Origin of the sequence: Paenibacillus sp. FSL R5-0519 (assembly GCF_037974275.1) — a bacterium.
GTDB lineage: Bacteria > Bacillota > Bacilli > Paenibacillales > Paenibacillaceae > Paenibacillus.
Genome location: NZ_CP150234.1, coordinates 1,384,113 through 1,499,455, shown reverse-complemented (window position 1 = coordinate 1,499,455; position 115,343 = coordinate 1,384,113). Strand labels below are relative to the sequence as shown.

103 protein-coding genes and 2 pseudogenes (1 of these 105 only partly in view) are annotated in these 115,343 nt (G+C 45.0%); 34 read left to right on the top strand and 71 right to left on the bottom strand.

Annotated elements, in window-relative coordinates; genetic code table 11:
• Positions 1 to 51: 51 nt before the first annotated feature.
• The gene (locus tag MKY73_RS06610) at positions 52 to 1,395 is read right to left on the bottom strand and encodes a uracil/xanthine transporter (RefSeq protein WP_339306363.1); all 1,344 of its coding nucleotides are present in this window, start codon (positions 1,393 to 1,395) and stop codon (positions 52 to 54) included.
• A 50-nt stretch (positions 1,396 to 1,445) separates the two neighbouring features.
• On the bottom strand, positions 1,446 to 2,030 hold the full coding sequence (locus MKY73_RS06605) for an ankyrin repeat domain-containing protein (RefSeq protein ID WP_339306361.1): 585 nt from the start codon (positions 2,028 to 2,030) through the stop codon (positions 1,446 to 1,448).
• Positions 2,031 to 2,211: 181 nt separating this feature from the next.
• On the opposite strand from MKY73_RS06605, the gene MKY73_RS06600 reads away from it, so the two are divergent.
• A complete protein-coding gene (locus tag MKY73_RS06600) occupies positions 2,212 to 3,117 on the top strand; it encodes a LysR family transcriptional regulator (protein ID WP_339306360.1) in 906 nt (301 codons plus the stop codon).
• Between the two features lie 72 nt (positions 3,118 to 3,189).
• Here MKY73_RS06600 and MKY73_RS06595 read toward each other — a convergent pair whose 3' ends face one another.
• From MKY73_RS06595 to MKY73_RS06575, 5 genes are all read right to left on the bottom strand, one after another.
• Positions 3,190 to 5,091: a beta-glucoside-specific PTS transporter subunit IIABC gene (locus MKY73_RS06595; protein WP_339306359.1), complete on the bottom strand. Its 1,902-nt coding sequence runs from the start codon at positions 5,089 to 5,091 to the stop codon at positions 3,190 to 3,192.
• A gap of 127 nt (positions 5,092 to 5,218) precedes the next feature.
• The gene (locus MKY73_RS06590) at positions 5,219 to 6,070 is read right to left on the bottom strand and encodes a PRD domain-containing protein (RefSeq protein ID WP_253439676.1); all 852 of its coding nucleotides are present in this window, start codon (positions 6,068 to 6,070) and stop codon (positions 5,219 to 5,221) included.
• Between the two features lie 232 nt (positions 6,071 to 6,302).
• A complete protein-coding gene (locus MKY73_RS06585) occupies positions 6,303 to 7,733 on the bottom strand; it encodes a glycoside hydrolase family 1 protein (protein WP_339308515.1) in 1,431 nt (476 codons plus the stop codon).
• Between the two features lie 186 nt (positions 7,734 to 7,919).
• Positions 7,920 to 9,377 (bottom strand): glycoside hydrolase family 1 protein, encoded by a 1,458-nt coding sequence (locus tag MKY73_RS06580; RefSeq protein ID WP_339256678.1) that lies wholly within the window; start codon positions 9,375 to 9,377, stop codon positions 7,920 to 7,922.
• A gap of 291 nt (positions 9,378 to 9,668) precedes the next feature.
• Positions 9,669 to 9,962: a hypothetical protein gene (locus MKY73_RS06575; protein WP_339306357.1), complete on the bottom strand. Its 294-nt coding sequence runs from the start codon at positions 9,960 to 9,962 to the stop codon at positions 9,669 to 9,671.
• 148 nt (positions 9,963 to 10,110) lie between these two features.
• Between MKY73_RS06575 and MKY73_RS06570 the strand changes: the two genes are divergently transcribed.
• The 3 genes from MKY73_RS06570 to MKY73_RS06560 all read left to right on the top strand — a co-directional run bounded on the left by MKY73_RS06570 (position 10,111) and on the right by MKY73_RS06560 (position 12,891).
• Positions 10,111 to 11,175, top strand: a complete 1,065-nt coding sequence (locus MKY73_RS06570) for a suppressor of fused domain protein (protein ID WP_339306356.1) — start codon at positions 10,111 to 10,113, stop codon at positions 11,173 to 11,175.
• A gap of 63 nt (positions 11,176 to 11,238) precedes the next feature.
• Positions 11,239 to 12,000 (top strand): LuxR C-terminal-related transcriptional regulator, encoded by a 762-nt coding sequence (locus MKY73_RS06565; protein ID WP_339306354.1) that lies wholly within the window; start codon positions 11,239 to 11,241, stop codon positions 11,998 to 12,000.
• Positions 12,001 to 12,111: 111 nt separating this feature from the next.
• Positions 12,112 to 12,891: a hypothetical protein gene (locus tag MKY73_RS06560; protein WP_339306352.1), complete on the top strand. Its 780-nt coding sequence runs from the start codon at positions 12,112 to 12,114 to the stop codon at positions 12,889 to 12,891.
• A gap of 116 nt (positions 12,892 to 13,007) precedes the next feature.
• Here the strand turns inward: MKY73_RS06560 and MKY73_RS06555 are convergent, their stop codons facing one another.
• Positions 13,008 to 14,750 (bottom strand): ABC transporter ATP-binding protein, encoded by a 1,743-nt coding sequence (locus tag MKY73_RS06555; RefSeq protein ID WP_339306351.1) that lies wholly within the window; start codon positions 14,748 to 14,750, stop codon positions 13,008 to 13,010.
• A 145-nt stretch (positions 14,751 to 14,895) separates the two neighbouring features.
• Between MKY73_RS06555 and MKY73_RS06550 the strand changes: the two genes are divergently transcribed.
• The 3 genes from MKY73_RS06550 to MKY73_RS06540 all read left to right on the top strand — a co-directional run bounded on the left by MKY73_RS06550 (position 14,896) and on the right by MKY73_RS06540 (position 19,758).
• Positions 14,896 to 16,338 carry an ABC transporter permease gene (locus tag MKY73_RS06550; RefSeq protein WP_339306350.1) on the top strand — a complete coding sequence of 481 codons (1,443 nt, stop codon included), beginning with the start codon at positions 14,896 to 14,898 and terminating at the stop codon, positions 16,336 to 16,338.
• 12 nt (positions 16,339 to 16,350) lie between these two features.
• Positions 16,351 to 17,862, top strand: a complete 1,512-nt coding sequence (locus MKY73_RS06545) for an ABC transporter permease (protein ID WP_339306349.1) — start codon at positions 16,351 to 16,353, stop codon at positions 17,860 to 17,862.
• A 75-nt stretch (positions 17,863 to 17,937) separates the two neighbouring features.
• Positions 17,938 to 19,758 carry an ABC transporter substrate-binding protein gene (locus tag MKY73_RS06540; RefSeq protein ID WP_339306348.1) on the top strand — a complete coding sequence of 607 codons (1,821 nt, stop codon included), beginning with the start codon at positions 17,938 to 17,940 and terminating at the stop codon, positions 19,756 to 19,758.
• 56 nt (positions 19,759 to 19,814) lie between these two features.
• On the opposite strand, the gene MKY73_RS06535 is transcribed toward MKY73_RS06540, so the two are convergent.
• From MKY73_RS06535 to MKY73_RS06525, 3 genes are all read right to left on the bottom strand, one after another.
• Complete coding sequence (locus MKY73_RS06535) at positions 19,815 to 20,459, bottom strand: sugar O-acetyltransferase (protein WP_339306347.1); 645 nt, start codon at positions 20,457 to 20,459, stop codon at positions 19,815 to 19,817.
• Complete coding sequence (locus tag MKY73_RS06530) at positions 20,449 to 21,450, bottom strand: ROK family protein (protein ID WP_339306346.1); 1,002 nt, start codon at positions 21,448 to 21,450, stop codon at positions 20,449 to 20,451. Before MKY73_RS06530 ends, MKY73_RS06535 begins: the two co-directional genes overlap by 11 nt.
• A gap of 494 nt (positions 21,451 to 21,944) precedes the next feature.
• Positions 21,945 to 22,400 (bottom strand): hypothetical protein, encoded by a 456-nt coding sequence (locus tag MKY73_RS06525; RefSeq protein ID WP_339306345.1) that lies wholly within the window; start codon positions 22,398 to 22,400, stop codon positions 21,945 to 21,947.
• Positions 22,401 to 22,616: 216 nt separating this feature from the next.
• On the opposite strand from MKY73_RS06525, the gene MKY73_RS06520 reads away from it, so the two are divergent.
• A complete protein-coding gene (locus MKY73_RS06520) occupies positions 22,617 to 22,817 on the top strand; it encodes a hypothetical protein (RefSeq protein ID WP_339306343.1) in 201 nt (66 codons plus the stop codon).
• Between the two features lie 275 nt (positions 22,818 to 23,092).
• Here MKY73_RS06520 and MKY73_RS06515 read toward each other — a convergent pair whose 3' ends face one another.
• The 7 genes from MKY73_RS06515 to MKY73_RS06485 all read right to left on the bottom strand — a co-directional run bounded on the left by MKY73_RS06515 (position 23,093) and on the right by MKY73_RS06485 (position 28,985).
• Positions 23,093 to 23,530, bottom strand: a complete 438-nt coding sequence (locus MKY73_RS06515) for a dual specificity protein phosphatase family protein (protein WP_339306341.1) — start codon at positions 23,528 to 23,530, stop codon at positions 23,093 to 23,095.
• 1 nt (position 23,531) lies between these two features.
• Entirely contained in the window at positions 23,532 to 23,957 is a 426-nt protein-coding gene (gene arsC / locus MKY73_RS06510) for an arsenate reductase (thioredoxin) (RefSeq protein ID WP_339306340.1), read from the bottom strand.
• 2 nt (positions 23,958 to 23,959) lie between these two features.
• Entirely contained in the window at positions 23,960 to 25,396 is a 1,437-nt protein-coding gene (locus MKY73_RS06505; RefSeq protein WP_339306338.1) for an arsenic transporter, read from the bottom strand.
• The gene (locus MKY73_RS06500) at positions 25,393 to 25,701 is read right to left on the bottom strand and encodes a metalloregulator ArsR/SmtB family transcription factor (protein WP_339308514.1); all 309 of its coding nucleotides are present in this window, start codon (positions 25,699 to 25,701) and stop codon (positions 25,393 to 25,395) included. Before MKY73_RS06500 ends, MKY73_RS06505 begins: the two co-directional genes overlap by 4 nt.
• Positions 25,702 to 25,965: 264 nt before the next feature.
• On the bottom strand, positions 25,966 to 27,003 hold the full coding sequence (locus tag MKY73_RS06495; protein WP_339308511.1) for an NAD(P)/FAD-dependent oxidoreductase: 1,038 nt from the start codon (positions 27,001 to 27,003) through the stop codon (positions 25,966 to 25,968).
• Positions 27,004 to 27,079: 76 nt separating this feature from the next.
• The gene (locus MKY73_RS06490) at positions 27,080 to 28,492 is read right to left on the bottom strand and encodes an NAD(P)-binding domain-containing protein (protein WP_339306336.1); all 1,413 of its coding nucleotides are present in this window, start codon (positions 28,490 to 28,492) and stop codon (positions 27,080 to 27,082) included.
• Positions 28,493 to 28,556: 64 nt separating this feature from the next.
• A complete protein-coding gene (locus tag MKY73_RS06485) occupies positions 28,557 to 28,985 on the bottom strand; it encodes a MarR family transcriptional regulator (protein ID WP_339308509.1) in 429 nt (142 codons plus the stop codon).
• A 155-nt stretch (positions 28,986 to 29,140) separates the two neighbouring features.
• On the opposite strand from MKY73_RS06485, the gene MKY73_RS06480 reads away from it, so the two are divergent.
• Entirely contained in the window at positions 29,141 to 29,635 is a 495-nt protein-coding gene (locus MKY73_RS06480; RefSeq protein WP_339308508.1) for an arsinothricin resistance N-acetyltransferase ArsN1 family A, read from the top strand.
• 63 nt (positions 29,636 to 29,698) lie between these two features.
• Here the strand turns inward: MKY73_RS06480 and MKY73_RS06475 are convergent, their stop codons facing one another.
• Positions 29,699 to 30,436 (bottom strand): cyclase family protein, encoded by a 738-nt coding sequence (locus tag MKY73_RS06475; protein ID WP_339236548.1) that lies wholly within the window; start codon positions 30,434 to 30,436, stop codon positions 29,699 to 29,701.
• A gap of 95 nt (positions 30,437 to 30,531) precedes the next feature.
• Here MKY73_RS06475 and MKY73_RS06470 point away from each other — a divergent pair, with 95 nt between their 5' ends.
• A complete protein-coding gene (locus MKY73_RS06470; protein ID WP_339306335.1) occupies positions 30,532 to 31,506 on the top strand; it encodes a YafY family protein in 975 nt (324 codons plus the stop codon).
• A gap of 88 nt (positions 31,507 to 31,594) precedes the next feature.
• Positions 31,595 to 32,230: a type 1 glutamine amidotransferase family protein gene (locus MKY73_RS06465; RefSeq protein WP_339308507.1), complete on the top strand. Its 636-nt coding sequence runs from the start codon at positions 31,595 to 31,597 to the stop codon at positions 32,228 to 32,230.
• Here MKY73_RS06465 and MKY73_RS06460 read toward each other — a convergent pair.
• Positions 32,214 to 33,140 (bottom strand): NADP-dependent oxidoreductase, encoded by a 927-nt coding sequence (locus MKY73_RS06460; RefSeq protein ID WP_339306333.1) that lies wholly within the window; start codon positions 33,138 to 33,140, stop codon positions 32,214 to 32,216. The genes MKY73_RS06465 and MKY73_RS06460 overlap by 17 nt on opposite strands.
• A gap of 206 nt (positions 33,141 to 33,346) precedes the next feature.
• Between MKY73_RS06460 and MKY73_RS06455 the strand changes: the two genes are divergently transcribed.
• Positions 33,347 to 34,225, top strand: coding sequence for a PhzF family phenazine biosynthesis protein (locus MKY73_RS06455; RefSeq protein ID WP_339306332.1), 879 nt, complete (start codon positions 33,347 to 33,349; stop codon positions 34,223 to 34,225).
• Positions 34,226 to 34,516: 291 nt separating this feature from the next.
• On the opposite strand, the pseudogene MKY73_RS06450 reads toward MKY73_RS06455, so the two are convergent.
• From MKY73_RS06450 to MKY73_RS06435, 4 genes and pseudogenes are all read right to left on the bottom strand, one after another.
• Positions 34,517 to 34,762, bottom strand: a pseudogene (locus MKY73_RS06450) (Expansin-YoaJ); the annotation flags it as partial.
• 334 nt (positions 34,763 to 35,096) lie between these two features.
• Entirely contained in the window at positions 35,097 to 36,302 is a 1,206-nt protein-coding gene (locus MKY73_RS06445; protein WP_339236562.1) for a cation:proton antiporter, read from the bottom strand.
• A gap of 3 nt (positions 36,303 to 36,305) precedes the next feature.
• On the bottom strand, positions 36,306 to 36,812 hold the full coding sequence (locus MKY73_RS06440) for a cation:proton antiporter regulatory subunit (RefSeq protein WP_339256707.1): 507 nt from the start codon (positions 36,810 to 36,812) through the stop codon (positions 36,306 to 36,308).
• Positions 36,802 to 37,275, bottom strand: a complete 474-nt coding sequence (locus MKY73_RS06435) for a GreA/GreB family elongation factor (protein ID WP_339306330.1) — start codon at positions 37,273 to 37,275, stop codon at positions 36,802 to 36,804. Before MKY73_RS06435 ends, MKY73_RS06440 begins: the two co-directional genes overlap by 11 nt.
• 388 nt (positions 37,276 to 37,663) lie before the next feature.
• Between MKY73_RS06435 and gdhA the strand changes: the two genes are divergently transcribed.
• Together gdhA and MKY73_RS06425 are read left to right on the top strand one after the other, a co-directional pair.
• Positions 37,664 to 39,049: an NADP-specific glutamate dehydrogenase gene (gene gdhA, locus MKY73_RS06430; protein WP_339236569.1), complete on the top strand. Its 1,386-nt coding sequence runs from the start codon at positions 37,664 to 37,666 to the stop codon at positions 39,047 to 39,049.
• 150 nt (positions 39,050 to 39,199) lie between these two features.
• Positions 39,200 to 40,054, top strand: a complete 855-nt coding sequence (locus MKY73_RS06425; RefSeq protein ID WP_339306328.1) for a pentapeptide repeat-containing protein — start codon at positions 39,200 to 39,202, stop codon at positions 40,052 to 40,054.
• Positions 40,055 to 40,132: 78 nt separating this feature from the next.
• On the opposite strand, the gene MKY73_RS06420 is transcribed toward MKY73_RS06425, so the two are convergent.
• From MKY73_RS06420 to MKY73_RS06395, 6 genes are all read right to left on the bottom strand, one after another.
• Entirely contained in the window at positions 40,133 to 41,116 is a 984-nt protein-coding gene (locus MKY73_RS06420; protein WP_133385759.1) for a diaminopimelate dehydrogenase, read from the bottom strand.
• A 202-nt stretch (positions 41,117 to 41,318) separates the two neighbouring features.
• On the bottom strand, positions 41,319 to 41,900 hold the full coding sequence (locus tag MKY73_RS06415) for a hypothetical protein (RefSeq protein ID WP_339306326.1): 582 nt from the start codon (positions 41,898 to 41,900) through the stop codon (positions 41,319 to 41,321).
• Between the two features lie 31 nt (positions 41,901 to 41,931).
• Complete coding sequence (locus tag MKY73_RS06410) at positions 41,932 to 42,078, bottom strand: hypothetical protein (RefSeq protein ID WP_339306324.1); 147 nt, start codon at positions 42,076 to 42,078, stop codon at positions 41,932 to 41,934.
• A 50-nt stretch (positions 42,079 to 42,128) separates the two neighbouring features.
• Positions 42,129 to 43,112 carry an alpha/beta hydrolase gene (locus MKY73_RS06405; protein ID WP_339306322.1) on the bottom strand — a complete coding sequence of 328 codons (984 nt, stop codon included), beginning with the start codon at positions 43,110 to 43,112 and terminating at the stop codon, positions 42,129 to 42,131.
• A 232-nt stretch (positions 43,113 to 43,344) separates the two neighbouring features.
• The gene (locus MKY73_RS06400) at positions 43,345 to 44,100 is read right to left on the bottom strand and encodes an exodeoxyribonuclease III (protein WP_339236583.1); all 756 of its coding nucleotides are present in this window, start codon (positions 44,098 to 44,100) and stop codon (positions 43,345 to 43,347) included.
• Between the two features lie 109 nt (positions 44,101 to 44,209).
• Positions 44,210 to 44,767, bottom strand: a complete 558-nt coding sequence (locus tag MKY73_RS06395; RefSeq protein ID WP_339306320.1) for a GNAT family protein — start codon at positions 44,765 to 44,767, stop codon at positions 44,210 to 44,212.
• A gap of 165 nt (positions 44,768 to 44,932) precedes the next feature.
• On the opposite strand from MKY73_RS06395, the gene solA reads away from it, so the two are divergent.
• The gene (gene solA, locus MKY73_RS06390; RefSeq protein WP_339306318.1) at positions 44,933 to 46,069 is read left to right on the top strand and encodes an N-methyl-L-tryptophan oxidase; all 1,137 of its coding nucleotides are present in this window, start codon (positions 44,933 to 44,935) and stop codon (positions 46,067 to 46,069) included.
• Between the two features lie 130 nt (positions 46,070 to 46,199).
• On the opposite strand, the gene MKY73_RS06385 is transcribed toward solA, so the two are convergent.
• The 9 genes from MKY73_RS06385 to MKY73_RS06345 form a co-directional block, all read right to left on the bottom strand.
• Positions 46,200 to 48,044, bottom strand: coding sequence for an RICIN domain-containing protein (locus MKY73_RS06385; protein WP_339306317.1), 1,845 nt, complete (start codon positions 48,042 to 48,044; stop codon positions 46,200 to 46,202).
• A gap of 232 nt (positions 48,045 to 48,276) precedes the next feature.
• Positions 48,277 to 49,611 (bottom strand): glycoside hydrolase family 43 protein, encoded by a 1,335-nt coding sequence (locus MKY73_RS06380; protein ID WP_339306315.1) that lies wholly within the window; start codon positions 49,609 to 49,611, stop codon positions 48,277 to 48,279.
• 388 nt (positions 49,612 to 49,999) lie between these two features.
• Positions 50,000 to 53,038, bottom strand: coding sequence for a beta-galactosidase (locus MKY73_RS06375; protein WP_339306314.1), 3,039 nt, complete (start codon positions 53,036 to 53,038; stop codon positions 50,000 to 50,002).
• Positions 53,039 to 53,404: 366 nt separating this feature from the next.
• Positions 53,405 to 54,901: a glycoside hydrolase gene (locus MKY73_RS06370; RefSeq protein ID WP_339306312.1), complete on the bottom strand. Its 1,497-nt coding sequence runs from the start codon at positions 54,899 to 54,901 to the stop codon at positions 53,405 to 53,407.
• 90 nt (positions 54,902 to 54,991) lie between these two features.
• Positions 54,992 to 55,837 carry a carbohydrate ABC transporter permease gene (locus MKY73_RS06365; protein WP_036617294.1) on the bottom strand — a complete coding sequence of 282 codons (846 nt, stop codon included), beginning with the start codon at positions 55,835 to 55,837 and terminating at the stop codon, positions 54,992 to 54,994.
• A complete protein-coding gene (locus MKY73_RS06360) occupies positions 55,830 to 56,717 on the bottom strand; it encodes a sugar ABC transporter permease (RefSeq protein ID WP_036668619.1) in 888 nt (295 codons plus the stop codon). Before MKY73_RS06360 ends, MKY73_RS06365 begins: the two co-directional genes overlap by 8 nt.
• Positions 56,718 to 56,807: 90 nt before the next feature.
• Complete coding sequence (locus tag MKY73_RS06355) at positions 56,808 to 58,073, bottom strand: sugar ABC transporter substrate-binding protein (protein WP_339306310.1); 1,266 nt, start codon at positions 58,071 to 58,073, stop codon at positions 56,808 to 56,810.
• Positions 58,074 to 58,253: 180 nt separating this feature from the next.
• Complete coding sequence (locus tag MKY73_RS06350) at positions 58,254 to 59,282, bottom strand: LacI family DNA-binding transcriptional regulator (RefSeq protein ID WP_339256731.1); 1,029 nt, start codon at positions 59,280 to 59,282, stop codon at positions 58,254 to 58,256.
• A 164-nt stretch (positions 59,283 to 59,446) separates the two neighbouring features.
• Positions 59,447 to 60,394: a metallophosphoesterase gene (locus MKY73_RS06345; protein ID WP_339306308.1), complete on the bottom strand. Its 948-nt coding sequence runs from the start codon at positions 60,392 to 60,394 to the stop codon at positions 59,447 to 59,449.
• Between the two features lie 106 nt (positions 60,395 to 60,500).
• Between MKY73_RS06345 and MKY73_RS06340 the strand changes: the two genes are divergently transcribed.
• Both MKY73_RS06340 and MKY73_RS06335 read left to right on the top strand, forming a co-directional pair.
• Entirely contained in the window at positions 60,501 to 60,863 is a 363-nt protein-coding gene (locus MKY73_RS06340) for an iron-sulfur cluster biosynthesis family protein (protein ID WP_339306306.1), read from the top strand.
• 374 nt (positions 60,864 to 61,237) lie between these two features.
• A complete protein-coding gene (locus tag MKY73_RS06335; protein WP_339306304.1) occupies positions 61,238 to 61,663 on the top strand; it encodes a hypothetical protein in 426 nt (141 codons plus the stop codon).
• A 93-nt stretch (positions 61,664 to 61,756) separates the two neighbouring features.
• Here MKY73_RS06335 and MKY73_RS06330 read toward each other — a convergent pair whose 3' ends face one another.
• Both MKY73_RS06330 and MKY73_RS06325 read right to left on the bottom strand, forming a co-directional pair.
• Positions 61,757 to 62,062, bottom strand: coding sequence for a WXG100 family type VII secretion target (locus MKY73_RS06330; protein WP_339306303.1), 306 nt, complete (start codon positions 62,060 to 62,062; stop codon positions 61,757 to 61,759).
• A gap of 15 nt (positions 62,063 to 62,077) precedes the next feature.
• Positions 62,078 to 63,433 carry a hypothetical protein gene (locus tag MKY73_RS06325; protein ID WP_339306302.1) on the bottom strand — a complete coding sequence of 452 codons (1,356 nt, stop codon included), beginning with the start codon at positions 63,431 to 63,433 and terminating at the stop codon, positions 62,078 to 62,080.
• Between the two features lie 154 nt (positions 63,434 to 63,587).
• On the opposite strand from MKY73_RS06325, the gene MKY73_RS06320 reads away from it, so the two are divergent.
• On the top strand, positions 63,588 to 63,836 hold the full coding sequence (locus MKY73_RS06320; protein ID WP_339306300.1) for a hypothetical protein: 249 nt from the start codon (positions 63,588 to 63,590) through the stop codon (positions 63,834 to 63,836).
• 387 nt (positions 63,837 to 64,223) lie between these two features.
• Here MKY73_RS06320 and MKY73_RS06315 read toward each other — a convergent pair whose 3' ends face one another.
• Together MKY73_RS06315 and MKY73_RS06310 are read right to left on the bottom strand one after the other, a co-directional pair.
• Positions 64,224 to 64,649 carry a hypothetical protein gene (locus tag MKY73_RS06315; RefSeq protein ID WP_339306298.1) on the bottom strand — a complete coding sequence of 142 codons (426 nt, stop codon included), beginning with the start codon at positions 64,647 to 64,649 and terminating at the stop codon, positions 64,224 to 64,226.
• A gap of 112 nt (positions 64,650 to 64,761) precedes the next feature.
• Entirely contained in the window at positions 64,762 to 65,232 is a 471-nt protein-coding gene (locus tag MKY73_RS06310) for an NUDIX domain-containing protein (RefSeq protein ID WP_339306296.1), read from the bottom strand.
• Positions 65,233 to 65,800: 568 nt separating this feature from the next.
• Between MKY73_RS06310 and MKY73_RS06305 the strand changes: the two genes are divergently transcribed.
• Positions 65,801 to 66,286: a DUF5643 domain-containing protein gene (locus tag MKY73_RS06305; protein WP_339306294.1), complete on the top strand. Its 486-nt coding sequence runs from the start codon at positions 65,801 to 65,803 to the stop codon at positions 66,284 to 66,286.
• A gap of 102 nt (positions 66,287 to 66,388) precedes the next feature.
• Here the strand turns inward: MKY73_RS06305 and arr are convergent, their stop codons facing one another.
• The 5 genes from arr to MKY73_RS06280 form a co-directional block, all read right to left on the bottom strand.
• Positions 66,389 to 66,790, bottom strand: a complete 402-nt coding sequence (gene arr / locus MKY73_RS06300; protein WP_339236610.1) for an NAD(+)--rifampin ADP-ribosyltransferase — start codon at positions 66,788 to 66,790, stop codon at positions 66,389 to 66,391.
• 55 nt (positions 66,791 to 66,845) lie between these two features.
• Positions 66,846 to 67,286, bottom strand: a complete 441-nt coding sequence (locus MKY73_RS06295; RefSeq protein ID WP_339306292.1) for a hypothetical protein — start codon at positions 67,284 to 67,286, stop codon at positions 66,846 to 66,848.
• On the bottom strand, positions 67,287 to 67,493 hold the full coding sequence (locus tag MKY73_RS06290; RefSeq protein ID WP_339236614.1) for a helix-turn-helix transcriptional regulator: 207 nt from the start codon (positions 67,491 to 67,493) through the stop codon (positions 67,287 to 67,289). It lies immediately after the preceding gene.
• Between the two features lie 185 nt (positions 67,494 to 67,678).
• Complete coding sequence (locus tag MKY73_RS06285; RefSeq protein ID WP_339306290.1) at positions 67,679 to 68,395, bottom strand: class I SAM-dependent methyltransferase; 717 nt, start codon at positions 68,393 to 68,395, stop codon at positions 67,679 to 67,681.
• A gap of 197 nt (positions 68,396 to 68,592) precedes the next feature.
• Positions 68,593 to 69,237: a hypothetical protein gene (locus MKY73_RS06280; protein ID WP_339306289.1), complete on the bottom strand. Its 645-nt coding sequence runs from the start codon at positions 69,235 to 69,237 to the stop codon at positions 68,593 to 68,595.
• A gap of 319 nt (positions 69,238 to 69,556) precedes the next feature.
• On the opposite strand from MKY73_RS06280, the gene MKY73_RS06275 reads away from it, so the two are divergent.
• The 6 genes from MKY73_RS06275 to MKY73_RS06250 all read left to right on the top strand — a co-directional run bounded on the left by MKY73_RS06275 (position 69,557) and on the right by MKY73_RS06250 (position 76,174).
• Positions 69,557 to 71,236, top strand: coding sequence for a PucR family transcriptional regulator ligand-binding domain-containing protein (locus tag MKY73_RS06275; protein WP_339306288.1), 1,680 nt, complete (start codon positions 69,557 to 69,559; stop codon positions 71,234 to 71,236).
• 231 nt (positions 71,237 to 71,467) lie between these two features.
• Positions 71,468 to 72,244, top strand: a complete 777-nt coding sequence (locus tag MKY73_RS06270) for an ABC transporter ATP-binding protein (RefSeq protein WP_145323717.1) — start codon at positions 71,468 to 71,470, stop codon at positions 72,242 to 72,244.
• Positions 72,244 to 73,116 carry an ABC transporter permease gene (locus tag MKY73_RS06265; RefSeq protein ID WP_339306286.1) on the top strand — a complete coding sequence of 291 codons (873 nt, stop codon included), beginning with the start codon at positions 72,244 to 72,246 and terminating at the stop codon, positions 73,114 to 73,116. The genes MKY73_RS06270 and MKY73_RS06265 overlap by 1 nt, the downstream gene beginning before the upstream one ends.
• 53 nt (positions 73,117 to 73,169) lie before the next feature.
• Positions 73,170 to 74,198 (top strand): ABC transporter substrate-binding protein, encoded by a 1,029-nt coding sequence (locus MKY73_RS06260; RefSeq protein WP_339306284.1) that lies wholly within the window; start codon positions 73,170 to 73,172, stop codon positions 74,196 to 74,198.
• 193 nt (positions 74,199 to 74,391) lie between these two features.
• Positions 74,392 to 75,768, top strand: a complete 1,377-nt coding sequence (locus MKY73_RS06255) for an amidase (RefSeq protein ID WP_339306282.1) — start codon at positions 74,392 to 74,394, stop codon at positions 75,766 to 75,768.
• Between the two features lie 19 nt (positions 75,769 to 75,787).
• Complete coding sequence (locus MKY73_RS06250; RefSeq protein ID WP_339306280.1) at positions 75,788 to 76,174, top strand: Rid family hydrolase; 387 nt, start codon at positions 75,788 to 75,790, stop codon at positions 76,172 to 76,174.
• Positions 76,175 to 76,356: 182 nt separating this feature from the next.
• On the opposite strand, the gene MKY73_RS06245 is transcribed toward MKY73_RS06250, so the two are convergent.
• On the bottom strand, positions 76,357 to 78,414 hold the full coding sequence (locus MKY73_RS06245; RefSeq protein ID WP_339306278.1) for a methyl-accepting chemotaxis protein: 2,058 nt from the start codon (positions 78,412 to 78,414) through the stop codon (positions 76,357 to 76,359).
• 325 nt (positions 78,415 to 78,739) lie between these two features.
• Between MKY73_RS06245 and MKY73_RS06240 the strand changes: the two genes are divergently transcribed.
• Positions 78,740 to 79,162: a hypothetical protein gene (locus MKY73_RS06240; RefSeq protein WP_339306277.1), complete on the top strand. Its 423-nt coding sequence runs from the start codon at positions 78,740 to 78,742 to the stop codon at positions 79,160 to 79,162.
• A 131-nt stretch (positions 79,163 to 79,293) separates the two neighbouring features.
• Here MKY73_RS06240 and MKY73_RS06235 read toward each other — a convergent pair whose 3' ends face one another.
• The 5 genes from MKY73_RS06235 to MKY73_RS06215 form a co-directional block, all read right to left on the bottom strand.
• Positions 79,294 to 80,457, bottom strand: coding sequence for an iron-containing alcohol dehydrogenase (locus MKY73_RS06235; RefSeq protein WP_339306275.1), 1,164 nt, complete (start codon positions 80,455 to 80,457; stop codon positions 79,294 to 79,296).
• A 267-nt stretch (positions 80,458 to 80,724) separates the two neighbouring features.
• Complete coding sequence (locus tag MKY73_RS06230) at positions 80,725 to 81,603, bottom strand: TatD family hydrolase (protein ID WP_339306274.1); 879 nt, start codon at positions 81,601 to 81,603, stop codon at positions 80,725 to 80,727.
• Entirely contained in the window at positions 81,590 to 84,757 is a 3,168-nt protein-coding gene (locus tag MKY73_RS06225; RefSeq protein WP_339306272.1) for a GNAT family N-acetyltransferase, read from the bottom strand. Before MKY73_RS06225 ends, MKY73_RS06230 begins: the two co-directional genes overlap by 14 nt.
• A gap of 251 nt (positions 84,758 to 85,008) precedes the next feature.
• A complete protein-coding gene (locus MKY73_RS06220) occupies positions 85,009 to 85,344 on the bottom strand; it encodes a type II toxin-antitoxin system PemK/MazF family toxin (protein ID WP_339306270.1) in 336 nt (111 codons plus the stop codon).
• Positions 85,341 to 85,643 carry an AbrB/MazE/SpoVT family DNA-binding domain-containing protein gene (locus tag MKY73_RS06215; protein ID WP_017687001.1) on the bottom strand — a complete coding sequence of 101 codons (303 nt, stop codon included), beginning with the start codon at positions 85,641 to 85,643 and terminating at the stop codon, positions 85,341 to 85,343. Before MKY73_RS06215 ends, MKY73_RS06220 begins: the two co-directional genes overlap by 4 nt.
• A gap of 430 nt (positions 85,644 to 86,073) precedes the next feature.
• On the opposite strand from MKY73_RS06215, the gene MKY73_RS06210 reads away from it, so the two are divergent.
• Complete coding sequence (locus MKY73_RS06210; protein WP_339306269.1) at positions 86,074 to 86,679, top strand: DedA family protein; 606 nt, start codon at positions 86,074 to 86,076, stop codon at positions 86,677 to 86,679.
• A gap of 132 nt (positions 86,680 to 86,811) precedes the next feature.
• Here MKY73_RS06210 and MKY73_RS06205 read toward each other — a convergent pair whose 3' ends face one another.
• Positions 86,812 to 87,093: a hypothetical protein gene (locus MKY73_RS06205; RefSeq protein WP_339306268.1), complete on the bottom strand. Its 282-nt coding sequence runs from the start codon at positions 87,091 to 87,093 to the stop codon at positions 86,812 to 86,814.
• Between the two features lie 12 nt (positions 87,094 to 87,105).
• Positions 87,106 to 87,594: a hypothetical protein gene (locus MKY73_RS06200; protein WP_339306267.1), complete on the bottom strand. Its 489-nt coding sequence runs from the start codon at positions 87,592 to 87,594 to the stop codon at positions 87,106 to 87,108.
• A gap of 445 nt (positions 87,595 to 88,039) precedes the next feature.
• On the opposite strand from MKY73_RS06200, the gene MKY73_RS06195 reads away from it, so the two are divergent.
• Positions 88,040 to 88,162 (top strand): hypothetical protein, encoded by a 123-nt coding sequence (locus MKY73_RS06195; protein ID WP_278298672.1) that lies wholly within the window; start codon positions 88,040 to 88,042, stop codon positions 88,160 to 88,162.
• A gap of 128 nt (positions 88,163 to 88,290) precedes the next feature.
• Here the strand turns inward: MKY73_RS06195 and MKY73_RS06190 are convergent, their stop codons facing one another.
• From MKY73_RS06190 to MKY73_RS06165, 6 genes are all read right to left on the bottom strand, one after another.
• Complete coding sequence (locus MKY73_RS06190; protein WP_339308506.1) at positions 88,291 to 89,490, bottom strand: MFS transporter; 1,200 nt, start codon at positions 89,488 to 89,490, stop codon at positions 88,291 to 88,293.
• 264 nt (positions 89,491 to 89,754) lie between these two features.
• Positions 89,755 to 90,792: an ROK family protein gene (locus MKY73_RS06185; protein WP_339306266.1), complete on the bottom strand. Its 1,038-nt coding sequence runs from the start codon at positions 90,790 to 90,792 to the stop codon at positions 89,755 to 89,757.
• A gap of 199 nt (positions 90,793 to 90,991) precedes the next feature.
• Complete coding sequence (locus MKY73_RS06180; RefSeq protein ID WP_339306265.1) at positions 90,992 to 91,261, bottom strand: hypothetical protein; 270 nt, start codon at positions 91,259 to 91,261, stop codon at positions 90,992 to 90,994.
• A gap of 203 nt (positions 91,262 to 91,464) precedes the next feature.
• Positions 91,465 to 91,965, bottom strand: coding sequence for a hypothetical protein (locus MKY73_RS06175; protein WP_339306264.1), 501 nt, complete (start codon positions 91,963 to 91,965; stop codon positions 91,465 to 91,467).
• 64 nt (positions 91,966 to 92,029) lie between these two features.
• Entirely contained in the window at positions 92,030 to 92,860 is an 831-nt protein-coding gene (locus tag MKY73_RS06170) for a hypothetical protein (protein WP_339306262.1), read from the bottom strand.
• Positions 92,861 to 92,875: 15 nt separating this feature from the next.
• The gene (locus tag MKY73_RS06165; RefSeq protein ID WP_339306260.1) at positions 92,876 to 93,439 is read right to left on the bottom strand and encodes a papain-like cysteine protease family protein; all 564 of its coding nucleotides are present in this window, start codon (positions 93,437 to 93,439) and stop codon (positions 92,876 to 92,878) included.
• A gap of 249 nt (positions 93,440 to 93,688) precedes the next feature.
• Between MKY73_RS06165 and MKY73_RS06160 the strand changes: the two genes are divergently transcribed.
• The 4 genes from MKY73_RS06160 to MKY73_RS06145 all read left to right on the top strand — a co-directional run bounded on the left by MKY73_RS06160 (position 93,689) and on the right by MKY73_RS06145 (position 97,751).
• Complete coding sequence (locus MKY73_RS06160) at positions 93,689 to 94,300, top strand: TetR/AcrR family transcriptional regulator (protein WP_339306259.1); 612 nt, start codon at positions 93,689 to 93,691, stop codon at positions 94,298 to 94,300.
• A 385-nt stretch (positions 94,301 to 94,685) separates the two neighbouring features.
• Positions 94,686 to 96,008, top strand: coding sequence for an amidohydrolase family protein (locus MKY73_RS06155; RefSeq protein WP_339306257.1), 1,323 nt, complete (start codon positions 94,686 to 94,688; stop codon positions 96,006 to 96,008).
• Between the two features lie 262 nt (positions 96,009 to 96,270).
• Positions 96,271 to 96,906: a hypothetical protein gene (locus tag MKY73_RS06150; RefSeq protein WP_339306255.1), complete on the top strand. Its 636-nt coding sequence runs from the start codon at positions 96,271 to 96,273 to the stop codon at positions 96,904 to 96,906.
• A gap of 47 nt (positions 96,907 to 96,953) precedes the next feature.
• Positions 96,954 to 97,751: a membrane lipoprotein lipid attachment site-containing protein gene (locus MKY73_RS06145; protein WP_339306253.1), complete on the top strand. Its 798-nt coding sequence runs from the start codon at positions 96,954 to 96,956 to the stop codon at positions 97,749 to 97,751.
• 396 nt (positions 97,752 to 98,147) lie between these two features.
• Here MKY73_RS06145 and MKY73_RS06140 read toward each other — a convergent pair whose 3' ends face one another.
• The 5 genes from MKY73_RS06140 to MKY73_RS06120 all read right to left on the bottom strand — a co-directional run bounded on the left by MKY73_RS06140 (position 98,148) and on the right by MKY73_RS06120 (position 102,772).
• Entirely contained in the window at positions 98,148 to 98,741 is a 594-nt protein-coding gene (locus MKY73_RS06140) for a YdeI family protein (RefSeq protein WP_339306252.1), read from the bottom strand.
• Positions 98,742 to 99,198: 457 nt separating this feature from the next.
• Positions 99,199 to 99,939, bottom strand: a complete 741-nt coding sequence (locus MKY73_RS06135) for a hypothetical protein (protein ID WP_339306250.1) — start codon at positions 99,937 to 99,939, stop codon at positions 99,199 to 99,201.
• A gap of 772 nt (positions 99,940 to 100,711) precedes the next feature.
• A complete protein-coding gene (locus MKY73_RS06130) occupies positions 100,712 to 101,188 on the bottom strand; it encodes an EVE domain-containing protein (protein ID WP_339306248.1) in 477 nt (158 codons plus the stop codon).
• 26 nt (positions 101,189 to 101,214) lie between these two features.
• The gene (locus MKY73_RS06125) at positions 101,215 to 101,751 is read right to left on the bottom strand and encodes a DinB family protein (protein ID WP_339306246.1); all 537 of its coding nucleotides are present in this window, start codon (positions 101,749 to 101,751) and stop codon (positions 101,215 to 101,217) included.
• Between the two features lie 73 nt (positions 101,752 to 101,824).
• Complete coding sequence (locus tag MKY73_RS06120; protein ID WP_339306244.1) at positions 101,825 to 102,772, bottom strand: YafY family protein; 948 nt, start codon at positions 102,770 to 102,772, stop codon at positions 101,825 to 101,827.
• Between the two features lie 218 nt (positions 102,773 to 102,990).
• Here MKY73_RS06120 and MKY73_RS06115 point away from each other — a divergent pair, with 218 nt between their 5' ends.
• A complete protein-coding gene (locus MKY73_RS06115; protein ID WP_339306242.1) occupies positions 102,991 to 108,327 on the top strand; it encodes a hypothetical protein in 5,337 nt (1,778 codons plus the stop codon).
• A 297-nt stretch (positions 108,328 to 108,624) separates the two neighbouring features.
• Here the strand turns inward: MKY73_RS06115 and MKY73_RS06110 are convergent, their stop codons facing one another.
• Both MKY73_RS06110 and pstB read right to left on the bottom strand, forming a co-directional pair.
• Positions 108,625 to 110,763 carry a hypothetical protein gene (locus MKY73_RS06110; RefSeq protein WP_339306240.1) on the bottom strand — a complete coding sequence of 713 codons (2,139 nt, stop codon included), beginning with the start codon at positions 110,761 to 110,763 and terminating at the stop codon, positions 108,625 to 108,627.
• Positions 110,764 to 110,937: 174 nt separating this feature from the next.
• Positions 110,938 to 111,017 (bottom strand): annotated as a pseudogene (pstB, locus tag MKY73_RS06105) (phosphate ABC transporter ATP-binding protein); the annotation flags it as partial.
• Here pstB and MKY73_RS06100 point away from each other — a divergent pair.
• Positions 110,997 to 111,137 (top strand): hypothetical protein, encoded by a 141-nt coding sequence (locus MKY73_RS06100; RefSeq protein WP_339308807.1) that lies wholly within the window; start codon positions 110,997 to 110,999, stop codon positions 111,135 to 111,137. The pseudogene pstB and the gene MKY73_RS06100 sit on opposite strands and share 21 nt — an antisense overlap.
• Positions 111,138 to 111,391: 254 nt before the next feature.
• On the opposite strand, the gene MKY73_RS06095 is transcribed toward MKY73_RS06100, so the two are convergent.
• Both MKY73_RS06095 and MKY73_RS06090 read right to left on the bottom strand, forming a co-directional pair.
• Positions 111,392 to 112,546, bottom strand: a complete 1,155-nt coding sequence (locus tag MKY73_RS06095) for a response regulator (protein WP_339306238.1) — start codon at positions 112,544 to 112,546, stop codon at positions 111,392 to 111,394.
• 18 nt (positions 112,547 to 112,564) lie between these two features.
• Positions 112,565 to 115,343: the 3' portion of a histidine kinase gene (locus tag MKY73_RS06090; RefSeq protein WP_339306236.1), read on the bottom strand. Its footprint extends 254 nt past the window's final position; the window shows 2,779 of its 3,033 coding nt (coding positions 255–3,033); the start codon falls outside the window, past its right edge; its stop codon occupies positions 112,565 to 112,567.

Below are 115,343 nucleotides of genomic sequence, written 5' to 3'. Positions count from 1 at the left end.
AAACAAACAAAAACAGCCCAATCAAATTGGACTGTTACGAGATGAAACACATTATGCCGCTTTACTGACTGTCACTGGTTGTTCCATTTTGGACCAGTTCACGGTTTTTTCGAGAAGTAATGATACCAATACACCAATAACGAGACCATTGCTTATAATCGGAACAAGATACATGGGCAAGTTTTGAAAGGCTTCAGCAGGAATATTCATTACAGCAACTCCAGTGAGTACCGGCAACGCTACACGATAGATCGTTTTAGAATTAAACGTCGTGCCCTCAAGTGTTCTTAATGCTGTACCGAACATCTGCAGATAGGCTACAAACAGAACAGCACTGCCTACGCTTGGTGGTATTTGTGCAAAAAAGGCAGTGACCGAAGGTGTAAGCCCCATCATACATAACAACCCCGCTCCAATAATAAAGGCAGCACGACGCAGAATGCGAGTGCTCTCCAGAAAGCCGATCGATGATGCAAATAAACCAAATGGCAGCACACCTACACAGGCCGACAACATCGAGAACAGACCCGTTAACACGTATGAGCGTCGGTACTGCTGACGGGTCGTCTCTGCCTGATAAAGTTTCTCGACCGTGCTTAATGTGGTAATCGAATTCGTCATATTCACCAGTCCCACAAAAAATGCAGTAATGACGATTCCCGGTTCCCATCTTGGTGCTCCCCATGGAAACAGCGTTAGGCCTCCTACTATGTGGTTGGGCTGTCCACTATGTTGTCCCGGAAACAATAGACTATAGGCAATCCAGCCTGCCACAATTCCAATTAAGATCGCGTAGTTCCCCAGTTTCCCCTTACCCTTTAATTGAATCCATGCCACCAGAAATGCAATGACAACGGATAACGCGGCAACTGGCAGATCGAAGCGACCAAACTCCGTATATCCAATCATGCCTTTAAAAAAGTTCATGGTTAATTGAATGGTCATCAGAAACAGCATGGCACTCTTCACCATCGGTGTAAACAGCTTCTGCAGCACTTGCGCCGCGCCTAGCCAGCCCAATATCATCATCGTCAGACCCGCTAACAGAAAACCTGCAGCCAGACCACCACCAATGCGCTCCAGGCTCATACCTGCTGACGAAGCCGATACAGTCAAGCTCAGTGTCAATCCCCACCATAGTCCTGAAGGGCCATCCATGACTGCATAGCGGTGACCAAATACTGCTTGAAGAATACACACCGCTCCGGTAAGGATAAATGCGTGCTGCATGGAGGCAGCAATGGCATCCGAGGACAGATGAAAATTATGTCCGATAGATAGCGGAACCACAACAGTATTGGTAAACAGGAAGAAAAACCACTGTATGCCCGCTAAAATCATTGAAGATACGTCTTTCATATTCTTTTGTAAAAAATGCTCTTGATGTCTATTCATTTGTTAGCAATATCCTTTCACTCTTCTGTATCATAAACACATAAGTGCTTTTAGACTTCGGTTAATAACCGTTCCATCTCCGCATATTGATGCTGACGCGCATGTACAAGCGGTGTAATTCCGTCCCGATCCGCGATCTTTGGATCTGCACCATATTGCAAAAGCAAGGCAACAATCTGCTGATGCCGTGGACCGCCATCTCCCAAAATGACTGCTTCCAGCAAGGCTGTCCATCCCAGATTGTTGATATGGTTCACATCTACATCACTGCGTGTCAGCAGAAGCTCCACAATGTGCACATGGCCCCGATCAGCTGCTGGAATAAGGGCGGTACCGCCAAAACGATTTGTTAACCTTGTATCTGCACCTGCTTCAATGGCCAGTTCAACCATGTCATACATGCCTTCGGCACTCGCGTATAACAGCGGATTATCCAATCGTCTATCCTGGAGATTAATGTCTGCTCCGGCGTCCACTAGCATTCTTGCCGTGTCTATCTTATTACCGTGCAACGCAGCCATCAGAGGTGTTCGCCCCAATGCATCCCGTTCATTCAACTGGCTACCCTGGGTGATAAACCGAATGACCTCATCGGTATGTCCTGCTTGAGCGGCATCATGTATTGTTCTAACCACGTTATTTCATCCTCCAATTCAACGTCTTCTCATGCAGTAACTTTCATAGAAAAACCAAGCACTCTAGTCAGGTGTGCAAATCTAATGTATGTTAACATAAGAACGTAGTATATTAAAAATACATGTTTTGTTGGCTTTCCATACGAATTACATATAGTTTGAAGGCAAAGGAGACAACCACTTGGATATCAAACAATGTCGCTATTTCATTGCCATTGCTGAGGAGAAACAGATTACAGCAGCAGCCCGAAGACTTCACATGGCTCAGCCCCCCTTAAGCCAGCAGCTTAAGTTAATGGAAGAAGAGCTTGGCGTGATGTTGTTTGAACGCAAAGGGCGCATGATGGAACTAACGCAGGCTGGTCGCAGCTTCTACGATTATGCGGTCACCTTGACCAAATATATGGAGGAAGCTGTAATGGAGATGCAAAGTTTCCAGCACGGCATACGTGGCAAACTCGCCATCGGCATCAATACCATATCAGATCGCCTGATCCCTCAAGCACTACAGCAGTTCCGTACTACCCATCCACAGGTGACCTATAAAATTCAGCAAAATGAATCGGCACAATTATGCCGATTGCTGGAAGATGGCAAAGTTGAGCTTGCCTGTGTACGCATGCCTGTCCAGACCGCACGCTATGAGGTGTTGCACCTGCCACAGGAGCCCCTTTTCTATATTTCTGCAACACCGCTAGTTAACTCGACAGACATGCTACCAGAAGCGGAGATGGGGACTTGTTTTGAGCAGCTCACAGGAATTCCTCTATTGCTTCCAAGTACAGAGGGGCTCGGTATGTTCGAGTTAATTTTGGACAAATTCCGTGAGCATCAAGTCACCCCCTCCATCATGGGCGAGTGCTCAGACATTAATATGTTGCTGGAGCTGGTCCGACTCGGCTTCGCCAGTTCCATCGTGCCTCACACGGTACTACAGTTATACCAAGAGCACCCTTTCCACGTATACCGCATTCAAGATCAGCATTCCACGGTTGGCTCGGCGCTGGTCTGGCTGCAGAACCGTTATCTGTCCAAGCCTGCACAACACTTTGTGCAATTGGTACAGGGTATGCTTCCTGTGGTATAGAACAAACAGAACAAAAAAAGCAGCAACTTCCCCGGCTTTGAATCCGGCAAAGTTGCTGCTTTATTCTTTTGATTAAGCTTTGGCTGTGAACAACAAATCTTTTTCTTTGATCGTCGTGCGACCAGCAGACTCAATAGACTCATACTGGTGCATGTTTGTAATAATAACGGGTGTAATCGTTGTATAACCGGCTTTTTCGATCTGTTCCCGGTCGAACTCCATCAGTACATCACCTACGGTAACCTTCGCACCTGCTTGTACTTTAGGCGAGAAGAATTGACCTTTCAGCTTCACGGTATCAATGCCGATATGAATCAACATCTCAGCGCCAGTATCACTTACCAGACCAATGGCATGTCCACTCTTCGATAATGAGAATACTGTACCGTTGATTGGAGATACCACACGTCCTTCAGTTGGTTGAATCGCGAATCCTTTACCCATAATCTCTTCAGAGAATGCAGGGTCCGGCACTTCGCTCAGCGGTTTAACTTCACCCGTGATTGGGCTGAAGATTTGCTCATCTTGTGCTTTTGCTTCTTCAGTTTCGGAAGCGGAAGTTGTTGCTGCTGTTGCAGGCTCAGCTACTGGTGCAGCTGGCTCCGATGCATTTTCTTCTTCGAATCCAAGAATATATGTCAGAACTGCCGCAGCTACGATAGCAATCAGACCACCAGCCAGTGCATAGAGAAGTGTGCTAATTGCCGGACTGATAAATGCTGCGATACTTGGCAGACCCACTAGACCTGTAAGTACATATGCTTTAACATTGACGATCCCCATGAATCCGCCTGCGATAGCTCCACCAATCAGAGCTGCAATAAATGGTTTTTTGAATTTCATGTTGATACCATACATCGCTGGTTCTGTAATCCCCATAATAGCCGTAAGACCTGTGGAATAGGCAAGGGATTTGGTTTTGCTATTTCTCGATCTGAGACCTACACCAAATGCTGCACCACCTTGTGCCAGGTTAGCTGCAAACATCAGTGGAATAATAAAGTCGTAACCCAGTGTTGTCATTGAACCGACAATGATTGGCAACAGTGCATAGTGCATACCTGTGATGATCAGCAGTGACATCGTACCACCAATCAGGATACTTGCGAAGATGGACATATTGTCGAACAACCATGAAATACCACCGGACAAACCATTACCAAGAACCGTACCCAATGGTCCAACAGTCATCAACGTCAGTGGAACCATAATCAACAGGGTAACCGTCGGAACAATCAGAAGCTTCAATGAAGCATGTGTAACACGATCAACAGCTTTCTCGACATAAGAAGCAATCCAGATGGCGAGAATGATCGGAATTACCGTAGAAGAATATGTCGCTGCTATAACCTTAATTCCCACAAATGTGGTGTCACCATTGGCAAGCAATGCTGTAATCGTTGGATGCATAATACCCGCTGCGAGCGCTGCAGCAATATACATATTACTACCCAGCTTACGTGCAGCACTAATTGCTAGAATGATTGGCAGGAAGTAGAAGGCACCATCCCCGATTGCAGACAAGATGATATAGGTTGAGCTGGTATCAGACAACCAGCCCAGGGCTACAAGGATCGCCACGATCCCTTTGATCATACCTGCACCCGTAATGGCTGGTAGGATTGGAGTAAATACTCCTGAGATGAAGTCGAACAGCGCACTTATTGGATTTCTCTTTTTCTTTTCTCCAGTTGAAGCAGCTGATGATGCATTATCTGCGGTTGGTGATTTGGACATGTTGCCAACAAGTGCGTTATACACGACAGGTACATCGTTACCGATGATAACCTGGAACTGTCCGCCGTTCTCCATCACGCCCATCACGCCTGGTGTATTTTTTAGCGTCGCTTTGTCCGCTTTTTGGTTGTCATTCAGGTTAAATCTGAGTCTTGTCATACAGTGAGTGACTTGATCGATATTCTCTTCGCCACCAACAAGCTTCAAGATATCCTTGGACAATTGTTGTTTATCCATTGTGTTTTGCTCCTTTTATGTGTAATGAAGGTTAAAAAAAAACCTAAACACTGAATAATGACAAAGCAGAAAAGCTTATCATTATTCAACGTTTAGGTTTTGCCTTTTTAGCAGTAACAATCCTAGTTTATTCAATTGTTTGTTCATTTCTGACAATTCGTTCAATATGAATGGTCAGATACAGTATTTCTTCCTTGGACAACACCCGATTATAGATCTTACGCGTATAGTCACTGATCCTTACTGCACATGCATGTGCTTCAGGATACTGCTTGCTCACCAAGTCATGAAGCGGATTATCTTCTTCTTTATCTTCAATTGCCGTCCCTTGCAACACACGTTGGGCAAAGAACTTCAGATGAGTTAAAAATCGATAATAACTCAATGAATCTTCATCAAGCTCGATCACAAAGCTGCGTCTTACGATATTAAGAATGTCCTTAACGATGTTTGTAATGCTGATCGTTTCCCTCATCTCACCGTTCATCTGGGCATTAACCAGATGCATCGCAATGAATGCGCATTCGTCTTCGGGAAGCAGGACACCTAATGTTTCCTCAATGATCTGTAGCGCCTTGAGTCCAATGGCATATTCCTTCCGGTACATGCGCTTGATCTCCCAGAACAATGCGTTACGGATCTGCAATCCTTGACGATGTCGATCAATGGCAAAATGAATATGATCCGTCAGTGAAATGTAGATGCTCTCATGCAGCTTCTCACCTAACACCGTCTCGGCATAACGGATAATCTCATCCGAGCACTCGACATATTCAACCGGGATATCTGACAGAAGCGTTTTAAGTTTCTGTGATACTTCCTTACTTTCAAGCGAGAATATTTTTTCGACGAGACTCTCGTCTATCGATTCACCAGTATGCTTTTTGAAGGCAATTCCACGTCCCATAACGACCAGTTCGTTTCCTCCCGGATCAATTACGGTAACTACGTTGTTGTTCAGCACCTTCTCAATTTTCATTTCTTCACATCACCTTGCACCGTCAAAGTAGTAAAAGGCAAAACCAAAGCAGGTCACGAAATATGCCCCGCCTCTGGTTTTGCCTGATTGAACAGTAACAATCCAGTATTCATTAGCCTTAGGCCCATCTTACCATATAATTATCCATCTGACAATGTTTTTGTGAAAGCGGTTAATGTGCATTAATATGACATAAGAAGGTGCATAACAACCATGCCTTAAGAACTACTATTCACTTATTGTTACGTTTAAGACTTGCGCCATTTGTACCAATAACTTCTTTGTACCAGTGGAAAGATTTTTTCTTGTAACGATCTAGTGTTCCTGAACCATCATTGTTGCGATCGACATAGATGAAACCATATCGTTTCTTCATCTCTGCTGTTGAAGCACTCACCAGGTCAATACAGCCCCATGACGTATAACCCATCACTTCCACGCCATCCTCAAGAGCTTCACCCACTTGTACCAAGTGGTCATTCAAGTATTGAATACGGTAATCATCGTTCACCGTTTTAATGCCATTTTCGTCGGTGATCAGCTCATCTACTGCGCCCAGACCATTTTCGACAATAAACAATGGTTTTTGATATCGGTCCCAGTATTTGTTCAAGGTTACGCGCAGTCCTTGCGGATCGATCTGCCAGCCCCACTCGCTCGCTTGGAGATAAGGGTTTTGTACCCCTGCAAACAAGTTGCCTTTTCCTTCAATACGTTTCTGGGGATCACCTGTCTCACAGATACTTACATAATAGCTGAACGAGATAAAGTCTACGGTATGCTTCAGAATTTCAGCGTCGCCGTCTTCAAACTTGATATTGATATTATTTGCTTTGAAATAACGATTAATGTATTTCGGATAGTAACCACGCGCATGGATATCAGCAAAGATATCATTGCGCTGTTCAGCATGCATCGCTGCAACCACATCATCCGGATTCGGAGTCAGCGGATACGTAGGCATGCTCAGTACCATACAGCCAATTTTGGCTTCAGGCATAATTTCATGTCCCAGTTTCACTGCTAACGCACTGGCTACCAATTCATGATGGATTGCTTGATACAGATCCTGTTTGGACAGTTCTGCTTTTGGCGTATAGATCCCGCCGCTCATGAATGGCTCCTCCAGAATGGAGTTAATTTCGTTGAACGTCAGCCAGTATTTCACTTTGCCTTTGAAACGGTTGAAGAGCACCGTTACATAACGCTCGTAGAACTCAATCATTTTACGGTTAACCCAGCCATCATATGTTTTGGACAAATGTAGCGGTGTCTCATAGTGAGAGATGGTTACGAGGGGTTCAATGCCGTACTTATGGCACTCATCGAACAGATCATCATAGAATTGCAGACCCTTCTCGTTTGGCTCCAATTCATCACCTTTAGGAAAGATACGGGACCAGGCGATAGATGTACGGAACACTTTGAAGCCCATTTCAGCAAACAGCTTAACATCTTCTTTGTAACGGTTATAAAAGTCAATCCCGATCAGTTTCAGGTTATCCTCAGTAGGTCCTTCCGTTCTGGGCGTTGTAATCCCGTGCGGCATTACGTCTTGAACAGAAAGGCCCTTGCCATCTGTATTATAAGCTCCTTCAAGTTGGTTGGCTGCTACAGCTCCGCCCCATAGGAAATCCTTCGGAAATGGTGTTGTCATGTCAATCCTTCCTCTCTAAGTAACGGTATTTTCATTCTTTGTTTAATTGCTTACCTCTATCCTTTTCCGACAGGAAAAAGCGGACAATCTCCAACCAAAAGGGCTGACAGGGACATTGGATTCCCTGCTTGCCAACTTTCGTGTTAGGTTTTGCCCGCTTCCTGTGCGGTAACAATCCTGTGAACGATCGAGTTACAGTTGCTCACCATTGCTGGAGATTACGTTTTTGTACCAGTCGAATGAATCCTTCTTGGAACGTTTCAGTGTTCCGTTACCTTCGTCGTCCAGATCCACGTAGATGAAACCATAACGTTTGGACATTTCGGAAGTGGACATGCTCACCAGGTCAATCGGCCCCCATGCTGTAAATCCAATCAGATCCACACCATCTTTGATGGCTTCTTTCATTTGTTCGATGTGTTTTTTCAGGTAATCCACACGATAGGAGTCATGGATCGAACCATCTTCTTCAACTTTATCATAGGCACCCAAACCATTTTCCACGATGAACAATGGTTTCTGGTAACGATCCCAGAAGTTGTTCAGAGTTACGCGCAGACCGATCGGATCGATCTCCCAGCCCCAGTCGGACGCTTCCAGATAAGGGTTTTTCACGCCACCAGTCAAGTTGCCGGATGTCTCTGCTTCGTTGGCAGAAGCCGATTTGGTCACGGACATGTAGTAACTGAAGGAGATGAAATCAACTGTATTGTTGAGCAGAATTTCATCATCGCCCGCTTCTTTTTGAATGACAATGTTGTTCTCTTCAAAATAACGAGCCATATAGTTCGGGTACTTACCACGAGCATGCATGTCCGTGAAGAAGAGGTTAATCTGATTCTCATGCTGAGCCAAACGAACATCTACCGGATTACATGTGGCTGCATAAGTTTCCATACGAGCAAGCATACAGCCGACTTGGGAACCAGGGATAATTTCGTGTGCAAGCTTCGTTACCATGGCACTTGCTACAAATTGATGATGAAGCGCTTGATACGTCGTTTGCAGCTTGTTGTCCACTTTATCGATCAGAATGCCGCCGCCAGTGTATGGGCTGAACAGCATGACGTTAATCTCATTGAACGTCAGCCAGTATTTCACTTTATTTTTATAACGGTTAAATACCGTTTCAGCATATCTAACATAGTGCTGAATTACTTCACGACCAGCCCAGCCATTATATTTTTGCGTCAAGCCAAGCGGAGTCTCGTAGTGAGACAATGTAACGAGCGGCTCAATGCCATATTTCAACAATTCGTCGAATACTTCATCGTAGAATTTCAAACCTGCTTCATTCGGCTCTTGATCATAACCGTTCGGGAAAATGCGTGCCCAGTGAATGGATAAGCGGAATACTTTGAAGCCCATTTCAGCGAACAATGCAATATCTTCTCTAAAGTGATGGTAAAAATCGATACCAAAACGTTTCGGGAAACGTTCTTCAATTTTGCCGGAGAGAATCTCTTCAATACGGGAAGAGGAAATTTCCATGGCATGTCCGCCTGTACGCTTCTCTTTCGGAACATGAGCGATCATGTCCGCTGTGGAGAGGCCTTTGCCGTCCTTATCGAATGCACCCTCCAATTGATTGGCAGCTGTAGCGCCGCCCCATAGGAAGTTTTCGGGGAATCCTTTTTTTGCCGTGGTCATGAACAACAACCTCTTTTCGAAATTTATTTTGGTTTTTCCAAGTGAAAAATGGTGTGATTTAGAGCAGAAAACAAGAAAAACCTAAACTCAAGGTAAAATAGCACCAAAAAAAGGGGCCTTCATTTCACCATCAGTTTAGGTTTTGCCTGTCTTCACAGTTACAATCCATCAAAAGATGTTATTGCGTATTCTGTTATGTTTGCTCTTGTAATGTAAGCGTAACATATCTATTTTGCAAAATCAACTTCACTGGATCATAGGATCGTTCGCCCATTCTTTCCATAACAAAAATTAACGAGGCATATGCATAATGGCTGCCCTTAATGCCTGCGCTCCCTCCTCGGTTTCCAGGTATGTAGCAGGACTTTGGTCCCCTAAAGCCGGGATATCTTTCAATATCCATTCAAAAGTGTACTCCCCCATTTCATACAAAAGTACCCGACTTATGTCCGCCGGCATCCCATGTATTCGCGCACGTTTTACCCACGCAGGGTCCAGTTTATTTTCGAATTCTTCAAACAGTTCGGAAAATGAGTCCCAGTTTTCCTGATTAAACTCTCTGAAATACATATCTTTCATACTCATGTAAATTCACTCCCTGGATTGCAATTAATAACACCGAAGTCCTATCTGACACAATTCATCCTTAAGCCGCTTGAATCCGTTTCTGTAACAGGTAGACTTAATTTTAAATGTTTTTCGGGGGAAAGACTAGTACAGGAGGATTCAACAAATGACTTATGAAGAAAACACATCTGGTTGGGATGCAATTGATAAAGCCATCGGTGAGCTTTACGGTGAACAGGAGCCGCACCATTATGGAACATCCATTCCTTACATGCTCGGAGGTCCGGACCCTCTCGATGGCATCAGTGTTTATGCAGTGAATACACCCATGCCCCACTGGCATTTTGTCACATATGGTTTCTCTGAATTATATGAAAAAGAGATGCAGGATGCATCCAAAAGCGGGTATGGTTTTGAACTCACATTTCGCCTTACACGCAGTGAAGGAGAGACTGATCCGCCAGCCTGGGCACTGAATCTGCTTCAAAATGTAGGACGTTACGTGTTCACTAGCGGAAATATCTTTCAGCCAGGAGATTACATGGACGCCAATGGACCCATCTGTCTGGAGTCCGATACTTTGTTGACTGCTCTCTCATTTATTGAAGACCCGGATCTACCGGCGATCTCTACGCCTAACGGTTCAGTGCAGTTTATTCAGATGGTTGGTATTACAGGTCGGGAGCTGGAAATGATTCAAACGTGGAATGCGCGCGGCTTCCTCTCGGCCTGCTCCAATTTCATGCCCAAATACGTGACCGATCTGATGAGAAATTCGTACGCAGATATTCCTTCTGTCGTACAAGCCGTTGAGCATGGAATGGAACAGGACGGATCGAGCACAGCATTTTTATTCATACAACAACTGGGCTGGGAGTCCCCGCGTAAAAAAATGCTGATAAAGACCGTTCCGGGCAAACTCCAGCTTGGAGCCAAACAGGCTGTATTAGTCGGAACCATCCTTCGTAGCCGAATTCCGAAAGGCGAATCTCTGTCCTTGATCGGACCTGAGACCAATATTCTATTCGAAGCTGGAGAAGCTCCAGCAGTCATGGAATCCGACAAACAAGTTACCCTGACCGTGAACACACAGATTGTTGAAGAGCTGGTGCAGAATCTTCGTCCGGTTGAAGGAACATTCGAGATCGCTTCATTGGATCATATGCTTGTTCAGATTGTTAAAACAGAAATTAAAAACCAGGAAGGGCACGTTATCAAAACGATTGGATGATGCACCCCAGATTCAATCAGATCCTACGCTTAATAGCGACTGTGCAGGAAGGAGGAATCAAACATGCCTGCCATTACACTTGCCTCACGGCACAAGGAGTCCGCCATGTGCAAGCATCTAACAGAAACGGCTCCGTTCGATTATTTACCTAAATCTCAACTGGACAGGCTTCGCAAAATCAATCATTTCCTGATTCATGCATTCCAGAACAGCCTCTCGCATATTAAAGTGAATTTAACGGGCACTTATCTTTTTCTACTCACAGATAAGGACGGTGTGCTTCTCTCCATGGATTATAGTCCAGATCTGGAAACTGTAGTAGAAGGTTCACCCATTCGTCCGGGCATGATCTTCACTGCACAGAGCTGTGGAGTCAACGCCATTTCTGTAACGATGGACAGCAATGAACCTGTGCTTCTGTTGCCCGAGCAGCATGAAAGCCCCTATTTTCAAAGCTGGCATTGCTACGCTGCCCCTCTGTCCATGGAATCGCAGCATTTCGGTTATCTGGATGTGTCCACCATTAACGCGGATATGCAGGGCGAGCTTATTGCTATTGCCAAGCTGATTCCTGCATATATGCAGAACAGTTACCAAAATCAGCAGGCTGCTGAAGCTTGTGACAAACCAGCGGTGGAGTTCACAGCGCGTCAGTTAACCATTCTGGAAATGATCGCGAAAGGGTTCACTGTGAAAGCTATTGCTTTGAAATTGAAAATCAAGGAATGCACTGTGAATCATCATAAAAAAGTGATTTTCAACAAATTAGGTGTGCAATCCAGCACGGAAGCTGTTTCAATTGCCAGCCGATTGTCTTATTTATAAAGGACCCCTATAGATTCCTATAGGTAGTAAATGGGAACGTTTGTGCTACAATTTAGGAAACAAGCAAGATGTAGAGAGAGAAAACACACACACACATTTCAGGAGGGTAATATGACAAATCCAAAGAAAGCTTCTTTATTCGCAATGCTCATTATGATTATGCTGGTTGCAGCCGCTTGCGGTGACAAGGCAGATAACACAGCCGCAACAAAAGAGCCTGCCGCAACTGAAACAACGACTGGCACTGATTCTGAGACAGCCAATACAGAAGAAACAGAGAACACTGAACCTGCAAGCGAAGAGTCCAAGGAAACGGATAATTCCCAAGACGTTGAGCTGGGGACTACACAAAAAGGCTCTTACACCAATGATTATTTCGGCGTATCTCTGAAATTCCCGGAAGCTTGGGAGTTCCAGGATGCTGCGGGTATGAATGAACTGACAAGCGCATCATCCGAAGCGATTGCTGGTGATGATGAAACGAAGAAAAAACAAATTGAACTGTCTCAAACCAAAACATTGAATCTGCTTATGGCTTCACAGTATCCATTGGACGGAGGTCAAGTTGGTCCTTCCGCTATGGCCATTGCTGAGAAAGTAAGCTTGTTGCAAGGCATTCGTACAGGTAAAGACTACCTGGAAGCAACCAAAAAATTCATGGTGGATAGCCAGTTCCCTTATGATTATAAAGAGATGACAACGGAAACCATCGGTGGTAAAGAGATGGATCTGATGCAAATTACGATGGATGCAGGTGACGGTTCAACGATTACTCAGGACTACTACAGCACGATTATTGAAGGATATGCTTTCAACTTCATCTTCACTTACATGGATGATGCAACCAAAGCAGAGATTGATACCATCAAGAAATCCGTTCAATTCAAATAATCACTTTTGAGTATTGCCATCATATTAATAAAATCAAGTACATCCAACACAACCCCGACAACGATCTATAGTGATCATTGTCGGGGTTCTTTTTAGCTAAATTGAGTCACATCACTTTAGCTTGATATGGCTACCCAGTGACCTGCCTTAACTTCTACCCACTTGGAATGTTCCAGATTATAACGGTCCTCTGCTTCAACAGGTGTTTCTTTTACAACATGCCTCTTTTTCTTCGCTTCGATCGCCGGATCAGGCACAGGAATAGCTGATAGCAATGCCTTGGTATAGGCATGTTGCGGGTTGGAATACAGTTCTTCACTCTCTGCCAGCTCCACAATTTTCCCGTTATACATCACAGCCACCCGATCACTGATATGTTTAACCATGGACAAGTCATGCGCGATGAACAAATACGTCAATCCGAGTCGCTGCTGCAACTCTTCAAGCAATTGTACGATCTGAGCCTGGATCGATACATCCAGTGCAGACAATGGTTCGTCACATACGATGAATTCCGGCTCCACAGCCAGAGCTCGCGCTATACCGATTCGCTGTCGCTGTCCTCCCGAGAATTCATGTGGATAACGCTGCGCATGGGCAGGATCAAGACCCACCATCTCCAGCAATTCCTCCACCCGTTTCTCCCGCTGAGCGGCATTGCCTGCAAGTTGATGGATATCAAGCGCTTCTCCAATGATATCCATTATCCTCATTTTGGGATTCAGAGATGCATAGGGGTCCTGGAAAATAATCTGCATATGTCTGCGCATCGTTTTCATCTCCGAAGCGGACAGACGATTGAGCGGAACTCCCTTAAACAGCACATCCCCACCTGTTGGCTCATGCAATCGAAGAATGGCACGCCCCGTGGTCGATTTTCCACTGCCGGATTCCCCTACAACGCCGAGTGTCTCACCTTGTCGAATATGGAAACTGATATCATTCACAGCCTTTAAGGTATTCCCTTTGCCCAGATTAAAATGTTGTTTGAGCGATTTTACCTCAAGCAACGGCTGATTATCTTCCAAGTCTCTCGGGACCAATGATACCGGTTTGGGCTTTTTCTTCTGATCCAGACGTGGTAAGGCATTCAGAAGCCTGATCGTATACGGGTGTTTGGGATTAGCAAAAATCTCCGCCGTCGTCCCAGTTTCCACAATCTGTCCTTCTTTCATCACAACAACCCGATCACACATGCCCGCTACTACGCCCAAGTCATGCGTGATCAGGATAATCGATGTGCCCAGTTGCTCTTGCATATCTTTCATCAAATTCAAAATCTGTGCCTGAATCGTAACGTCCAGAGCAGTTGTCGGTTCATCGGCAATGAGTAATTCAGGACGACAAGCGAGTGCAATACCGATCATGACCCGCTGACGCATGCCTCCGGAGAATTCGTGCGGATACTGGTTGTAGCGTATTTCGCTGCGAGTTATCCCCACCCGCTCCATCATGGCAATCGCCTGCTTCTTGGCTTCCCTTTTGGACACCTTCTGGTGTTTGATTAGACTCTCAGAGATCTGTTTCCCCACTTTAATTGTCGGATTAAGGGAACTCATCGGATCTTGAAAGATCATACCAATATCACGTCCACGGATGCTCTCCATCTCTTTCTGCGTTTTATTGGCAAGGTCGACACCCTTAAATAGAATTTCTCCCTTTTTCATCTGTGAAGGCGGCGATGCAAGCAGTCTCATAATGGAACGTGCGGTTACACTCTTTCCACTTCCTGATTCTCCTACAATGCCTAGCGTCTCCCCTTTTCGCACTTCAAAACTTACTTCTCGCACTGCCTGAAACTCACTCTCTCCGGAGTGAAAAGAGACAGATAACTCATTAACTTTCAGTAAAGGTTCCATGCAATCACCAGCTCTCATCCGTTTTTCTCATTCACTCATATGTATACCATTTAATTCCTTGACAATTGTTTAGACCCTAAATAATATATACTATATCAATCGGAATAATGCAATTTAAACCTGAATGAAAGGAGGTACACTTGGTTTGAATCTTGCAGATGGCAGTAGAATCTCACGGTTGGTACACAATTTAAGCCTTATTTATGGCAAAATGCTGCTTCATCCTTCCTATCGATACGTTCTGTTCATTCTTGGATTACCGATCAATCTGGTCGTGTTTCTAATATGGCGTTCACATCGAAAAAATGACGGCTGGGTAGCTGCCAGACAGGCCGCTGAGCAAGAACTGCTCGCTTCTTCCTACCGGAACAGACTGAAGTTGGAAGTGGAAGAACAACTGCGTCGCAAACATCGTTTTTTCCAGCAGCAGGTCAATGAGGGAGAATTCAAACGTCAGACCGAGGTATGGTTGGAGGAAAGTGTTCAGACAGAATTGAAGGAGCGGACATCCCGCATACTTCAGGAACAAGGAAATCAACGTCTTACAATGGCCGATACGTTCCACTCACTGATCAACAAACCATGGTTTTTGGCGATATCCATTATTCCAGGCTGTCTCATGTATAGCATCCTGTTCTTGTATGGTAATCCTTATCTAAAGTACATATTTGAAAGAATACTGATGACGGTATTTGTCATTCTGGGCGTAGCTACACTCGTATTTACAATTTTGTATCTGTCTCCGTTCAACCCGGCAGCTAACATTCTGGGAGAGACAGCAACGCAGGAACAGATTGCCGCATTCAATCAGGTGTATGGCTTGGATCAGCCTTATCTTACGCAGCTTTGGAACAATATCAAGGGCGTCGCCTTCTTCGATCTTGGCAAATCTTTTGCAGGAAATGAAGACGTAACAGCCACGATTGCAAGGAAGTTTCCCATTACCTTGACGCTTGCGGTCATTTCCCTGCTGTTAGCACTTGTCATTGCATTACCCATTGGCATTTTCTCAGCAATTAAGCCTAATTCGTGGTTCGACTACACCTTCATGTTTATTGCTCTGATTGGATTATCCATCCCGAATTTCTGGCAAGGACTTATTTTCATTCTGAACTTTTCGATCAAAATGCAGTGGCTTCCCGCCACCTTCAACCCGCAGAACTGGCTGTCGATCATTATGCCGACCATTGTGCTGGGTACGGGTCTCACGGCCGCGGTGGCTCGGATGACCCGCTCTTCTACACTGGAAGTCATTCATGAGGATTATGTCATGACCGCCCGTGCCAAAGGATTAAGCGAACGCCAAGTCATGCTGAAACATGCTGTGCGCAACGCATTGATCCCCATCGTAACGGTAGTTGGACTTCAATTCGGAGCCATGTTAGGCGGAGCAGCGGTAACGGAGAAAGTGTTTAATATCAGCGGTCTCGGCAGCTACATTGTGGATAAACAATTCATCCCCGATATTCCGAGTATCATGGGCGGAGTAATCTACACAGCCATTACAATCTCCATTATTAATGTAGCGGTTGATCTGCTGTATGCTTTTATTGATCCAAGAGTGCGCTCCAAGATGAAACAATATTAAAGCAGGTGTACTATGACAAACTCGTCCTTAACACAAGAAATGCGTTTCCGGCTTAAGTCTTCTCGCGAATACAGTCAGGCAAGCTTCGCTTGGGTCACGTCCCTTCTCTTGACTGCATTGCTGCTGTTCAACAGTTATGACTGGAGCGAGCAGACGTTCAAACCATTTCTGCTAACGATCCTTGGGATCTACTTATTCTTCACACTGGTGCAAACTGTCATCACGTTTCGGATTCGAAAAGACTTGATCCGTACCGGTACCGTCTCTGCTCTGACTCGCAGGTTAGCCTGGGTTCAGCTGCTTGCTATCATTTCAGGCAATATATTTATCGTAACGGCAGCCTTTCATCTGATTCGAAAATCCAGAAATGTGGAGTATACCTTTGCGGTATACATGCTGTTAACCCAGCTGTTCGTGATCGGTGTATCCGCGTTAAATGTCTTCAAACCTTATGTGGCTGACAACTTTCTGCCAGCCATGGCGGTGCTGATATTTATTCTGGTCATCGACCTGGTCGTTCTAATTATCGTATCCCGTTATAACGCGACTTCGATCCTCCCTCGCTGGATGATCGGTGTAAGTGTGGTACTGATTCTGACCTCGATCACAGGTAATGTATTCGCACTATTGCTCGGCATTTCAATTATTGGACGCATTCGCAGACAGGGGAAACAAAAATCAAACTTCTGGAACGATCTGTGGGAGCGCCTTGCTCCGAATATGACTGCGATGTCCGGTTTGTTTTTTATCATTTTTCTGTTCTCGATATCGATCTGCAGCTTCTTTACCTTTGACTACAGCATGGCTGTGGAAAATAACTATTCCGCTCTGCTACAATCGCCTTCCCTCGCGTATCCCTTGGGAACGGATGACTTCGGACGATGTTTGTTTTCCCGGATTGTATTCGGTGCCCGGATCTCCTTGATCGTAGGTTGCATGTCAACGATCATCCCCGTGTTGATCGGCGGAGTCCTCGGAGCGCTCTCCGGCTTCTACGGCAGACATACGGATAACATCATCATGCGGCTGCTTGATATTCTCTATGCGATTCCGGGAATTCTGCTCGCCATTGCGATTATAGCTGCGTTCGGAGCCAATACCGTCAATCTTATTCTGGCGCTAAGTCTGGGTTCCATCCCAACGTACGCCCGTACGATGAGAGCCAGTGTACTCTATGTATCTACATTTGAATTTGTGGAAGCTGCACGTGCACTGGGGTACAACAATCGTACGATTATTTTCAAACACATTATTCCCAACTCCCTTGCGCCCATGATTATCAAGTCTACTCTCACGATTGGCGGAGCTGTTATTGCTACCAGCAGCTTGAGTTATCTGGGACTCGGCGTGGAGCCGCATATTCCGGAATGGGGTAACATTCTGAAGCTGGGCAGTACATACCTGGAAACCCACTCTTATCTGGCGATTTATCCAGGCTTGGCTATTATTCTGCTGGTTCTTTCGTTTAACTTTCTCGGTGACGGTCTGCGTGATGCGCTTGATCCCAAGCTGGAAAAGGCCTAAATGATTCGTTGAAATGAATGATATAGATAGAAAAAAAATCACACATCACACATTCAAGATATGGAGGGTAATCCCATGAAAAAACGTACACTGATCTCATTGCTATTAATTCTCGTCATTGTGATTTCCGGCTGCAGTGTAAAAACAAAAACCGAATCCCAGGCGGAGACCGCACCAGCGGACACAACAGAAACTGCACCAAAACCGGCAGACATTGAACTGCTCGCCATGAGTTCTTCCGAAAATGATGTAAACATTGTACGCGACCAGCTGACCAAAAACGGCTTCAATGTGAAGCTGAACCTGCAACCGGATTACGGTAGCTTCAAATCCCAGCAGGATGCAGGGAATTATGACGTTGCTTTGTCCAGCTGGACAACGGTAACGGGTAATCCCGATTATGCGGTGCGTTCCCTTTTCAAAACAGGTGGAGATTACAGTATCCTCGCAGATGGGGAGATTGATAAGCTCATCGATCAGGCAGCTACCCAAACACCAGATGAATACAAAGACACGTACAAACAATTGGAAGATCGCTTGGTAACGGATCAGGCTTATATCGCTCCTTTGTACATTTCCCTGAAAAGTCAGGCTGTGAACAAAGACATTCTGAATGTCGACACGGTTCGTCTCTCCAAATCCCGCGCGATGGCTTGGGAACCGATTGAGTTCAAGGACAGTTCCAAAAATGCCAAAGATCCGTTGATTCTGACGCAAAGCGCATCCGTACTAACTTCCCTTGATCCAATCAAAGGAAACGACGGTTCCATCAACCAGTTGAACACCAATATGTATGTACGTCTCGTTAACCTGACAGATGACGATCAGCTGACAGCAGAAGGATCTCTGTCCCATAATTTCAGTATTGCTGAAGGTAATTCAGACTACTACTTCATTCTCAGAGACGATATCAACTTTGCGAAGATTGATAACAAAAAAGCTGTAGATACAGGAGAACGTGTCGGTGCAGATGATGTGATCTTCTCCCTGGATCGCGCTAAAAACAAAGATTCCGTTCCGGATCATCGGACATACAGCCTGCATGAACACATCAAAGAAGCTGAGGTTGTAACGGATCTGAGTGCATTGCAAAACGTTAAACAATCCAGTGGCAACGGCACAATCCTCGAAGCATTGGAACAAGGACTGGGCAGCAAAATTACCGAACTTGTGACTGACAAAACCAAAGCAGATAATAGTGCAGGTAAATATCAGGTCGTTAAACTGACAACAACTGAACCTTTCCCGCAAGTACTAAACTATCTGGCTCACCAATCTGCGGGCATCGTGTCCAAAAAACAGGTGGAGAGCATCAACACATATGATGTAGCTTCCTTTGACGTCAACAAAGATATTCCTTATGGTGACCAGAACACGGTGACTGAAGGCGCAGCATACAATAACACCCTTTATACAAGCGGACCTTATATTTTGTCTTATAAAAATGACTATGAAGCTGTATTCCTGCAAAATCCGGGATACCGCAAAGGCACGGAATATGCACCAAAAATTGCTCAGGTCAATGTCCGGTTCATCGCGGATGCAGACAGCGCCCTCTCTGCTCTTCGCAGCAGTGAAATTCACTTATACTACGGTGTGCCTGAAACCAAGTATGACATCATCGAAAATGACAGTAAGCTGAAACTGCAAAGCATTCCAAGTAACGCCGTTTCTTATCTCTTGTTTAACACAGCCAATCGTGATGTTGCCAAGAGCAGCGACTTGAGAAAAGCAGTGCTTTACTCCATTAATCAAGATGAAATTTTGAGTTTCTACAAGAACAACAAACTCAAAGCATACTCTACAGTAAGCCCGCTCGTTCAGACCGGGAATGAATTAAAAGCTGATCCTGCAAAAGTAAAAGAATTCTTGAGTAACTACAACGCCTCCAAGTAAACGAATACCAAAAAGGCTGTCACTGGATCATCTACCGATCCTGGTGACAGCCTTTTTTATTCTTCCAGCACACGGCAATCTGCCAGAACATCGGGGTAATTCCGCATGCTGTCCGCTTCCGTAATTTTGCGAATAACTTTGCACGGTACGCCTGCTGCAAAAGAATGCGGTGGAATATCACGAGTCACCACGCTACCTGCTCCGATCACACAGCCGTCTCCAATCGTTACGCCCCCGCACACTGTGACGTTTGCCGAGATCCATACATCGTTTCCAATCGTGACCGGTTTGGCATAACATAGCGACTTCACATCCCCCTTCTGGTCCACCATCTGTCTCCGCTCGCTGGCAATCATGGGGTGAATGGGGGTAACAATCGTAACGTTGGGGCCAAAACTGGTATAGTCCCCGATTGTCACTTGCGCATCGTCTTGTATCGTCAGATTGTAATTCCCGAAGAAGTGATCGCCTATCTGGGTATGCACACCATAATGAAAGAAGATGGGACCTTGCAGGAATCCACCTTCACCGATCTGCCCCAGTAGCTGTTGCAATATTTGTTCCCTTTCCTGCGTCTGTTCCCCAAAGGTCTGGCTGTAACGCTGACTGAGATTATGGGCCCGCCTTTTGATAGTCTTTAATTCCGGATCACTTGGACTAAACAATATGCCCTTCATGATTCTCTCTTCTTCACGCATCATGAATCCTCCTCTTCAACGCCTTAAGAACCATTCCCCGTAACCCAGCATCAAAATCATGTTGGAACGAGTCCTGATGTACGATCTCGGGCAATGACGGCATGGGATGCTGCTCCCCATACTGTTTCCACGCCAAATCAAGCTCTTCTCTATCCACACGTTCCTGATAAATGACAATCTGATGCGGGGCAACGACAGCATTGATCGTTTGCAGAATATGACATACCTGCACGACAAAGTCGTCTTTGCTCATGTCACGTTTCCAATCTGGTGAATAAGGAAGATACTTAATCTCACCAAACATCCCGTTTTTCCCGCGGATCATCTGTCCATTCAACATCATGCCCATACCCGGCGGATATCGGTTAGGAAAATAAATTCCTGCTACACTCTGTTCTTTCATATCTGCATGCTGTGTACAGTACCCGCTAATCGCTGCATTCACATCATTCTCCACGAGAACGTTCAGTTGGAACTCACTCTCGATCTCCCGGATCAGATGTGAATGGATAAGCTCTTCATGACTGCTCACCGTGATGTCCCCATCCACGGCTTGTCCCGGAATACCGATGCCGATCATATCAATGGAGGGATACTCCGCAACGAAACGCGCGATAAGTTGCAGCACATGTTGTTTATCGAAAGCAGGCAAGATGCTCTCTTCTTTCAACACAACCTTATTTTCCAGATTCATGACCGTTGCCGAAATCAACTCCTGGCCTTTCATCTCTTTGATGTAAAGAACCAAAGCAAGCTTGAAGTTATAATTATATCGATATGCCTGAGCAGGACGGCCGCCGTTAGAGGGAACCACTTTATCCTGGAACAATTCTCCGCCATCACATAACTCCTGAATCAGCGCATTAATGGTAACAACACTAAGATTGGTTAATGAAGCTAATTGTGGTTTGGTCGCCGTCTCAATCTGCTGCATGACTTCACGCACATTATTCAAATTGATGTATTTCATCATAGTAGCATTGGCTTTTTTCATAACCCTCTCGTTTCTACTCTGGTTCAATGGAACCAAAGCAATGGTATGGATGTCATTTCACTCCATATCATAGCACAACGTAATACCTTACTCGAACCCATGAGTTCGTTCGTGCTCGCCAAGAATCGAAATCGCCAGAGCTGCTCTGTTCACTCAAACAAATCATCCATCGACTTCACAGGTTTTACTTCAATCGGCTGTTTTGACAAGACCATATTTGCATAGGCACCAGCCCAAATTATAATTGCCATAATAACGTATACCATCCATGCACACCTCCCTGTTTCCTGCAAATTATGATTTTGCGATATTCATACATATGCTTATCCCTCATTAATAAATATACTTTATAAAGTTTATTACGTAAGTATGCGAGGATACTACTTCTTTGTCAACTACAACAACACGTTTCCGCTCGAGGCCCATAACAAATAGCCGCCGAAAGAATCATTCAACGATTCTTTCGACAGCCGTTTGTTCCATATACAAGCAGTTTATTTCGAATATGTTCGCTGTACAGAAGGTAATAAAGTCACAACTTGAATACCCACTCCCCATGCAAAATAGACCAAGTGAATGATAGAGACATCCTGAATCCAATACACCTGCGCCATAATCCAGATGATGAGAGCAAAGCCCGTATATAAGGAAAAAGTCCAAGCCCAGTAGCGGTCAGGATAGAGATTAAGTCTCTCACCCAGCTTCCATTGAGTGCGCCGGATGAGCGCAATGGCAATCATGGCAGGCATTACACCAAGAACAAGCAATAGAAGGATTCCCGGCAACAAAAAACTGGAAAATGGTGAATTCAGCAACAAAGATTCGGGCAAATTTACCATACTTCCAGTTGGGTCGATGATTAATATGCTTCCTCCAACGATCGCGCCAATCCCCAGAATTCCATGCATCAAAATGAGTAACCACGATCTGCCTTCACTTTGCTTCATCATGAATTGCTCCTTCCGTCCTCTCGTTTCTCAACCTCATACAATCATTCATAGAAGGATGATGATCGCCCCCTCTAGCACCATTCTCACACATGCCGTGCATTGTTCCTGTGCTTCTTTTCACTATATTGATCTCGAAAATCATTCATAATGGTAAAACTTGATAAAAGAACGTACGTTCGGTATAATGAAATTATCCTGAATAAGCGAGAGGCAGATATGGACGACAAATTTATTAAAGAATTACGCGAGATTAGTCGGGATGACAGACGAAGATCGGAATTTATGATTCAAGGTTTGAAGGAAACGCTGCAAGAACGAAAAGAAGAAGGGTTAATCAAACGCTGGATACGGCGTAAGAAAACTGAGAAAAAAATCTCTCAAAGATTTAATCAAGATCCACACTCGGATCAAAAGTAACAAATAAAAAGGAGGCGGAATACGCCTCCCTTGCTATTTACATATTTGAATCATTTAGATTAGTTAGTTGTGACTTAGCCCATAAGTTTGCCAGAACACACATTTATTTTTCCAATGGGTCAAATCCTAGTTGGACTTGGTTCCGGATAAGCTTACTTACCTGCTGCCAGTTAGCTATATGATAAAAGGAGTAGCCGATCACATTCGTCAGCTGCTTGTTCGTTTTATCGAGCTATCGGATCGTTCCCAGTTAGCGCAACGATTAAAAGCCTTGTTTAGAATATTTTATTTAATAATTCCTTTTGCAGTGGCTTAATATTAATGATACTTCTGATGGTTTTTGCCTTTAGTTCAGCATCCTCAATTGAACTGGCTAACCCTAGTTCTAACAAAGTACCAGCTGCAACGGTGCCCGTTCTGCCCTTGCCTCCTCCACAGTGAAAGGCAACTTTCTTGCCGGCGTTATACGCTCCAACAACCTCATTAATCGCTTGTTTGAAAAGCTCGGCTTCATGTTCTTTCGTATCGTCATCGAGCGGAACCTTTACCCACTTCACATGATCTGCTGGATACGCGCACTCTGTTGCTTCTTCTCGAAGATCCACCACGACTTCAATGCCTTCGTTAAGAACCATTGCCTCTACGTCGGCAGCTCCGCCCATAAAAACTTTATCAGCAATAAGTGCATGGTATTTCTTTTCGGCATGCTCCATGTTACTTACCTTCTTTCAAGAATTGCTCGATTCGAGCTTTAATTGAATCGCGGACCTCAGCGAATGTAGCTGTGATTTCTTCCTCTGTTCCTGTCGCCTTGGCTGGATCATCGAAGCCCCAATGCCATCTTTCAGCTTTGTCATTACGTACAACTGGACAATTATCGTTGGCATGACCACAAAGCGTGATGATGTAGTCTGCTTGTTTTAAAATCTCAGGATCAATCACATCTGATGTATGATTTGAAATATCGATACCAGCTTCTTTCATTGTTTGAACAGCACGAGGATTTAAGCCATGCGCCTCTAATCCTGCACTTTTCACCTCATATTTGTCACTACCAAGTGCCTTCAAAAACCCATCGGCGATTTGGCTTCTGCAAGAGTTTCCTGTACACAAAAAGTAAACAAGCGGTTTGTTGTTCATGATTATTGATCTCCTTTATCTTTGGTTTGGCTTACTTGTATTTTCGCTTCGCCCATTTTTGAGTTAATCACTGTTTTTATAATCATAGCGATAACAACCAATGCTACTGTGATTACGCCAATCATTAACCAAACGTTTATACTTGTTGAATGAATTAAGTGGAGCCACAAATACAGTCCTGTTAGCGTAATAAAGAGCGTTGGGATGGTGAGCACAATCCCAATTTTGAAATAACTTCCCCACGTGATTTTTACATCCTTACGGGACAGTACGTGCAACCACAAAAGTGTTGCGAGAGATCCGATCGGTGTGATTTTTGGACCCAAGTCACTGCCGATAATATTGGCATAAATCAGCGATTCCCGGATGACACCTTGCGTATTGGTTCCATCGATAGCAAGCGCATCAATCATCACTGTAGGCATATTGTTCATAACCGAAGACAATATCGCAGCTAGAAAGCCCATACCAAGTGTGGAGATGTAGAGACCCTTGTCGGCGATAACTTGGATGACCTTCCCAAGTTCATCTGTCAATCCCACATTTCGTAGTCCGTAAACGACGACGTACATACCGATTGAGAAAATCACTACTGCCCATGGGGCCCCTTTGATGAGCTTCCATGTTTGAATAGCGTGACTACGTCGTGCAGCTAAAATAAACAAGATTGCAATAACCCCAGCGATAACAGACACCGGAACTTGAATGAACTCGCTCATCAAGTACGCAACCAGTAGCACGGCTAAGATCACCCAGGATATTTGGAACATTTTCTTGTCCTTGATCGCTTCAGCTGGCTTTTTGAGATGACTGACTTCATAGTTGCTTGGAATACTCTTTCTAAAGAACAAGAATAAGACCAGAAGACTCGCTAATATTGAAAAGAAATTGGGAACAATCATACGACTTGCATACTCCACAAAGCCAATACCAAAGTAATCGGCAGAAACAATATTGACGAGGTTGCTAACCACGAGCGGAAGTGAAGTTGTATCTGCAATAAAACCACTTGCGATAATAAAAGGTAAAATCATCTTTTGATCAAATTTGAGCGCTCTGACCATCGCAAGCACGATAGGCGTTAGAATCAGTGCGGCGCCGTCATTTGCAAAGAAAGCTGCAACCCCTGCCCCAAGCAGCACAACATAAACGAACATCAGCTTGCCATTACCTCTTGCGAGCCTTGCCATGTGTAGAGCAGCCCATTCAAAAAATCCGATTTCATCTAAAATCAGCGAAATTAATATAATGGCTACGAAAGCAAGCGTGGCGTTCCATACGATTCCTGTGACCGTACCTACATCGGATAGACTGACGACTCCAAAAAGAAGAGCAAGGACAGCTCCAGCTGACGCTGACCATCCAATATTAAGCCCCTTAGGTTGCCAAATCACAAAAGTCAGTGTAAGTAAAAAGATTAAAATCGCGATGATGGTCATGCTTCCTCCTGAGGACCGCAGCAGTTTTTCAATCCTGTTATTTTATCTTTCATGGATGGCAGAAACGGATACACACACTGAACATATGCTTCTGCATCTGGATTAAGAGAGTAGTACACCCACTGCCCTCTTTTCTTTTCATTAAGTAGACCGGCTGCCTTTAGTTTTCGAAGATGCTGACTGGCGTTTGGTTGAGACATGCCAATAATGTCTGTGATATCACATACACAAAGTTCCTGTTCTTTAAGTAATGCAACGATGGTCAACCGTGTTTTATCAGCCAATAACTTATACGCCTCAGCCATCTCCTGAATTTTTTGTTCCAAATGTACACCCCCTGTGATTATTATAATCGGCTTCATTTAATGATATAATCATATAATAAAACACTTATATAAGCAATTACGAATATAAGTGTTTTTAATACACCAAATAAGTCGGCAAAAAAGATTGCCGACTTTACTCTCGAGCTAAAATTCACATTTTGACTTAATAAATAATGACCGTCTGTCATCTTAACTATATCTTTCATTTGATACTCAACAATTCCACCTTGATTTAATAATTCATCATACTGATATACCTCTTTTTGCAAGCGATTGTACAACTTTTTTGGCGTCATTCCCAGAACCTCGAATCGTCGCAGACGCAAATGAGGTCTGCCACGGTATACCTACGAAATGGATACTTTCATCAATTTGTTTTAAAGGTACACCTGATGAATCAAGAACGTTCAATCCACTAAGATATTCGAAGTTCGGAATATAACCTGTGGCAAAAAGAACGACATCCACATCTTCACGAGTCTCATCTGCCCACACTATCCCATGTTCCGTAAAAACTTTAAACATCGGTTTGGTATCTGGCTTACCTTGATCGATAGCATTTTGATATATACCTGTATCAAGGACAGCGTCACTGCTTTTCTGCAATATTCGTTTGCCCCAATTGGATTGATCAAGCCTAAGTATGGTTAGCCAAAAGTGAATATCTTTCCCCGCAATGACCTGCGGCTTGAATTTGATCGGGCTTCTGGATGCGATCGTTACATGAGCCGTTCTCGCAAGTTCAACCGCTATTTGGATCGCCGAATTTCCGCCTCCAACAACAATGATCCGTTTGTTTTTAAACTCTTTCTCATTTCGGTAGTCCTTGGCATGAAGCATTTCCCCCTTAAATTCATGCATGCCAGGAATGTCTGGAATATGAGGATTTACGAATGCCCCGCTTGCACAAATGATGGACCGTGTATGAAACTGTTCTCCGCTTGAGGTAAGGACTGTGTAGATATTACTATTCTTATCCACTTTGATTACTTCTTGCCCTGAGTGTATTGGAAAATTGTATGTAGCCGCATAAGACTTTAAGTATTGAACAACCTCATCTCTACGTGGATAAACATTTGCACCGCCTGGAAATGGGAGTCCTGGTAATGAGGAATACGATGCAGGTGAGAACAACGTTAAGCTATCATAGTAATTTGCCCATGATCCTAATTGCTCTTCACTCTTTTCCAGTAAGATAAAGTTCCGTTTAGCTTCTTGTAAGTAATAGGCCGCTGCCAAACCGGATTGACCACCACCAATAACGATGCTATCATAAATCATATTTTTCAATTTTCTCCCTCCTTTTATAAAAAGCTACTGCATCACGATTCGGATGCAATAGCTCTGAATTCTTGATTTATCCGCAGCAAGAATCTGATCCTGCCTTTTCCGTTTTTGAAGTAGAGCAGCAATTTGTAGTGGCTTTCTCTACCTGAACTGGTTCACAGCAGCTGTCCGTGCTACTGGCACCTAGACTGCAAACACCGGTCTCCGGCAGTTCCAGTTCTACTTTTTGAGCTGACTCCATATCTCCCATTAAAGCCGATACAATGGACCTGACTTGCTCATATCCCGTTGCCATTAGGAAGGTTGGCGCTCTTCCATAACTTTTGGCACCCACGATATAAAAATCCTTTTCAGGTTGACGCAGTTCTTTTTCGCCATGTGGTCGAACTGTACCGCAGCTGTGGACATTGGGATCAATCAATGGTGCCAGCTCATAAACACAGTCTAAGCTTGGGTCCGTTAATACCCGTACTTCTCGCACTGTCGATAAGTCAGGGCGAGAACCTGTGTTACCTACAATTTCATCGATGTGATCAATAACCACTTTTTCATCTTTAATGGTTCCGGAAACCTGAATCTGTTCACCTTGTTTTTTAAGTTCTTCAATATGGAATCCTGTCAGGACCCTTACGGTACCGGATTCAACTACTTTTTGAATCCGAGTACCCAGTTCACCTCTTGCTTGAAGCCCATCTAGTTCTCGTCCGCCATAAACATCCTCAATATTTGCCTTGCGAATAGCCCAAACGATTTCAGTTCCCGATTCCTCTTTTTGAAGCTGGGCAAGTTCAAGCAACGTGTTGATCGCAGAGTGTCCGCTTCCTACAACAAGCACTTTCTTGCCGCTATAACGATTTCTCTCTTTTCCTAATACTGCAGGAATACCATATGAAATTTGATTATTAAGCGCTTTTTCCTCTTCTGAAAATATACCGTCTGAACGAAGCGGGTTCGGGTTGGACCATGTCCCAGAAGCATCGATAACAGCCCGCGCTTCATAAATAAACGAAGATCCGTTTTGTTCAACATGGATGACAAACGGTAGTTTCTCACGCCCACTTGTTTTCACTTTGCTTAACCCTTTGCGACTGATCGCAGTAACTTTCGCATTCAAATGTACATTTGGACTTAATTCAGGTAGCGCAGCCAAAGGTTTTAGATAATGCTCAACAATTTCCTTACCCGTTGGGATCTTTTCGTTTTGTGGAGCAACCCAATTCGCCGATAGCAGTAACTCTTTAGCAGCTTTATCGATGTTATATTGCCATGGCGAGAACAGTCGTACATGTTCCCATTTTCTAATGTTTGCCCCCACTTCATCTCCAGCTTCAAACAACATAAACGGCTCACCTTTTGAAATGAGTTGTGCCGCTGCCGCAAGACCAACAGGTCCAGCTCCAATGATTGCAACAGGTATGTTGCCCTTCTCTTGTACTGGTGCTTCGCAGCAGCTCACTTGGTTCACAGGGATATGTTTAACCATATTAATTTCCTCCTCATAATTACTTGCAATTTGCAAATATTAAATTAAATAAATGGGATACATTTTATCCCAATGGTGTACAGCATACGCTGGATTTCGCCATACTTTCGTTGAGCAGTTTGACGGCGTTGATGACCATATCCCGTTCAAACTCAGACATATGCGAAAAGACTTCTTTTAAATAATCATTCATCTGTTCATCAATAACTGTAGCAACAAACTTACCTTGTGTAGTCAAGGATAATATGTAAATCCGTCGATCTTCAGGTAAGGGCGTTTTTTGAACCAAACCCAACTTTACGAGACTTTGAACCTGGCGGCTAAACGTCGTGATGTCTATGGAGAGTGCATCTGCCACTTGCTGAATGGATGGATTATGCTTACGATCAATTTCATAAATGATATGACTCTGAACAAGTGAAATATCTATTCCTCCTGCGGTGCAACAGTTTTTATCCAACAATCCAAAACGCCGTGTCATGATCTGAAACATCTCTCTTACGTTGTTTTCCAATTACCTCACCTCTTGTTATAGTTATACTCTAATTATTTGCAAAATACAAATGTTTTTCGAATTTCTCTTTCCCCCTTCCCATTTCAAACTACATTGTGATATATAAACATATACAAAAATAAAACGAAGGAGTGATCAACATGGTAATTCTGCGGCAAGCTGCCGAAGTGGATCTAGGAAGCATTCTGACTATTTATAACCAAGGTATTGAAGACCGCATTGCCACGCTAGAAATTGAGTTAAAAGACGAATTATATATGAACGAATGGTTTAATACACACAAAGGACGCTACATCGTACTCGTCGCTGAAGTGAACAAGAGCGTTATTGGATGGGCGTCCATTAATGTATATAATCCTAGAAGCGCGTATGATGGTGTCGGTGACCTCTCAATCTATATTCATCGGAATCATCGCGGCAAGGGGATCGGCCGACAGTTGCTTCAGAAATTAGAGGAAATCGGTAAACAGAATAACTTTTATAAGTTTGTTCTTTTTACCTTTCCATTTAATACGCTAGGTCAGAGCTTATATCAAAGAAGCGGATACCGAGAGGTAGGTGTATTCCAGAGCCAAGGCGTTCTGGAAGGGAAATTTGTAGATGTGATGGCAATGGAAAAAATATTATAAGCATTGATCGGTGTCTTTATTGTTTAATGACCAGTCACAATAGGTATTTTAATCTACCCCGTTTCACGGCAGAATAGCAAAGGATCGAACCGGGAAGCCGGAGGCTTTCTCCGCCTTGGGTACAATATTGAAGATGACCGCGCCTTTAGCTGGCACCTGATCCAGATTCGTTAACAGCTCAACCTGGTATGTATCCTGAGCAAGCACATAATATTCTGCCAGGAGCGCCCCATTCTTCTGATAATCTACGGCTGAATCCGTGTCAAAGGTTTCGTGCCCAATGGCCTTTATTTTTCGTTCCTCAAATAAGAACATAAGTGCACTCACCGACCATCCAGGTGCATGACTGTTGCCCTCATCATCCTTGTTATCAAATGCTTCATGACTCGGCCAACGTTTGCTCCAATCCGTACGTAAAGCTACGAAGCTTCCTGCTTCAATCATGCCATGTTCTCTTTCAAATTCATGAATATGCTCTACATCCAGTGTAAAATCCGGGTTATTCGCCACTTCGGCTGACTGGTCAATGACGATAAGCGGGAGCACAAGCTCCTTCAAACCTAGTTCATCCAGATAACGGGTATCCCGAACAAAGTGAATCGGCGCATCAAGATGTGTACCGTATTGACCGGGGAACTTGAAGCTCTGAGCAAAGAAACCTTGATCGTGATTAAACAGCGTATCAAATTGGGCTTCTTCAAAAGCTGAGAAATGTGGGGATTTCGGTCCAAATGTATGGGTCAGATCCACCCACTTCTTTTCTTTTAACAATTGAATGGCTTGAATGAGTTCGTTGGACATCCGTATCACCTCATGCACAGAATGGAATAAATTTCTCCTATTATATCCTATTGCACCAGAAAATAAATGATAGATTAATCTCTGAGGTGAAATTAATGTCTAAGCTGGATAATATGTTGGCCATCCTATGGCTGCTTAACTCAGGCCGAAAAATTACAGCCCATCAAATATCTGAAAAATTAGAAATGAATATACGAACCGTTTACCGTTATATGGATGTACTTTGCGCCAGTGGTGTACCGATAATATCTGACACGGGTCATCATGGCGGGTATACTCTCTTGAATCAATTCATTAAAAGTCCTCTTCTTTTGGATGTAGGAGAGAAAACGACATTACTTCATGCTGCCATTTTCGCCAAAGAAGCTGGGTATTTTTTAGGAGAGGCATTAGATAGCGCAACTTCAAAGCTTATGATGCACTCCAATCAAGAACAGGAGAATATGATTAAGCAACAATTTGAAGGGGTTGAAGTGATCGGTTCCCTTGGGAAGCCAAGAATAGAGCCCAGTACTGAGATCATATTAAAGACATTAGAGCAAAGTGTACTCCAAAAGTCGTCTGTAGAAATCGATTACCTAACCAGTCATGAAGAGCAATCCAAGTGTAGAATTGTGGACCCCTATGGAATAATCTATTGGAATCATCATTGGTATGTTATAGCCTTTTGTCATTTTCGGACTGACATTCGCAGTTTTAGAGTGGATCGAATCATTTGTGCCAACCAGACAGAAATGATGTTCAACCGACCACCTCATTTTTCGGCAAGTGAATTTTTCAGAGGCAGCCTCCTTCCGGAAGCACAAAATCCGACATCATTTATTCCTCTGGTGCTTACAGGTAAATCAAGCACACTGGATGGCCTATGCCTGCATTGGTTTTTGGGACACCATCTCCAAGAACGGACTGCTGAAAAAGCAACATTCTCACTCGACAAAGAAGACATGCTTCAATATGTTCCTATCTTGCTTTTACCCTATGGCAGATCTGTTCAGGTCATTGAACCTATAAGTTTGAAGCAAAGAATGGTTGAAGTTCTGCATGATCTCATTGATCATTATCAAGTTTGAAAACTTTACTGACGGTAAATGTCAGTGAAGTTTTTTTATAATACAAGAGTAATCCAATCAATCATGAATAACAAAAGGGGTGTGTATGATGCATAAGAAGAACATATATCTTTATGTATTTAATACGATGTCAGACTGGGAGGTAGGTTATTTAACTGCTGAACTGAACTCGGGAAGATATTTTAAGAAAGATATTGAGCCTTTACAGGTTGTAACCGTAGGTGTAGACCAACATCCGGTAACTACCATGGGCGGATTGAACATCCTTCCCCATATTTCGATAGATGAATGTACGTTGAAAGGTAACGACGTTATCATTCTTCCGGGAGGAAATACCTGGATGGACACCATCCATGATCCCCTATTAAAAAAAGTTACTGACGCTATAGAAAAAGGTACGGTTGTTGCGGCCATTTGTGGTGCCACAGTTAGACTCGCAAAGATGGGGTTACTGGACTCCATACAGCATACAAGCAATGATCTGCAATACCTGAAGATGATATGTCCAGATTATACCGGAGAAACGTATTATCAAACGGAGCCAGCAGTAACCGATGGAAACGTAGTTACTGCATCTGGAATAGCTCCGTTAGAATTTACGATGCATGTACTGAAGAAGCTGGATGTCTTCACACCAGAAACTTTACAGGCCTGGTACAATCTGAATCGGACTCAAGAGTCCACATACTTCTATGAGTTAATGAACTCTATTGCACCTGAATAACGAGTTTCCCACGCGTATGATGGGTTTCGCTTTTCTCATGCGCTTCCCTTACTCCCTGCTCAGTTAACGGGTAGGTTCCGTCAATAACCGATTTGAGTTTGCCATCCGCAGCCAGTTCAGCCAACTGATCCAGTTGATCCCCTTTGGGCTCCATCATGAAGACATTGGCCGTCACTCCAGCTTCCTTGGCAAGCTTCTCATCCGGTTGTTCCACCAAGGATACCAGATGTCCGCCGGATTTCAACACCTTGAAGCTGTCACGCTGAATATCACCACCCATGGTGTCCAGTACAACATCATAACCGGAGAGAATTTCCGAGAAATCTTCTTTTTTATAGTTGATAAAATGATCCACACCCAGCGATCGAAGTAACGCTTCGTTTGAATCACTGGCCGTAGAAGCCACTTCAGCGCCGAGGGACTTGGCAATCTGAATGGCATATGTTCCCACACCACCTGACCCAGCATGGATGAGTACCTTCTGCCCTTTGCCTAGACGTCCATGATCCACAAGAGCTTGCCAAGCCGTCATCGCAGCCAGCGGGATCGCTGCCGCTTCTTCGAAGCTTAAATTCTCCGGTATACGGGCAATAATGTCTGCTTCAACTGCAACATATTCTGCATAGGTTCCGAATTCGCGCGGACGTGCAAATACCCGGTCACCTTCTCTGAACCGCGTGACATTCGAGCCTACTTCAGCCACAGTACCCGCAACATCTCCGCCCAGAATCAACGGAAAATTATCCGCTGCTTCTTTCATATAGCCTTGCCTAATCTTAAAATCCACCGGATTGACCGACGTGGCATGCGTTCGGATCAGCACCTGATTCACTCCACATGCTGGCTTGGCTACTTCTTGTTCCTTCAATTGTTCTGCTCCACCAAATTCCTCAATCACAATTGCTTTCATTAGAGATCCCAGCCTTTCCATTGGATTATCTTTATGCTCTCTCTCCCTTCATTACCCTTTCCCCGCGCTCACTTGACCTATTCATTCAAAAAATCACAGCAATCAAGGGATTCACTATCCAGTTCAACAATCATGATATAATGTCGATTGTCGATTATCGATTATGTTAGTCCTTAATCCAATACTTGAACAAGTGAGGTAACAATATGGAAGTTGAAGTAAGTACATTACATGCATTTTCGGACAAGGCTCTTGGCGGAAACCCCGCAGGTGTTGTTTTACAAGCAGCGCATTTGTCTGAATCCCAGATGCAGGAGATTGCCAGACAAGTCGGTTTTTCAGAAACTGCATTTGTTATGCCATCGGAACAGGCTGATTTCAAAGTACGTTTCTTCACTCCAAGTGATGAAGTTGATCTCTGCGGGCATGCCACAATTGCTTTATTTTATCTAATGAGAACACAACATCTCGTTGATGTTGGTACATATACACTGGAGACACTCGCCGGAATTCTTAAAGTTGTTATTGAAGTCAATGGAGAAGTCTATCTGGCACAGACATTGCCGGAGTTTGGGGAGATCGTGGATCGTCAGCAGATTGCCGATTCATTACGTATTTCTACGGAGGATTTACATTCCGAACTTCCTGTACAGATTGTGTCTACCGGGCTACCCGATATCATGATAGCTGTTAAAGATGTTGATGTTCTGACCAAAATTGATCCTGACTTCCAGCGTATCACGCAAATAAGCAAGGCTCATCATGCCATAGGTTATCACGTGTTTACACTCGAATCAGATGTTATGGACGTTCTGACCGAATGTCGTAATTTTGCACCACTATATGATATACCGGAAGAAAGTGCAACGGGTACCTCCAATGGTGCCATGCTCTGTTATTTACACCATTACAACCACCTTACATACCCTCATCATCACACGTATACGATCAGACAAGGGTATACCATGAACCGCCCCTCTGAAATCCGAGCCAGATTAACTTTGGACAGCTCCAATGAAATTATACAGATTCAGGTTGGCGGTCGTGCAATTCATATCAAAAACATTCAAATTCACCTCCCTTAATGGGAGGTGTTTTCTATATTAAAGATATAAGAACTATGTATTTTTGAAGCCATATCATGACCTTATATCATTGAATTATTGAATCTCTTGTAAAAATCGTAACACCGCTACCTCCAGCTGCTTCAGTCCTGGCTGTTCGATAGGAAAATGACCTGCACCCTCCATAATGATGCATTCCTTATCTACCACCAAACGATCAAAAAAAGGTTGGCTGAACCTGATCGGTGTCACGGGGTCCAATTCGGGGTGAACCAACAGGACCGGACACTGGCTGAACTGTTCCGGGCTTACTCCCGCTAGAGCAGCTTTGACACCGTTATAATTGAGCTGGATCGGATTAAGTGCAGTAATTTTCATGTCCGAAGGGATGGGATCAAGCAACAGCGCACCTCCCGAGTAACCTGAGCCCGTATACGTCGCATAACCCTGATATGTATCATTCCACGCGGCAGATGCAGGTAGAGCAAATAATACGAGACTGAGCAAAATCCCTGTACTGGCCCATTTTAACCGCTGAAATCTACTTTTCTTGTTCATGAGCTATTCCCCCTCTACATTCTCGTGTAAATGGTACGTTCAACTGCTAGAATCAAATATAACATTATTTTACATAATAACTTTTTACTTTCAATCCATTTCTGCCAAATCACATCCAAAGTTCTGCCTCTGAATTTGAACATTCACGACCACGCACAAGATATGGATACATACGATAAATTGGTTAGTTAAGCATGATTTCAAGCCGATATTCGGTCCATTTCTGTTAATAAAAAAACGCCACACCACGGAGTGATTTCTCACTCCAACCGTGTGACGCTTATTAGGCCTTGCGGTCAGAATTCTCTGACTGTCCAAGGACAGCTACATCGCCTCATCCTGTCTCCCTTCGTTTCACCCGCTTCCTTAGTCGCTCATACTGTGCGTAGATCCGCGGAGATTCTTTCGTTAGGATAGGCCCCAGCACAGCCAGAATTAACACATACAATACGGCAAACGATTGAATGGATACCATCAGCCCTCCGGCCTTGCCGATGTTCGCCATGATAATGGAGAATTCGCCCCGGGAGACCAGGGTAAAGCCCACATTCAAGGAGGCCTTAGGACTCATTCCAGCCAATCTGCCAGCGATCATGCCTGCACCATAGTTACTGGCGATCGTCAGAATAACGGCAATGATCGTCATGCCAATTGCTCCGCCAAGTGAAGACGGCTCGATGGTCAGACCAAAACTGAAGAAGAAAATGGCACCAAAAAAATCTTTGAAAGGCATGATCTGGTGCTCAATCCGACTGACATGTCTTGATTCGCCCAGCACAAGACCCATCATCAATGCTCCAATGGCTTCTGCTACATGCAATGTTTCCGAGAAACCAGCTACCAGGAAGAGCAGTGTCATGACGGTAAGCAGGAACAACTCTGATGACTTGATATTCAGTGCCTTATCAATATATTTGATGCTTTTCCTGCCAATAATCAGGAACAGCACAATAAACAGCAGGGCAGACAGGGATACCAGCAGAACACTTAAGAATGAAGTTGCCCCGCTGAGCACAAGCCCGGTCAGGATGGAGATATGAATCGCGATGAACAAGTCATCGAACATGATCATGCCCATAATAATCTCTGTTTCGGGGTTTGCCGTGCGTTTCAGATCAACGAGCACTTTGGCTACAATGGCTGTAGAAGAGCTCGTCATGATCCCGCAGACAACGAGAGTCTCCTGAAGGGGCAGATCCATGAACCACCCCAGCAGTAATCCAGAGACAAAATTAAGCCCTACATAGAACATGCCTCCGGTCAGAATGGCTTTACCAGACTTTAATAGACGGGAGACAGAGAACTCCAGACCCAGGTAAAATAGCAAAAACAAAATGCCAAGCCTGCCCATAAATTCAATAAAGGTCGAACTTTCAATAAAACGCAAATCCACTATGCCGATCTGTGGTGCATGTGGTCCAACAGCCATACCAATCAGAATATAGAAAGGAATGACTGAAAATCGTAATCGTGAAGATATCAGCCCAGTAAGTGTAATCAGCGCAACGGCAATTCCCACTTCGAATATGAGCATATCCATAGGCTAAGTCCGTCCATCAGTCAACAATTGTTTGAGGTGTTTAATCTGATTCCGTTCACCGGCAACGACAACTGTAGCTCCCGCGGTAAAAGCATAATCCGGACCAGGATTAAAATGTTTCTCCTTCTCCTTGGTCACCACAGCAAGAATAACAGCGCCCGTAGCCTGACGGATATCCAGTTCACCAATCGTCATGCCTACGCTTGATGCGTGAGGTTCAATTCGTAGCCATTCGATTAACAACCCTTCAAGCATGACTTCACGCTCATCCTGAAACTTCGGTTTATAGGTCATACCCCCAACGATGGCGGCTACCGCCCGGGCTTCATCATCGTCAAGGGTGACAAGAGATACCATATCCCCCATCTCTTCAGGTGTATCCCCTGACTCCATATGGAACAGGTCACGCCTTTCGTCATTATGAATCACAATGACCAAGTGCTCACCACTACGGGTATGCAGCCAGTATTTACGTCCAATCCCTGGTAAGTCTGTCTCTTTAAAGTGCATGATCTGCACCTCCCAAGGCCGACTCGTTTAAGGTTTCGCCCCGCAGCTCAATGCCTGTGATGCGTATTCTCATGGAACCTGATGGTGTATGGACAGACCTAACTTCCCCTTTGCGGCCAAGCAGCAATTGACTCCCCACTGGAGAGAGGAAGGAAATGCGACCCTCATCCGGATCCGTATCTTCTGGCATGACAATCATGAATGAATCTGACGTATGAAAATCGATATATTCGAAATCAATATGACTGCCGATCAATACAGCCGAGTCCAGATCTTCATCAGGGCCCAATAGCAGTTTTTCCACATATTCCGTATAGGCCAGCAGTTGTTTTTCCATTTGTATTCGCTCTGGATCACGCACGTCGAAATAGGCGTCGAGAAATGTTCTTTTCTCTTCACCGAATGTAAATAGCTGGATCACCAGCTTCTCTCTGCAATTATGGCGGGAAGTCCTATGGTTCATAATAGATTTCACCCCCTATACAAGCCTTGTTCTCCATGTTGATTGGCATGTTTCTCTTCATCATCTTGTTGTCCTCCTTCTGATTGTTAAAAGGCCTCGGGATACGAGACCTTCTTACCATCTTACCAAAACTAATATTTTAATCCAGTATATTCGTCTAACTTGCTTTTATATTATCATTTGTGGTCATATCTTCCATTTAATAACTTCATTCTTCACATCATGTGGTAGATCCATAGAACATTTTAATTACTGCATAAAAAACATTTTATGAATTTATATCTCGTATTTTTATTTGCTTTACTGTATATTTAACTACAAACTTTTATTCAATTTATGCAAATAGGTATTTAAAGACTTTAACACGATAAAGGAGTGCATCGAAAAAGTGTCCACGATAACAAAAGAAACTACAGAGTCCGTTCAAGTTACTGCCGCAGAATATGTTCATTCCGTCTATGAGTCGGTTGTCGCCAGAAATCCGCATGAAGACGAGTTCCATCAAGCTGTCAAAGAAATTCTGGATTCCCTTATTCCAGTTATTGAAGCACACCCGAAATATCGGAACCATAGTCTGCTGGAACAGCTTGTCGAGCCCGAACGTGTAATCACATTCCGTGTCCCATGGGTAGATGATCAGGGCAAAGTTCAGGTTAACCGTGGATTCCGGGTGCAATTCAACAGTGCCATTGGTCCTTACAAAGGCGGACTTCGCTTCCACCCTTCTGTATACTCGGGCATTATTAAGTTCCTCGGCTTCGAACAGATCTTCAAAAATGCCTTGACCGGTCTGCCTATCGGCGGTGGTAAAGGTGGTTCTGACTTCGATCCGAAAGGAAAATCGGATCTGGAAGTTATGCGTTTCACGCAAAGCTTCATGACAGAGCTGTACAAATATATCGGCTCAGATACCGATGTACCGGCAGGTGACATTGGTGTAGGCGCAAGGGAAATCGGTTACATGTTCGGCCAATACAAACGTATCCACGGTGGGCATGAAGCAGGCGTATTGACAGGTAAAGGTCTGCTGTACGGAGGAAGCTTGGCACGTAAGGAAGCCACTGGCTTCGGATGTGTGTACTTCGTGAAGGAGATGCTGCAATCCAAAGACCTCAGCTTCCAAGACAGCACAGTCGTAGTCTCTGGGTCTGGTAATGTATCCATCTATGCTATTCAAAAAGCCCAGGAGCTTGGAGCCAAAGTCGTGGCATGCAGTGACTCAGGTGGCTACATATACGATCCACAAGGTATCAACCTGGATACCGTGAAACGTCTGAAAGAGGTTGATCGTCTTCGCATCAGCGAATACATCAAAGAACATCCGCATGCTACATATACCGAAGGCTGTGAAGGAATCTGGTCTATTCCTTGTGATATCGCTCTTCCGTGTGCGACGCAAAATGAGATCGATGAAGAAGCTGCTGCCCTTCTGGTTAAAGGTGGCGTGAAAGCCATTGGCGAAGGCGCAAATATGCCTTCCACCCTGGCTGCCATTGATGTCTTCCACGGCGCGGGCGTACTATTTGGTCCAGCCAAAGCGGCTAATGCTGGTGGTGTAGCCGTGTCTGCTCTTGAAATGTCACAGAACAGCATGCGGTTGTCCTGGTCATTTGAAGAAGTAGACGCCAAGCTTCATGACATTATGAAGAACATCTACAACAGCTGTGTGGAAGCTGCTGAAGAGTATGGCTGTGAAGGCAACCTCGTAGCCGGAGCGAATATCGCCGGTTTCCTCAAGGTCGCTGATTCCATGATCGCTCAAGGTGTAGTTTAATTTTTGATTCTCCACGATTAAAAGGCGTTCCCATCTTATTTGGGTAAACGCCTTTTTTTCATTGTCTCTAATTGCTCTAATCGCAGGGCAATGGTAAAGTGGTACAGACGTAATTCCATTTATTTGTACTCGTATAAGGAAGTGTTTACATTGTCTAACCAACCATTTGTCAGTACTGCGAGTCCTCATCTGAGTGCAGACTGCGAGCAATGTTTTGGCCTGTGCTGTGTTGCCTTGCCCTATGGCAAGTCATCTGATTTTGCTTTTGAAAAGGCCAGCGGCACACCCTGTCCCAATCTGCGCACGGACAATCGCTGCGGTATCCATACCCAGCTTCGGCAGAAAGGGTTCAAAGGCTGTACGGTATATGACTGTTTCGGAGCTGGACAGAAGCTGTCTCAAGTAACTTACGCGGGCAAGGATTGGCGTGATCATCCGGAGTCTGCAAAGGAGATGTTTGATTGTCTGCCTGCCTTGCGACAAATTCACGAGTTGCTCAGTTATATGAAGGAAATGATGATGAGACCGGAGACATCATCCCTTCACTCGGCATTCGGTGAGTTATATGAGGAGATCGAGCGCTTGAGCAATCTGGAGCCTGCGGCCCTCCTGCGTCTGGACATCGTTCATTATCGGTCCTCGGTGAATCAACTCTTGGTTCAGGCCAGTGAAATGATACGTGCGAATGTGCCAGCCGCCGCTCATGGACAAGGGAAGTCGAAGAAGAATAAAAAACGTACCGGAAGTGACTTTTTTGGTGCCAACTTAAAAGGGGCTGATCTGCGGGGCGCAAGCTTCCGAGGGGCTTTAATGATCGCAGCCAACCTCCAACATGCAGATATACGAAATGCCGATTGGATTGGTGCGGACTTGCGGGATACGGATCTATGCGGTGCAGACCTGAGAGGTGGCATCTTCCTCACGCAATCGCAGATTAATGCAGCCAAAGGTAATGTGAATACCAAGTTACCTGATCATCTCAACATTCCCTCACATTGGGTGTAGCACAAAACAAAAAAACAGCTCGTCCTATACATCCAGGGACGAGCTGTTTGTTATTGAAACTACAGAAATGAAGCAGAATTATAACAAGTCGCGGCGAAGATCTTCAGCCGATTTCGGGGACAAGTGACCGAGCGGAATATCAAATACCGTTTTCGCTCCCTTATGTCCTTCCACGCTCAAACGTTGTGCGGCTCTCGCATACGCTACAAGTACACTCGCTGTAAATTCAGGATTGCTGTCGAGTTTCAGACCGAATTCAATAATTTGCTTTTGACCGGCACCTGTAACACCACTGCGAATTACAAATCCACCATGCGGCATACCTTCATGCTCGGATTTTAATTCTTCTTCAGTAATGAACGTTACAGTAGTATCGTAATCCGCAAAGTAGTTAGGCATCGATACAATCGTCTCACGGATCTCATCCTGATTGGCGCCATCTTCAGCTACCACATAACATTGACGCAGATGTTTCTCACGTGTAGACAGCTCTGGTGTCTCCCCTGCACGAATACGGTTGATAACCTCTTCCACAGGTACAGTATACTGTACACCCGCCTTAACACCTGGAACACGACGAATAGCATCCGAGTGACCTTGGCTAACACCTTTGCCCCAGAACGTATACTCTTTTCCTTCTGGCAGGATGGACTGTGCAAGCAGACGGTTCATGGAGAACAAGCCTGGGTCCCAACCTGTGGAAATGACGCTTACATGACCGCCTTGCTCTGCCGCAGCATTCACTTCCTTGTAAAATTCAGGAATCTTGGCATGTGTATCGAAGCTGTCTACTGTATTGAACAACTTGGCGATGGCTGGTGTTTGCTCCGGAAGGTCCGTTGCCGAGCCACCACACAGGATCATAACATCGATCTTGCCTATGTATTGCTCCGCTGCAGAGATATGCTCAAAGCGAACTTCTGTGCTTTCAGCGACCATCTGCTCCGGATTACGACGTGTAAACACAGCAATCAGTTCAAGATCCTCATTCTGGGAAATGGCTTTCTCTACCCCTTTACCCAAGTTACCGTAACCAACAATACCCACTCTAATCATGTTCAATCCTCTCCTGTCTTCTTCTATAGTTGTCTATTAATCTATTATAATGATATAACATACCATGTAACCTGTCAGGTTTCCAGTTCGAAATAAAAATACCTTGCAGCGGTGCAGCAATAATGCGGCTCCGCATGCAAGGTATTTTGACTTTGATTCGTTATTATAGGAGGAAAGAAAGCAGAAGAGGACAATAGTCTTATACTCCTTATGATTCGGACCAAGTCAATGTCAGTTCAATGACGCCTTCCTGTGAGGCCAGTGCCCCTCCAATTAAGGACCAGACATCCTGCGTTTCCGGGTCGGTTCCCTGAATAATAATATTTTTGTCATCAATCGTCTGACCTGCATCCGTCAACTTTTTGGCATCGAAGTAGTCTTTGTACAACTTGGATACGGTCTTCATATCTTGTTCCGTGGTGAAAATCACCATGGCCGATTGCTTGCCTTCATCCTCACCGGAATTGGCTAAACGAATGGTTGCATCTTCCGGCAGGGGAAAGTCACTTGGCAAATTTCCTGGCAACTCATTCGTTCCAGCAACGGCCTCCTCACCGCTGTCTGAATCCGATTCGGCTGGCTCAGTTGTCCCCTCCGTCTCGGTCGTTCCACTTGTTGTTGCTTCGCTCACTCCTTCATTGGTCACTTGTTCACCCGTTCCGGAGGAAACTTCGCTGTCCACCTTCTCTGCGTCACCTGTCGGTTCATCTGCTGCGCTGCTGCAAGCACTCAAGGCCACCATCATCGCCAGAACTGCACAGGCCAATACATAATTCTTTTTCTTCACCATCCATACCACTCCTTCTTCTTCGTTGTTTATGTTAATCACGCTCAAACGACTGGATCACAGACACCGCATGAACGTTATTCTTGACCCATATCACAGATACAGATAATACACTTAAAGACAATAGACAACTGGCTACGAGAATGGAGAGGAACCGGGTAATCACTCTAAACTTTCTCATCCATCCCTCCTCCTCATCCTGTTCATCATGTGTTTGTGGGATCATCTTACTCATAAGTCACTGGACGTTGTCACTAATTTCATAATTTCGGCGGCAACAATATCCGGCTGACTTCTGTGGATACCGTGTTTCGCGTGTGGAACCGTCAGCTGTGTGCCGTGTGTTGACCATGAAGCAAAACCCGCTTGATCGGCCTGCCATGCCTGACTGTCCTCATCCGATTTCTCTGAACCCGCTGTCAGGATCGCCAGTGGAAAATCGAACTTTGTTTTGTTCTCAAGCACACACGCTGCATTGATTCTGGAATTCCGAATCTCTTCCATGACATTGTCATTGTACGCATGTCTGAGCGTGGATATCGTGACGGCCTTTTTCATCGGTTCCGTTACCAGTTTGGGGTCGATGACCAGAGACGCCATCATGTGATCCGACTGCAGCAATGTTCGTGCAATGCCTGTTTTCACCAGAAAACGGGACCAATCCATCATCCATTCTGGTGTATTCAGGTCTGTACGACTGTAATACTCCGGGCTTCCGCCATCAATCATGACCATGCCAGCCACCTCATCAGGATACCTTTGCGCAAACCGGAGTGTCTCCAAGGAACCCAGAGAGTGACCTACCATGATGTAAGGTGGACGTTGTCCGGATGTTCGCAGCAATTGGTGGATCTCTTCCGTGATGGTATCTACATCACGATGTTCATTCGTATAGTCGCTGTACCCGTACCCAAACCGATCGTATACCGCAATTTTCACCTTGGATTTCAACTTGTCATACAGCGGACTGAAATCCACGTACGGATTGGGTGTACCCCACCCTGAAGCAAAAACCACCGTAACTTCTCCTCTGCCAGCGGTGTAGAGATGCATGTTGCGACCGCTCACTTCATAATACTTGCCTGGCGGGGGATAAGACTTCATATCCTGCGTGGATTGATACGCTTCATATGCTGTACCTGCCAGCAGTATAAGTCCTGTGGCAAACATCATGCCTCCCAGTACCTTTAACCCTCTCCGTAACCCCTTCTTCATCTTCTCTACCCCTTATTCCCAAGGTTCATCTATATATGTATGTTTCAATCGTACCCAAGAAATAGCGGGATTGAAACAATCCCGAGTCCAGTCCTTTCCCCAACCAAAGTCCAGTTTCAATCCCCTACCCTTACGCCAAAAAAACTGCAAGTCTCCCATTCAGGAAACTTGCAGCTCATCTATACTTGTATTCTAAGTTTCTTAGCTCAATCCATCTCACGCCGATCCTTACCTATAGTTGCAATGTAAGACCCACCGGGCAATGATCACTGCCCATCACATGGCAGTCGATATGTGCATCCGCCACCTTGGGTGCCAATTGATTGGATACGAGAAAATAATCAATGCGCCAGCCCACGTTCCGTTCTCTGACTTTCGGCATATAAGACCACCAACTGTATACATCCGTACGATCCGGATACAGATGGCGGAAGCTGTCCACATACCCGGAAGCCAGCAAATCGGTCATCTTGCCACGCTCTTCCAGGGTAAAGCCGGAATTGCCCAGATTGGGCTTCGGATTCTTCAGATCGATCTCCTGATGAGCCACATTCAGGTCACCGCAGACGATAACCGGTTTGATCTGCTCCAGTTGCAGAATATAACCCCGGAATCGGTCCTCCCATTCCAGACGGTAGGGCAGCCGGGTGAGATCCCGCTTGGCATTTGGTGTATACACATTCACCAGATAAAACTCATCGTACTCCAGCGTAATCATCCGGCCTTCTGGCTCGCTGTCCTCTTCCATTCCGTAACGAACGGATATCGGCTTGATTCGGCTAAATACAGCCGTACCGGAATAACCTTTTTTGATTGCATAATTCCAATATTGATAAACGTCTTCCCCCAGGTCCATCTCAATCTGTCCGGCTTGTAATTTGGTCTCCTGAAGGCAGAAAATATCCGCCTGACTCTCCTGATAATAATCCATAAATCCTTTGGTCACACATGCCCTTAAACCATTCACATTCCAGGACACCAGCTTCATATCCTCATCTCCTCACATCTCTCCAATATAGCACGGGCTCATTCAGAGGGACAAGCCTCACGGCTCTGGAATGAGATGGAGTCATTGGAATCCTTGTGGGCTATCTTGCCTATATTTCGCTTCGTAACTTGGAGAACACCGCAAGGTCAATATATCTGCCTTTCTCGAACTCATGCTGCCGAAGCAAACCTTCCTTCTGAAAACCAAGCTTGTGTAGCAGGCGAATTGATGCCTCGTTCTCCGGTTCAACCTTAGCTTCGATCTTATTGAGTTGCATATGCGTGAATCCAAAATGTAACACGACATGGGCTACTTCCGTCATCACACCCCGGCCCCAGAAAGAGGAACACAAGTCGTATCCAATCTCTGCACGATTATGTACATCTTCATAGTTCAGGAACCCACAGGTTCCAATCACTTTACGAGTTTCACGGTCTTCAATCATCCAACGTAAGCCCGTGTGTTCCTTAAAAATCTTCATATACCATTTCATCTCACCCTGTGCATCCTCCAAGGATTCAAAAGGAGTAAATGGCATATATTGAACCACAGCTTCATCCGAATATAACGCGAGCAGATCATGGCTGTCCCCAGCCTCTGCCGACCGGAGGATGAATCGTTCTGTCTGAATTAATGGAAATAGATCAAAACTGAATTGCTCACTCATGCTTGGTCTCCTTTGCAACATCCATTGTAGAAGTCCATTTTACTATTAATATGTTCTATTCACATCTCTCTCTTCTCTATAAGCTGTTCTATTGACTATTAAAAGAGGGGAGACTACATTATGCTTTAGAAGATTAACATGGGAAATAGACTAGGAGGCGGAACCATGACCACATCATCATATGACATTATTATTGCAGGAGCCGGCTCCATGGGCATGAGTGCAGGTTATTATCTATCGCGCAGTGGATGCAAAGTTTTACTAATAGATGCCTTCGACCCTCCGCATACGGAAGGAAGCCATCACGGAGATACGAGACTGATGCGACATGTGTACAGTGGTGGGCCTGACTATATCGCTATGGCATTGCTTGCGCAGAAGTTATGGCATGAGCTGGAGGAAACGACTGGCGATCCACTGTTTGTTCCATCTGGTGTACTGAATGTGGTTGATCCGGAGATTCATTCCTTCCACAACCGGTTGAGCCATGCAGATGATGCAGGCATTCGTTATGAAACATTGCATGCAGCCGAGGTGATGAAACGCTGGCCAGGGATTACCGTACCTGAACATTACGAGGGCATGTATGAGCCTGATGCAGGTTATTTATATAGTGAACCCTGTATTCGTGCCTTTCGCAAGGCAGCCGAGTCTCATGGTGCAACCTTGTTAACTCATACTCGCGTAGAACATATTGAATGCGGACCACATTCCGTTGCAGTTCAAACTTCGAGTGGTGAGACATACCATGCAAATCACATCATCCTAAGCGCTGGTGCCTGGTTCCAGACGTTGAAGCCCTTCGTGGATCTCCCGATTCAGGCTGTACGTAAAACGGTTGGATGGTTTGATGCACCTGAAGCTTTGTATGGCGAAGCACACTTCCCCGGTTTTACACTGGCAGGAAAAGAAGGTACATATTATGGATTCCCAAGCATTGGCGGATCAGGACTGAAGATGGGGCGTCATGATATAGGTCAGGTGTGGACACCTGGAAGTACAATGGCTGCTTTTGGTACGGAAGAGTCGGATGAGGGTGATCTGCGCAGGCTGCTCGAACTTCATATGCCTCAGGCAGCTGGAGAATTGAAACGGGGTAGTGTGTGCAAGTATGAATTCACTTCGGATGAAGATTTTATTATCGACCGACACCCTGCTCATGACCATGTGTGGCTGGCCGGCGGTTTCTCCGGTCATGGCTTCAAGTTCGCAAGTGCCATTGGGCAAATATTATCCGATTTGGTGCAAACGGGGCACACGGATCAGGACATCAGCAGGTTCGCCCTATCCCGCTTTCGTTAAATACAAGTCAGGTGAATGAACATATATATATGTTTAAAATAGCTACTTTCCTGGAGGATACAGTGTTACTTAGGACACTGCACCTCCAAGAAAGAAGGATACATAAGAACGTTATTTCATGACCACAAGTCTAATTCACTTTGACGAGTCTCCATTGCTGATTGGCTCCGCCATTGTCGGCCCACTGAATGGTAGAGGCACCCGCGGTCAGAGACCCTTGATTGATATCCACCGTCAGGCCGCTGTTACGATTCGCAAGTACCACATATCCTCCCACATCAATGGGCAGCCATTGCTGATTGTTGCCCCCATTATCCTGCCACTGAATCAGAGCGGCTCCACCTTGTGTGGAACTCGAATTCACGTCTAACAAAAGTCCACTGCCTACATTACGGATGTTGTAATATCCGTTACCAGCCGACTCCAGCTTCCATTGCTGGTTGGCTGCTCCATTATCATTCCACTGAATGATCGTTGCCCCACCCGTAGTAGAAGCACCGTTTACATCAAGTGCAAGTCCGCTGTTGCGGTTGATTAGTTTGTAGATGGCGCCGGCTTCATATCCTGTACCCCCATTATAAGATGCACCAGAAATGACATAAGTTGTGACCGAGTTAGCCTTGGCCGTAGCGGTAAAGGTTTTGTTTTGCACCGAAATGTTCGTCAGCTGCTGCAACTTCTCCGTTGAAGAAGTCCGATAGACTTGGGCAGACGTGCCTGTGTTCGTAAAACGACTGAGATCATAGGTTACTGTTGTATCCGTTGATTCCGAATTGGTTGTAACCAATACAACTTTGCCGGAAGCTGCATCATAAGCCGCAAGGGTGTTGGCATCACTCATGCCAATAATCTTGTATCCAGGACGAATAAATTTGCTGTAATTGCCCATGACATAATATTTTTGGTTCACGGTGTAGCTGGTCGTTTGTGTATTGTTCAACACATTCTTGAAGAATCCCCATCCGTCGGCACTATCCACGGCTTGCCAATATACCCATGCACTTGCGCCCATATTGCGAATATCCTTGAGGATGGTACGTGACATCGCAAGTCCACTTGCATCCCCATCGCCATATTCCGAGGTCCACAGATGTTTGCCCGCAGAAGTCGCTGTGTTGCGCAAAGCCGTACGATTGCTTCCACCATACGTATGGGTATTGATTTGAGTAATCGCTGATTTAACCGCATTGCTGTAGCTGTTGAACGACACATTGGTATCATCGATACTGTATTCTTCCGGTGCGCTCAGCTTCGTGGACAGGCCCTTCGCATTCAAAGAAGCTTGTAGCTGACTCAGAATGGTATTCTGATCCGCCCGGTCAAAGTGCATGCCCTCCTGGTCGTTGCCCTGCTTCCACCACGTCGAGATCGGTTCATTCAGTGGAGTTACACTATCAAATGTGATCCCCCAGTTATCCCGAAAATGCTTCACAACCTCGGTTAAGTAATCGGCAAAATCATCATAGTAATCGGGCTTGAGGTTGTTCCCACCACTCGCCGAACCGGACACATTACCACTGATCGTCATCCAATAAGGTGCGGAATTGGCAAAAGCTTCGATGATATTTACGCCTTGCGCTTTGGCAGCTTGCAGCATATATCGTTGGTTTGCATCTGCATTCCAGTCATACACGCCGGGAGAAGGCTGATAACCAGGAACGGCTTTGCGATATTCAAGGACATTGGATGATGGATTATCCCCGCCTCCAATGTTATACCGCAGGATGTTCAGCCCCAGTCCGGTATTCACGTTGAACATTTTCTCTACATACTCATCCCGATTGGAATATTCTCCAACCACTTTGCCCCACCACGCGAGGGATGTTCCCCATCCTTCCATCGTCTGATATTGCTTCGATGGATCGGCAACAGCCGTGTAAGCTCCAGCAGCAGACACTTCTGTACCCAGTCCCAAACTGCCTGTTAGCAGACTTCCTGCCAGCAGCAGCGAGCTCATTCGTTTTAACCATTTCATCCGTTTCACTCCTTGTGATTTACACTTGCACTCCGATGTCAGAACAACTTTCCGATCGCTGTTATCCCCAGATTTTTAATTATTCTTTAAAGGGAAAATCCGGGGATAGCGTATGCTTCCGATGCAGCTTTCTTTCAGAAAGCTTTTAAGCGCACGCTTCGCTTCTTCAAGTTATTTCTGACCTCTCCGTTATCGTGTAAATGTATAGTTTAACTTAGAAAACGAAGACCTATTATTGTGCGACCTCTCGGAAGGTCGCGTCTGACTTATCGAGGGCAGTAACGACAGCTTCTAATTTCAGCACATTGTTGTAATGTCTCAGATACAGGTTCGGGTTACTAAACGAGGCATACGATGTCCAACTGGTGTTAGCAAGTCCATTGACACGTTTGAACGTGGCGTCATTTCGGAAGGTAGCGCTGCCGTCATTTTTCACGAGTGTAATGTTGCTATTAGTATTGCGCAGGAAATAACCCGGATAATTCATGGACTCAAACGAAATGCCTGTTGCATTCGCCAGCCCGGGAACAATACGGAATTGTGCATCTTCCGCCGGACTCACATTGGGGTCGATTCGCGCCTGATAGTTGTAATGACGAATGAAGCTTCCCGGTACATTGAATGACTCCAACTTGCGGATATCACCCGGCTGTCCGGACTCTTTCAATACGGTCATATGCCGGACGAGTCCGGTAAGACCCGCAATCTCTTGCTTGGTACTCCATGTCTGGAAATTGTCAGCAGAGTCGCTGTAGTAATATTTTTGTGTCGCATAGCCGTCAAAGTAGATTCGCCAGGAGCCATTATCCAGCTGAACAAGCGCGGGGCCTTCAACCCAAGATCCCCAACCTGCCCAATCTCCTGTACCTTTGAAAGTATAAGGACCCTTTAGCGAAGTGGAAGTCGCATATTCGATGTATTTAGTGGTCTCATTTTTGGTAAAAGCATGATAGGTAGAACCTGTCTTCACAATAAACGTGTCGATATAATTAGGAGCAATGCCTGCCAGTTCAGTAGGTGCAGACCATGAGGTAGATGCTAAATTGCTGCCTGAAGCGGTAATGACATAAGGTTTGAAATTCTCATAGTTGCCTGGTGAGAGGGACACGATAACGTTCAGACTGCCGTTGCTGTCTTTGAACCATTCCGGTGCCCAGGTGTGTGCGATTGTGGCAGGTGTGGATAAAGTAATGTTACGAACAAATGTCCAGTTCACTTTATCGGGGCTGGAGGCGATGCCTATGGTGTTACCCGACCAATTCGTGGTGTAGACGACGTAATACAGACCATCGGTGTGTTTCATGATGCTGGGATCGCGAATCAGATCGGACGGAGGTGTATAGGCTGGCCCTTTTAGCAAACCATAGTGGGTTGCATTATAGGATTCATAGATATACATATTGGACTCACTTGTGTTCGTGAAGGCGGATATCGTATAGACACTTGTCGCCGCTCTCGCTGTATTGGGGAATAACATCGTTAATAGAAGCAATGTTCCAAGCAGAAGGATCATTCCAGCCTTGAAAACGCTAGGTCCTCTTGCTCTGTCTTTCCTCTTCGTTAACATCAGGTCATCTCCTTATCCATGATCGAATGAAATAATGAATCAGACTTAACACACCTTACAGCTACCTGTTCCAATTCCAATTACATGAAGCATCACTCCCTTCACAGATCATGGATGAACAATATTAATTATGTAAACGGTTACAAATCATAAAATTACAAATGTTGTCTTGGCTCATTGTACATAGCTGATCACCACAGTTCCCCCATTTCCTTAGTACAATTCACTCCCATGACTGAATCCGAAGATTCATGAACCCGGGTTATCACGACTACGGAAATGAGGTGGTATGACTGTGGTAAAAAATTAACTTTTGCGTTATGTGATGCTATTGGTATTACTATTTTCTAGTGGTCCATCTCTATAAAAAGCAATTTCAATACATGAGCTAGTTCACCACAACCCACGGATAACGGGATAATGCATCCAGCAGGAAACGTACATGTGTTGGTGTTCTGCCTTCTTCATCGAACAAAAGTAATTCATTCTCTTCCTGTAACCAAGCTACCGGGATCTTGTAATCCTCTTGTGGACCAATCTGCCAGTAACGGCCCAGATGATGGCCATTCAGGTGAATGGTTCCTTTGCTCATTCCGGTCAGACGAAGCATCAAGTTCACCTTATGATGCTCGGATACTACAGGCTTGGTGAAATGCCAGCGGTACCATACAGGCTGACCATGCAAGCCTTGTGCTTGAGGAGCATTAGATGTGGGCTGAGACTTCTCGCCCACCGCAGCACTTGAGCCTCCACCGTCTGAGGTATAGGTCACCGGGTTGGCATTCCCATTGCCACTTTTGGCGACACCAGACTGTGCTGTACGCAGGATTGACCCCTGTACGCTAAGTTGAGCCAGTTCTTGCCCTGTTTCAGTGCTCTCCCATTGTTCCGGAAGTAAGGCATCCGTTCCTGCCATACGCCAATCCTTCAGTTCTCCCTGACTCGGATACGTGATCAGTTCCAGTCGGTTCAGTGAGGAACGGCTATACGGCATTTCCAGTGTATTCGTCTCTCCGGGCTTGATATACAAGGAAATGTCTAGTGTCTGGAAGGCAAACCAATCCTGATATCCCTCCATCGGAACTTCAATGCCATTGATACGAAGGCCTTTACTCAAGGCACCCACCAGTATCGCCCGATCCCTACCATCCAGCGTAAAGCTTCTGCTGAGAAGTGGCGCCCCATGTATAGCGTTCACCTCATCGAGATGCACAAGTCCACTCTCCGTATGCCAATCCCGACGAATATCCTGAACCTGGCCATCCAGATACACAGTACCAGCCAGACCTTTGCTCTCACCCAAATACGGAGAGAAGTTCAATCTGCCCATATGCTGCACCAGAATCTGAAGTGTGTTCTTCCCTTGGACTACTTGCAACTGAACTCCTGCGGCACCTACCTGACGAACCAGTACCTGTTGTACTCCATTGACAATAATCCTGGCGGTATCCTGAATATCTGGAAAAATGAGACTGGTCATCCCTTCGGTTGCACTCTCGAAATCGCATTCGTACAATAGATAACCAAAATCTTGTCCATACCGGGAAAAGTCCTCCGGTTGTCCACTCGCCGAGCGTTGCTTCGCAGTTAACGTAATACGAGACAGCTCAGGCGAAGCAGACAATGTTGGTGCGATTGGCGGTGTCCATGGGAGCTGCTGCTGTATTCCACTGATAGACTCCTCGCTGGCAAAGAACTCGTGACCCGTTAATGTCCGTTCTCCATCTGTCCAGTCACCAAGCAGCGTAATCGTGCGATCCGGATCCGTGATCATGCCCTTCACCTGACCCGATGGCAACACGTCCACGTCATCGAACCCGATTGCATAACGTAGTCCCTTCTGATTGGTTGCTTCCAATCGCCATGTTCGATTCATCATCTCTTGATCCAGAATGACGAAACGGATCGGTGTGCTGTTTGCTTCCAGTTGGATCATTCCCGGCTCCTGGAAATGGAACAGGTCGAAGCGGTGTACGTTCCTTGCTGAATCATGCTCGACCAGCACTTGCACCGAACTGTCCATGACGTTCAAGTCCAAGGCTTCCAATTCAACTATGGAACGCTGCCCTGCTGGGGCCACGATGAACAGGTTCAATTCTCCGTTGATCATTTCATTTCCTGTAATCATCGTACCCGCAGTCAGGTATACCTGATCCGCAATCTGTACTCGATCCAGCAAGGGAACAATCTGTCCCGGATTCAGCGATACGGGAAGAGTACGCCCTTCTTCAAGCGTAATGTGCATCGTCTCGCGTTCATCCTTGTGACTCTCCAGGAACCACATTTTCTGGTTGTCTGCCTGTCTGCCTCGTACAGATATGCCTTCAGGATGACGTACAACAATCTGTTCTTCTGGAATTTCCTCTGTTTCCATCAGAAAGGCCCCGAAAGCATGGACGAAGTAAGACAGATTTTTGGCTACCGCATATTTCGGTGTCACCCGACCATATTCGTTTAGCGGTGCATCATAGTCATAAGACGTAATCATGAAAATGTCACTGCTACCCATCGTTCTTCCGCCATATCCACCAAAGTTCGTGCCGCCGTAGAACATGTAATAGCTGATTCCGGTATACCCGGCACGCAAAATCTCCATGATGCGTCGCTCCAGCAAAGGCGCCGTCTTCTGAATAGCCGAAGGCCCTCCCCAATTCTCGAACCATCCGGTCCAGAATTCCGTGACCATCTTCGGGGTGTCCGGCTGTTTGGCTCGAAGTTTCTCATAATGCCCGTCAGCACCCGACCAGAAATTAGCCCCTTCAATCGTGCCTTCCGCCCCGCCAACGCATGTAATCAGCGTAGCGTCAATGCCACGTTGCAACAATCCATCTCTCAGCGTAATCATATGTTCACTTGCGGCGGCGTCATCCATCAGGTACTCATACTCATTCTCCACTTGAACGAGAATGACCGTGCCCCCGGCTGATAACTGGCGCTCCCGAATGATCGGCACAATCCGATCAAAATACAAATTCACATAGTGCAGATACGTCTCATTATTCTCCCGGAATTTCACGCCGTCCTTCGTACCAAGCCAGTATGGAAAACCACCAAAATCCCATTCCGCACAGATAAACGGACCCGGACGCGCGATGACCCACATGCCCAGTTCTGCGCATAGATCCAGAAAAGCCCCACAATCGTTGTCCCCTTCAAAGGACCACTGTCCTTCTTCCGGTTCATGCACGTTCCACGCAAAGTAGGTGTCGATACAGTTCATGCCTGCCAGCTTCGCCTTCAGCAGAACCTCACGCCATTCCTCCTTCGGCATGCGGAAATAATGGATCGTGGCACTGTTCAGAAATACACGCTCTCCGTTCAGGAAAAAACTGCGTGCATCGTACGTTAATTCGGATTGAACACCATTTTCAGCCCTGGCGATGTTCTTCTCCTGTTCCTCAAGCAAAAGGGATGTGTTCTCTGTCAAAGATATCCCCTCCTTCTCTGTATTTATATAAATTGAACTAAAGCTTATTTACACTGCGCACTTCAATGACAGAACAACCTTCCGATCGCTGTTATCCCCAGATTTTTCGATTCCCTTTTATCAAGGGGAAAATCCGGGGATAGCGTATGCTTCCGATGTAGCTTTCTTGCAGAAAGCTTGTAGGCGCACGCTCCGCTTCTTCAGGTTTTTTCTGTCCTCTTCGTTTGGTGTAAATGTTTAGTTCAATTTACATAGTTTCATATGTCCTGTAACTCTTTTAAAATATAAGGCGAACCAAATTTGTTGAACTAAAAGACAATCTATACTGGCACTCAGGATGCCAGAGCAACCTTCCGAGTGTTATTATCACTTCTCCTGCAACGTCACGCCTTCCAGTACAACTGTTGTGATGGAATTGTCGGCCGTAGGCACTTCAAGTCCGTTGGCATACACCGGAATGTCTTCAAGCTGCTCCATATTTCGCTCTGGTGAAGTCTGGTACACCTGAGCGGTGGATGATTTTCCATACGCATACCCTTCCAGTTCAAACGCCGTTGTTCCAGCTGACAATTCATTACGAATCACCAGCACCAGTCGTTGACGTTCTGCGTCATAGGCAGCCAGCGTACGTCCACCATCCGTTGGAATAATCGTCGCGCCGGGACGAATGAACTTCGTAAACTGGGCCATGCCGTAATACTGTTTGGTCATCTCATACTGCTCTTCTCCGTTAAAATTGGCGTGAATGAAGCCCCAGTTATTATTGGCGCCTTCATCTTCAACGGCCTGCCAGTATACCCAGGCGGATGGCTGCATGATTTTCAGATCGAACATGATGCGCTCTGCGAGTTCTTGCACTGAGGTCATGTCTTCATGACTATGCGGTTCGCTGCCGCCTGTGCCGTACTCGGACATCCACAGCTTCTTGCCATGGCCTTCTGCCAGCGTGCGCAGCTCCTCCATTTTGCTACCATTATAGGAATGGGTATTGATCTGCTGGATTACGTCCAGCGTGTCCTGATCATAGAGGTTGAAATTAAACACCGTCTCATCAATACTGTTATCGTCCGCCGCACTGATGACGGTTCCGTCCAATCCTTTGCTCTTCAACGATGCAGCAACTTTCTTGATAATCTCGGCCTGTTTCTCATTCGTAAAATGACTGCCTTCCTGCATATTGCCCTTCTTCCACCAATCAGAGGAAGGTTCATTGAGCGGATTCAGTGTGCGGAAGGTGATCCCCCACTCGTCCCGATAATGCCTCACGACTTCAGTCAGATAATCTGCAAATGCATCATACTGATCGTCACGCAGATTATTGCTGCCATCCACGGCTCCGGTCACCGATCCACTGATCGTCATCCAGTAAGGTGGTGAATTGGAGAATGCTTCAGCAATATTCACGCCACGCTCCATCGAGCCTTGTAATACAGCCCGCTGACCTGCATCAGCCTCCCAATCCCACTCTCCAGGTTCAGGCTGGAAGCCAGGTACATCCCCGCCGGGACGGAGGGCTTTCATCTCCGGATTTTCCTCACCGCCAATATTGTAACGAACGATGTTCAGACCTAATCCTTTCTCCGGGTCAAAGACCAGATCCATCACTTCACTCACCTTCGCCTGATCCTTCCATCCGCCAAGATCGTTGGCCCACCAGGCAAGTGACGTGCCCCAGCCTTCAAAATGATCATAGGACTGATCCACCTTCAGACGTACCGGTTCCTCTTGGAATACAAGCGTTTTGGATGATTCATTGGCAAAATGATTGATAACAATTCCTCCTCCTGCCAGCAGGGCAATCAGGGCTACACCCATGAGGATATAGTTCCGTTTGCTCCTGCTGCGTTGTTCTTTATGCGCCATGGGCTATACAATCCCTTCTCCATGTACGGTAATTACTTCGTTGACGTTCAACGTCAGGTTCAGTACATACACACATTACAGACACTTCGGTTACTTGATTCCGCTGCTTCCGCCACTAATGTTGGCTTCGTAGACATAACGTTGTCCAAACAGATATACCAGCACCATCGGAATGGTGAGGAACAGGGAAGCGATCATGACAAGGTTCCAAGGCGGCATCTGTCCGCCACCTACCGTAGTCAGCAGCTGCACCCCAAGTGCAAGCGGCATTTTCTCCGGGTCATTGATATAGATGAGCGGCCCCATGAAGTTCCCCCAGTTATAGGAGAATGAGAAGATCGCAATTGCCGCCAGAATCGGATAAGTCAGTGGCATAATAATCTTCCAATAGATTCCCGGATGTCCCATACCATCGATCATGGCGGCTTCATCCAGTGATTTGGGGATACTCATGACAAACTGTCGAATCAGGAATACGTTGAACGCCCCGGCGAAGAAGCTCGGTACGATCAGCGGGTAGAATGTATTAATCCAGTCCAGATGACGGAAGATGATGAACTGCGGTACCATCGTCACCTCACCCGGAATCATCATCGTACTGAGCAACACGATAAACAGGAAACGGCTGCCTTTCGCTTTGATTCGGGCAAAGCCGTAAGACACGATGGAAGCTGACAATACCGATCCAACAATCGTAAAGATGGTAATAATGACTGAGTTTTTGAGATACGTTCCGAGATTGTTATTCGTGAAAATCGTATAAAAGTTCGACCACTGGAACTCCATTGGAACGAAGGTAAAAGCTGATTTGACGGTTGTTGCGTCACTTGCCAGTGCAATGGAGATCATGTACAGGAAAGGTGAAGCAAGCAGCACCCCGACCAGAATCAGAAAAATATAGGATATCGTCTTCTCCACAGTCGATGGATTACTCATTGGCTTTTCCCTCCTCGTAGTGCACCCATAGCGCCGATGAACGGAATACAACCAGTGTCAACGCCATGATGATGATGAATAGTACCCAGGCAATAGCCGATGCATATCCCATTTTGTAGAACTGGAATGCATTCTGGAAAAGGTAAGGAACGACCATCTGACTTGAATTATCAGGTCCCCCGGCAGTGACGATAAATACCTGCGCGAAGGTCTGGAGCGCCCCGATCATGCCCGTCACGAGATTGAAGAAAATAACGGGAGTCAGCATCGGGAATGTAATATGGAAGAACGATTGTGTGCTTTTCGCACCATCGATGGCTGCGGCCTCGTACAGTTCCTGCGGAATGCCTTTCATCCCTGCAAGCAGCAATACCACGCCACCACCCACACCCCATAAGGACATGAGAATCAATGCAGGCTTAACCCAGTTGGGATCAAGAAGCCAGGCAGGACCCTGAATACCGAAGATCGCAAGTGCCTGGTTGATCAATCCCTCCGTCGGCGCAAGCAAGTGAATGAAGAGTAATGAACTTGCAACCACCGGAACGACGGAAGGCAGGTAGAACAGAATACGGAAGAAAGTAATCCCTTTGATCTTCTTGTTCAGGTAGTATGCAATCCAGAGTGAGATTGACATGCCCAGCGGAATGGATATCAGTGCATAGAAGAATGTATTGCCGACGGATTTCCAGAAGATCGGATCGTCGGTCAGTAGCGTTTTGTAATTGTCGATACCGATGAATTCAGGGGACTGGAACAGATCCCAATTTGTGAAGCTCATATAGATGGAAAACAGGATCGGACCCAGGGTCAGCCCCAGGAACCCGATCAGCCAAGGCGAGATGAAGATGTAGAACCATTTCCCGTCCTTTTTTCTCACGTTAAGCCCTCCCATGACGCAGAGAGCAGATGGAACCCGCAATCATGCCGAATTCCACCCGTCCTCCTGTCGATGCTATTTGAACAACCTCTATTTGTAGAGTCTTTCCAGTCCACTTTGGATTTCAGTAACGGTATTATCAAGTGAAGCTTTGTTGTTGAAGTACACACCCAGCTTGTCGTTAATCAGCTTCATCATTTCGTTCCATTGCGGATTGAACGGTTCTGCATAGATCGTTGATTCACTGAACGCAGCCATGTTGATTTTCTTGCCGCCGTATTCAGCATTCAGGAATTCATCACTGGACAGACCTGCTTTGGTTGCGGGAGCATCCTGACCGGCTTTGATCATTGGCAACTGTGCTTCTGGTGTCGTCAGTGCTTCAATGACTTTGAATGCCTCTTCCTTGTGTTTGGAAGCGTTGGTAATCGTTAAACCGTTGAAGAATGCGTTCGTTTCGCCCCATACCGGTGAGATATCCCAGTTGATGCCTTCGACCTTAGCAAGCGAACCAATGTTCCAGAAACCGGTTGTTTCCATAGCGATCTTGCCTTGTGCAAACAGCGGATCGGCGCCGATATTCCCCATGTCGGCAATCTCGGTTGGCGTTGGTCCTGCACCGTGGGTGAAGGTCAGATCATTCATGAATTGCAGTGCTTTACGCACTGGCTCCGTATCGAAAGTTGGTTTGCCACTCTCATCGAACAACGAACCACCATTCTGGTAGATGAGCTGCATCCATTGTGGCCACCAGCTACCTGGATAGTAGCCCCACTGAACTGTTTTGCCATTCTCCTTCACGGTCAGCTTCTGAGCTGCCGCCATCAGATCGTCCTGTGTCCAATCTTTGTTTGGGTATTCCACCCCGGCCTTGTCGAACAGATCTTTGTTATAAAAGAGGACCATCGCGCCTGCACGATCCGGCAAACCGAATTGCTTGCCATCATACTTCATTAGGTTCGCAATATCATCGGAATAACGCTCTGACATATTCACATTGTTCGCCTTGATCATGTCATCCAGCGGTATAATCTGATTCTTGGAGGCGTAGGCCTGATAGTTCTCGGCAATCATCATGATGTCGGGTGCCGTTCCTCCGGCAATCATGGTCTGTACCTTCTGGTCATAATCTCCTGCAACCACGTTGAGTTTCACATTAATATCGGGATACGTCTGCTTCACAATGTCGAGTCGTTCCTGATAAATTTTCTTCTCATCCTCCGAACCCCAGATCGTCATGCTCAAATCTACCTTGCCACCGGACTCGCCGGAGGAACCACTTTTACTGCTACAGGCTGTCAGACCCATTACCATGACCAACATCAATAAAGAAATGACCTTTAGACTTCTTCTCATACGTTACGCCCCCTTGAACTAATGAATGGATGACCACACTGAAACCCGTTTCATGAAATGGGTTTCATTAAGCTGAAACATAAAACCCATTCCACTTTATGAAAGGGGTTTCATTCACGCACTCATTATATTTCACCCTTCGAGGAAATGTCAACGCTTTCTTTTCCAATTACAGGCCCTTTATCTTGCAGCAGGTCCTGTACTTTGACGCACTATCAGCTCCGGTCGCAGAATAATCTGCTTCTTCGGTTTGCCTTGGTTAATCAGCTCATGCAGCACATCCACAGCCTGTTTGCCAAGCTGATACGTGTTCTGGGATACGGTTGTCAGTTCCGGTATAACGGCACTGGCAAGCGGCGTGTCATCAAAACCCACAATGGATATATCCTTGGGAATCGAGAGCCCATGCTCAATCGTTGATTTGATTGCACCAATCGCCGTATTATCATTCACACAGATGACCGCGGTTGGCGGATTGTCCCGATCCAGCAGTTTGGACATTTCCCTTTTGCCATCGTCGATGGAGAAACTTCCGAGCAGCTGCCGTTCTTTCGGTATTTCGAGCCCATGTTCCCGAAGTTTCTTCTGTACCGCTCTGACCTTGACCATGGTGGTGGATAACTCTTTCAGCCCGCCGACAAAGGCGATATCACGATGCCCCAGTTCAAGCAAATGCTCAGCTGCAAGGGCCGCCCCTGCTCCTTCATCGGTATACACCCGGTGGAACCCGCCTTTGGCAATATTGCCATTGACCAGCACAATCGGCATGCGTTTGCCCATATCAATCAATTCCTGAGCCATATCATCTGGACAGACCTGCATATTGATTCGCCCGCCGAGAAAAATAATACCGTCTACTCGCTTTTCTCGCAGAATGGACAAATATTCAGATTCCCTGTTGTAGTCGCCTGCTGTATTACAGAGAAAGAATGTGTACCCTAATCCACGAGCCTCATTCTCCGCACCCCAGAACACTTCCGGGAAGAAGGGATTGGTAATGTCCGGCAGGATGATGGCGATGGTGCCCGTCTCTTTCTTGATCAGACTGCGCGCCTGCGCATTGGGCTGAAACTGGTGTTTTTCGATGATGGACATAATCTTCTCTCGGGTGCTTGCACGCACTGGTGCCGTATCATTCAGCACTCGGGAGACCGTCGCGACAGATACATTTGCTTCCTTGGCGATGTCGTATATGGTGATCGGTGTCATAGCGGAACCTTCCTTTTTCTCTAATTTTCCCTATTTTCCCTGCTTATCATACCAGATAAGGAATGGCGATGAAATGGGTTTCATTGTTGGGCTGTGAAGACAGGTTGAGGAGCTTTACCAAGGTAGCATGAAAAAAAGTAAGCCTCTCCTCCGTCAACCGTCACTTAACGTGTCCAAATAAACAGCTTGCTGTCGGCATTCACAATCTGTGTGCCATTGCTCAGCTCAACCAGCGACGTACCCCAATGGGTATGTCCGCTGAACACCACCGTCTCCGGCCCGGCCTCCAGGGCTTGCCGGATGAGCGGTTCACCCCTAAGCCCAAGCTCGGGAATGCCCGGGCTTTGATGCAAAAGCAGGCAATCCGGCTGCTGCTTCAGCAGCTTGCGTACGGATTGCAGGTACTGCTCTGCCGGCAGCCGGCCCGGCTTGTCCGGCCTGCCGATGATGCCTCCCAGGCCCGCGATGCGCAGCTGGCTGGGTTGGGCGGCACTTGGCGCAGGGCCACCCGTTGGGGGGCCAGCGTTGATCATTGCGTCTGGGCCATCCATGGCATGGATGCCCTTGACGCTGTGCAACCGATGAGCATCTGCCTCATCGGTGAGATCGTGGTTGCCGTGCACGCCGGCAACCCAGCCGAAGGCTGCCCTGAAGGCGAGCCAGACGGGTACCGGATTGCCGCTGGCTCCCCTTTTCCCGCGCCGGGCATACAGGTCTCCACACATCAACACGCCTATACGTTCCGGATCAAGCTCAGGCCATTCCACTTCCAGTAATAACCGGACGTATGCAGGCAGGACTTCGCCAAGAAGTTGATCCTCAGAGGTACTTTGCATAGGGTTGCTATCCACTTCGGCATTCGTTCCAACGCTGTTGTACGTCTCTTCATTAGAAGCCGTCGCTTCGCCAAATGTGGCATCCTTCCTCCGCTCCGTAGCAGGCACAACTCCTTGCAGATCCGAGGTCACAATGAGTGCATCCACTCCATCGGGCAGCCCCGAGACTGTGCCATGATACATGGGCAGTTGGGCTTCGATCACCTCTCCTCCGGAGATGGTATTCAGATAGGTGAAGTGTTCAATCGGCTGATCGTCCAACGTTACGATTCTCATGGGACATGCCTCCTTTTCCTTTATTTTACCTTCTAATCTGCATTCATGGTCCATATATTAAAATGTAAGCGAATTCAATGGAGATTAGAGGAGTGTGAACGACGTCATGATCATTCAAGTCAGTCCGCTGGCAGAAGCAAGACTTACTGAAAAGCTGGGAGATCGACCAGGCTATTTCAAATTGTTTTATGATACCGATGGATGCGGTTGTGACGGAATTGCGGTACTTCTGATCTTAAACGAACCTGATAGCGATGATGTTACCATAGAAGCGGGTTCGCTTCCATTTGTCATCAACAAACAGCAGCAGATTTACTTCGAACCCTGTCTGCGTCTACAATCCGAGCACAGTTTCCCTTCGTTCCGACTTAGTAGCGATTCCATGATCTACGGCAGCAACGTCAAAGTCCATGATTTACGAGATACCGCAGACGTAACCCTTCAACCCACCGGATGGTTTATACGATAAACGTTGAATCAGCGCTATAATCAAAACCTCCCAATCCCATATGCTCCGTGGGACGGGAGTTTTTTTATCAATCTCAATGAGTTCATTAGGCCATTATTCTTGTAAATATTTCATATTTGTGCAGTGCCTCTGTACCTCTGCCAATCTAATTCCGACCATTTTTCAGGACAAAAGAGGTGAAAATCTGATTAATTAATATGGACTTTAGTTTAATACAAATAATTACAAACAAACCGTATACTTAGATAACCATATATGAATTTAGGAGATACACAAAATGGAATACCTAATTAAAGATATAAATCTAGTTATATCAAAAACACGGTTGGAACATTTTTTTCGTTTAGAAGTGTCGAGGAGGAAAATTGAAACTTATGAAGTTACCCACAATCCTGAACGTAGTCCGAATCTTGTTGAGTATTAAAGTTATATACCTTATTGTAGCTTTTAGTGTATTTCTCTATATTTTCAGTCAAAATCCTGAAGCCTTTGCCGGTTATCAAGTGAACGGCAATGATCTGATTAATTTCTCTAATGAAATTACTGGGAGAATCATTTTTTTAATCAGCCCGAGTTTACTTGCTATCATCTGCATCACCAAACGAAAGTTCAGATCGACTGTTACGTTCCTGAGTATTGCTTTATTTATCGGTCTACTAAATGAAGGACTATTAACTGGACTTGTTCAACTATTCGCGTTGTTAGTTGTGCTCGTACATCGACCAAGTAAGATATTTTTAAAGCGTCAGGATTCAATTGACACAGAGACACCATATATCGCCAAGAAGAGCCTGACTTAAACGTCAGGCTCTATTTTTGATTGATACGACCGGTATCGGACAGTATGTACACTTTAATTTGAAATAATGCTATTTTTCTGAATCTTCGATCCTTTATTCTGTCATGCTGTGGCTTCTATGATCCCTGCGTTCTTCGCGATCAGCCTCTTCCATCTTACGGATATATCGCTTTAACTCCTCTTTGTGAGTCTCCAATTCCACCAGACGTGCGGATGCACCATCAAGAAACGATTGCATCTTATACCCCAATGTGGTGGCAGCATTACCGACCCAATGTTGCTGCAAGCGACCATGAATGGAACGCATTTTCTGATCCTGTTGCCTCAAGCGTTCCTGCAACTGCTCACATTGTGCAACTGCTCTTTGCAGATCCGACAAGGATACGGAGATTCTCCCCATGTTGCCTTCCTCCTATTATTTGAACTCGTCTGCCAGCAAGAAATCCTCACGTTTGCGTTCTATGTATTCCGCGATCTCACTAATCGATTCTTGATACCAGCGGTTGATCCGCTGAAGCGTTGCGGTCGCGTTATATGCAATCGGCGTGAACGATTGACTCTCACTGGTGGAGATATGTGTTTGGAACATCTGGATGGAAGCCTGCGCATCGCTAGAAAATCCACTCAAGCTAATCCGCATCTCCCTTGCTGCTTGTGCCAACTCCTCCGGTGTTAATTGAATCTTTCCTCCACCTGCTTGTGCGTTGGCCGCAACTGCGACCAATGGTGCTATAGCACCTCTTACAATGCTCGACACGGATGCAAGTGCTTCTTGATGAGCCGTCCAGCGTGGTGATATGCCGATCTCTTCTCCTGTTGCCCGATTAATAAGTGGTCCGACAAGATTTCCATTTTTGTCGAACTGATATTGATTCATCGAATGGTATCCTTTGCCCTCATCTTTGGAGAAGGAATCGAAAAGACGATAGACATTGCCTACTTGAAACTTATCCAGATCGATATTAATCGGTAAATCATATAATACAAGCGGCGAGTTTGCTCCCAAAGAGCGAATTGGAACCTTAAGTTGATATTGAAGCATCCAATTCTGATACATGGCATTCGCCGAATCGAAATCCTGACCTCTGTAAAAGGTGCTCCCAACGTGCCTGTCATACTCGACAATTCCGCCCGCACCGACAGAATCGTTGGGATCGACGACATTTACGACTTTACCGTCGTAATACCCCTCATTTACTTTGGCTAAACTCACATCATCCAGCAGGTTGGTCACGCTCGGTGCGCTGTAAGTCATGGCCGACAGATCCTGACGTGCCGCCACGTATTGCGCCAATCCGCCACCGAGCGAATGTCCTGTCAACGAAATACTCGCATCAGGATACGTCTGGCTCACTTTCTCGTAGAGTACTTCCGCTTGGCGAAACTGGTTGTTCTCCCATTCAATATCGTCCTTGATCGCTTCGACAAAGCTTTTTTTAAATATGTTGTGATGGTCCGGGTCCGTGACGGCATCCTCCAGCCGGCGTGTTCGGCCGCCAAGAACGTCGAACACATCGGTCTCGTAATCGGCTCCCATATCAAACCAGTTTCCACCCGGTTCAGTTCCGCGGTAACCAATAACGATCTGGTCGGTTTGTTCGTTTTGAAGCACTAAGGCGTCGAAACCTGAAACTTTATTATGTAACTCAGCACCCTCAGGCTCGACAACTTTCCAAGGTTCCAATTCTGGGAGGACAAATCCCTCGGAAACGTCTTGATATGCAAGCTTAGAAAATTTCATGTATGTCTCATCTGAAATGTAAGTTTTCAAAAAAATAAACCTCCTATATTTACTCTTAAACTTAAAATATAGTAATATACCCATATCATGATAGATGCAAGGAGTGGACACTATATTAAAAAGTAAGTCACTAATTATATTTATTTTTGTTTGTTTTGTCCTAATTATGGGAGGTTGTAGCTTTATGTCTGATGCTCGTGAAGATGCTCAAATCGTTAACAAGGCTATGGAAGCAGGAAAAACATACTTTAAAGAAAAATATGATCTCAAGGTTGAATTTACGCGCCACAAGTTCAATCCTCCCGACCTTGGGACAGACGTGGGGCTCTATGGACATTTAACAGAAGATAAGGGTACAGAAGTTTTTCTGCTTATTAACTATGAGACACTTGAAGTCGTCACTGCAGCCGTTCCCGAAGAACTTACTCAATAATGTTTCTGAGCCTCATTCTGAGGCTCTTTTCTTATATTAGACATCAATTTTACGAGACATCATCATGATATCATACATTATTTCCAGTAATCAGGATCTGCACGTCAAGGGACTTCCTTCTTTTTTCCAAGGAAATAAAATTCATTATAGGACATCTATTCCTGTCCAGGTAGTTAAACACTCAAAAACAGGAATATAGTCACACTCTTTCCCCCAAGTGAACAGTGATTCATTGAATAGTATAGGCTGTTGTTACCAGAAGAGAGAAAGTTTAATTTTCATGAATATACCAGTTAATGTAACTCCAATTGTTGTAACCGAATTTATGATCCACTAACCTATTAGTTACTAGTCTTCAATACACATTCGTAATCAATCTCAAGCAGATTACTTCACAATAATCTCAATCGGATCCATGGCTAATGCGATATCCCCGGTCATTTCCACATAGAGATTTTGTTTCCCTTTCTTGGTTACTATGAACTCATCTTCAACCTCAACCACTTGACCTGACTTAAACTCAGTTACATACCCCACATCCGTATAATTACGTTCCTCGTCACTACCGGAGAAGAAAAAACGAATGATTGGTTTTCCATGGGTAACTTCAACGGGTGTAATACCTATATATTTTAAAGTCCCTTTTACTTTCATTGTCTCACCCTTACTTGAGACAGGTGATGTTGTGACTTCAAGAACAAAATCCGATGCTTCTACACGTTTAGTAACTATATCTTCATTTTTTTCTTTTGATGAACACCCCGTAAATATTATGGATACCATTAACGCCAACATTAAGACGCTACTACTCATTTTATTAACTTCGTATCACCTCTCTCTCTCACTCTAACGAGTGATGTAATGAAAGGGTTGCTCAATCCGTTCATTGATTTCTCCGAACTATCGTTTTTAGTTCAATCATGTGTCACACGAATTCAATTAATTTCCTATCTATTTCTGCGATCTCACCAATGTCCGATGTACCATCCCAAAGGATAATTGAAGAAGCTTCATTGTTTTCAACAAAATCATCAAGTTGGCACAATTCACCCATGAACAGAGCTCCGTACTCTGTCCGTTCAGGTCCATGAAAACTTGGTTGGAGTCTAAACTTCATTAGCCCTTTGAATTCAGCCGTATCCAGATTCTGATTGGTTTCCTCAAACAATTCTCTTGTTACACACTGCTCCGCATTCTCTCCAACTTCAATAATACCACCTGGAAGTTCCCAGTTTTTTCTCCACTTATTATGCATGAATAGATACTTTCCTTGGCACTTTACCACAATTAGAGCATGTGTTAGTGGAGCATTCAGTTTACTTGTAATGACCTTATCGTACTCGATACGAATAAATTCCAAAAAAATGTTACCTCTTGAATCTGTCATGATTGCCATTTACATTCCTCCATTTTTTGTGAACAAAAATAAAAAAACGCGCTAGACCTAAGTCCTGCGCGTTCATAACACAGGATGGGAAGCGCGAATAGCATTAGACCATTCTCTTAATCATCGATATATGGGAATAATACCCACTATTACACTTTAGAGTCAAGTATATAATTTTGCTCATTTACCTATATCGTAAATCTTGGATAATCACATCGTTTAGCGAAAATCCATAAACAGCAACTTTCGATAAACCTAGGCTTAACAACATCCCGGTTCAAAGTTACAGGTACTTGTCTCATAAAGGGGATGAATTACTAGAATACTTTTTTTTCATGTGACCTTTCATCTACCTACTCGATCTAATATATAAGTAACGTTACGAACATTCTAATACTTTTAGTAAGAAAGCAGGTGAACCCTTGCATACAGATTCTATTGTCGTCAAAACCAAAGCTGGGGATCCTGAAGCATTCGTGCATTTGACGGAACCCGCATTCTTTTAAACGTAACCACTCCTGGAAATCACCTGGATTCGGAGCCCAATTCGCTGTTTTCTGATGCCAATAGAGGGGCAGTGGATACGTTAGAGGTTCTCTATGAAGGCCAGCCTCTGAGCTGGAATTCCGATTTTATGGATGGTAAGGATGCTTCCAGCTTAATCGTTCAGGTTACCAACACTACTGTCACAGACCAGAATGTCCAGTTCCCTGATCAGTTTGACTTGAGTGTAAATGTAAAGTTAAAGGGTTACGATGTCCCGTTCCAATTCGTTCTGCCTGTTACAAAAACTACGCCCGTTACCGTTCTCACTTCAAAGGAGACCAAGCATCATGATAACATTAACTTGCAGATCAGTAAGCTGGAAATTACCCCTATCACAACGCAGTTATTCGTTGAGTACAAAACCAATCCGGGCCAGAGCATAGAAAAGATGCTCGCTACTATCCCTTCGGAATACAAGGGTGCTAACGGGGGAATCATCGCTCTTCAATATGATATTGTGGATGAACATGGCGTTCAACTGAAGCCCATCGGTTCTCGCCCATTAGCGAATCTTTGAATTTAATCCTTGTTTAATTACTTTTATACTATGCTGTCCGTTATTTCAAAAAAAAGCAGCCGATCACATGGATCAGCTACTTTTTTTGTGTTAATAGTTAGACTAATTTAGAATCTCACCTTTATCTATTTTCGCCAAGCGTTTATGCCAAACTGCGAGTTGTTCAGGCGTTTGTCGCACCCAATCTTTCACTTCGCCAACAACTTTTAGTGGGGCTTTGCTGCGATATGATCGCGTCGGATTGCCTGGGAATTTCTTATCCGTCACATTTGGGTCATTCTCCCATTCCCCTGTTGGTTCAACAAGATACACGCGCGGTTCACCACCGCCTTTTGCCAACTCCGCAGCTAACCCAGCCCCATCACGCAAAGCTGTAAAATAAATGTGATTCATCACAACATCCGGATTGTAATTCGAGCGAAAGCCAGCTGTGAGCAAGTCCCCGATCTGCAAATCTGCTCGTGTCCCATGATAAAAAGGACCTTTGTCAAGAATTTCAGCCATCTCGCCACCACCCCCAAAGCTAGTAAGATACTCTATTTTATCATGAACCTGCCTCTTAGATTTTCCTCGCGTAATACATCCATAGTGCCAAAAATACGATTAAAACAAATAATAAACAAGTTAGTAAAGTGTAAAATATCATGGGATTAAAGAAACCAGCAATCATGGAGGCTATGCCCAGACTAATAAGAATAATTGCTACGCTAAGTGTGCCTGCATTCTGGAGTATTGTAACACTCCGCTCGTCATTCTCCTCAATAAACTGCTTCTTCAGCTCGGCTTCATTTTTGCTGGCTTTTATATACCTGACGAGAAAATAAGTGACGGCCACTTCAACCCCGATAAAAGCTCCTGTATGAAATCCCTTTATAAAACTAGGCAGAGCGGGCAGTCCACCTCTGTAAAATATAAGTCCTACATAGATCAATATCGTAGCAGCGGCTACCAGTGACAGTGCGTTTTTGCGAGTTTCTACTTTAATCTTGAACTTGTCCACTTATATCTCCTCCACTTCGCTGAAATCAAAAACTTCTTCAATAGCGAGTCCAAAAAAATTAGAAATTTTGTAAGCAAGAATAAGGGAAGCCGTATACTTTCCCCTTTCTAGAGAAGTGATGGTTTGCCGGGTAACACCTACAATTTGTCCCAACTCTTCCTGTGACAGTTTATGCTGCTTACGCAGTTCTGCAATTCTTGTCTTCAAGTAATCACGTCCTTGCAATGTTTACTTTGCATTTTTAGCATAGTTGACTTTGCATTTTGTGTCAAGTTAACTTTGCATTCTATATGAATTAACCCGCCCTTTATTTGAAAAAATAAACAGCTGATCACATGGATCAGCTGCTTTCTGACATTTAAGGAGTGCTAATATGTTGCATTCTAATGTCTCTATTTTACACAGTGAAAAATAAAGGATCGACTTTTAGAATTTGCGTGTTTAAATTCCCAATCGCCATATGTTTCAATTTTCGAAAACCCTGTTTGTTTCAGCGACTCATCCAATTCTTCTTGATTTCGAAATCTGATCTGCATTTTTTCATGAACTAGGACTTCGTCTGTTTTTGTATTTTTCACAGTTTCATAAAAAGTATAGATATCTCCCTCAAACCCTTCATATTCTGTAGAGATTTCAAGAGGGTCTCCACTTCGCATATCTTTAGCTAAGTCCGGCGTCCCGTCCTTCTCCCACTCTTCCCACACTTTAACCAGAGGGTTTCTAATATCAAAAATAAAGTTGCCGCCAACGTTTAGGGATCGAAATACGTCTGAGATTACTTTCTTCCAACTATCATCAGTAAGAAACACCTGTGCCACATTGGCAGTCATAATAACCGCGTCATTGGTATTGGTTTGTAAATTTGAGCTATCTCCTACAATCCAATTCACTTTGCCTGCATTATCTTTAATTCTCGCTACTTCAATTGCTTCTTCATGGGGATCAATAGCTGTAATTTTATAACCGTACTGAACAAGATGAGTCGTCCATCTTCCTGTTCCGCAGCCTAAGTCAACGATAGACTCTACTTTTAATTTATTTAGTAAGGCAAGGAAAAACTCATCGTCTTTTCCCCAATGGTTAATCTGGTCATATACTAATGGAATCATAGATGTTGTTCCCACTTTCTGTAGCATTTTTATTAGTTCATCAGATAAGAAAGGGTTTAGTCAATTAGTGTATTGCCCGTCACCTGAACAAAAGTAGCCGATTAGGTTAATCGGCTACTTTCTGTGGTTTATTGAGCTATCGTATTCCCTTAGAGTAACAAATGACGACTGGGACTGATATCATTAACAATTCAGTATCATTTGAAACCGAAATGCTTTTCAACTTCTAATAACATCTGCTCTTTATTGGACTGAGATGTTCTCATAAACCATTTTAATTGATATTGCTCTGCTTGTTGCAGGTAATGATTCGATGCTCTAACCACTGTGTTTAATGTTTCGTCCCGTGCACGTTGTGGATCTGATAAACTAGGAAACAAATCTTCCATGCCTCTCAGATGATCTCGATCTAAATAATCCGCACGAATGAGGTCATCTTCTGCAAACATATAAATAACTCGGTTGGGGTCAGCAATCTCCCTTAGATAAGCAGGTTCCATAAAAGTATCTACTACGATTGGCTTCTCTTTCCCCATCTGTAACAAATCCAAGATGATAAATTCCACACTCTCGTCAAACACGGAATTTAACCAATGACTTCTATCGTTCCCACGCCCTAAAAAGAACCATTCCCAATCAATGAAGTGTCGCAAAATTGCTGGATGATCCTGTGGATTAGCCTTTTTTTGATAATCGAACGTGTGATCATCTGAGGAATAATAATTCATATCCCATTTTGAAGAAAGTAAATTAGTCATCGTGCTTTTTCCGCCGCAAGGGCCTCCACATATCCAATAAACGTGATCTAAATATTGTCTTAATAATCGGTCTGAAATTTTCATAGTATGAACAGCTCCTAGTATAAGATTATTTTCTTATAAAAGAGAATGCCTCTTGTCCTAAATGCACTAAATGTCCAAGTAGCTGGCATTTTTACACCGCCTTTTAATTTCCATTTTCTCATAAAGTTAACCAGTTGTGAATCTTGCTCATTTATAAGAGTCATATTCCACACTAAAGTCACACGTCCACCGTAGCAGTTTGTACAATTTGCTTAAAAACTCGATCTATATTAGCCTCTTTATCCAAACTCTTCTTTACGCCCACCTCACTTAATGTTAGATTTTATAACATATAATAATGAAAGCGAGTGGGTTGAAGATGGATCTGCAACAGTTATTGACTATCCCCATTCTCTCCAAAGCAAAGGTTATTGCCGGGCATCGTGGCCTTGATCGCTTGGTGCAATCGATTAATATTATGGATGCCCCAGATATTGTCCAATTCCTGAAGCCGGGAGATATGCTGCTGACCAACGGTTATATCTTGAAAGATCGTCCGGATGCTCATCTTGCATTCATTACCGACATGCATGCGATCGGTTGTGCAGCGCTTGCGGTCAAGACACAGCGCTTCTCTCTTGAATTATCTCCGCAACTGCTTGAGACAGCCGACAGGCTGGCCTTCCCGATCATCGAGCTGTCGGAGATCGACAATACACTCGGTGAAATATTTCAACAATCGATCAGCGCCATCCTTCAGAACAAAACCCATGAGCTTCACTACGCCTTATCTATTCACAAACAATTTTCCACGATGATTATGCAGGGAAAAGGTATACCCAACATCGTAGATACGTTGTCTCAGTTACTCTCTTCACCTGTTCTTCTGCTTGGTTCGAAGAAACAGATTACGGCAAGCTCTCATTATGCACAACAGATGGATGACCAGTCTCTCGCAGGGCCCTTACTGACATTTATAGATGAGCACCCTTCCTTCCATACCGCAATCTCGATCTGCCTGCTTACTGCTGATACATATCGACACGCCGAGCTTCATCCCATCTTCACGGATCGGCATGAGGGCTATTTGATCGCACGATACGATAGTTCCGCAAGTTCTAAACTCTCCACGCTGGCACTGGAGCAAGCCGTCAATGTAATCGGTCTGGAGTTAACCAAGAAACAAGCCGTCAAGGAACGCTCCCGCCGTTACAAAAATGAATATTTCTCCGATCTCATTCAAGGCTTCATTCGTTCGGAACAAGAAGCGCTGCATCGCGGCAAGAAATACGGGCTGCAGGCAAAAGGAAGTTCCGTTCTCATCATCGCCAAGATGGATGAACCTTTACCGAACAAACCTAATCGCATTCTCACTCCCTCAGGAGAAGAGCGTTTCATCTCGGAACGAGACGCTAATTACGAGCTGATTAAGCAGGAGTTCGCCAGACTGGATATCTCCTTCGTCATGTTCACCAAGAACGACCAGTTTGGTATACTCGTCTTTTTGAACGAATCGTCTTGGGATGAACACACCGTTATTCAGCAGCTTGAGCGAATCGCGAGCAATCTGTATACAGAGTCACAGCTCAGCTTATCCTTCGGAATAGGCAATCCCTACACGAATGTACTGGATATCGGGCTTTCCTATAAGGAAGCAGTCAAGGCGCTTCAATCCGGTTATCAGATGCGAAAGACCCGCTTCGCCCATTCCTATCAGACGATGGATATAAGTCGCCTGCTGCGTATGATTCCCCACGATGAAATGCTGCAGTTCCATCAAGAAACCTTTAAACCCTTCGAAGGCCGAGATCCAAACGAGCGCAGCGAACTTATGAAGACCTTGTCCTCTTTCTATGAGAATCATTGCCAGATCGTCGATACAGCGAAAGAACTGTTTGTACATCGCAATACAGTGATCTATAGGTTGGAAAAATGCGAGAAACTAACCGGCAGGAACATTAAAGACCCGATGGAGAGCCTTCGCTTCCGACTCGCCTTTGCACTGGAGTCGCTGCTGAATGTTAACCCAGCCCCTGGCGAAGCTGATCATACGTCTTAACCGGAGAACGTGTCATGTATAATGACATGTTCTTTTGTTTTCCTTTTCCCAATCCAACCTCATTTGTACATTTTAACTGAATTAATTCTATTTTTATGTTCAGAGTAACTAATGACAATTCGTCAATCAGTCTATATCATTAGGATTATATTCATCAATGTTATATTAATTAACACCATCTCACATCAAGAAATAAACAAACATCAGGCTGTAGGAAAGGGGCTACCTATCATGGCTATACAGATACAAGGCGTATCCAAATCATTTGTCAGTGCAACCGGCGAAGATATTCAAGTACTCGCTGAGGTTTCGATGCAAATCAAGAAGCAGGAGTTCTTCAGTATCGTGGGACCGAGCGGATGTGGCAAGAGTACGATCTTCAATATTATCGCGGGTCTGCTTAAACCAACGAATGGCAAGGTTATCGTCTGTGGCGAAGAGATCGATCAGACCACCGGGCATGTCGGTTATATGATGCAAAAGGATCTACTGCTGCCTTGGAGAAGCATCTTGGACAATGTCACGCTAGGTTTGGAAGTGAAGGGCATGTCCAAAAAGGATCGCGGTGATATTGCCATGGATTATCTGGATCGTTATGGCCTGGCTTCATTCGCAGAAGCCTATCCCTCCACACTATCAGGCGGTATGCGCCAACGTGTAGCCCTCATACGTACCCTCGTTACCCAGCCCGATATTATATTACTGGACGAACCCTTCTCCGCACTTGATTATCAGACCCGACTCATCCTGGAAGATGAAATCTTATCCATTCTCAAATCCGAGGGCAAAACAGGCGTGCTTATCACGCATGACATTGAGGAAGCCATCGCCATCTCCGATCGCATTGCTGTCATGAGCAAACGACCAACGACCGTGAAGCAGGTGTATGACATCGGCCTCGCCTCGCAATATGGTTCAGCACTGAAAGCCCGCTCCGACCAGAAGTTCAAACAGTATTTTGAATCGATCTGGGCAGAGCTTGATATCCAAATGGGGAGGATCAGCTAATGAAGAGCACATCACCTAAAATCACCCTTGCCGGAAAGCCTGCTGGCGTTACGAAGAACAAGACCAAACGCAGACAATCCACCTTCTCCAAAGAATGGCTGGTCACGATGCTGTGGCGGTTCATCATTGTTGCAGTCATTCTGGTGATCTGGGAATCTGCCGTTCGCCTGAAACTGGTTAACGGATTCCTCATGGGATCACCAAGCGCCATTCTTGATGCTGCCATCAGCATGGCCAGCTCAGGACAACTGCTCACTGACGCGTTCGCAACGGTGAATGCCACCGTTATCGGCTTCGTAGCCGGAAGCTTAATCGGCTCATTGGCAGGGCTGCTCATGTGGTATTCGAAGTCGGTTGCCCGTGTGCTCGATCCATTCATTGTAGCCATGAACGGTATTCCGAAGATCGCACTCGCTCCCATGATTATCATCTGGTTCGGTTCAGGCATCTTCTCCAAGATTGCCCTTGCCTCTGTCGCAACGTTTATCGTGGCGCTATTATCCGCCTACCAAGCGACGCATCAGATCGACGAACCCCAGATTAATCTGATGAAATCCTTCGGTGCGAAGAAATCACAAATTTTCCGCAAAATTATCGTTCCTTCCTCTCTGCCATGGATCATCTCGGCCTTCCGGATCAATATCGGTTTGGCACTGGTGTCTGTTGTAGGTGGAGAATTCATCTCTTCTGACAAAGGACTCGGACATATGGTGTTCGTCGAAGGTAACCTATTCAACCTTCCGGCCGTATGGGTTGGCGTGTTCATGCTTATGCTGGTCGCGATGCTCCTCTACACCTGTGTCGGTTATATCGAATCCCGTCTTCTTCCATGGAATGACAACAAGAACAGCAGCAAAACCACATCTGTCTAGACTGACCCGCAACGACTAACTTAACTACAACCATTAAAGGGGCCTGGTGACTAATGCGTACATTCAAAAAGATAGCTATTCTGGCAACGATGACGATGATATTGACCACACTGCTAAGCGCTTGCGGAAGCAATGCCGCAACACCTGCAAATGGCGGAGGTACATCCAGTAATGAGGGGCAAGATACTGCGAAGGTGGATAAAATCATGGTGTCCGAGGTGTATCACAATCTGCTCTACCTTCCGCTCTATGTAGCGAATAACCAAGGATTCTTAGAGGAGAATCGCATTGAGCTATCCTCCATCCGTGCTGCAGGAAGTGGACCAACAGCATTGTCATCGGTCATCTCAGGCGAGTCCGCATTCTCATTCCACGGTCCGGAGCATGTCGCATTCGCGAATGCCAAGGGTGGAGATGCTCGTTCATTGGTCCTTCTGTCCGGCAGTGCTCCTGTATGGGCGGTTGCACGAGAAGGAGTAACGGTGGGCACAACAGCGGATTTCAAAGGTAAAACCATTGTTGTAGGTTTGGCACCCACAAGCTCCAACAGCTTACTGCGGAAGCTTTTCGCTGACAACAACATTGATATCGACAAGGATGTGACGATCACTGAGGTTCAGAACGGCTCCGAACTTGGTACTGTATTAGCAGGCAAAGCCGATATTGCTATCGTTTACGAACCCCAACTGGATCAAGGCGTTGCTGAGGGGCTGCACATTGTCCATGATTTCACGAAAGATTATCCTGACTTCGCCTTTGCAACGATGAATACAACCGCAAGCTTCATTGAGGAGAATCCTGACCTCACCCAGCGCTTCGTCACCTCTATCGAGCAAGCCCTGGACTATATTCAATCCAATCCTGATGGTGCCAAAGCAGTCGCTGTGAAGGAGTTCCCTAATCTGGACAAAGAAGTCGTGGAACAAGCCGTACAACGTATGATTGACAGCAAGGTATACCCTGCTGAGGGGCTCATCAACGAATCAGCTTTTAACACCGCAATCGATATGCAGCGCTTCATCGGCAATCTGAAGGAAGACCTCGCTTACGAGGACATTATCGATTCAAGCTTCACCAAATAGAGAGAGAAAGGGTGATTACTCTGAAACAGGACGACTATCTCACACACCGCCGTACGGAAAGTGCGAAATACACGAACGGAGTTATTACCAGCGAGGAACTTGATCTATTTACAGCTGACTTGGAGCTCATTCGAGGTTTCAAGTTGCCAGAAGAAGTCGGTCCCAATGCTCCGCATAGGAGGGTGCCTCTCCGATGATTACCAAACCACTGAACGAGCTGACGATTGCTGAAGCCGCAACATGGATTAAAAACAAGACGATATCTCCTGTTGAGCTTACAGAGTCCTATTTGAATCGCATTGAGAACGTAGAGCCTGCTGTGCAAGCCTTCGTTACAGTTACAGCCGAACAGGCTTTACAGGCCGCAAGAGAGTCTGAGCGCAAGCTGATGAATGGCGAATATCTCGGTCCTCTGCATGGCATTCCATATGGAGCCAAAGACATTATCCATACCGCCGGCATACGTACCTCGGCCGGATCGAATACCTATCCTGACTTCATCCCAGAGACGAATGCAACTGTGATTGATAAGTTGCAGGCTGCCGGCGCGATCCTGCTCGGCAAGACAACAACGACGGAATATGCCTTCCAGGGAGGAGAACCGCCAACCCGCAACCCGTGGAATCTAGAACATACCCCAGGCGGTTCCAGTTCAGGCTCCGCCGCTGCTGTAGCGGCTGGCATGGCCTCCTTCACACTCGGAACGCAGACCTTTGGATCTTTGCTCAGACCCGCAGCTTACAACGGATTAACCTGTATGAAACCCACTTACGGCAGGGTAAGCCGTAACGGTGTCATCACAGCCAGTTGGAGCCTGGATCATATCGGCGCTTTCACTCGATCCGCACAAGATAACGCGATCGTACTGGAAGCGATGGCCGGGGAAGATGAGCTGGACTCCTTCACGCTTCCTTATGGCAAGCCCGATTTAACCAATAATCTTGAGCATCCTGTTTCCGGAATGGTGATCGGGCTACCAAGCAACTTCTTCCAGACCGATGAACCGGCGATCTTGTTAGCGGTAGAGTCGGCACTCGCTGTACTTGAGAAGCTGGGCATGCAATGGAAGAAAGTTGATCTGCCTTCGTATATGGAAAAGACCATTGCTGCTCATCGTACGGTTATGCGGGCAGAAGCCGCTGCCTTCCATCAGGAACGCTTTGCGGAAGCCTCCGATCGCTACGGTCACACGATGCGGGAGCAGCTTGAACTTGGCTACCAGACGAGTGCCGTTGATTATTTGCAGGCACAGCGCATTCGAACGATATTCCGCAGCGAGATGATGATGCTTTTCGATGAAGTGGATGTGTTATTGACTCCATCAACGCCGTATGTGGCCCCCTATGGCTACAAGACAGGTAGTCCCATTTTCAACGGCCCATTCACCAATACAGGGCTACCCTCCATTACGGTTCCCATCGGGTTCGATACTTCCTCAGGGAAGCAACTGCCTATCGGCATGCAGCTTGCCGGCCCGCTCATGGGAGAAGACCGCCTGTTGTCCATCGCTCATCATTATCAGCAGGCTACGAACTGGCATCAGTTAACACCAAATATACACACTTATTAGGAAAGGAATGACATCTACTATGTCTACCATCATACATGCAAGTGCAGCACCCAGGTTCCCGCTTCCTTTCTCCCATGCTGTCCGCGCAGGAGATTTGCTCTACGTCGCAGGTCAGGTAGGCGTTGATCCACAGACGCTTGAGCCCATCGGCGGCATTAAGGAGCAGACGGAACAATGCATTCGTAATATTGAGGTGATCCTGCAAGAAGCCGGACTTACACTGGATCATATCGTGAAGGTAACGACTCATCTGGCACGAGTGGAGGATCAGCCCGCATACAACGAAGTCTATGCACGAATGATTAAGCAGCCCTATCCCGCACGCATGACCGTATTCAGCGGGTTAGGCCCTTATTTAATTGAGATGGAAGCGCTGGCGTATGCGCCATCCATTCGAGGAGAGTAGCGCATCACACACAAAAGCACCTGTACCCTACGATAGGTACAGATGCTCACATTGTCGGAGAAACTCGGTTCTCTTAGGAGAAACGGGTTTCTTTCGTATTCATTTAACTGCGTAAACTGAAGAAACTCTACACTGTGTCTCACAGAGTAGCTATACTGCTTCTCACTACGCAGGCTGCTATGCTACTTTATTTTGAAGCGGGATGATTCTTCAGCAAGTTGTTTGGTCAGTCCATCAATTCTCTGCACCATATCTGCCAAATGTTCTGTCATACCGGACTGCTCCTGCATCGTCGCAGTGACTTCTTCCACAGATGCGGATACTTCTTCCCCGGAAGCGGACAGATTCTGTGCAGCTCCAATGACGTCATCCTTATCACGTTCAATGGATTGGATCTCCGTGGCAATGGCCAGGACCTGGCTCATCATCTCATTCATATTCTGAGTGACAAAATTGAATGTCTCCTTGGTCTGGCTCACACTGCTCTTATGCTGCTCCGCAATCGCTTCAATAGCATGAACACTTCGGTTATTCTGTTCCACGTGATTAATGGTCTGCATGACAATTCGGTTGATATCCTCCGATTGTGCTGTCGTCTGCTCTGCCAGCTTGCGAATCTCGGAAGCAACCACGGCGAAGCCGCGTCCTTGCTCACCCGCTCTTGCAGCCTCAATGGAAGCATTCAGCGCAAGTAATTTTGTCTGATTCGCAATTTCGGCAATCGTACCTGTGATCTGGTGAATGCCCGAGGAGCTTTCAGCGAGTTGCACTGTAATTTTGGAGATGTTGCCAACTTCAATCTCGTTCTGCCCGTTCACTGCAATGAGCGCATCAATAACTTCATGATTATTTTTGAATGCATCCGTAATTTCATCTGCCTTGAGCATAACGGATTGCGACATCTCATTTACGTTCTCAATCTTGTTACCAACATTCATGAATTTGTCTACTATGGCTTCCGTATCGTTCGCCTGGGACTCCATAGCTCGCGAAATCTCAAATGCTGTTGTCGTTGTTTCGGCAATCGTGGTCGAGGTTTGCTGAGTGGAATTTTCCAGCTCCGTCGTACTTGTATTCAGGATGCCGATGGAATGGTTCATGCTGGAGATCAGCTGTTTATTCCCTTCGGCCATCGTGTTAAAGCTGTCTGCCAGTTCTTTGAACTCTCCGGTATATTTGCCTTGTGCCTGTACAGTCAGGTCTCCGCCGGCCAACTGTTTGAACAACAGTGTAATTCGGCTAATCGGTCTGGTTACCAGTTGCGAGATCAGGATGCCTGCAATGATCGACACCGCAATAGCACTGAACAGAACAATGTACATTTGATTCGCCATACCTGTCAGCGGCTTCTTCACATCTTCATACGTATCCTCCACAATGACAGTCCAATCGGATTTCGGAATTTTGGAGTAGAACACCACTTTCTCCTCTGTGCTCGCCTCCCCTTGTTGCAACTGCTCATTGGCAGGCAGATCAATCAGCGACTGATACTCAGAGGAATCCATCTTCTGACCAATCATTTTCTCATCTGCTGAATTAAAAATAACCATGCCTAACCGATCCAGAATAATAACTTTTCCTTCTTCGTTAATCTTGACGTTTTGTAACTGATTGACGAAAAATGAGGTCGAGGCAGTCGTCGCAAGCACGCCTTTCACTTCCTTATTATCATCGTAGATCGGCATTGCAAAGACGGTCCCCAGCGTTCCCAGAGATTCGGAGATCACACCTTCGCTGACAAAATTTTGCCCTTGAAGCGCCTGTTGAAAATACGTGCGTGTGGCACGTTCCCCACCGACGACTTCCGGATTGTTTGCTGCAACCACAACGCCTTCCCGATCCAGGAGAATTAGAACGCTACTGCCCTCCATTCCTGTCAGGCTGTCTGCCAATATGCCATTGGCCTTGTTCACCAGTTCGCTATTTTCTGAAAAAAACGCGTCATCACTCTGTCCTGCTGTATCTCGAATCTCCAGCAAATCTTGGAATGTCCGATGTGTTGTGATTAGAAACGTGGACTGCTCCTCCAGACTTAATGAAGTAAATAAACCTGCTCCAATCCGGTCAGAAGTCGACTGGATCTCATCCTTGCTTTTGTCCAGTGTGATCTGCTCTGCCACTTTGTAACACAGTACTGCCGTCACGGCCAGTACGATGCAGACCAGAATACTGATCATCATTGGCAATTTGAACCGAAAAGACATGTTGGTCAAGCGTTGCCTCGCTTTTGCAAAAAACATGAATACATTCACCATCCATCCTCATTCTTGTTGTGTCCCATATAATATGGGTTAACTTTATATCGGTTGTGATTAAATAAACGCCCAGTATAGAAAACGCTTTCAAAAATATTTTCCTTATTCTTTGGAAGCGGATAACTGTAGGTACAGGATCGGTGTTGACGATTGGAAAATGTAGACTTTGGGTTAATACAAAATATGACATCCACATCATCGGTTAATGTATGAAATACATATCGTGAAGGAAAAGGAAGATTCATTGAAGGGGAATAGGAATAGGAGTACAATCCATCATATAGGTTCGAAGTAGAAGAGGAGAAGTGATATGGTAAAAACAGCTTTACCCACACTTTTAAATGTCGTGCGCATTTTATTAAGTGTAAAATTGATCTACGTGATGTTGTCCTTTATTGTGTTCCTCATCGATTTTAACCAGAACATGGAGGCATATCTTGCTTTCTCACGCAAAGGGGATGATCTGGCTTACGCCTCTGGCGTAATCGTAGGCAGAATGTTGTTTATGATTGGACCAAACCTGCTCGCCGTTATATTCATTACCAAGAGAAAGTTCAAGCTCACCGTGACATTTCTAAGTTTGGCGCTACTTGTTGCTATTCCCAATGAAAGTAACCTGTTCATCCTAATCCATCTCTTCGCCCTGCTCATCGTGCTCTTGCACCGTCCAAGCAAGTTGTATCTGAAACGGATGTATACTGGTGGTAATGATGAAACGGTTGAACAATCTTAAAGTGCTCGCAAGATATGATCTTGAATATACCGTTAAAGGTACATAAATGATGTTAAAATAAAAACAAGGACTTTCCTCAATCGTACAGGAAGGTCCTTGTTTATTACATTCACTATTTAAGTGAATTTTAATTACAGTGCGGCTTGATAGATTTGCACGACATCTTCACGCTGCAATTTCTTGAAGAATCCGAATGGACCGAATCGCATTGCTTTATCAGCCATCACATCAATCTGGCTATCGTCGATATCATAATCAGCCAGACGGCTAGGAGCACCAATCGAAGTCCAGAAATTACGCAGGGCTTCGATGCCTTCTTCAGCCACTTGTTTGTCTGATTTTCCATTAGGATTGATATCAAATACATTAACGGCCATACGTTTGAATCGACTTACATCCACATCCAGATTATGCTTCATCCAGTGCGGGAAGAGGATCGCAAGGCCTCCCCCATGCGGAATGTCATAGACAGCCGACACGGCATGTTCAATATTGTGAGATGCCCAGTCCCCGGCAAGCCCCATATTCAGGACATCATTCAGTGCCATAGTTCCGCAGTAGAGAATGGTTTCACGCAGTTCATAGTTTTCCGGATCTTTGATCAGGCGCGGGGCCGTATCAATAACGGTACGGAGAATCGTCTCACAGAACCCAAGCTGAACCGGGGTATTTGTATCCAGATGGAAATAATGTTCAAACACATGCGACATCATGTCCACCATGCCGTATACGGTCTGATCCAGTGGTACGGTGTATGTGTACTCCGGATCGAGAATGGAGAACGCCGGGAAAGAATACTCGCTAAACCATGCCCATTTTTCCTGCGTGTCCTGATTGGTTATTACTGAACCGTTGTTCATCTCGGAGCCTGTTGCTGCCATGGTCAGAATTGTACCCAGTGGGAGTCCACCCTGCGGAGTTGCTTCACGCACAACAACATTCCACATGTCTCCATCGTATTTGGCCCCTACTGCGATGGCTTTAGCGCAATCCAGTACACTGCCGCCGCCGACCGCAAGAACCAAATCAATGTGATGTGTTCTGCATAAATCTACGCCCTTGTGAACCGTAGACAGACGTGGGTTTGGTTCTACACCGGACAGTTCCGTAACCTCTGCTCCGATTTCATTCAGCTGGCTGATTACCTGATCGTACAGCCCGCTGCGTTTGATGCTTCCACCACCATATACAAGCAAAATGCGTTTTCCGTATTTTGGAACTTCGGTCTGTAATGCTTGAAGTTGCCCTTTGCCAAAAATCAGCCGGGTCGGATTATAAAACTGAAAAGATCTCATTACGCATGTTCCTCCAAAGAAGTCTGAAATTTTGTGCATCCATCATTATAGTTCTCTTTATTCGTAAAAACAAATACCTACAAGAAGGAGTTCAAGGATAAGTATGGAGCCTATCAGGGTTAAATACGGTTTTTCTCTTGAAGAAAAAAGCTCCTGCCAGCAAAATGGCAGGAGCTACATCACAGGGATTCACCATGAACCACGAATTCCATGACTGAAGTGCATGGCTTACATCCCCTCAGATATTAAGATTTCGGTACTTAGGCTCTAACCGAGATCGGCAATCCGCTGTGCAATTCGTGGAAACAGTCCAAAGGCGTTCTCGTAGAAGACTTTATCATGATGCTGTTCCGGTACAAGTCGGCGGACGAATTCAGCATACAGATCGATGGGCGCAAGCGGCCAGTCAGTGCCAAACAGCATTTTCTCGTAATGATCCGAGTAGACCAAGGCCCGGCGGAAATGATCCATGAACAGAGGTTCGTTCATGAACCGTTCAAAATGAGGCCGATCCCCCACCACAAGACCTGACAGATCTGCATACACGTTCGGATTCTTCGCCACTACTTCAGCTGCGTCCATCACCCAGGGATCACCCAGATGACAGATCATGAAATTCACACCGCGCTGCTGAAAGGCTAATTCATCCACCGTCAGTGGATGCGAATACTTGAGTAACCCGTTCATGGAGTATGTGTCTCCTGTATGAATCACAACAGGCAAGTTGTACTTGGCTGCGAGTTCATAGACCGGGGTATAGATTTTGTCGTAGACATAGTGATGATAATATCCGGCATAAAGTTTGATTCCGGCTACCTCAGGGGATTGCAGTCTAGCTTCAATCCGGTCAAGCTCATCCTGAGCATTTTTTCCATCCAGCGCATTCGGATTAATGCCCACGCACTCCATGAGGAATGACGGAACCTTTTCCTCCAAATCAAGCCCCATCGGGTTGGGGGAACTGGAATCCGGGAACGCTCCCTTGGTCTGCTCCGTAACCCCCATTCCAATGCCCAGAATGACATCGTTTTTATCAAACTCCGCTTTAAGACCAGCGGCAGAATAATCCACTTTGGACAGATCAATTGCTGTTCGGTGAAAGCTGTCGATGTCCGACAGATGAATGTGAATATCAATGATCGGCATGTGAAGCCTCCTTTTCCTCGGTAGAAGTTGCAAAATTCAGTTTCAGAAGGTCATGCACATCCGCTGGACTCAGCGGGATGGGTCCCAGAACCAGATAGGTCGGCTCCGTCCAGACCGTTTCTCCCTGATGGAGTGTCAGATGATGATTCACGTTCAAACCCGTCACCTGATTATTGGCAAAAGCCCATGCACTCTGATTCGGGTAACGATGGACGGCATGCAGCATGTTCTCACGCGAAACCGATCCGACTCGCAAAAGGTCTTCCAGTGGCAGGCCGATATCTACTTTGCCTAATGGGAATCGATCTTTACCCGGTTGCTCTATCCATCCTTCCGCAAATACAGAGGATGGCTGGAGGAAACGGTCCTCCGCAATCGAATAATTCGTTAGCGTGTGGCCACTTTCGTTGGTCACGGCAAGCAGCGTGCAGAGCACAGGAACGCCTGGCAGCATCAGATAATGCTGGTGAATTGTGATTCCCCGATTCGCTTCATGCTTCTCAATCCGGGTGGTCAGCTTAATGCCCTTCCAGACGTTACCGTATTCATCCTTCTGCTCCGTCCAGGAAGCGACTCTCTGTTCCAACTGACGGCTGAAACCATTCATGCCCGGGATCGCCACTCCCAGTCCGCCGTACCATGGATTCCACCACGAGCGTGGGGCCGGTTCAGGGTACGAGCTATCCAGCCATTCTTCTCCTGCAACTTTCAGAGAGTGTACTACACTCCCGAATGCTGGAGCAACGGCGATCGATATTACTCCATTGTCTACGGTGTACACAGAGCCAGCTGAACTTTCATCCAGCGTTTGCTTCACCTCTGTTCCACTCTGCGGGAACCAAAGAGACGTTCGCTCCTGAATCCGATCTTCGCCCCGATAGACCCCACGAACTTTCCAACCACTCACGTGCTGTTGGCGATCCACTTCGTCCGGTGAAAATGTCAGTTTGGCGGAGTTTAGATTCTGCTCCGGATTGAATTCCTTCGCTTTTGCCATAACCTCCGGTTCGCTACCCTGCTGCACATACAGCTCCAGCTTGCCCGCAAGCGGAACCAGTTTATGTTCAGTCAACGTTGCTTGCAGCACATCCGGGGCAAATGAATTCCCTTCACTCAGTGTCAGATCCAGATGACTGTCCAGCAAAGGAATGACCGGGTTACGCTGCTTCCGGGCAAATGCACGGAAATCATGCCATTTGGCAAACGTGTTCAGAGCAAACACCGTTTCCTTGGTTCGTGCTACAGCCCCTGCCTCCAAACGTCCCAGTTCATGCTGCAACCCCAGCGTGTATTCCGGACGAAGAAGCTTCAGGGAAGGGTCCCAATAGATGCCGCACGCGCCATACTCTTCTTTGCAGAACAGCCAGTTCTCCGTAATCTGTGAGCTATTCCAATGGTTCGGATCACCCGCATAATCATCACCCATATCCACGAAGCGCCCCTGATAAGGAAGGATCAACCTGTTACCATAGAACCCGAAGTTATTCATTAGATACAGGTCCTCTTCCCAGGCAGTATCTCGTGTATTTTCAACTTCGTGGTGGAATTCGGCGATTCCATTCGCAGACAGCTTGACCACGGACTTAATCTGTAAGCCCGGGAAGTCCTCCGAGTCATACCGTGCTTCGAGAACCTGACGTTCCCCTTCGGGATAAATATTCACTTCTTTGGCTTGTTTCTTGGATAACTCTTCAGCAAACGGCTTACCCAGCTTCGGATAAGTCCACCAGAATGAATGACGGGAACCGGGATATTCAATCCACATGACGTTATCATGCTTGTTCATATGGAGCGAGAATGCGCCATTGACGGCCACCCATTGATCCTCAATTTGCCCGCCATATTTGCCCTCGATCCCCTTCATCAGGACAGAAATTTTGCTTGTAAAAGATATCGCATGGTTCCCCACGGGGACAGCCGTCACTTCTACTTCTTGGAAATATAGCCCATATGAACGCAAGGTGAAGCGTACTGGCACAGACACTTTGCCTTTGGCAGGCACCGTAAAGCGTATCGAACGCTCCGCCCATTCAAGGAATTCATCCTCAGGCAGGTTCAGGCTGAACTCCGTTTCGGCATCCACATTATTTTCCACATTTAGAACCAACTCCGCCGGGATACCTGGATAGAGCTCTTTTACGGGCAAGACGGTCTTGATCTTGGCCGGGAATTTCGGGGCAATACCTAACCTGAACTCCGCTTTCTTCCCACCGATCAACCATGTGCTGGCAACAACGGGATGGGTCTTATTGTTATTCTGTTCCTCTGTAATCGGATCAAGGTGAAACTCACCTTCCACGGTAATGGTTTCTCCCGGAGCGACTGTTCGTGCAGCATCCAGCGCAAATCGAATGTTTTTGTTATCCTGACCCTTGATCTCAACCGCCAGTTCGGACGCAGAAGTGTTCTTAATGCGATAGCGAACCTTATAACTGGAACCGAATACCAGATCATGATCGTCAACCTCTGTGGAGATTTCGTAATCCGGTGTTTCGAGGGCAGTCAGCCCGCGACCCGACTTTTCAAACTCAGCCCGCAGGGCGACATCTCCCTTTTTCCACGTATAGTCAAAGAAATCAAAACCACGCTCCCGTCGGCCATCTGGCTCGACGACGAGTTCACGCGTGCTGTCTGCATACCAATCCAGCTCCTCAAAATAAGGAGCGAGTGCTTCGGTCTGCAAGATGGTGGGAATGAAATTCATCAGATGCACATTCTCATCTTTTTTCTCCCAGAAGAATCCGCATTTCTTGTACATTGGTACAGCCTTCGTATTGCCTGCCCATGTGAACAGATCCAGACGGGGCCATCCGGCCTCTACGGTCTTGCGCACAGCATTCAGGATCAGGTTGCGTCCGACCTTATACCCGTGATAGTCGGGGCGTACGTTAAGCAGCGGTACATATAACGCTCTCTCGTCATAGCGGTAGTGAGCAAAACTACAGAAGCCAACAACCTCTTTCCCGTGAACGGCTAGAAATGCGTGAAGATTGGACGAACTCTCCATCTCGCGGCGAACCGTTTCCTCTGTTCTAAGGTTGGTGCCACCTCCCCAGCTCTCATTACTGCGGTTCCACATATCTGCGAGTGCGGCAGCGTAAGAGGGATCGTATTCAATAATGTGAATTGGATCGATAATCGAAGTTACGGTCATGTTCGGATCTCCTTCTCTTTATGTACAGGATGGTGAAGAAGCTAGTGATAGTCTTATCATACTATAATTGGAAGCATTTTCAGAGGATTAAAAATCTTTCTTATCAACTTATAAGTGCCTTTCGGAAGCTCTTATCCGAAGCGTCAAGGATGGACAAGGCTATTTAGAGAAGCTATTTAGATATGAAAGAAAAAATCCATGTCTTTTAGTTAGACGTGGATTTAGGAATATGATCAGCTACTAATTTTCAATTATGCCAATATAGAACGGACATTGCGTAGAACTGATTTCATAAATTCAGAGGTTGGTTCGGCATGCCCCGCAATTTGGATATGTCGTTGCCGCACATCAAGACTCTTCAACTGATCCGTCAAAACAACACCTGAAAATGGTAGGTCTTCTGGTAGTGTAACTTCAAAAGGATAATCCTTGGCTTGGCTCGTTATGGGACATACAACGGCAAAACCCGTTATTTCATTGAATTCAAGTTCAGATAGAACTATTGCCGGTCGTCTAGCGGCCTGCTCATGACCCGCTTGAGGATCAAAGTCAAGCCATATCAGATCGCCTCGCTTGGGAATAATCAAAGTAACTCGTTCCCTTCAGTTCCAAAGTCTATTTCTTCATGTCTTGTATCCTGTTTCACTTTAGAGAGCAAAGTCTTTAGATGGTTGCGTAGCTCCTCATTGGACTCTACAGGCTTGGTCTTTGGACGCAACAACAATTCATTATCTTCTGTCACCAAAATCTCGATTTCCGAGCCTTCTTCCAGGTTAAGACGCTTAAGCAATTGGTTAGGAATGCGAATTGCACTGCTATTTCCCCATTTGCTAAGTGTGGCTGTAGTCATGGCAATCCCACGCCTTTCGTTTGATTGATGCTCCAATTATACCTCACCTCCCTACAGTTGTATATCTATAAGATATACATGAAACAATAAAAGGATACATTGTATTTAATCATAATATGGATCTGGTCGATCATTGGAGTTTCGGTCATGTCTTGATCTCCTTCTCTTTATGTACAGGATGGTGAAGAAGCTAGTTATAGTTTTATTACGCTATATTTGGAATCATTTTCAGAGTGTTATATTGGTGTTAGGGGCAGGGTGATATGGAGTTCATCTTGTTCGAAGATCAACCGCCTGCTCAACGCATGTCGAATGAGATATCGCTTATGTATGACCTAACATATCCCGCCGTGACGGGCTGAATCGGATATGCGTGTGAGTTTTGACAAGCTCTATTGGCTATTGTTACTCTTGGTATAGGAGTGTTTCTAAACTATAAAAATAGATAGATTTGTGGAGGGAAAGCATGACGGAGTGGATCACGCAATTTATACTTTTTTTCAAAGACTTGTCGTACGCAGGTCTCGTTATTGCCTTGTCGTTTGAATTCGTACCCGCTGAACTCGTGCTGCCCATGGCTGGATATTGGGTGTACCTTGGAGATATGAAGCTGTGGCTAGCTATCCTGGCGGGTACTGTAGGTGGAACGTTTGGCCCTCTGACGTTATATGCCCTAGGACGGTACGGCGGCAGACCGATGGTCGAAAAATACGGCAAGTTTTTCTTGATTAAACCTCATCATCTGGACGCCTCCGATACGTTCTTCGAGAAATATGGCAGCGGGGTCGCTTTCTATGGTCGTTTTGTCCCCGGCATTCGGACCGTCATCTCCATCCCTTGTGGAATGGCGAAGATGAATGTATTTAAATTCAGTCTCTTTACATTCCTGGCCATGCTTCCGATCACCTCATTATACATCTACTTAGGCTTCAAATTGGGCTCTCAATGGGAGCACGTGGATGAGATTGTTAAACCTTACATCGTTCCGGCAGCGGTGGTTTTCTTGGGCGGATTCGGATTGTATGTGCTGTTGAAACGTTGGAAAAGAAGAGCGGCTTTGAACAAGTCATAGGCTTGGTGAGGTAAGAAATTGAGATGAGAAGTCCGCGGTGCTTGTTACTCACTGACTGATAAGAATACATGTAAAGCCCCGCGATCGTAAGGATCAGCAGGGCTTTTGTTTAGGAAAAAAAAGAAGAATCCACTATATGCGGATTCCTTTTTTATCCATTATAGACTTAAAGTCTTGATTTGCTTTATCTATATGTTTTTCGTAACCTACCGTACCGAGGTCATCCCTGTAAGCCTCACGTATCCTTTTCATTTCAAGCTCTATAGAGCGTTCTGTCCCTATCGGTGGTGGTACAATCATTACACTATCTGAAGTCTTTCTTGTTCTTCGAATGCCTAAGGCAGTACGTGAAGCATAAAGTCGCTTCTTTTGTGGAGAGAGACTTCTGAAAGTTTTTTTGAGTTGTCTTTCCATGAGATCATCTCCTTATACATAGTATAACTCAATTAATCGTAACGCAGCAACAGTATCCAGATACATTAAACCAAGCCCACCACGTTTAGCATTAAACCTTTGAGTATAGTAAGGATATAATCTTGATTTGGGTATGAAGGAAACAAAACCATCTTTCTTATGTATAAAACTCTGCAAACAAGCTTCCCCAAGAAGTACATCAGTGGAGTTTACAAATTCACGATTGGGATGGTTGTAGCGATTAAAGGGAGCGTTCTCCAAAAGATCAACAAAGATATGATCATCTTTAATCTGATAAGCAATTGCTCCTTGAATATTGTTATTACCAACTACGAGAAGCTTATACGGAGTGGCTGGATGTTGTGAACCTATGTATAGTGACCAATCAAACGTTTGCTCCCATCCTTGATTCTTAAGTGCTCTTGCTTCGTTTACTTTCAAAACCTCAAATTTAGCTGGATATAATTCGCCACTCCTATGTTTTAGCTGCCATTGTGGCATTCAATCTCCCCTTGCTCAATCGTTAATTGAATTCATTATATCTAATTTTAGTAGAACATTGTATTCCATTTGTTACTTTAAATTTTGTATCTGAGCATAAAGAAACGATCGAGAGTCATTGTTCAACTGGGGAATTTAGTATAAACTATAGAAGAATTAGTGACCACTGATTCTAACTCAAGGCAAGTATTCTTAACTATTGCAGCACAGTAGGAGAAAGTCTATTATGGGACACTAATATGTATTCCAAAACGGACAATAAAAAACCAAGAAATTGGTAATGCACTCGTCATGAGCGAAAAGTATGATTAGCTCTAGGCTGATCAAATGTGAGAAATTAAAAATTCGTAAATTATAAGTAACATTAGGAACCTGTAAAACTACGGGGAAAGAAAATCGTGTTCTGCCCAGATTGAATACGTGCCTTCTTTTTCGGAGGTAGCGTATGAGAAAACGCAGAAAGAGAAGACAACAAAAGCAAGACAGGCTGGAGCAGTATGTGATGGGAGTGCTTACGAGCGTGAGTGCGGGTCTAATACTGATCCTTATCCAGAGACTGTTCCAGTAGTCAAAGAAGAAGAGGGGGAATGTTTCCCTCTCTTCTTTGCTTTTGCTTTTCGTCAAAAATGTGGAAAAGTAAAAAAATCAGATTTAAAACTGTTTGCTATCTAAGATTAAATGTTATTAATTCAATGTCTAAATCAGTTCCTGCCTTCTTCTCAAATACACATACAACACTACACCCGATGCCGCACAGATCACAGCACATAATCCAATGAATCCATACCCCGCCTGAAGTCCACGCAGTAACCCCAACTGAGTCGTTGGACCGTACATATTCTTCACACCTTCAATGACCCAACCAATCACATAGTTACCGATGACGCTGCCGACCCCCATCAGGGTAACCGTGAACGTAATTGCCGTGTCACTGCCGTTTGGATATCTGCGTGCGATAAACGCCATTACCGTAGGATAGATCATCGCAATACCTGCACCGGATACCGCAAAGAAGAACGCAAGACTCTCTCCTCCTGTAAGCGCCACAAACGTACATACCGCCGAGAAAGCAGAGAACAAAATCAGCGACAACACAAATCCGATTCGGTCCGTCAGTGGACCCAGCAGCAGACGACCTAGCGAGAAAGCAAGGAAGAATGCAGAGAGCAGCCCAGATGCTTTGACCGTGTCCCACGTGTAGGCTTTCTCCAGAAAGTTAACGAGCCAACCCCCAACCGCCAGTTCCGATACCACGCCAAAAGAAAGAATGAGCACCATCAGCCAGATGGCTGGATCACGTGTTAATGTTTTGAGTGAGGTCCGATCTTCATGAGGAAGATCATCCCCCGGAAATTTGCTGCGCAGCGCCGCAATGATTGGCAGCAGACAGAGTGACAACATCACGAGATACATGCCGCGCCAGTCCAGTACGTGTCCGAACACGCTCAACGACATCACCCCTGTCGCCAGCAAAGGCGCCACCGTGGAACTAAGCCCATAGAAGAAATGGGACAGGTTCATCATCGTACCTGTGTTTTTCACAAAGATCCGTGCACCCAGAATCGCCAAAGCAATCTCCAGCATGCCGTTACCGATGTACATGAAGAAGTACGATGAAGCAAAGAGTGGATAGGTATGAGACACATAAATGAACACACCCGAGAGGATCATCGATGCAAACGATATAATGCTAACCGCCTTGATGCCCCATTTGCGAACCAAAATAGCCGTAAAGGAGCAGGCGATCAGGTACCCCAGTGCATTTAGGGACAATAACGTCCCGAGCTGTTTCTCATCCAGATTGAAGTCGAATTGAATGCGCGGAATGGCCGGCCCCTTAATATTTTCCGATATGCCAAATACGATAAATCCGAGAAAGATCGTTGCCAGCTGCATGGCGTACAGCTTGTTGAACTTTCGTTTGTTGCCTTGTGTGCCTGCTTGCTGATTCAAAATAAGTTCCTCCATTGTGTTCAGAAAAATGATTGCACGTTATAACTTCGATTGCAGTACCATCTTCCGACCGCTGTTATCCCTGTATTTTTTTGAATCGTCCTAAAGGTGAACATACAGTGATAAAGGCGTTCTTCAGATTGGTTCTGCCCTCTCCGTTATCGTGTCAATGATTTGTACAATTTAAATAGAAAGCAAGGTTAAGCTTTACCACTGCTTCTCAACCACCTGAATGCGGTAGGTCAGGCTCTCTAGTGTAACAGCGACTAGACCAGTCACATATTCGCGCCGAGTGTCTCTTTGGATAATCAAATCAGGCATATGCTCCTGTGGGATCAGGTGATCCAGACAGCCCTGTAACAGGTCATCCCGCATAGCCGGGTCCATCGTATCGCCTGTTACCACAATCGCTGCCGGGTTAATAATCGCAATGATGGAGATCAGCGTCTTTGTGACGAGTTCCTGCAACCCTTCCGTCGTTTTCAACATGCGCAGCTGCTCTTCCCGTGACACGCCAAAAGGTAAAAAGGACACCTCGCCCCCAAATTGCGTGTTCCCCGTCAACGGACGACCGTCAATGATAAAGCCTGCACCCGGAAAATGGTTCTCCGGGAACGTCACCACCGCGAAGTTCTTCTCTTCCTCAAATTGCTGCTGGTTGTACAGTCCGTAGACGGTCAGGTTCATATCGTTGCCAATGACCACTTCCATGTCTTCATACTGCTCCTTAAGCCTTGGGCCGAGCGGCTGATACATCAGCTCTGGTACATCGCAAATCCCAATCACGCCGTTGTGTGCCACACCGGGTATGCCGATACCAATCGCCTGCACATTGTGGTGTTGTTCAATCAGGTCTGCAATTAGATCCTCTACCACCGGGACATTAATCTCATCCAAAAATAGTGTCTGTTCGTCCGCCATCTCTCCGTTCAGATTGGCATATGTATGCATGATTGAGTGAATACCGCCCTCCGTTCGAATAATCAGACAGAGCACACTCGAGTAGTCCGCATTAAATTGATACCGACTGGCGGGTCTTCCCCCACTCGATTCGTCTGGACCCAGATCGATAATCTCACCCGTCTGAAGCAACTCATTCAGGATCGTGCCGCATGTCGCCACGCTGAGTTTGGTCAGGTTCGCAATGGAAGCCTTCGTGCCTACGCCCATGGATCGGAGTGTATTTTTCACCAGTTCAACATTGATGCGCTTCACCTGCTGAGTGTTGTGTGATGTGGGTAACATCGTTAGTTATATGCCTCCTTTCGTTCATTTCGAACCATTCAATGAAAGTTTTTAAAAGTATTTTAATAATTGAAGTGTAGGGCGATTTGGGAGGAAAGTCAATGCTTATTTGGGAACGAAAAACGTTTGGACGGGAAGGCAAAAAGACAGTTCAAGATCATCTTGTGTGATCCTGTACTGTCCTTTAGTTAAGGTGGCTTTATGTAGACTGGCTCATTTGATTTGCCAAGATGCTCTTCTCCAGTCGGACTTCAAATAGCTTTCGGTTTAGATCCTGTTCCATGGCATGTAGGTGATATGCAGCCTGTTTAACCGTGTCCATGTGTAAGACCCCTGCTCGCTTCGCGATAATGTCCAGGGCGTCTAGGATGAGTTTGTTGCATGTCACCAGTTGGTCGACGTAATCATCTTCTTTTTGGATGAGTTGTGCGTACTGCGAAGACAGGTCTTCGATGTTGGTACTTGTCATGTCACCACTCCTTTTAAGGAGAGGGTAACATAAGTATTGAAAAGATGTGGTACGTGAAAACGTACCAGTTTACTACTCATTGACTGAAAATTCTTCTCTCCTTAAATTTCACTGTTTTATTAATAAGTTGAAATTTAAAACTAAATCCCCTCATTTCTTCCTATAGTTAATTCAGTGTTCCTCTTTACAAATATCCTTTTAATTTATCGATACTTATCCAACCACTCACTTTCCCATTGTTGCAGATCTTGTTTTGTAACCTCTTCTAGAGTTTCACCGGAAAGGGAGTAGATATTCCCAGTAGGTTCATTAGATTCTTTGTTTGTTTTGATCAGATACCCACCTACCTTTTCTCCCTTGGTCTCCATTAGAACGGCTTCTAATGATTCTTGGTTGTTTAGTTTCAGTTTTTCCTTGAGGCTATTGTTCGTTACAGCATAAGCTTTCAAATTCACTTTTTGGTTCAAAAATGGAGTGACATCTTTTTGTTGAAGTCCCCACATTAACATATATGGCATCTCTGTTAGCTTGGTTTTATCAAGAGTATAGGTTTCGATGACACCTAGTTCCTTATATACAGTAAAACCTTTTTCTTTCAGATAAAGAATATCTTTATTCTCAGGTAAAACATCAGGTTCAGAGTTGCAGCCTGTCAGAATGATGAGAAACAGCATACACGCAAAACATATTTTTAATAAATTCATTTGGCACTCCTCCATATATGAAGAAGAAAGATACCGTGTAACCAGTATCTCTCTTCTTCAACTATTAGATTTTCTTTTTTGATCTAATTTTCATCACATACATGTATGCAATCAAAGAAACTATTAGTAGAGAAGTGAATATTATCAAAAAATTTAATAGAAATGAATTTCCTTCATTTGAATTGTAATTGCTGTAGTTAGTACCTCCAGTTGGCTTATCCATCCCTTCTAACTGATCACTCTGTAACTTTACATTCTTAATGAATGATAGGGTATCTTTAGCTTCAACTAGAGTAGAGTTATCAACACCGTTAGTAAATAACATTTTCTCTTGACTACTTACATCGGGTAAAGCATATTCTACGTTATCAACATCAGCTACTAAATAACGCACATTCCCTACTTTAACAATAATAGGATCTACCTCTTTAGATTGCACCGTTTTCTGCGAGGCTAGCCTAGCAAAGTTATCAATCGAAGTAACAAAATCAGAGGCATCTCCACCAAACTGAATTAATTTGAATTCTCCTACACCATTTTCTTTACCTACAGTAAGGAAAGATTTAGGCGTACCATTTGAATAAACAGTAAACTGCCACTGATCAGAAGGGTACGATATTGAGAGAATACTATCAGCATCGTTTATCTTATTTGGTTCGAGATAATACAAACGGTATCCTTCTCCTAATTCTGCATGTTGCACTTCTTTTTCATCTAACCAACCATACTCTTCCGGTGAACTTGATACTTTTGTCTTAAAAAATTCCATGCTTTTAATGGCAACATCCTTTACTTCTGAGGGAATAACCTCATTAGACCCTGGTGCACCATAAACATTTGATAACAAAAACATATTAGAAAATAGCATTATGAGAATAATAAGATATTTTTTCATTATGGACCCTCCTTTTTATTTATAATGCCACATGTCTTTCAGTCCCGAATCCCATCTTCTATCGTAACCACTACCACCTTTGAAACTGTTATATGCCATAGTATTGCTAGTACCGTCCCATGGATCGTTGTAGCTCACGTAATTAGTATTGGAGTAATATTCGGTCCATTTAGCAACTACGGCATGCCCTCCTCCTGCTGTCCATTGCCAATTTACATAAACAGGTCTACTACTTGTAACGACTTGTTGAGAAAGTGTACCTGCGTCCAATGCGCCAGAATATTCATTTGATGAAACACCGTACGTATGCATACCTCGCTGCGATTCGTAGTTATATCCTGTATTATTTTCACAGCTACTCGCCTTTTTGGCAGTTTTATAGAATTCACATTGAGACACATTATTAATGCCATAAAACTTTAGAATCATGATACTAGATGCTACCCAACACCAATTCGTTTTTTCTTGCTTTACTTTAGGTAGACTTAATGCCGAAGCTCCTGCATAACTAACCATTACTAAGAATAGTAATGAAGCTAAAATTAAACTCTGTTTCATGAGTCTTTTATTGAATTTCACTGATATTCCCTCCTATGAATATGTAATATAACACCATTAAATGTTAACATGTGTATTTATGTTTTCATCTGGTTAAAAACTATCATTTTTAGTTACATAAATGTAATAACATCAACTAAATACCTATTTCAGTTCTTCTATAATTTCTCATTTATTCCTTATCCAATTCTTCAGAACCATTTGACACCCCCTCCAAAAAGATCTATCCTAATAACGAACCACCCATTCACTATTAAGGAGTCGTTTCCGATGGTGCAAGCCAAGAAAGACGAAGTCAGGAAAGAGATTGAATACGCGGCGCTCAAGGTCTTTTTTGAAAAAGGCTATGTAGATGCCAAGATGAGCAACATCGCGGATGAGATCCATATTTCCGTGGGCAATATCTATACTTATTTCAAGAACAAGAAGGAACTATTCTACACCGTCGTCCCCCCGGATCTCGTGGATTATCTAAAAAATGTGTTGGTGGAGACGATTCACTTTGATAATCAGACCCTGTTCGAGGAAACGGATAGCGAGCGAAAATCGGCACTGTTGCAGGAACAGGTGGATGTACTACGTAAATACCGAAATCAAATTGTCATCATCTTTGAAAAGAATAAGGGAACGATCTACACCAACGCCAAGAACGAGCTTGTTGAGCTGATGATCGAAACCAAGAAGGCCTATCTGAAGAACCAATATAAACGGTATGAGATTGGCACCGAAGAGAACTTGATCTTGTTGAACATTCTCGCGCACAATGTGATCGACATGAACCTGGATCTATTGAAGCGGGATATGAGTGAGGATAGCCGGAAGCAAATATTCGAAGCGTTGTATGTATACAGACTATACGGCATGAAGAGCCTCAACGAATAATGCTTCTTCTCATCACTTATGTCGGGTAGACAAAGCGTGCAAGTCAGGTCATCTTCACTTGGTTTGCACGCAAAAAAATATCTAACATTAAGTCGCTCTATTTTTTTGATCCAAAAATGAATTAATTATTCATTTTTAAGTTGGATATTTACTATTTACCAAACTATTTAAGTTGAACCTACATTTACACGATAACGGAGAGGTCAGAAATAACCAGAGGAAGCGAAGCGTTCGCATTTATCACCGGATTTCCCCTAATAAGAGGGTATCCAAAAAATCTGGGGATAACAGCGATCCGAAGGTTGTTCTGTCATCGAAGTGATAAGTGTACATACCCATCATTCAACTTATATAGCTTCACCCACATTCTAAGGAGGAACACAACATGAACACCGCTTACGCATTAAAAAACGTCCATCTGATCCACGGCGACTCCAACCGAAATCTGCAAAAAAACATGACCATTCTCGTCAATGAGCAAGGTCTAATTCAGGATATCGGCCGAGATCATGAGCTGCTTATCCCGAATCACTACACAACAATCGACCTCTCAGGGAAATACGTAATGCCAGGCCTGATCAACGCCCACGTACACCTCTTTGCAGATGGTAAACCGTTTAGCCTCTCGGTAAGTGAAGGCATGTTGAATTTTGCATATAATCGAATCCTGAATACCAAATTCGGCAGAAACGTTTTGAAAAAACGCATGAAACGCAATGCGCTGACTGCACTCCATGCGGGTGTGACCACGATGCGCAGTGTGGGGGAATTCTTTTACACCGACGTTCAGCTGCGGGATGAGATTAACAACGGTGATTTTGTCGGTCCTAATCTGCTTGTCTCCGGGTTTTTCCTAAGTGTAACGGGCGGACATGGCGCTCCATTCCTCGCTCTGGTGGGCGATTCTCCGTGGGAAGCACGGAAAAATGTACGGCTGAATGTGAAACACGGTGTAGATCTGATCAAAATCTGTGTGACGGGCGGCGTGACGGATGCAAAAATGGTGGGCGAAGCTGGTCGTTTACAGATGACGGTGGACGAAGTTGCAGCGATCTGCGATGAAGCGCATAAGATTGGCCTGCGGGTGGCAGCCCATGTGGAAAGCACCGAAGGTGTGCGCGTTGCGCTACAAGGTGGCGTCGACACCATCGAGCACGGTTCGGAGATGGACGACGAAATCATTCGTTTATACAAAAATAATCCCAATGCCCTGAATGGCTACACCGCACTCATCCCCACCCTGCAAGCCGCCTATCCATCCGCTTCACTGGATACCAGCGTAACGAAGGTCAGTGCAACGGTAAAAGAGAATTCCAGACTCGTCTATGATTCCATGCTCAAAGGTGTGAAACAAGCGATCGAAAACGACATCACCATTGGGATCGGTACCGATGCCGCCATGCCTTACGTGACTCACTATGATATGTGGAGAGAGATGGATCACTACATGAGACAGGCCAACCTGAACAATAGACAGGTCATCGACATGGTGACCCGAACCAATGCGAAGATCCTCGGCGTTGATGATGTTACAGGGACGGTGGATATCGGAAAACATGCCGATCTGATTATCATGGAGCAAAATCCGCTAGAACATATCGAGGCCTTGTCAGACATCTCGATGGTCATGGTCAAAGGAAATCTAATTCAAACACCATCTGTCACAAGAATCAAAGAAGTCGACGATGTTCTAAACTCAGTTTGGTGAATTCAGGAGTGAAATCATGCTTGGTATATTGATCAATTGTTTTTCCATTTTGAATCAGGTTATTGGGATCAGCAAGCTTATCATTCTCATAAGTTTAAAGATGTGTAGCAAGTCCACCCTCTCTCGTAAATATGTAAATATAAACTTTATAGTAAAATATTAATAATATATGGGAAAATCAGCACTAAAGAACTATATATTAATCACCTATAAAAGTAATAATATTACATATAAATCTAAATATATTTTGGGAGGTAATTTTTTGTTTGGGAAAAAAATCATAAAAGTTCTAAGTTTAGTCGCAGTAATGTCCTTGTCGGTAGCCCTTCCCGTTCTTGCTTCAGATTCAGAAATCACCGTTAACAATCGACCACCAGTTGAAGAGTTTAAAGGTGGAAAACAATTCATTGATGGGGTACAATTACTTACTGAAAAAGATCTAAAAGATAACATAAGAAAAAACTTGAAACCAGTTACTGTTCCTAGTTCAGGTGATGTGGGGACAATGGGGATAAATTCATGGACCAAAGTAGCTGAAGCAAATTACTACACTAGTTATGATTGGGATCGCTATTCCAATATTGCAGCAAGTTCTGTAGAGAGAACGCTATCAACTAAATCTGAATTTACAATTACAGTAAGTGGTGAGACGAATTTTGGTTTTAAAGATGTAGTGGGATTTAAACTGTCTGGAACAATTGGACAAAAATTCGAGAAATCATTGACAGAAAAGTATAAAATTCCTGCCGGTTGGGTGTATGAACAAAAGAGTGCTATCAGAGTGCTTCAGGAAGACTATCGATATACAAATAAAGGATTATTGTGGGATACTCAGTATAATGCGTCATCATTTGACTACAGAGGCTTTGAAACTTGGCTCTGGTCCAACCCTATTTAATAAAAAACAAGGGCGGCATAAGCCGCCCTTCGTTATTTGGAGGCAGAATGAAAAAAATCCTAATTATTTGCTCACTCTTATTTTTGTTATCCGGCTGTTCTCAAGATGATTCTTCCTCGGTTCCTTTAGAAAATTCTACTCAGAATAATGAGGAAGTGCAGACTGAATACAAAAAAAGAATTACGTTACTTGAAAAAACACTCTCTCAAGAAGAGAACTATTTTTTTCAATCCAAAGAGTTTAGCATTTATTTTCCTTATGCAATAGATTTTATAGATATCCATAGAATAGAGTTACTCTCTGATGGAGCCCTTGTTACTGAAATCTCTGGTAAAGAGAATATCGTAGTTAAAGACAAACATATTCTTATTCTCAATTCTAATCAGCGATTTAACCATTTTGATACTGTAGTATTAAAAGACGATCAAGAAAACAATATAAAAATTTCTATCGGTGACTACTATTACGAAGGTCAAATTGCTGATGATACGATTTCAGCCGACAAGGAAATATTTATTCGTAATAAACACTATAAACAAACTAATGGAACCCTAATATACACTATTGATTTCACAAATGTTGAAGGAGCAACGGTCGAATTTTCAGTCCCTGAGTCTATAAAAAAAATAGCTACTTTAATTGAACAAAAGACAATTTCAAAAACACCAGATAGCCAAACTTATGAGTTCCACATTGAGATCCCTGAAGACTATTTAATTCAACAGAAGATTACCAATTTAAACCTCGAATTAAAAGCAGACCAAATTTATAAATCTTCCAGAAAAACTATATTTCAGTCATTTATCCCTATAACTTTAGATGAATTCAATTCAAAGGCACCTTAAAAAACATGGTGTCTTTTTTCGGCTTATTTCATAGAGCGGGGAGAGGATGAATTCGTGCTAGTAATGGCGGCAGAATTCAAATGTTTTTCCCCGTACGCTCGGCTCTGTGAATAATCGCTTCAAATACATCCTAAGGTGTCCTTATATCAAATTGCGGAGGACACAGTCCGTGTTTACGGTGCAATATAGGATCTATCAGCGAAAAGGTCATTCCCCAACATCATGTGGATGACAGGGATTAGCCTTTTTGGGCTTTACTCTATTCTAACGAACCGAGGACACGCTATTTTCTCTTTTCGTGCAGTTAAGAAATGTAACAAATCACAGATTTTCTCAGGTTCGTTAGGGTTTAGAGCAGCAGAGAGGATGAACGGTGGATGAGTGAAATTTGGAAGACTAATCATTCAATCCTTTGCCCTCCAGGATCGGCTGCATGTACTTCTCGATTCGTGACACTTTTGTCTTGGATTGCTTTGGTTGTGAGAAATAATAGAGATATGCCCGCTGCCGTCCGGGTGTCAGTGCTTCAAATGCATCTCGGAAAGCAGGATTCTCATCGAATTGCTGTTGAAGTTCCTCAGGAACGCTATATTCGGCAGTTTTTTTCATTTCCACTTGCAGTCCGGCTTGTTCCACTTCAATTGCTTGCTGGATATAGGCTTTGATCATATCCTCCTGCTCCACAATCTGCTCCAGACTGGTGAAGCGAAGCTGGCGTTCTGCCTGTACATTCTCCGTTTGCTGGACCAAAATGTCGTGTGTATCCTTCAGCAGAGCACCTTTGAAGAACAGAATAGCCACGTACTCTTTGAATCCATGGATGAGAACGATGTTTTTCCCATCCAGCATGTAACAAGGATGCATCCATTTCATATCCTCTGTCAGTTCAAAATCCCGAATAATCTCTCTCAGCTTTGTGGACTCTTCCTTCCACGTTTTGAGTTTCTTTAGATAGCCGTCAACTTTGCGATTCCCACTTGTATCCGTCATGGAGAAATACCTCTCTTTATCTCATGGTTTTATAGGTTCAATTGTACTGGTTTTCAGTGGATTGTACAGCGTTGCTTACAGAGCTTTTATTGACTTTTCTACTTGAATTTAAACCTTAATAGCAACAAAGACCATCCTGTTATGCGGCCTATAATTAAAGAAAGTGATTTGAGAAGACGTGAGCAACGGACCTGATTCTAAAACCCTTTTCCCCAACTAAACAACTATCCTGCTCAATGTTTATAATGACTAAGCAAAAAGGAACTATGAGCAAACTAACTGATGATCAACTTCAATTCTTTAAAAAGACGGACCCACAACTGTTTGATAAACTCGTAGAACAATCTGAAATCCCATCAAGTTAATTCCGGCTACGGATAAGAAATAAGACAGCCAGCTCCCAAGTACGGGGGCTGGCTGTCTTATTTAATTCTACTTGTTGATGGAACAGAAAGTCTTAAGAACCTCCAAGCACCTTATCTTCAATTACAGGCGCCGGTATTTCTTTAATCTCTACGGATTCTTCCGGAGCAAAACTCTGGATCTTCATCGGTATGGAATCCAGGTACTTGTACTCTTCGGTCTTGGTAGAGCTAGTTACAATTTCACCGTTTTTGTCTTTCTGATAAATCACACGTTTTGTCGGTAAACCCGTATTTACATCAATGGTTACAACTTCCTTGTGGAGGTTATCCTCCGAAACAGCTTTTTGCTCGTTACTCTTTGTAGCAGAACGGGATTGTGTGCCCGCTGCTTCCAGTACTGTCCAATCCTGACTCCGTAATTCTTCTTTTGCATTCTCCAAGAGCGAGATCTGTAGCAACTTCTCATTTTCAGCAGCTATGTTGTCCGGCATGCTCCAGGTATTCCCGACCAATTTCCCTGTCTCGAAATCTCGACCATACGAAGTGATTTTCTTACCACCATCTTCAACAATCAATTTATTATGAAGCTGGTTATCACGGTATTCCTCAGTGATTTCTGTCAAATTCACACGGTCCCGGTAGCGAACGATGTATGACCCGTCTTCAAACGATTCTTTAATGTAATCGACCTTACCCTGAGTCGCCTTCAGTGCTGCGCTTTCAACATCGCTTTGAGCACTAACTACAGATGGTTCATTCAAGTATATGTAGCCACTCACAGATGCAGCTACCAGTGGTATGGTGAGGATTGAAACCAATGTTTTTTTCTTCACAGGTAGACCCTCCTCTTATTTAGTCAGTATATATTCCTAACGCTTTATTCTGCTTTTTAGGTCCAGCCATTTACATATCCACTATCAAAATATCCTGTTGAGTTAGATCCTGCTTGGTGATCCTGCAACCTCCACTCATTTGGATACATGAAGAAGCCTTCAATTCAGCATCAAAAGATTGCATATAATAGTCAGACTGTAGCCCTTTCATTACACCAGACAAATTATTACAAGAGTTAGAATACATTGGAGTCGCTCTACTTGTTTTAAGTAGCCGATGTGTAATAATAATTAAAGATCTTCCTGTCGGGATATAGAATGATACGATCGCAAATACGAATAAGACAAAATACTTACTACTTACACTGCTCAATTTTACCACAAATATTATCCGAATCCATATTTTGTTTAAAACTATCTACCATATCCAACCAAAAAATTGTTATATTTTGTAGTGAAATATTAAATAATAATATGTTCTTACGTAGATAATTCCTATAAGAAGCCCGATATGGTTTTAGTTTCATCTTTAAAGTTATGGTTCTTCAATTGAAAATCGAAAAAAAGCCGCATGATTAGCGGCTCGTCGTGAACTCTTAAATTCTCCTACGCTCACTCACTATTGGTCTGTTGATGTCAAACCGACTATTTATAACATGTACACAACGGTTACTCATGGATGTCTCACACATCCGTAATGATCGTCAGAGCTTTTTATGATTATCCATAAAGCAAAAAGGTCCATAGACAATCTATGGGCCTTTTGGTTTGGTTAACATTTCTGGCTTAAGCTAATATCTAGTAGTGACTGTGTCTCATCTTCCAACATGGAGGAAGCTATCATCATGAAGTCTTCAGCCCCAATCTCAAAGTGACCTTTACGAAATGGAAACCCCCAATTGCGATTCCCGCGTGTAAAAGTGAGATGGTCTAACAACGTTGCAATCTTTACATCTCGACACGGAAGATAACGGAGATCTCGGCGAAAGGGTACAAATGATTCCGACATGTGATATTGGTAGATCCTGTCGTCGGTAAGTTGACCAATAGCGGTAAAAGCCTGAAGCGGCTTGCCTGTTGAAATGTCTGTGCGAGGAGAATAGTATATCATCCAATCACCCGCGGACATCTGTCGCAACAGCGCTGACTTGCCATGGCACAACTGCGCAAACCCTCCCTCTACGGCTACATTCACATGAGAAGCAGATACAACACCAATCCAATATCTGCTGTCCTGATTTGGTTTCATGGATACATCTCATTCCCTTCTCTCGTTTACATTTCCAGATTCGATTTCAATCGGTCTAATTGCAAAAAATGATGTCTGTAGTGCATCTCTATCAACAAAAACCACTCCTGAGCGTTTAGAGCGCCAAGCCTTGGATGACGTATTTTGTTGTTTACGGACGCTTGGTGTAGAACAAATGCCGTGCTTCTCATCCGTTCCACGACCATGTGAAGCCCATCGATCAAAGACTCCATGCTCTCGGGTGGTTGCGGGGTGTACTGCGGGGAAGCAGGAACCTTAATTGGTACGGGAGGGAATTGTCCTAATTCAAACACTTGCCTACCCAGTTCTGTTTTTTCCTCCCCCAAGTTTAAAGTCGAATCCTTGCTGCTCAAACACTGCTCAATATTATGCAGATGCATAAAAAGCGCTGATTGAATCAAATGTACATACATATGTCCAATGGACCATTCCTCTTCACTTTGTTTTTTAAGTAAGCTAGACATATCCAAATTTTTCAGTTCTGCCAAATATCGTTCTACTGCCGTTTCAAATGATTTCAATACTTCCGTTGTACTTCTCATCCTTCAACCAACTCCAATTCCTCTTGATCTGTGATATATCAAAGTATAAAAAAACACTACTGACAGGTGTATGTCAGTAGTGTTTTAAGATGTTTTTGGCGACTTCCTGCATTCGAAAGCGTAAAGATTCCGGCTCCAAGACCTCGATATCTCCACCCCAGCCAAGCAAAAAATGCAATATTTCCTCCGGGTAGCGGATACGAAAATGAAAAATCACACCTTCCTCTTGCTCCTCAAATGCATCCATATAAAAATGAAGGGCCTCCATAATTTTGTCAGCAATTTCAGGTTTTGCCCTGATTAATATGTGTTCGTTACGGTCGTCAGGAGGTCGATAACTGTTCAGATCAAAATCTGGCGGTAAATGGAAGTGTTCCTCCAGCTCTGAAAGTTCAGTCATGCGTGACAAACGGAAATGACGGATGTCTTGTCTTAGATCACAACGTGCAATCAATACCCAATTCTCCTGGACAAGCGAGAGTCCATAGGGGGAAACCTCACGCATGTTATACCGAGTGCCATCCGCTCCCGGCATTTTCTTCAGGTACATAAAGCTAATCTTCCGTTGCTCCAAAATGGCATTACGAATCTGGTTAAGGTATGTCTTCACCCTCACTCGGGTTAAGGGTTCAAGCGTATGAAGCGTTCGCATCGTTTCCCGGACACGTGTGGACTCGTTACGAACGGATTCAGGTAAGATGGCTTCAATTTTCCGTTGAGCCGATTTAGCCTGTATCGCGTATTCCGTATCCAATCTCTGTTCAATAAAATCAGCTCCCATAAGCAGGGATACCGCTTCTTCTGCGCTGAAGCTTACCGGGGGCAGAAAATATCCTTCCATCAAGGAATACCCATGACCCGGGGCTCCCATGATCGGAACGCCAGCTTCACTTAATGCTTGGATATCTCGATATATCGTACGTACACTTGTCTCGAATTGAGCCGCTAAATCTTCTGCTCTTAACATCTTTCTTCGCTGTAATTCAAGCGTAATCGCAAGCTGCCGCTCCGTTTTGTTCATTTTCCAGCCCCCAACGTTCCTTCATCCAAACCTAACTTATTCTATCACAATAACTTATCTTCTTGGCTTCTGCTGAGAACTGGCAGAATTAAAGATAGCGGAAATACAAAATTACAAAGTTGTGTCCCTACTCAATATCAAGCCTGTACTTCAACATAAATTTTTTTCACCCAAATATATTGATTAGTGTGCAATTTATGGAGAAAGGTGTGAGAAAGGTGGCTTTTATTGAAAGGTATGTGATCAATGATACCGGGGCTATAACTTTTACAGGAAATACGCTGGGGCTAAGCCGGTCCAATACGGTGGGTGTTCCCGGTACGGTGGACAGTATTGGAGGGTACATCATCACGGATACCAACGTGCAGTTCGGCTCCTATCCACCTGGAACCACCAACGTATTTCAGAACAACAGCTCAGCTGCTGTTCTCAATCTGCCTGTGGGAAGTACTGTTCTCTATGCGGAACTAATCTGGGGTGGAACATTCATTGATAATCAGGAGAACAATTCGGCTTTTATTAACAAAGATGTCATTCTGACCACACCCGTCGGTGTAACCACCGTCTCTCCCGATCCAGCCACAGCTAGAGAAGTTCTACTTTCAACGGCATCTGGATTTCCAAGAACCTTCGCTTACGTAAGATCATCGGACGTAACGGATTTAATTCGAGCTAGTGGGGCAGGTACATATGTGACAGGTGGCGTAGTCGGGACGTTGTCCATTCCTGATCCGACGTCGAATCATGCAGGCTGGACACTTGGCGTGGTTTACCGCAATCCAGCCTTGCCCCTGCGGAACCTTTCGATTCGGGTAGGTGCCGAGGTCATTCTTTCGACATCAGGTCCGGTTACTACACCGATTGAGGGCTTTGCAACACCATTTTCTGGCCCTCTGGCTGGCAGAGCCTTACTCGGAGCTCAAGAGGGAGATGCGAACAAAACGGGAGATCAGGCTTTGTTTGGTCCCACCGTCTCCAATCTAAGGGCATTATCCGGTCCGAACAATTTCGCAACGAATTTCTTCGCCTCCCAGATTAACGGAGATACCGGGGCGTTGGACACCACAGGCACCTTCGGCAACCGGAATCAGATCAACGGGACGCCTGGGACGAATATTGTGGGCGGACGACAAGGATGGGACATTACTAACGTGGATGTCAGTACTACACTTGTAAACACCCAAACCTCTGCTTTACTGCGTTTAACAACTTCGGGCGACGGATACTTGGTTGATTCCTTTGCCCTGCAGATCAATATTAATACCCCTGTGATTACTGCCACGAAGACCGCGAGTGAACAGAATGCAATTGTCGGAGATACGATTACGTATTCGGTGCTTGTGGAAAATACTTCCGTTTCGGACGCTACGGATGTGGTGGTGTTCGACAACATTCCTGCGGGAAGCTCCTTTATACCCGACACAGTTACCATTGATGGGGTATCACAGCCGGGAACGGAGCCCCTAACCGGAATTTTTGTCGGCTCACTTCCGGCCGGCAGCTCGGTTATCGTTACATTTCAGGTGCAGGTAACCTCATTGCCTACACCACCTCGTCTGTTTGACCAAGCGAAAGTCGGTTATACAGCACCTACCGTTCCGGATGGCCCCATCATCTCCAATGAGGCTCCGTCCAATGCGGTCACTGTCCCTGTCTTTCAACCGGACATCACGATTGAGAAAAGCGCAGACACAGCCAATGCTCTAGTTGGCAGCACGGTGACATATACACTGTTCGTAACAAATGTCGGAAATATTGATGCAATCAGCACCGTAACGGACCCGATTCCGGAAGGTTCCATCTTTGTACCAGGGAGCGTTACGGTTAATGGCACTGTACAGCCGACAGATGATCCCGTTTCTGGTATCAACGTTGGAAATGTAGCCATTGGTGATACGGTAACTGTCACATTCCAGGTACTGGTGTCTGGGCTGTTTCGGGGATTTGACTTAACGAATCAGGGGACTGTCAACTATACCTCCCAACTGCCTGATGGGCGTGTGATCACAGACACATCTGTTTCCAACATCGTAACCGTGACCGTATCCACTCCGCTGGTCAGTGTCACCAAAACAGCCAGTGGCATTGATGCTGTTATAGGAGATACACTAACCTACACCGTAGTTATCACCAATTCAGATACTGATCCGATTGACAATGTTGTATTTGCAGATGCCATTCCAATCGGATCGGCATTTATTCCCGGCAGTGTAACCATTGATGGAATCGTTCAGCCCACAGCAGATCCGACCACAGGGGTAAGCCTTGGAACGATTGGACCCGGTGTGTCTATCACCGTCACATTCAGCACTAACGTTATTTTCTTACCTGATCCGCCCGAGCTGGCTGATCAGGCACAGGTTACGTTTACGAGCGGCCCGTTCGAGCAAGCATCTTTCTCTGATCCTTTAATCATACCCGTATATCATCCGATCATTACAACAACCAAAAACTCCGATCCTGCCTTTGCAGTCGTTGGTCAAACGTTAACATTCCAGTTCAATGTCACGAATTCCGGCAATATCGCCGCAGACGCGACACTGACGGATATAATCCCGCCAGATGCCGCCTTTGTACCGGGGACCGTGATATCCAATGGCATTCCATTGCCTGCTGCAGATCCGAATGTAGGTATTCCTTTAGGAACGCTGGCTCCGGGGGAATCCCTGTTTGTTACATTTCAGATTATCGTGAATACCCTGCCTGCCAATCAGCAACTAGTGAATCAGGCAACGACGGACTATACATTTAATCCACCAGATGGGCGTGTCATTCCGGGAAGCTCCCCTTCCAATGAAATCAACATACCAATATCGTCTCCAGACCCGATTGTAACCAAAAGCGCTGATGTGATTGATGCTGTGGACGGAGATGTGATCACTTACACCATCGTTATCGATAATATTGAAAGCTTCACGGTTAATGACATCATCTTTACCGACTCGATCTCGGCCGGCTCCGAGCTTGTTCCAGATAGTGTAACCTTGAATGGGACGGTCATTCCGGGAGCCGATCCTTCTGCTGGTATTAATGTCGGCAGCATTCCTGGCAATAGTCAGGTTGTTGTGACCTTCCAGGTCAGCGTTACCGATCTGCCTGTGCCTCTGCCCAATCCTTTTTACTTGACAGACCAGGCAACCATCCAATTTATTGTCGGAACAACCACTATAGAGAACTTGTCCAATATAGTGACCATCCCCGTATATAGTCCAATTATAAATATCGAGAAATCCGCTTCCGAATCAATTGCGGTTGTGGGAGACACCATTACGTACTCTCTACTCATCACCAATACGGGGAATCTGAATGCAGATGTCATATTGTTTGACCCACTCCCGCCGGGAGAGACGTTTGTGCAGAACAGTATATTCATTAATGGGAATCGATGGAGCGGGACCAATCCAGTGACAGGCGTTATTCTGGGCACGATATCTCGTGAATTCCCTGTAAATGTCACATTTCAGGCTGTAGTCACTTCGCTTCCTGATCCGCCTGTACTGAACAATCAAACCAGAGCTGACTATATTGCCATTCTGCCAGATGGTCGCATTCTCAGTGACAGCGTATTATCCAATATCGTCTCCATCCCGGTTACGGCTGAGAATATTATATCCGTATTGAAATCAACACCTGCCCAGCATGTTCAGATAGGGGAAACAATCACTTATACGATTTTGATCGAAAATAATGTATCGACGCCCATTACCGATATTTTGCTTACGGATCCGATCCCGCTCGGTACCACATTTGTTCCAGGAAGTGTTACTGTAGATGGCACCGTTACCCCTGGCGCCAATCCGTCTACAGGCATAACGATCAGTTCGATCCTACAAAATGATTCAGTAGCCGTCACTTTTCAAGTCCTAGTTAATGATAGTGTTATTAACGAGCCTATGCCTGTCCTTGTAACCAATCAGGCGCAAGTCCGATTCACCACAGGAGATTTCACAGATAACGTGGAGTCCAATGCAGTGACAACACCTGTAGATCTCCCGATCATCACCATAGTCAAAGCGGCAAGCACTCAAAATGTACAGATTGGAGATACGGTTCAGTACCTGTTTACTGTCCGTAATTCAGGTCCAGTTCCAGCCCAGGTGACCTTGTTCGATATATTGTCAGCCAATACGACCTTTGTGCAGGGAAGTGTCGTATCCAATGGCAACCCTTTACCCTCAGCCAACCCTGTTACTGGCATTCCATTGGGAACGATTGCTCCGGGGCAGCAAATGGAAGTCGCATTCTCGGTGACCCTTACCTCCATACCTCCAAGTTTGGAGATTATAAATCAAGCGACTGCAAGCTTTACTTTCCTTACCGCAGACGGACGAACACTAACGGACAACTCACAATCGAATTCCATTATCCTTTATGTAAACAATCCCAATGTATCTATTAACAAAACGGCGAACAGACCTGATGCCTTACCTGGTGATGTCATTACTTATAGCATCCTTATACGCAATAATAACCGATCACTCATAAGTTCGGTTGTATTAACCGATCCTGTTCCTCAAGGAACATCATCGGTAACGGGCAGTGTAGTCGTTAACGGAGTAGCGGCACCGTTGGGAAACCCTGCGGCCGGAATCAATCTCGGCATTATTCCGCCAGGAGGCACCACCGTGTTGTCCTTCCAAGTCAGCGTAAACGCAAACACTACGCTTTCACTAATTACAAATCAGGCGAACCTTCGCTATACGTTGGGACAGACGATTTTTACACTCCAATCCAATCCCGTCAACGTACTCGTAACCTCCACTTCGCCAACACAGATTACCCTTCAAAAAACAGCGGATAAAACTTCAGTTGTTGTGGGCGACACCATCACATACCAGATCGTCGTTACCAATACGGGAAATACAATCGTTCAGGTTACGATCACCGACCCAATTCCGACTGGAACCCGATTCGTTGAGGGTAGTGTAAGATTGGACGGACAACTGGTTGCTGGAGCTCATCCAGCCGCGGGCATTTTCATTGCATCCCTTCAGCCGGCGCATAGCGCAAGTATTACGTTTGAGGTTATCGTCATTAACCAGCCCGTAAACGGAAGTATCGTTAATCAATTCACAGCTACATTTCAAGCTCAGGGTCAAGCAACAGTTGGGTCACTCCAATCCGAAACTGTGGTTATTCCGAGTCGTTTGCCACAGCTCACCATTGTCAAAAGTGCAAACAAATCTGAGGTTGAAGTCCATTCCCATCTCCGTTACAAAATTTTGATTCATAACGCAAGCTCATTGCCAGCGATAGATGTCATTCTGAAAGATGTACTCCAAGCGGAGTCCACCTTTATTGCTGGCAGCGTAGTGGTTAACGGACAGCTCCTACCCGATGGAGACGTTGTGAAGGGACTTCCATTGGGGACAATCGCCCCAGGAGGGACGGTAGACATTCAATTTAATGTGCTGGTGCACAGCATACCTGAACACTGTCGATTGCTTAATCAGGCGTTATTACATTTTAACATTGCACTGCCCGATGGCAGTCTGCTTCCTTCTTTCCTAGCCTCCAACAAAACCGATGTGGAGATTATAGAACAGGAAGAATAAGCTGCGCTGGGAACAGACTTTTCATAACCTGCCACATGCAAAATAAACAAAGGCCATCCTTGTCAGGATGACCTTCGTTTATTTTCATTAAATACTTTGCATTTACACGTGAAGCGCCAAAAGCAGTTTGTAGATCATCGTCACAGCTTCCGCTCGAGTCGTTTCCAGTGCTTCCTGCTGCATCCGTCCTGCCACCGATAAACACTCAGCTCTGACGAGCTCTATTATAATGATAGAGAAGGTTTGGTGCCATTCGGCAGTTCTGCCTAATCCACTTACAAGCTCAACACCGCTTTATCAATCAGGAGACATAGTTAACGTAACCACACTCTCCCAAGGCGTTTTTATAATATCATTTTGCCTCGTGTCTACTTTCAATCCATTCGACCAAGAACCCCATGCACTTCCATTACTAAATACTGGATCCGAAGTTAAAGGAACATCTACATACATCGCATAACTACCTATAATCTTCTTGTCTTTGGGAGCAGTAATGAGCTGTACAACACGATCCTTACGAAGCTTCAAATCATTCGGTACATTGGCTTGCACGATCTCATATTGAATATAGGTACGCATATACAATACCCCATTACGATATGTCACCATACTTGGTTCAGGCCGAGCATCTCCCTGAATAATCACTTTTTTGTTCTTTATCCATTTCACATACGCTTCCATCTGAAGCTGTCTGGCTGTCTTATTACCCATCTTACTGGTAGAACCACCCACATGGCTTTCTATTGCTTCTGCCCAATCCATATTGATGGTACGGTAATCTGTATTCAACAAGAGTTCATAGTACTTTGAAATATGATTGGCGTATCGGCCAAAGTCCTCACTAGTTAACGCAATGGGAAGCCCCACAGCTTTTGACCGATAGAGCTGCGCTGCATTCAAAGATAAGCTTTTGGGTAATTTCGCTTTAGGAAATTCTTTCTCATAATACGAATTAGGGATACCCGCGAGAATATATGGATATTTGGACGCATTAACAGGTAGAGCTTTCGTTCGAATCAGTTTCCCGTAGTCATCCAGATTATCCTTTTGTGCAAAATCAGCAGTATATATCCCATATGATTTATCGAATGAGTAGTAATTCGACGTTAGGTTAAATGCTTCAGAGAGCACCTTTAGCGGGACATAGACTTCCCCATTTCGGAACTGCGCTGAGGTATTTGAAGAAAGGTCCGTTCCCTTGCCATCGACCATACTGCTTTTGGTTACAGATAACGAATGGATAGAATCGTTCACGTTTAATTTGCCGTTGGATATGGAAGCAGACCATTTTGCTTGTTTGGCAAAGGCTAGAGCCGGGAACAAAACTTCCTGTTTTACCGTTAGATAAGGTTTATTCGATGTGAAATAGAGATTTTTACCATTTAAATTCAAATGAACACTTTGCTCCCAAGCATGGAGTGTAGGCCACTCGAATGGTACCTGGACAGGGATTGGTGAATTCTTCTTTTTATTAGGCAGTTCCATGCCAAGGCCACCATCATGATTAAATCCCCATGCCCATACACTCAGATCCTTTTTTTGAACGACCATGTGTCCACTGTCTGCATCACTTAACAAACGTACATTCTTGAGAATAATCTTGGGAATGGTGACTTGATTGGCTGTGCCATCTCCTACAGTACCTGTACGATTGTCCCCCCAACCATATAGGTTTCCAGCTTCATCCAAAGCAAACCGCGCATCAGATGAATTCGAGATGTCCACAATTTTGGGGAGCTGCTGTATTTGTACAGCAGAGTCCCCGCTCTTGGCCCATACCGTGCCATCTTCTCTAAGGAACACAGATCCATACTGATCTACCTTTTTGACATCCGTTATTGTTATGTATTGTCTTGCTACAGAAGTTCCAGGCATAACATGCCACACCGTACCGTCTTGTCGAATGAAATACGACCCGAAGATATCTTTAACCTGATCTAATCCAGGCACAAGCGTGGGTAACGATGGTTCAGAATATGAGTTTTTCCAGGCCAGAACCTGCCCGTCTTTTCGCAGTGCATAGATAAAATCTTGAGTAGCCTCCACTTGAACAATCTTTTCATTTTCACTGAAGTGAGTCTTATCTCCTGAGTACACCTTGGTATACTCTGCCAGTTCACCGACTCCCCTTCCTTTCCATACCGTTCCATCCTGGGTTACGACAATAGCCACTCCGTACACTACAGAAACATCAACAATTTCATTAATTCCTTGTAATACGGATTGTGTATAATTCATCTTGTTGCCTTCGTCACTACCAAAGCCACCCCATGAGATCAAAATCCCTTCTTCCGTTAGTACCTGTGTACCTGAGTAAGAAGTGATTTTTTGGAGTTTTGGAACTTCATTAGCAGAAGTTGCTGCATTGGTGAATGATGGTGCTGTTGTGAGAACAATTAGAACTAAGACTAACCATACCTTGAAAAACTTCTTCATAATATCCTCCCTATATGTACTAAAATACGAATAATGTCAGTCTAGCAGTCCTGGGTAATTTTTACTATCCACAAATTTCTGTTACTCCTACAAAAGCAACAAAAAAGCCATTCAGCATACAAATGAATGGCTTCTGTTTGCTTTACGATCGCCTTCTTGAAGGTGGAGAGGGGATCCATGCTGTTTGGGGCCAAATGTCACGTGATCATAGATGGATTTGGGAAAAGATTTGGTTGCTGGAAGACCATGCCGATCTTCTTACCAAAGGTCTCCATATGAACTTCACCACTGTAGATATCGGTTCCTCCTACGGCAACTTTACCCTCAATCCGTGTGCCGGGTATCCGGTCATTCATGCCGTGCCTGTTGTCTAATATGCTGCATGTATCATCCATATGAGAGCTTGTCTGCCTCATCCCCCCAAAGTTCCACGTTCATAGTAAAAATAACCTATTACATTTGTAATTATAGGTGCGATTGCAAACGTAAATCCTGGAATTTTTAGCGCATTGTCAATGTTTTCATATAAACAAAAAACGTGGGCTGGAAGGCTTTCTCCAAGACACGTTTTTTGGGAATTTCAGATCATCATGCATACGTTGAATCATTGCAGCTACTCCTTAACACTTCAAGCTTTAATCTGCTCATATAATCGTGTGGTCACTGAAGAAGGACGAATATGCAACTCACTTAAACGTTCTTCAAGATCGCGATAGATACGTAAGACATGGTCATGATTGCCCATGGACAAATATGCTTGCATGGCACAACGATACGCTTCTTCTTCATAAGGGGAATGCCGCATGGCACGTTCCGCTGCTTCTGCTGCCTTCTTGTCGTTATGCAGTTCCAGGTACTTCTCGGACAGCTTCAGCATCAGTTCCAATGCACCGCGCTCGATCTTCTGGCTAAGTTCAGACATCCAGAAATAATCTTCCTGCGGAAGCAGTTCATCCTGATACATATGTAAAGTCCGCTCCATTTGAGCCAGTGGAACATCCTCCTCGCGCTGCATTCGAAGCACAAGTTCCAGTACATCATATACATCAGCACGGATTCGCTTTTTGTCCAGCATGTAATGTTCATTCCTGTAGCTGACCATCTGCTCCATGCCCAACTTCTTCAGGTTTTTCCTCAGCAGACTCACACAGGTATGCATATAGATTTTGGCCTTTTCGTAACGCTCATCAGGCCACAGATGGTCAATAATGCGATCCCGGTGAACAACACCGGTGATCGGGTCATGCAATAGCAAATATGCAAACAGTTCCTTCTCCTTCGCTGTACGCCACATGACCATTTCACCATTCGTAGGCGTGACACGAAAATTCCCCAACATTTGTACAAATAATTGATTTGACCCATTGCTGTTCCCCGAAGATTGCCGTGCTGGTTTCGCTTCAGTTGACTTAACCGCATTTCCCTTATCCTTCAGTAGTCTGTCAATGGTTTTGGACAATCGGCCCATCTCAATCGGTTTGAGCAGGTAATCCAGAGCCTCATGTTCAAAAGCAGAGACAGCATAATGATCATAAGCCGTTGTAAATACAATGACGGCATCCGGTTCGACCTCATGGATATTCGCTGCAAGCTCCAATCCGCTCATGCCCGGCATCTCAATATCGAGGAACCAGATATCCGGTCGTGTATGCTGAAGTGCCTCCAGTGCCTCGAATCCATTCACCGAACGCCCAGCAATGGCGACTTCTCCCGTTCGAGTCAGAAACATCTCCAGCATATTCAGCGCATGCGGCTCATCGTCCACCAAATAGGCCTGCAACACGGTCTCTCCCCCTCTGTATTATTGATATGGAAATTTAATGGTAACCTTGGTGCCCAGACCTTGTTCACTCTGAATCACAGGTGCTTGTCCGTTCATATGTTTCAATCGTCTCTGTACATTTTGCAGGCCAATACCTTGTTCTGTATGACTTCTATTCATAATAAAGGCAACCTGCTTACCCGACATGCCCACACCATCATCCTCAACCACCACTTGAACGCTATCCTCGTATCTTCGAATGATCAAGCGAACGGTTCCGCCGTCAATCTTCTTGGATACGCCATGACGAATGGCGTTTTCTACCAGCGGTTCAATCAGGAGCGGCATGACTTTACAGGAATATAACGAGCTGTCCACGTCCAGTTTAACCTGAAGCCGTGAACCGAATCGCTCCTGCTCTATCTCCACATAGGCTCGAATTAACTCCATCTCTTTACTAAGCGGAATCAGCTCCTCCGTGTTATCCAGATGGAAGAGTATACGCAAATAACGACTGAAGCTGCCCAGCAATTCTCCGGCTCTCGGCCCATCCGTAAAACATAACGACATAATGGTGCCTAACGCATTATACAGAAAATGCGGCTTGATCTGTGAACGCAAAAAAGCCATCTCGTTACTCGCCGCCTCTTTTACCAGTTGCTTCATGCCAAGCAAGGTATGTATCCGGACGAGAATTTCTCCAGCATCCAGTGGACGGGTAATAAAATCATTACCGCCGGCCTGAATGCATGCCTCAATATCTGCTGGTGTACTGCGCATGTTAATAAACAGAATTGGTAAATCTACCTGACTGAACTCCATCCGAACCTGCTTGCATAACTCATACCCGGTCACCTCAGGCAACATCGCGTCGACAATCACAAGATCGGGCAACTTCCCACCAGCCAGAGCAGTCCGAACCTTGACATCAGAGTCAGCGAAGCTCAGATGAAAGCCTTCTGTAGCAAGCAATGTATTCAATTGTTCCATATCCACAAGATCAGATGTCGCAATTAATACGTGGGCTGAAATCACGCTTCCCACCTTTTTCTCCTCCTTCACATCAGTCTCCTGCGTTGCGGCTATCTCGGCCATATCGGGCTTGTTGGTGCTAACTGCGTGAGGAAGCTCAATCATGATTGAGGCTGCTTCATCGTTCACCACAAGTGTCCCTCTCATTGCACTGACCATTTCCGCTGCAACAGCAACCCCCGCAGCAATCTCATCCCCTTGCTGTAGACCAGGGTCTGCATCCTGACTTTGCCGATTACTCCAATCTGTATCAGCTTCCAGACAAAGAGTAATTCGTACATGATCCAGCTGCCTTTCGCACGCCAGTACCAGCTTCCCATTATGATGTTGTCCCATCATGTGGTAGACCAGGTTATACAGCACTTGCAGCAGCCGACTCTCATCCGCCATGACATAGCGTGCTTCAGGCTCCAGTCTGCGAATCATAACAATTCCTTTGCCAGAAGCCAAAAATCCCAGCACTTCCGTAACCAGTGAAAGGCAGGATACCAGATCAACGCTTCCCATGGAGAGTTTTATGCTGCCATCCCTGAATCGTGATATATCAATCAGATCATTGACCAGATTGGACATTCGGTACGCCGTATTGCGGATAAGCTGAAGCTTGCCCTGAATTTCCAATTCATTGGTGCGTCTCAGTGACGTTGTGAGAAGGGAGCGGGACAGATGAATAATGCTATGGAGCGGCGAGTTTAACTCATGCGAAGTCAGAAGCAAGAACTCATCCTTGGCTTTGTCCGACAGTTGAAGTTGATGGGTAAGTTGCTGCATCGAATCATATGCCTGTGTGTATTGATAGATCAGCAACATGGCAAAGGCACACAAAATCACAAGCGTTGTACAGTTCAGTAGCACCTGACTGATTGGGTACCATGTAACAATAATTCCAAGCACATAGTTGATCAGCATAAGCCAGATGCAGATGATAAGCAATTGCGCCTGGGAGCGACTCCGGTTACCGTACCTTGCCCGAACATACTGATGTATAATAACCATGAATGCCAATGCATAGGCACACAGATTAATAGCGTACATACTCTCCTGAATATAGGAATAGACACGAAATGGTGCCAGCGCAATAAATGCCAGATAGACAGTCAGTACCATGCTGGGTACCTGAAGCCACCTTTTTAACACAGGCGCGAGATCGGGAGTAAGTCTCCAGGTAATCATGCTGACAATCACAGACACTCCGTATACCGACATGTATTTCAATTTATACGCCAACTCAAAAGGAATGTCCGGCAGCAACTGTAACAGCAAACGCTCCCCGTTTGTCACAACCGTCAATGCAAAACCGATAAAGAACAGCGCATACAACAGCTGATTTCCATCCCGATGCAGACGGATATACAGATACAGAAACAACAATCCAAAAATCACCACAATCCCTATAATCAATAGCTCAAGTCCGGATTGAATGATCGTTCTTGTTTCCATGTGACTTCCTAATCCCAGATCCATTGAGTTATAGATGCCACCACTGCGGAAATCAAAATTGGCTACTTGCAGCACAACTTCAATCTCTGTACGTTCAGGGTGAAAATAGATCGTATAAGGTTCATTGCGCGGGACGTACGATGTGGCAGAGGTTCCCGGCTGACCGGAACGATTCATCAACTTGCCATCTACATACATAGCATCTGCAAAACGAACATAACGTTTGGCAATGGCCAGCAGCTCACCTTGCGGCACGTTTTGCACAATCAAGCGGTAGGTTCCATAACTTTTGCCTTTCATCGGATAGCCCTGGTTGTTTCTCTCGTCGTCCCAGTTACCTGGCACT

Bases quoted from the DNA above. Each gene is read 5' to 3' on its own strand.
- MKY73_RS06610 (WP_339306363.1), bottom strand. From the start codon at position 1,395: ATGAATAGACATCAAGAGCATTTTTTACAAAAGAATATGAAAGACGTA.
- MKY73_RS06595 (WP_339306359.1), bottom strand. From the start codon at position 5,091: ATGGATAAACAACAATTGTCCAAGGATATCTTGAAGCTTGTTGGTGGC.
- MKY73_RS06590 (WP_253439676.1), bottom strand. From the start codon at position 6,070: ATGAAAATTGAGAAGGTGCTGAACAACAACGTAGTTACCGTAATTGAT.
- MKY73_RS06580 (WP_339256678.1), bottom strand. From the start codon at position 9,377: ATGACCACGGCAAAAAAAGGATTCCCCGAAAACTTCCTATGGGGCGGC.
- MKY73_RS06575 (WP_339306357.1), bottom strand. From the start codon at position 9,962: ATGAGTATGAAAGATATGTATTTCAGAGAGTTTAATCAGGAAAACTGG.
- MKY73_RS06570 (WP_339306356.1), top strand. From the start codon at position 10,111: ATGACTTATGAAGAAAACACATCTGGTTGGGATGCAATTGATAAAGCC.
- MKY73_RS06565 (WP_339306354.1), top strand. From the start codon at position 11,239: ATGCCTGCCATTACACTTGCCTCACGGCACAAGGAGTCCGCCATGTGC.
- MKY73_RS06560 (WP_339306352.1), top strand. From the start codon at position 12,112: ATGACAAATCCAAAGAAAGCTTCTTTATTCGCAATGCTCATTATGATT.
- MKY73_RS06555 (WP_339306351.1), bottom strand. From the start codon at position 14,750: ATGGAACCTTTACTGAAAGTTAATGAGTTATCTGTCTCTTTTCACTCC.
- MKY73_RS06545 (WP_339306349.1), top strand. From the start codon at position 16,351: ATGACAAACTCGTCCTTAACACAAGAAATGCGTTTCCGGCTTAAGTCT.
- MKY73_RS06540 (WP_339306348.1), top strand. From the start codon at position 17,938: ATGAAAAAACGTACACTGATCTCATTGCTATTAATTCTCGTCATTGTG.
- MKY73_RS06535 (WP_339306347.1), bottom strand. From the start codon at position 20,459: ATGATGCGTGAAGAAGAGAGAATCATGAAGGGCATATTGTTTAGTCCA.
- MKY73_RS06530 (WP_339306346.1), bottom strand. From the start codon at position 21,450: ATGAAAAAAGCCAATGCTACTATGATGAAATACATCAATTTGAATAAT.
- MKY73_RS06525 (WP_339306345.1), bottom strand. From the start codon at position 22,400: ATGATGAAGCAAAGTGAAGGCAGATCGTGGTTACTCATTTTGATGCAT.
- MKY73_RS06520 (WP_339306343.1), top strand. From the start codon at position 22,617: ATGGACGACAAATTTATTAAAGAATTACGCGAGATTAGTCGGGATGAC.
- MKY73_RS06515 (WP_339306341.1), bottom strand. From the start codon at position 23,530: ATGGAGCATGCCGAAAAGAAATACCATGCACTTATTGCTGATAAAGTT.
- arsC (WP_339306340.1), bottom strand. From the start codon at position 23,957: ATGAACAACAAACCGCTTGTTTACTTTTTGTGTACAGGAAACTCTTGC.
- MKY73_RS06505 (WP_339306338.1), bottom strand. From the start codon at position 25,396: ATGACCATCATCGCGATTTTAATCTTTTTACTTACACTGACTTTTGTG.
- MKY73_RS06500 (WP_339308514.1), bottom strand. From the start codon at position 25,701: ATGGCTGAGGCGTATAAGTTATTGGCTGATAAAACACGGTTGACCATC.
- MKY73_RS06495 (WP_339308511.1), bottom strand. From the start codon at position 27,003: ATGATTTATGATAGCATCGTTATTGGTGGTGGTCAATCCGGTTTGGCA.
- MKY73_RS06490 (WP_339306336.1), bottom strand. From the start codon at position 28,492: ATGGTTAAACATATCCCTGTGAACCAAGTGAGCTGCTGCGAAGCACCA.
- MKY73_RS06485 (WP_339308509.1), bottom strand. From the start codon at position 28,985: ATGTTTCAGATCATGACACGGCGTTTTGGATTGTTGGATAAAAACTGT.
- MKY73_RS06475 (WP_339236548.1), bottom strand. From the start codon at position 30,436: ATGTCCAACGAACTCATTCAAGCCATTCAATTGTTAAAAGAAAAGAAG.
- MKY73_RS06470 (WP_339306335.1), top strand. From the start codon at position 30,532: ATGTCTAAGCTGGATAATATGTTGGCCATCCTATGGCTGCTTAACTCA.
- MKY73_RS06465 (WP_339308507.1), top strand. From the start codon at position 31,595: ATGCATAAGAAGAACATATATCTTTATGTATTTAATACGATGTCAGAC.
- MKY73_RS06460 (WP_339306333.1), bottom strand. From the start codon at position 33,140: ATGAAAGCAATTGTGATTGAGGAATTTGGTGGAGCAGAACAATTGAAG.
- MKY73_RS06455 (WP_339306332.1), top strand. From the start codon at position 33,347: ATGGAAGTTGAAGTAAGTACATTACATGCATTTTCGGACAAGGCTCTT.
- MKY73_RS06445 (WP_339236562.1), bottom strand. From the start codon at position 36,302: ATGGATATGCTCATATTCGAAGTGGGAATTGCCGTTGCGCTGATTACA.
- MKY73_RS06440 (WP_339256707.1), bottom strand. From the start codon at position 36,812: ATGCACTTTAAAGAGACAGACTTACCAGGGATTGGACGTAAATACTGG.
- MKY73_RS06435 (WP_339306330.1), bottom strand. From the start codon at position 37,275: ATGAACCATAGGACTTCCCGCCATAATTGCAGAGAGAAGCTGGTGATC.
- MKY73_RS06415 (WP_339306326.1), bottom strand. From the start codon at position 41,900: ATGGTGAAGAAAAAGAATTATGTATTGGCCTGTGCAGTTCTGGCGATG.
- MKY73_RS06410 (WP_339306324.1), bottom strand. From the start codon at position 42,078: ATGAGAAAGTTTAGAGTGATTACCCGGTTCCTCTCCATTCTCGTAGCC.
- MKY73_RS06405 (WP_339306322.1), bottom strand. From the start codon at position 43,112: ATGAAGAAGGGGTTACGGAGAGGGTTAAAGGTACTGGGAGGCATGATG.
- MKY73_RS06400 (WP_339236583.1), bottom strand. From the start codon at position 44,100: ATGAAGCTGGTGTCCTGGAATGTGAATGGTTTAAGGGCATGTGTGACC.
- MKY73_RS06395 (WP_339306320.1), bottom strand. From the start codon at position 44,767: ATGAGTGAGCAATTCAGTTTTGATCTATTTCCATTAATTCAGACAGAA.
- solA (WP_339306318.1), top strand. From the start codon at position 44,933: ATGACCACATCATCATATGACATTATTATTGCAGGAGCCGGCTCCATG.
- MKY73_RS06385 (WP_339306317.1), bottom strand. From the start codon at position 48,044: ATGAAATGGTTAAAACGAATGAGCTCGCTGCTGCTGGCAGGAAGTCTG.
- MKY73_RS06380 (WP_339306315.1), bottom strand. From the start codon at position 49,611: ATGTTAACGAAGAGGAAAGACAGAGCAAGAGGACCTAGCGTTTTCAAG.
- MKY73_RS06370 (WP_339306312.1), bottom strand. From the start codon at position 54,901: ATGGCGCATAAAGAACAACGCAGCAGGAGCAAACGGAACTATATCCTC.
- MKY73_RS06365 (WP_036617294.1), bottom strand. From the start codon at position 55,837: ATGAGTAATCCATCGACTGTGGAGAAGACGATATCCTATATTTTTCTG.
- MKY73_RS06355 (WP_339306310.1), bottom strand. From the start codon at position 58,073: ATGAGAAGAAGTCTAAAGGTCATTTCTTTATTGATGTTGGTCATGGTA.
- MKY73_RS06350 (WP_339256731.1), bottom strand. From the start codon at position 59,282: ATGACACCGATCACCATATACGACATCGCCAAGGAAGCAAATGTATCT.
- MKY73_RS06345 (WP_339306308.1), bottom strand. From the start codon at position 60,394: ATGAGAATCGTAACGTTGGACGATCAGCCGATTGAACACTTCACCTAT.
- MKY73_RS06340 (WP_339306306.1), top strand. From the start codon at position 60,501: ATGATCATTCAAGTCAGTCCGCTGGCAGAAGCAAGACTTACTGAAAAG.
- MKY73_RS06335 (WP_339306304.1), top strand. From the start codon at position 61,238: ATGAAGTTACCCACAATCCTGAACGTAGTCCGAATCTTGTTGAGTATT.
- MKY73_RS06330 (WP_339306303.1), bottom strand. From the start codon at position 62,062: ATGGGGAGAATCTCCGTATCCTTGTCGGATCTGCAAAGAGCAGTTGCA.
- MKY73_RS06320 (WP_339306300.1), top strand. From the start codon at position 63,588: ATGTCTGATGCTCGTGAAGATGCTCAAATCGTTAACAAGGCTATGGAA.
- MKY73_RS06315 (WP_339306298.1), bottom strand. From the start codon at position 64,649: ATGAGTAGTAGCGTCTTAATGTTGGCGTTAATGGTATCCATAATATTT.
- MKY73_RS06310 (WP_339306296.1), bottom strand. From the start codon at position 65,232: ATGGCAATCATGACAGATTCAAGAGGTAACATTTTTTTGGAATTTATT.
- arr (WP_339236610.1), bottom strand. From the start codon at position 66,790: ATGGCTGAAATTCTTGACAAAGGTCCTTTTTATCATGGGACACGAGCA.
- MKY73_RS06285 (WP_339306290.1), bottom strand. From the start codon at position 68,395: ATGATTCCATTAGTATATGACCAGATTAACCATTGGGGAAAAGACGAT.
- MKY73_RS06280 (WP_339306289.1), bottom strand. From the start codon at position 69,237: ATGAAAATTTCAGACCGATTATTAAGACAATATTTAGATCACGTTTAT.
- MKY73_RS06275 (WP_339306288.1), top strand. From the start codon at position 69,557: ATGGATCTGCAACAGTTATTGACTATCCCCATTCTCTCCAAAGCAAAG.
- MKY73_RS06270 (WP_145323717.1), top strand. From the start codon at position 71,468: ATGGCTATACAGATACAAGGCGTATCCAAATCATTTGTCAGTGCAACC.
- MKY73_RS06265 (WP_339306286.1), top strand. From the start codon at position 72,244: ATGAAGAGCACATCACCTAAAATCACCCTTGCCGGAAAGCCTGCTGGC.
- MKY73_RS06260 (WP_339306284.1), top strand. From the start codon at position 73,170: ATGCGTACATTCAAAAAGATAGCTATTCTGGCAACGATGACGATGATA.
- MKY73_RS06255 (WP_339306282.1), top strand. From the start codon at position 74,392: ATGATTACCAAACCACTGAACGAGCTGACGATTGCTGAAGCCGCAACA.
- MKY73_RS06250 (WP_339306280.1), top strand. From the start codon at position 75,788: ATGTCTACCATCATACATGCAAGTGCAGCACCCAGGTTCCCGCTTCCT.
- MKY73_RS06245 (WP_339306278.1), bottom strand. From the start codon at position 78,414: ATGTTTTTTGCAAAAGCGAGGCAACGCTTGACCAACATGTCTTTTCGG.
- MKY73_RS06240 (WP_339306277.1), top strand. From the start codon at position 78,740: ATGGTAAAAACAGCTTTACCCACACTTTTAAATGTCGTGCGCATTTTA.
- MKY73_RS06235 (WP_339306275.1), bottom strand. From the start codon at position 80,457: ATGAGATCTTTTCAGTTTTATAATCCGACCCGGCTGATTTTTGGCAAA.
- MKY73_RS06230 (WP_339306274.1), bottom strand. From the start codon at position 81,603: ATGCCGATCATTGATATTCACATTCATCTGTCGGACATCGACAGCTTT.
- MKY73_RS06225 (WP_339306272.1), bottom strand. From the start codon at position 84,757: ATGACCGTAACTTCGATTATCGATCCAATTCACATTATTGAATACGAT.
- MKY73_RS06210 (WP_339306269.1), top strand. From the start codon at position 86,074: ATGACGGAGTGGATCACGCAATTTATACTTTTTTTCAAAGACTTGTCG.
- MKY73_RS06205 (WP_339306268.1), bottom strand. From the start codon at position 87,093: ATGGAAAGACAACTCAAAAAAACTTTCAGAAGTCTCTCTCCACAAAAG.
- MKY73_RS06200 (WP_339306267.1), bottom strand. From the start codon at position 87,594: ATGCCACAATGGCAGCTAAAACATAGGAGTGGCGAATTATATCCAGCT.
- MKY73_RS06195 (WP_278298672.1), top strand. From the start codon at position 88,040: ATGAGAAAACGCAGAAAGAGAAGACAACAAAAGCAAGACAGGCTGGAG.
- MKY73_RS06190 (WP_339308506.1), bottom strand. From the start codon at position 89,490: ATGCAGCTGGCAACGATCTTTCTCGGATTTATCGTATTTGGCATATCG.
- MKY73_RS06185 (WP_339306266.1), bottom strand. From the start codon at position 90,792: ATGTTACCCACATCACACAACACTCAGCAGGTGAAGCGCATCAATGTT.
- MKY73_RS06180 (WP_339306265.1), bottom strand. From the start codon at position 91,261: ATGACAAGTACCAACATCGAAGACCTGTCTTCGCAGTACGCACAACTC.
- MKY73_RS06175 (WP_339306264.1), bottom strand. From the start codon at position 91,965: ATGAATTTATTAAAAATATGTTTTGCGTGTATGCTGTTTCTCATCATT.
- MKY73_RS06170 (WP_339306262.1), bottom strand. From the start codon at position 92,860: ATGAAAAAATATCTTATTATTCTCATAATGCTATTTTCTAATATGTTT.
- MKY73_RS06160 (WP_339306259.1), top strand. From the start codon at position 93,689: ATGGTGCAAGCCAAGAAAGACGAAGTCAGGAAAGAGATTGAATACGCG.
- MKY73_RS06155 (WP_339306257.1), top strand. From the start codon at position 94,686: ATGAACACCGCTTACGCATTAAAAAACGTCCATCTGATCCACGGCGAC.
- MKY73_RS06145 (WP_339306253.1), top strand. From the start codon at position 96,954: ATGAAAAAAATCCTAATTATTTGCTCACTCTTATTTTTGTTATCCGGC.
- MKY73_RS06140 (WP_339306252.1), bottom strand. From the start codon at position 98,741: ATGACGGATACAAGTGGGAATCGCAAAGTTGACGGCTATCTAAAGAAA.
- MKY73_RS06130 (WP_339306248.1), bottom strand. From the start codon at position 101,188: ATGAAACCAAATCAGGACAGCAGATATTGGATTGGTGTTGTATCTGCT.
- MKY73_RS06125 (WP_339306246.1), bottom strand. From the start codon at position 101,751: ATGAGAAGTACAACGGAAGTATTGAAATCATTTGAAACGGCAGTAGAA.
- MKY73_RS06120 (WP_339306244.1), bottom strand. From the start codon at position 102,772: ATGAACAAAACGGAGCGGCAGCTTGCGATTACGCTTGAATTACAGCGA.
- MKY73_RS06110 (WP_339306240.1), bottom strand. From the start codon at position 110,763: ATGAAGAAGTTTTTCAAGGTATGGTTAGTCTTAGTTCTAATTGTTCTC.